The sequence below is a fragment of the Methylobacterium gregans genome, from assembly GCF_022179245.1.
GTDB classification, from domain to species: domain Bacteria; phylum Pseudomonadota; class Alphaproteobacteria; order Rhizobiales; family Beijerinckiaceae; genus Methylobacterium; species Methylobacterium gregans.
Genome location: NZ_BPQM01000059.1, coordinates 1 through 115,343, shown reverse-complemented (window position 1 = coordinate 115,343; position 115,343 = coordinate 1). Strand labels below are relative to the sequence as shown.

General features: G+C 68.9%; 88 protein-coding genes, 1 tRNA gene and 9 pseudogenes (1 of these 98 running past the window's edge). 27 read left to right on the top strand and 71 right to left on the bottom strand.

From position 1 onward, the window contains the following. Both MFF54_RS12910 and MFF54_RS12905 read right to left on the bottom strand, forming a co-directional pair. Positions 1–1,029: the 5' portion of a PleD family two-component system response regulator gene (locus tag MFF54_RS12910; protein WP_238303309.1), read on the bottom strand. The gene continues 345 nt to the left of window position 1, outside the view; 1,029 of the gene's 1,374 nt are visible here — the first part of the coding sequence; its start codon is at positions 1,027–1,029; its stop codon lies off the left edge, out of view. A gap of 54 nt (positions 1,030–1,083) precedes the next feature. Then, entirely contained in the window at positions 1,084–1,458 is a 375-nt protein-coding gene (locus MFF54_RS12905) for a response regulator (protein ID WP_066927051.1), read from the bottom strand. A gap of 82 nt (positions 1,459–1,540) precedes the next feature. On the opposite strand from MFF54_RS12905, the gene MFF54_RS12900 reads away from it, so the two are divergent. After that, positions 1,541–1,834: a DUF3572 family protein gene (locus MFF54_RS12900; RefSeq protein ID WP_238303307.1), complete on the top strand. Its 294-nt coding sequence runs from the start codon at positions 1,541–1,543 to the stop codon at positions 1,832–1,834. A 59-nt stretch (positions 1,835–1,893) separates the two neighbouring features. Here MFF54_RS12900 and MFF54_RS12895 read toward each other — a convergent pair whose 3' ends face one another. From MFF54_RS12895 to MFF54_RS12870, 6 genes are all read right to left on the bottom strand, one after another. Next, positions 1,894–2,799, bottom strand: coding sequence for a cell envelope integrity EipB family protein (locus MFF54_RS12895; protein WP_238303305.1), 906 nt, complete (start codon positions 2,797–2,799; stop codon positions 1,894–1,896). 102 nt (positions 2,800–2,901) lie between these two features. Further along, a complete protein-coding gene (locus MFF54_RS12890) occupies positions 2,902–3,396 on the bottom strand; it encodes a DUF3016 domain-containing protein (protein ID WP_238303304.1) in 495 nt (164 codons plus the stop codon). Continuing rightward, on the bottom strand, positions 3,393–3,608 hold the full coding sequence (locus tag MFF54_RS12885; protein WP_066921812.1) for a hypothetical protein: 216 nt from the start codon (positions 3,606–3,608) through the stop codon (positions 3,393–3,395). Before MFF54_RS12885 ends, MFF54_RS12890 begins: the two co-directional genes overlap by 4 nt. A gap of 111 nt (positions 3,609–3,719) precedes the next feature. Then, positions 3,720–4,241: a ComEA family DNA-binding protein gene (locus MFF54_RS12880; RefSeq protein ID WP_238303303.1), complete on the bottom strand. Its 522-nt coding sequence runs from the start codon at positions 4,239–4,241 to the stop codon at positions 3,720–3,722. A 175-nt stretch (positions 4,242–4,416) separates the two neighbouring features. Further along, positions 4,417–5,898, bottom strand: a complete 1,482-nt coding sequence (locus tag MFF54_RS12875; RefSeq protein ID WP_238303302.1) for a right-handed parallel beta-helix repeat-containing protein — start codon at positions 5,896–5,898, stop codon at positions 4,417–4,419. Next, positions 5,895–6,758, bottom strand: coding sequence for a LuxR C-terminal-related transcriptional regulator (locus MFF54_RS12870; protein WP_238303301.1), 864 nt, complete (start codon positions 6,756–6,758; stop codon positions 5,895–5,897). Before MFF54_RS12870 ends, MFF54_RS12875 begins: the two co-directional genes overlap by 4 nt. 410 nt (positions 6,759–7,168) lie before the next feature. Here MFF54_RS12870 and MFF54_RS12865 point away from each other — a divergent pair, with 410 nt between their 5' ends. The 4 genes from MFF54_RS12865 (at position 7,169) to MFF54_RS12850 (ending at position 11,484) form a co-directional block, all read left to right on the top strand. Next, positions 7,169–8,242, top strand: a complete 1,074-nt coding sequence (locus MFF54_RS12865; protein ID WP_238303300.1) for a hypothetical protein — start codon at positions 7,169–7,171, stop codon at positions 8,240–8,242. A gap of 68 nt (positions 8,243–8,310) precedes the next feature. Continuing rightward, positions 8,311–9,438, top strand: a complete 1,128-nt coding sequence (locus tag MFF54_RS12860; RefSeq protein WP_238303299.1) for an acyltransferase family protein — start codon at positions 8,311–8,313, stop codon at positions 9,436–9,438. Positions 9,439–9,511: 73 nt separating this feature from the next. Next, positions 9,512–11,005: a UbiA family prenyltransferase gene (locus MFF54_RS12855; RefSeq protein ID WP_238303298.1), complete on the top strand. Its 1,494-nt coding sequence runs from the start codon at positions 9,512–9,514 to the stop codon at positions 11,003–11,005. Further along, positions 11,002–11,484, top strand: a complete 483-nt coding sequence (locus tag MFF54_RS12850) for a GtrA family protein (RefSeq protein ID WP_238303296.1) — start codon at positions 11,002–11,004, stop codon at positions 11,482–11,484. Before MFF54_RS12855 ends, MFF54_RS12850 begins: the two co-directional genes overlap by 4 nt. A gap of 6 nt (positions 11,485–11,490) precedes the next feature. Here the strand turns inward: MFF54_RS12850 and MFF54_RS12845 are convergent, their stop codons facing one another. The 7 genes from MFF54_RS12845 to larC form a co-directional block, all read right to left on the bottom strand. Further along, positions 11,491–12,312 (bottom strand): GNAT family N-acetyltransferase, encoded by an 822-nt coding sequence (locus tag MFF54_RS12845; RefSeq protein ID WP_238303294.1) that lies wholly within the window; start codon positions 12,310–12,312, stop codon positions 11,491–11,493. 97 nt (positions 12,313–12,409) lie between these two features. Next, the gene (locus MFF54_RS12840) at positions 12,410–13,498 is read right to left on the bottom strand and encodes a CobW family GTP-binding protein (protein WP_238303292.1); all 1,089 of its coding nucleotides are present in this window, start codon (positions 13,496–13,498) and stop codon (positions 12,410–12,412) included. Positions 13,499–13,604: 106 nt separating this feature from the next. Next, positions 13,605–14,189 carry a HupE/UreJ family protein gene (locus MFF54_RS12835; protein WP_238303290.1) on the bottom strand — a complete coding sequence of 195 codons (585 nt, stop codon included), beginning with the start codon at positions 14,187–14,189 and terminating at the stop codon, positions 13,605–13,607. Positions 14,190–14,240: 51 nt separating this feature from the next. After that, complete coding sequence (locus MFF54_RS12830; protein ID WP_238303289.1) at positions 14,241–15,350, bottom strand: aldo/keto reductase; 1,110 nt, start codon at positions 15,348–15,350, stop codon at positions 14,241–14,243. A 49-nt stretch (positions 15,351–15,399) separates the two neighbouring features. Beyond that, complete coding sequence (gene larB, locus MFF54_RS12825; RefSeq protein WP_238303287.1) at positions 15,400–16,071, bottom strand: nickel pincer cofactor biosynthesis protein LarB; 672 nt, start codon at positions 16,069–16,071, stop codon at positions 15,400–15,402. Next, positions 16,068–16,895 (bottom strand): ATP-dependent sacrificial sulfur transferase LarE, encoded by an 828-nt coding sequence (gene larE / locus MFF54_RS12820; RefSeq protein ID WP_238303286.1) that lies wholly within the window; start codon positions 16,893–16,895, stop codon positions 16,068–16,070. Before larE ends, larB begins: the two co-directional genes overlap by 4 nt. After that, complete coding sequence (gene larC, locus MFF54_RS12815; RefSeq protein WP_238303285.1) at positions 16,892–18,160, bottom strand: nickel pincer cofactor biosynthesis protein LarC; 1,269 nt, start codon at positions 18,158–18,160, stop codon at positions 16,892–16,894. The genes larE and larC overlap by 4 nt, the downstream gene beginning before the upstream one ends. A gap of 250 nt (positions 18,161–18,410) precedes the next feature. On the opposite strand from larC, the gene MFF54_RS12810 reads away from it, so the two are divergent. Then, on the top strand, positions 18,411–20,000 hold the full coding sequence (locus MFF54_RS12810) for a gamma-glutamyltransferase family protein (RefSeq protein WP_238303284.1): 1,590 nt from the start codon (positions 18,411–18,413) through the stop codon (positions 19,998–20,000). Between the two features lie 109 nt (positions 20,001–20,109). Here the strand turns inward: MFF54_RS12810 and MFF54_RS12805 are convergent, their stop codons facing one another. Together MFF54_RS12805 and MFF54_RS12800 are read right to left on the bottom strand one after the other, a co-directional pair. Further along, entirely contained in the window at positions 20,110–21,513 is a 1,404-nt protein-coding gene (locus MFF54_RS12805) for a Wadjet anti-phage system protein JetA family protein (protein ID WP_238303283.1), read from the bottom strand. A gap of 30 nt (positions 21,514–21,543) precedes the next feature. Then, positions 21,544–21,963 (bottom strand): FKBP-type peptidyl-prolyl cis-trans isomerase, encoded by a 420-nt coding sequence (locus MFF54_RS12800; protein ID WP_238303282.1) that lies wholly within the window; start codon positions 21,961–21,963, stop codon positions 21,544–21,546. Positions 21,964–22,083: 120 nt separating this feature from the next. Here MFF54_RS12800 and MFF54_RS12795 point away from each other — a divergent pair, with 120 nt between their 5' ends. Continuing rightward, positions 22,084–22,422, top strand: coding sequence for a hypothetical protein (locus tag MFF54_RS12795; RefSeq protein WP_238303281.1), 339 nt, complete (start codon positions 22,084–22,086; stop codon positions 22,420–22,422). On the opposite strand, the gene MFF54_RS12790 is transcribed toward MFF54_RS12795, so the two are convergent. The 11 genes from MFF54_RS12790 to MFF54_RS12740 all read right to left on the bottom strand — a co-directional run bounded on the left by MFF54_RS12790 (position 22,419) and on the right by MFF54_RS12740 (position 34,572). Beyond that, positions 22,419–22,700, bottom strand: coding sequence for a hypothetical protein (locus MFF54_RS12790; protein ID WP_238303280.1), 282 nt, complete (start codon positions 22,698–22,700; stop codon positions 22,419–22,421). The genes MFF54_RS12795 and MFF54_RS12790 overlap by 4 nt on opposite strands. Further along, positions 22,700–22,906, bottom strand: a complete 207-nt coding sequence (locus MFF54_RS12785; protein WP_238303278.1) for a hypothetical protein — start codon at positions 22,904–22,906, stop codon at positions 22,700–22,702. The genes MFF54_RS12790 and MFF54_RS12785 overlap by 1 nt, the downstream gene beginning before the upstream one ends. Positions 22,907–23,017: 111 nt before the next feature. Then, entirely contained in the window at positions 23,018–24,562 is a 1,545-nt protein-coding gene (locus MFF54_RS12780; protein WP_238303277.1) for an FAD-dependent oxidoreductase, read from the bottom strand. A gap of 100 nt (positions 24,563–24,662) precedes the next feature. Then, positions 24,663–25,817, bottom strand: coding sequence for a lipid-A-disaccharide synthase (gene lpxB / locus MFF54_RS12775; protein ID WP_238303275.1), 1,155 nt, complete (start codon positions 25,815–25,817; stop codon positions 24,663–24,665). Continuing rightward, complete coding sequence (locus MFF54_RS12770) at positions 25,814–26,662, bottom strand: LpxI family protein (RefSeq protein WP_238303273.1); 849 nt, start codon at positions 26,660–26,662, stop codon at positions 25,814–25,816. Before MFF54_RS12770 ends, lpxB begins: the two co-directional genes overlap by 4 nt. Positions 26,663–26,667: 5 nt before the next feature. Further along, positions 26,668–27,486, bottom strand: coding sequence for an acyl-ACP--UDP-N-acetylglucosamine O-acyltransferase (gene lpxA / locus MFF54_RS12765; RefSeq protein WP_238303271.1), 819 nt, complete (start codon positions 27,484–27,486; stop codon positions 26,668–26,670). Further along, the gene (fabZ, locus tag MFF54_RS12760) at positions 27,483–27,947 is read right to left on the bottom strand and encodes a 3-hydroxyacyl-ACP dehydratase FabZ (protein WP_238303269.1); all 465 of its coding nucleotides are present in this window, start codon (positions 27,945–27,947) and stop codon (positions 27,483–27,485) included. Before fabZ ends, lpxA begins: the two co-directional genes overlap by 4 nt. 129 nt (positions 27,948–28,076) lie before the next feature. Then, positions 28,077–29,129: a UDP-3-O-(3-hydroxymyristoyl)glucosamine N-acyltransferase gene (gene lpxD, locus MFF54_RS12755; RefSeq protein ID WP_238303267.1), complete on the bottom strand. Its 1,053-nt coding sequence runs from the start codon at positions 29,127–29,129 to the stop codon at positions 28,077–28,079. A 172-nt stretch (positions 29,130–29,301) separates the two neighbouring features. Next, the gene (gene bamA, locus MFF54_RS12750) at positions 29,302–31,860 is read right to left on the bottom strand and encodes an outer membrane protein assembly factor BamA (RefSeq protein WP_238303266.1); all 2,559 of its coding nucleotides are present in this window, start codon (positions 31,858–31,860) and stop codon (positions 29,302–29,304) included. Between the two features lie 410 nt (positions 31,861–32,270). Then, positions 32,271–33,428, bottom strand: a complete 1,158-nt coding sequence (gene rseP / locus MFF54_RS12745) for an RIP metalloprotease RseP (RefSeq protein ID WP_238303265.1) — start codon at positions 33,426–33,428, stop codon at positions 32,271–32,273. 214 nt (positions 33,429–33,642) lie between these two features. Continuing rightward, positions 33,643–34,572, bottom strand: a complete 930-nt coding sequence (locus tag MFF54_RS12740; protein WP_238303264.1) for an AEC family transporter — start codon at positions 34,570–34,572, stop codon at positions 33,643–33,645. Positions 34,573–34,757: 185 nt separating this feature from the next. Between MFF54_RS12740 and MFF54_RS12735 the strand changes: the two genes are divergently transcribed. Continuing rightward, the gene (locus tag MFF54_RS12735; RefSeq protein WP_238303263.1) at positions 34,758–35,615 is read left to right on the top strand and encodes a 3'-5' exonuclease; all 858 of its coding nucleotides are present in this window, start codon (positions 34,758–34,760) and stop codon (positions 35,613–35,615) included. Between the two features lie 125 nt (positions 35,616–35,740). Here the strand turns inward: MFF54_RS12735 and MFF54_RS12730 are convergent, their stop codons facing one another. Next, complete coding sequence (locus MFF54_RS12730) at positions 35,741–37,942, bottom strand: 3-hydroxyacyl-CoA dehydrogenase NAD-binding domain-containing protein (RefSeq protein WP_238303262.1); 2,202 nt, start codon at positions 37,940–37,942, stop codon at positions 35,741–35,743. Positions 37,943–38,037: 95 nt separating this feature from the next. Here MFF54_RS12730 and MFF54_RS12725 point away from each other — a divergent pair, with 95 nt between their 5' ends. After that, on the top strand, positions 38,038–38,820 hold the full coding sequence (locus MFF54_RS12725; RefSeq protein WP_238303261.1) for an EAL domain-containing protein: 783 nt from the start codon (positions 38,038–38,040) through the stop codon (positions 38,818–38,820). 27 nt (positions 38,821–38,847) lie between these two features. Here the strand turns inward: MFF54_RS12725 and MFF54_RS12720 are convergent, their stop codons facing one another. The 3 genes from MFF54_RS12720 to MFF54_RS12710 all read right to left on the bottom strand — a co-directional run bounded on the left by MFF54_RS12720 (position 38,848) and on the right by MFF54_RS12710 (position 42,526). Beyond that, a complete protein-coding gene (locus MFF54_RS12720; protein WP_238303260.1) occupies positions 38,848–39,366 on the bottom strand; it encodes a DUF2059 domain-containing protein in 519 nt (172 codons plus the stop codon). A gap of 126 nt (positions 39,367–39,492) precedes the next feature. Beyond that, positions 39,493–40,701 carry an acetyl-CoA C-acetyltransferase gene (locus tag MFF54_RS12715; protein WP_238303257.1) on the bottom strand — a complete coding sequence of 403 codons (1,209 nt, stop codon included), beginning with the start codon at positions 40,699–40,701 and terminating at the stop codon, positions 39,493–39,495. A gap of 46 nt (positions 40,702–40,747) precedes the next feature. Continuing rightward, positions 40,748–42,526: an acyl-CoA dehydrogenase C-terminal domain-containing protein gene (locus tag MFF54_RS12710; protein WP_238303255.1), complete on the bottom strand. Its 1,779-nt coding sequence runs from the start codon at positions 42,524–42,526 to the stop codon at positions 40,748–40,750. Positions 42,527–43,354: 828 nt separating this feature from the next. Between MFF54_RS12710 and MFF54_RS12705 the strand changes: the two genes are divergently transcribed. From MFF54_RS12705 to MFF54_RS12685, 6 genes and pseudogenes are all read left to right on the top strand, one after another. Then, entirely contained in the window at positions 43,355–46,918 is a 3,564-nt protein-coding gene (locus tag MFF54_RS12705; protein WP_238303253.1) for a tetratricopeptide repeat protein, read from the top strand. A gap of 141 nt (positions 46,919–47,059) precedes the next feature. After that, positions 47,060–47,497: a DUF3429 domain-containing protein gene (locus MFF54_RS12700; protein WP_238303251.1), complete on the top strand. Its 438-nt coding sequence runs from the start codon at positions 47,060–47,062 to the stop codon at positions 47,495–47,497. A 113-nt stretch (positions 47,498–47,610) separates the two neighbouring features. Beyond that, complete coding sequence (gene htpG / locus MFF54_RS12695; RefSeq protein ID WP_238303249.1) at positions 47,611–49,437, top strand: molecular chaperone HtpG; 1,827 nt, start codon at positions 47,611–47,613, stop codon at positions 49,435–49,437. Positions 49,438–49,654: 217 nt separating this feature from the next. Then, positions 49,655–49,744: transfer RNA gene (locus MFF54_RS12690), tRNA-Ser, on the top strand. Positions 49,745–49,863: 119 nt separating this feature from the next. Next, positions 49,864–50,025, top strand: a pseudogene (locus tag MFF54_RS27790) (DUF6538 domain-containing protein); the annotation flags it as partial. A 6-nt stretch (positions 50,026–50,031) separates the two neighbouring features. Continuing rightward, the gene (locus MFF54_RS12685; RefSeq protein WP_238303247.1) at positions 50,032–50,241 is read left to right on the top strand and encodes a hypothetical protein; all 210 of its coding nucleotides are present in this window, start codon (positions 50,032–50,034) and stop codon (positions 50,239–50,241) included. 81 nt (positions 50,242–50,322) lie between these two features. Here the strand turns inward: MFF54_RS12685 and MFF54_RS12680 are convergent, their stop codons facing one another. From MFF54_RS12680 to MFF54_RS12625, 12 genes and pseudogenes are all read right to left on the bottom strand, one after another. Next, a complete protein-coding gene (locus MFF54_RS12680) occupies positions 50,323–52,059 on the bottom strand; it encodes a patatin-like phospholipase family protein (RefSeq protein WP_238303246.1) in 1,737 nt (578 codons plus the stop codon). Beyond that, on the bottom strand, positions 52,056–53,264 hold the full coding sequence (locus tag MFF54_RS12675) for a DUF3095 domain-containing protein (RefSeq protein WP_238303245.1): 1,209 nt from the start codon (positions 53,262–53,264) through the stop codon (positions 52,056–52,058). The genes MFF54_RS12680 and MFF54_RS12675 overlap by 4 nt, the downstream gene beginning before the upstream one ends. 38 nt (positions 53,265–53,302) lie before the next feature. Further along, on the bottom strand, positions 53,303–53,578 hold the full coding sequence (locus MFF54_RS12670) for a hypothetical protein (protein ID WP_238303244.1): 276 nt from the start codon (positions 53,576–53,578) through the stop codon (positions 53,303–53,305). 103 nt (positions 53,579–53,681) lie between these two features. After that, complete coding sequence (locus tag MFF54_RS12665; RefSeq protein ID WP_238303243.1) at positions 53,682–54,923, bottom strand: cytochrome P450; 1,242 nt, start codon at positions 54,921–54,923, stop codon at positions 53,682–53,684. Next, positions 54,916–56,232, bottom strand: a complete 1,317-nt coding sequence (locus MFF54_RS12660) for an NAD(P)/FAD-dependent oxidoreductase (protein ID WP_238303242.1) — start codon at positions 56,230–56,232, stop codon at positions 54,916–54,918. The genes MFF54_RS12665 and MFF54_RS12660 overlap by 8 nt, the downstream gene beginning before the upstream one ends. Next, positions 56,229–56,444 (bottom strand): ferredoxin, encoded by a 216-nt coding sequence (locus MFF54_RS12655; RefSeq protein ID WP_238303241.1) that lies wholly within the window; start codon positions 56,442–56,444, stop codon positions 56,229–56,231. Before MFF54_RS12655 ends, MFF54_RS12660 begins: the two co-directional genes overlap by 4 nt. Positions 56,445–56,678: 234 nt before the next feature. Further along, positions 56,679–57,938 carry a glycosyltransferase gene (locus MFF54_RS12650; protein WP_238303240.1) on the bottom strand — a complete coding sequence of 420 codons (1,260 nt, stop codon included), beginning with the start codon at positions 57,936–57,938 and terminating at the stop codon, positions 56,679–56,681. A gap of 650 nt (positions 57,939–58,588) precedes the next feature. Beyond that, on the bottom strand, positions 58,589–58,870 hold the full coding sequence (locus MFF54_RS12645; RefSeq protein ID WP_238303336.1) for a cysteine hydrolase family protein: 282 nt from the start codon (positions 58,868–58,870) through the stop codon (positions 58,589–58,591). Between the two features lie 111 nt (positions 58,871–58,981). Continuing rightward, a pseudogene (locus MFF54_RS12640) lies at positions 58,982–59,125 on the bottom strand (helix-turn-helix domain-containing protein); the annotation flags it as partial. Between the two features lie 15 nt (positions 59,126–59,140). Beyond that, positions 59,141–59,458 carry a helix-turn-helix domain-containing protein gene (locus MFF54_RS12635; RefSeq protein WP_238303239.1) on the bottom strand — a complete coding sequence of 106 codons (318 nt, stop codon included), beginning with the start codon at positions 59,456–59,458 and terminating at the stop codon, positions 59,141–59,143. Between the two features lie 81 nt (positions 59,459–59,539). Further along, positions 59,540–60,199 carry a response regulator gene (locus MFF54_RS12630; protein ID WP_238303237.1) on the bottom strand — a complete coding sequence of 220 codons (660 nt, stop codon included), beginning with the start codon at positions 60,197–60,199 and terminating at the stop codon, positions 59,540–59,542. Next, a complete protein-coding gene (locus MFF54_RS12625; RefSeq protein WP_238303235.1) occupies positions 60,196–61,674 on the bottom strand; it encodes a sensor histidine kinase in 1,479 nt (492 codons plus the stop codon). Before MFF54_RS12625 ends, MFF54_RS12630 begins: the two co-directional genes overlap by 4 nt. Before the next feature lie 195 nt (positions 61,675–61,869). Here MFF54_RS12625 and MFF54_RS12620 point away from each other — a divergent pair, with 195 nt between their 5' ends. Beyond that, positions 61,870–63,669 carry a methanol/ethanol family PQQ-dependent dehydrogenase gene (locus MFF54_RS12620; protein WP_370880148.1) on the top strand — a complete coding sequence of 600 codons (1,800 nt, stop codon included), beginning with the start codon at positions 61,870–61,872 and terminating at the stop codon, positions 63,667–63,669. 535 nt (positions 63,670–64,204) lie between these two features. Here the strand turns inward: MFF54_RS12620 and MFF54_RS12615 are convergent. Beyond that, positions 64,205–64,660 (bottom strand): annotated as a pseudogene (locus MFF54_RS12615) (Lrp/AsnC ligand binding domain-containing protein). Between the two features lie 130 nt (positions 64,661–64,790). On the opposite strand from MFF54_RS12615, the gene putA reads away from it, so the two are divergent. Further along, positions 64,791–68,489: a trifunctional transcriptional regulator/proline dehydrogenase/L-glutamate gamma-semialdehyde dehydrogenase gene (gene putA / locus MFF54_RS12610; protein ID WP_283206279.1), complete on the top strand. Its 3,699-nt coding sequence runs from the start codon at positions 64,791–64,793 to the stop codon at positions 68,487–68,489. A gap of 734 nt (positions 68,490–69,223) precedes the next feature. Here putA and ocd read toward each other — a convergent pair. After that, positions 69,224–70,276, bottom strand: a complete 1,053-nt coding sequence (gene ocd, locus MFF54_RS12605) for an ornithine cyclodeaminase (protein ID WP_238303232.1) — start codon at positions 70,274–70,276, stop codon at positions 69,224–69,226. Next, on the bottom strand, positions 70,231–70,701 hold the full coding sequence (locus MFF54_RS12600) for an arginase family protein (RefSeq protein WP_370880147.1): 471 nt from the start codon (positions 70,699–70,701) through the stop codon (positions 70,231–70,233). Before MFF54_RS12600 ends, ocd begins: the two co-directional genes overlap by 46 nt. A gap of 379 nt (positions 70,702–71,080) precedes the next feature. Between MFF54_RS12600 and MFF54_RS12595 the strand changes: the two are divergent. Then, positions 71,081–71,773 (top strand): annotated as a pseudogene (locus MFF54_RS12595) (transposase); the annotation flags it as partial. Positions 71,774–72,515: 742 nt separating this feature from the next. Continuing rightward, on the top strand, positions 72,516–74,375 hold the full coding sequence (locus tag MFF54_RS12590) for an ABC transporter ATP-binding protein (RefSeq protein WP_238303231.1): 1,860 nt from the start codon (positions 72,516–72,518) through the stop codon (positions 74,373–74,375). A 7-nt stretch (positions 74,376–74,382) separates the two neighbouring features. Here the strand turns inward: MFF54_RS12590 and MFF54_RS12585 are convergent, their stop codons facing one another. Both MFF54_RS12585 and MFF54_RS12580 read right to left on the bottom strand, forming a co-directional pair. Further along, complete coding sequence (locus MFF54_RS12585; RefSeq protein WP_238303230.1) at positions 74,383–76,434, bottom strand: YgiQ family radical SAM protein; 2,052 nt, start codon at positions 76,432–76,434, stop codon at positions 74,383–74,385. A gap of 535 nt (positions 76,435–76,969) precedes the next feature. Then, positions 76,970–77,644: pseudogene (locus MFF54_RS12580) on the bottom strand (transposase). 317 nt (positions 77,645–77,961) lie between these two features. Here MFF54_RS12580 and MFF54_RS12575 point away from each other — a divergent pair. Further along, on the top strand, positions 77,962–78,750 hold the full coding sequence (locus MFF54_RS12575) for a WecB/TagA/CpsF family glycosyltransferase (protein ID WP_238303229.1): 789 nt from the start codon (positions 77,962–77,964) through the stop codon (positions 78,748–78,750). On the opposite strand, the pseudogene MFF54_RS12570 reads toward MFF54_RS12575, so the two are convergent. The 11 genes and pseudogenes from MFF54_RS12570 to MFF54_RS12520 form a co-directional block, all read right to left on the bottom strand. Further along, positions 78,724–79,947: pseudogene (locus MFF54_RS12570) on the bottom strand (NAD-dependent epimerase/dehydratase family protein); the annotation flags it as partial. The gene MFF54_RS12575 and the pseudogene MFF54_RS12570 overlap by 27 nt on opposite strands. An 894-nt stretch (positions 79,948–80,841) precedes the next feature. Continuing rightward, positions 80,842–80,979: a DUF2474 family protein gene (locus MFF54_RS12565; RefSeq protein ID WP_238303228.1), complete on the bottom strand. Its 138-nt coding sequence runs from the start codon at positions 80,977–80,979 to the stop codon at positions 80,842–80,844. Continuing rightward, positions 80,979–81,986: a cytochrome d ubiquinol oxidase subunit II gene (cydB, locus tag MFF54_RS12560; RefSeq protein ID WP_238303227.1), complete on the bottom strand. Its 1,008-nt coding sequence runs from the start codon at positions 81,984–81,986 to the stop codon at positions 80,979–80,981. Before cydB ends, MFF54_RS12565 begins: the two co-directional genes overlap by 1 nt. A gap of 10 nt (positions 81,987–81,996) precedes the next feature. Beyond that, positions 81,997–83,415: pseudogene (locus MFF54_RS12555) on the bottom strand (cytochrome ubiquinol oxidase subunit I). A gap of 5 nt (positions 83,416–83,420) precedes the next feature. Further along, positions 83,421–83,663: pseudogene (locus tag MFF54_RS12550) on the bottom strand (aminotransferase class I/II-fold pyridoxal phosphate-dependent enzyme); the annotation flags it as partial. 157 nt (positions 83,664–83,820) lie between these two features. Continuing rightward, on the bottom strand, positions 83,821–84,153 hold the full coding sequence (locus tag MFF54_RS12545) for a cytochrome C oxidase subunit IV family protein (protein ID WP_238303225.1): 333 nt from the start codon (positions 84,151–84,153) through the stop codon (positions 83,821–83,823). A 9-nt stretch (positions 84,154–84,162) separates the two neighbouring features. Next, positions 84,163–84,900 carry a heme-copper oxidase subunit III family protein gene (locus tag MFF54_RS12540; protein WP_238303224.1) on the bottom strand — a complete coding sequence of 246 codons (738 nt, stop codon included), beginning with the start codon at positions 84,898–84,900 and terminating at the stop codon, positions 84,163–84,165. A 19-nt stretch (positions 84,901–84,919) separates the two neighbouring features. Next, positions 84,920–85,618 (bottom strand): cytochrome c oxidase subunit 3, encoded by a 699-nt coding sequence (locus MFF54_RS12535; RefSeq protein WP_238303223.1) that lies wholly within the window; start codon positions 85,616–85,618, stop codon positions 84,920–84,922. Next, positions 85,615–87,381 (bottom strand): cytochrome c oxidase subunit I, encoded by a 1,767-nt coding sequence (gene ctaD / locus MFF54_RS12530; RefSeq protein WP_238303330.1) that lies wholly within the window; start codon positions 87,379–87,381, stop codon positions 85,615–85,617. The genes MFF54_RS12535 and ctaD overlap by 4 nt, the downstream gene beginning before the upstream one ends. Before the next feature lie 5 nt (positions 87,382–87,386). Further along, positions 87,387–88,226: a cytochrome c oxidase subunit II gene (locus MFF54_RS12525; RefSeq protein ID WP_238303222.1), complete on the bottom strand. Its 840-nt coding sequence runs from the start codon at positions 88,224–88,226 to the stop codon at positions 87,387–87,389. Positions 88,227–88,285: 59 nt separating this feature from the next. After that, complete coding sequence (locus tag MFF54_RS12520) at positions 88,286–89,077, bottom strand: DUF2189 domain-containing protein (protein WP_238303221.1); 792 nt, start codon at positions 89,075–89,077, stop codon at positions 88,286–88,288. 275 nt (positions 89,078–89,352) lie between these two features. Here MFF54_RS12520 and MFF54_RS12515 point away from each other — a divergent pair, with 275 nt between their 5' ends. Further along, on the top strand, positions 89,353–89,829 hold the full coding sequence (locus MFF54_RS12515; protein ID WP_238303220.1) for a cache domain-containing protein: 477 nt from the start codon (positions 89,353–89,355) through the stop codon (positions 89,827–89,829). Between the two features lie 426 nt (positions 89,830–90,255). On the opposite strand, the gene MFF54_RS12510 is transcribed toward MFF54_RS12515, so the two are convergent. Both MFF54_RS12510 and MFF54_RS12505 read right to left on the bottom strand, forming a co-directional pair. Then, the gene (locus MFF54_RS12510; protein ID WP_238303329.1) at positions 90,256–93,165 is read right to left on the bottom strand and encodes an FAD-binding and (Fe-S)-binding domain-containing protein; all 2,910 of its coding nucleotides are present in this window, start codon (positions 93,163–93,165) and stop codon (positions 90,256–90,258) included. A gap of 380 nt (positions 93,166–93,545) precedes the next feature. After that, positions 93,546–94,352 carry a GntR family transcriptional regulator gene (locus MFF54_RS12505; RefSeq protein ID WP_370880145.1) on the bottom strand — a complete coding sequence of 269 codons (807 nt, stop codon included), beginning with the start codon at positions 94,350–94,352 and terminating at the stop codon, positions 93,546–93,548. 199 nt (positions 94,353–94,551) lie between these two features. Between MFF54_RS12505 and MFF54_RS12500 the strand changes: the two are divergent. From MFF54_RS12500 to MFF54_RS12475, 6 genes and pseudogenes are all read left to right on the top strand, one after another. Next, a pseudogene (locus tag MFF54_RS12500) lies at positions 94,552–94,665 on the top strand (ATP-binding protein); the annotation flags it as partial. A 1,142-nt stretch (positions 94,666–95,807) separates the two neighbouring features. Then, on the top strand, positions 95,808–96,635 hold the full coding sequence (locus tag MFF54_RS12495; RefSeq protein ID WP_238303219.1) for a DUF4344 domain-containing metallopeptidase: 828 nt from the start codon (positions 95,808–95,810) through the stop codon (positions 96,633–96,635). A 108-nt stretch (positions 96,636–96,743) separates the two neighbouring features. Then, on the top strand, positions 96,744–97,124 hold the full coding sequence (locus MFF54_RS12490) for a GCG_CRPN prefix-to-repeats domain-containing protein (protein WP_238303218.1): 381 nt from the start codon (positions 96,744–96,746) through the stop codon (positions 97,122–97,124). Between the two features lie 25 nt (positions 97,125–97,149). Further along, the gene (locus MFF54_RS12485; protein WP_238303216.1) at positions 97,150–97,722 is read left to right on the top strand and encodes a hypothetical protein; all 573 of its coding nucleotides are present in this window, start codon (positions 97,150–97,152) and stop codon (positions 97,720–97,722) included. Positions 97,723–97,861: 139 nt separating this feature from the next. Beyond that, entirely contained in the window at positions 97,862–98,980 is a 1,119-nt protein-coding gene (locus MFF54_RS12480) for an efflux RND transporter periplasmic adaptor subunit (RefSeq protein WP_238303215.1), read from the top strand. Between the two features lie 4 nt (positions 98,981–98,984). Beyond that, entirely contained in the window at positions 98,985–102,170 is a 3,186-nt protein-coding gene (locus MFF54_RS12475; protein ID WP_238303214.1) for an efflux RND transporter permease subunit, read from the top strand. Positions 102,171–102,313: 143 nt separating this feature from the next. Here the strand turns inward: MFF54_RS12475 and MFF54_RS12470 are convergent, their stop codons facing one another. The 9 genes from MFF54_RS12470 to MFF54_RS12430 all read right to left on the bottom strand — a co-directional run bounded on the left by MFF54_RS12470 (position 102,314) and on the right by MFF54_RS12430 (position 115,318). Further along, entirely contained in the window at positions 102,314–102,736 is a 423-nt protein-coding gene (locus tag MFF54_RS12470) for a phospholipase A2 family protein (RefSeq protein WP_238303213.1), read from the bottom strand. Between the two features lie 63 nt (positions 102,737–102,799). Further along, positions 102,800–103,165 carry a PRC-barrel domain-containing protein gene (locus tag MFF54_RS12465; RefSeq protein ID WP_238303212.1) on the bottom strand — a complete coding sequence of 122 codons (366 nt, stop codon included), beginning with the start codon at positions 103,163–103,165 and terminating at the stop codon, positions 102,800–102,802. A gap of 44 nt (positions 103,166–103,209) precedes the next feature. Then, on the bottom strand, positions 103,210–103,626 hold the full coding sequence (locus tag MFF54_RS12460; protein WP_238303211.1) for a hypothetical protein: 417 nt from the start codon (positions 103,624–103,626) through the stop codon (positions 103,210–103,212). Positions 103,627–104,225: 599 nt separating this feature from the next. Continuing rightward, positions 104,226–106,379, bottom strand: coding sequence for a hypothetical protein (locus MFF54_RS12455; protein WP_238303210.1), 2,154 nt, complete (start codon positions 106,377–106,379; stop codon positions 104,226–104,228). A gap of 140 nt (positions 106,380–106,519) precedes the next feature. Next, positions 106,520–108,166 (bottom strand): bifunctional aspartate transaminase/aspartate 4-decarboxylase, encoded by a 1,647-nt coding sequence (locus MFF54_RS12450; RefSeq protein ID WP_238303209.1) that lies wholly within the window; start codon positions 108,164–108,166, stop codon positions 106,520–106,522. Positions 108,167–108,190: 24 nt separating this feature from the next. Then, a complete protein-coding gene (gene aspT / locus MFF54_RS12445; RefSeq protein ID WP_238303208.1) occupies positions 108,191–109,870 on the bottom strand; it encodes an aspartate-alanine antiporter in 1,680 nt (559 codons plus the stop codon). Positions 109,871–110,213: 343 nt separating this feature from the next. Continuing rightward, positions 110,214–111,047 (bottom strand): DUF4344 domain-containing metallopeptidase, encoded by an 834-nt coding sequence (locus tag MFF54_RS12440; RefSeq protein ID WP_370880154.1) that lies wholly within the window; start codon positions 111,045–111,047, stop codon positions 110,214–110,216. A gap of 500 nt (positions 111,048–111,547) precedes the next feature. Next, positions 111,548–112,789: an AraC family transcriptional regulator gene (locus MFF54_RS12435; protein WP_238303205.1), complete on the bottom strand. Its 1,242-nt coding sequence runs from the start codon at positions 112,787–112,789 to the stop codon at positions 111,548–111,550. 582 nt (positions 112,790–113,371) lie between these two features. Further along, entirely contained in the window at positions 113,372–115,318 is a 1,947-nt protein-coding gene (locus MFF54_RS12430) for a TonB-dependent receptor (protein WP_238303203.1), read from the bottom strand. Between the last annotated feature and the right edge of the window lie 25 nt (positions 115,319–115,343).

Sequence of the window (115,343 nt, the reverse complement as noted above, 5' to 3'; positions counted from 1 at the left end):
GTGCCCGTAGGTGTCGTTGATCGTCTTGAACCGGTCGATGTCGAGGATCAGCGCGGCGACCGGGCGCTGGCGCAAACTCGCTTCGGCGAAGAGTGCGCCGAGATGGCTGTCGAGGTAGCGCCGATTGTGCAGCCCCGTCAGGCCGTCGGTCACCGCAAGTTGCAGCGAGGCCTGGACGGCGCCGCGCAGCACTTCGGAGAAGCGCTTGCGCCGGACCTGGGTGCGCACTCGCGCGGTCAGCTCGTTCCGGTCGATCGGCCGCAGCAGGTAGTCGTGCACGCCGAAATCGAGCCCGCGCACGATGCGCTCACGCTCGTGCGCCTCGCCCAGCATTATCAGCGGGACGTTACGGGTCCGTTCGAGCGAGCGGAGTTGGCTGCACAGGCGCAGGCCGTCCGACCCCTCGAGGTCGAGGCTGACCAGGATGCAGTCGAAGGTCCCCTCCGCGGCGCGCATCAGGGCGCGCTGAGCATCGGGCTCGATGCGCACCCGATGGTGCTGGCCGAGCGCCGCCGCCATCCGGTCGGCCGCGCCGGCCCGGTCCTCGACCAGGAGAATCTCCGCATCAAGTCCTGTCTCGGCGGCGGCGCGCGCCAGCGGATCGCCGAGGCCGGCCTCTCGGGAAGCGAGCGCGCGGCCGAGCAGTTCGTCGGTTACCGCCTTCAGGCGCACGAGGCTGCGCACCCGGGCGAACAGGGCGACGTCGTCCACGGGCTTGGTCAGGAAGTCGTCCGCCCCCGCCTCCAGGCCTCTCAGCCGATCGGCGGGCTGGTCGAGGGCGGTGACCATGATCACCGGCAGATGCGCGGTGACGGGGTTGCTCTTGAGGTATCGGCAGACCTCGAACCCGTCCATGCCGGGCATCATCACGTCGAGGAGCACGACGTCGCAGAGGCCCCGCTCGCAGATCGCGATGGCGTCCGGTCCGTTCATGGCCGATACGGTGTTGAAATACTCGAGCGCGAGCTTCGTTTCGAGAAGCTTCACGTTCGGAAACAGATCATCGACGATCAGGACTCGCGCCGACATCTTTCCTCGCGGGCGACCGGAGACGCCGCCCGCGCGGATGCACCGGGTCAGGCGTCAGGATTTCGCCTCAAGATAAGTCCGAACCGTTGCCAAAAACTTCGCGACCGAGATCGGCTTGGACAAATATGCCTCACAGCCGCCCTCGCGGATCCTCTCCTCGTCGCCCTTCATGGCGAAAGCCGTGATGGCGATCACAGGAATGTGCTTGAGATCGTCGTCCTCCTTCAGCCACTTGGTGACTTCGAGGCCGGATACCTCGGGCAGCTGGATGTCCATGAGGATGAGATCGGGGTGATGCGCGCGCGCCAGCTCGATCGCCTCGATGCCGTGCGCGGTCTTGAGCGTCGCGTAGCCCTGCGCCTCGAGGAGGTCGTTGAAGAGCTTCATATTGAGCTCGTTGTCCTCGACGATCAGCACCGTTTTCTTCATGAGGCGTTCATCCCGGTGCGCGCGACGCTTGTCGTTAACGGGCCGTCACCCTGTCGGAATCCATTCTAGGGTTTACATGTTGATGAAACGCAAATCCCTTCAAGAGGATGAAGCCACGGATTCGTTGGCGCTCGATGTTCTGCTGTGGATGGTCCAGGATCCCGATCGCCTGCTCCCCTTCCTGAACGCCACCGGCCTGACGCCCGACGCGTTGCGCCGGGCGCGCGAGGATCCGGCAATTCTCGACGCGGTTCTGGACCATGTGATGGCGGATGAGCCGGTTCTGATCGCCTGCGCACGTGCGCTGGAATGCCCTCCGGAGCGAATTGCCGCAGCCTGGAGGCGCCGCAGGCCGCCGGATTTCGAGGCGCCCTGACCACCGGGCGTCTCCTGAGCTCGGGGAGCGCCCCCGAGGAACAGGGGCGCCCTCCGGTATCAAGGGCGGCAGGGCTTGTCGGGCCCCTTGTCGAGGTCCAGCCGCGTCAGGTCGCCCACGATGGCAAAATCACCGTAATCGAGCTTGAGCGCACCGCTGACCCCGTTGTCGTAGAGGTCGAAGCTCAGCGTGTAGATCGGCGTGCGCTCGCCCTTCCCTTGCGTGAAATAGCTCAGCGTCACCGGCCAGCGCTGCACCGAGGCCAGCGCGCCCTCGCGCAGCGGCCTGTCGCGCTCGGAGCCCGCGGCCTGGGTCGGTCCGGTGCTCGGCCGGCCGATGACGGCCAGCGTGTCGTAGACCTTGCGGCCGTCATCCGAGCCGTCGAACACCTTGGCGGCGAGCGTGGTCTCGCCGGTTCGGGCCGCCTCGATCAGGCGGCGCATGTGCAGGCTCGGAAACAGGACCGGACCAGCCTCGCCGAACTGGTCGCGCTTGGGCTCCTTCAGCCGCACCTTGAAGGCGTCGCCCTCGCTGGTCGCGTTGCCGTCGACGGTCGGGCTCGACGTGCCGTTGGTCGCGCTCGCCGTCCGGAAGCGGAATTCGTGGCCGTCCCCGCCCTCGAAGGTTGTGTTGCGCAGGTCCGAGGTACGGCTCCCGGTCTCGGCGGACTCGAGCACGGTCACCTGCCGGGTCTGCATGGTGTAGCCCTGGCAGGCATCGCCCTTGAACTCGAGGGCGATGCGGCCGCGGGCGCTGTCGACTGCGCGCGTGCCGCCGCTCGAGCCGAGCGACAGGTCGTAGACGGCGCGGTGGTTGGCCAGCACCACCGGCGCCGCGGCCGGCCTCGCCGGAGCCTCCGTAGCCGGCGCGGGGGCCGGCGCGGCCCGGACGGCGCTCATCTCGGCGATCCCGATCTGGGCGATCCCGCCGACGAGAATGAGAGCGAGAGCGGGGCGCGATCGCATGCAGGATCCTCCGGTGACCATGCAGGGCAGATAGGTGGCGCGGCAAAGCCGGGCAATGCGCGGAGATTCCGGATCGGGTCCGAAGCTCGATCCTTCACACCCTCAGCCCTGCCCGGAGAAGCGCCGGGCGAACCAGTCCCGCACGAGGACCCGCTCGTAGTACAATCCCCCGGTGGCGAAGCGCGCGTTGGCCGTCAGCAGGAAGTTGATGTCCGTGAGCGTCTCCTCCCCCTGAGCCGCCGCCCGCCCGCCCCGGCGCAGCCTGTAGGCGAGGCGGATGCGCGGCGGTCCCGCGTCGGTCACCACGCGCACGCCTTGGGGCGCGCTGAAGCTCGGCCGCTCGAACCCGGCGAGGTCGATGTCGAGCACGGTGACCGCGAGGTCGTCGCCCGGAAGGAGGCGCCGGGCGCCGGCCTCTTCGAAGATCCGGGTCATCTCGGCAAGGGTCGTCCGCAGGGTCTGGCCCGAGCCGTAGCGGTTCTCTGCATCGGTGAACCGCTCGGGCGCGACGTAGCGCACCGTGACCTGCTGCGCGGCGGCCGGTCCCGCGGCGAGCGCGGCCGCCAGAAGAGCTGCCGCCGCGCCGCGCGGCCTCATTGCTGCGAGCGGGTGATCACCGCCAGCAATGCGCGCGCCACCGGCTCGGTGACGGTGCGGCGGTACTTCCGGTGAACGAGCTGCCCGTTGTGGTAGACGTCTTGCTCGACGTAGAGGCGCTCCCCGTCCCAGCGGACGATGTTGTCGCTCTCCGTCGTCTCCTCGACGCCGAGATCGGATCTCAGGATCGTGCTCCCGGTGTGCGTCAGCATCCGCAATAACCCTGACTGGTGGCCCCGACGGCCGAAGGAAGGGGAGCATAGGCGGGGCAGGCGGCGTACGCCAGACGGAGCGCGTGACCGAGCCGCCGCGGTGTCGCACGCTCACTGCACGGTTACCTGATCCTTGATCCGCTCGTAGGTGGTCCGGCTCAGCACCCGCTTGCTGAGCAGCTGGTCGACAGAGGTGTAGGGCCGCTTCTGGATGATCGCGCGCCCGATATTGCCGCCGCCCTTCAGGCCGTTCAGCTGGGCCACGGTGGCGGTGTTGAGGTCGACGAGCGTCACGGCCCGCGGCTCCGCGCGCTCCTCCGCCTGCTCGGTCGGATCAGGCGCGGGCGTCGGGAGCGGTGCCGGAACCGGCTCGGCGTTCGGGACGGGCGGCCGGGCCGGCTCCCCGGGAGCCGGCGCCGGCTGCGCCGCCCGCGCCGTGACCTCGGGCGGCACGGGCGCCGGGCGGGGCGGCTCCGGCTCGGATGCGCGCTCCTGCGGAGGCGCCGACACCGCCGGGACCTCGGCGCTGGAATCGCCCGGTCCCTGAAGCCACAGGAACTGCGTCAGCGCGGCCAGAAGGCCCGCGGCGACGAGCAGCACGGACACGCGCACGATAGCCGAGCCGCTGAGCATGGCGCTTTCCCCCTCGCTGCCATGGTTTCTCTCATCGTCCGGGAAGGAGAGGCAAGTTTCCGAAAGGTCGGAAACGGTTGGTGCGGGCGCAAATCCACTGTCGACGCCGTCACGATCTTGTGGATTGTTCGGGCCGGGGACGGTTGATCGGGGCCGCTGCCTGCCCGCACGCCGTCTATGGCTCGGCCTTCATCGTCCCGGCCTGCTCCTGGCCTGCGGCTCGGAAACGCGCGAAATCGATGATGTCGTGGCCCCAGATGAACCGAGGCGGCGTGGCGGCGGGATAGGCGTAGAGGTTCCGGTCGAAGCTGTTGCGCCCGGTCTGAATCACCCTGAAGTTCGGCGATTCGGGCTCGGCGTCCGAGACGCCGCCGGCGCTGCCGGCGCCCAGGAAAACGAAGCGGTTGTCGTGGACCCGGTTCTGCGCGGTCCTGTAGAGGCCGCCCTGCGCGCGCTCCCGAGCCTGATCGACGAGGACCACGGCGTGACCGTCCGGCCGCACGGTGATGTCGTTGTCGCTGACCTCGACCTCCTCGGAGGCTGCGATCTGGATGTCCGCGTCCCAGAACCACGTCGCGCGCGGGTCGCCGTTGCGGCGCAGGGTGTTGCGGCGGATCACGGCGGCGTAGGAGATCTCGTAGAAGATGCCGGGCCCGACATTGTCCTCGGCATGGTTATCCTCGATCAGCACGTCGCGGCAGTCGATATCGCACCACAGGCCGGGGCCGCCGTTGCGATCGACGCGGTTGCCCCGGAGGACGACGGAGCGACTGTCCGTGATCTTCAGGCCGCCAGCCTCCCAGGCCGAGTCGAAACCGGCGGTGTTGTTGGCGTAGATGCGGTTGTTCTCGAACAGGATGTCTGTGCCGCCCGCCGTCGCGCCGAGCTGGCCGTTGTGGTGGATCGCGCAGTCGCGCACCACGCTGTTCGAGACGATGCCGATGCCCGCACCGGAATTGTGGCGCAGCTCCGTCGCCTCGACGCGCCAGCCCGGCCCGGTCGCCTCGATGGCGCCTTCCTGGACGGGGGAATCGTACTTCTCGATGACGAGGCCGCGGATGCGCACGTTCGACACCTGTCCGCGGAAGGCGAAGCGGGCGCTGGCCCCCTCGATCGTCCGCCCCTTCGGGTCGTCGGCGATGGTGACGCGCCCCGCGGAGACCTCGACGAGGTAGCGCCCCGGGCCGAGCTCGGCCCGCGATGCGACCCGGCGCAGCGGCTCACCGTCGAGGAACAGCGCGAGGGGCTGCAGGCAGAGGGTGCCGGAGCGGCACTGCCCGGGGCCGGCAGCGGCGGGTCGCAGCCGGATGCCCGAGAGCTGCCAGTAGGCTCCGGCGCGCTCGAAGCCGGTGAGGATCCGGGCCCCGTTGAGAATCGTGCCGGGCTCGCCGAGGAAGCTCTGCCCGGCGAGCGGCGCCACCTCCTGCATCCGGTAGAGGCCGGCCGCGAGACAGATCGTGCCCCCCACACCGGCGCGCAGGGCCGCGCTCTGGATCGACCCGCCCGGCGCAACCCGCACGGCACCGGCCGGACAATCGGCCGGGCCGGACGGCTCCGCCCGAGCGCCGGCTGCCGGCGCGGGGCCCCAGAGCGAAGCGAGCACCACGGCGAGGAAGGCCGTGCGGTAGGCCGCGCGCGCGGCTGAGCCTCGCCTCACCGGAGGTGAACAGGCTCGGCGCGCCAAGCCGGGCGCGGCGTTGCCGGCAGCGCGCCCTCGTCCAAGTCCTCGCCGGCCGCCTCAACGGACGGATCGAAGCGCCCGTCTGCGGTTGCCGGCATCTCGGTTCCGACGAGGTGCTTCATGCCCCAGATCGCTGCCTGGGTCCGGTTCTTAACCTGGATCTTGCGAAGGATCGCCTTGACGTGACCCTTGACCCGCCCCTCGGCAATCGCGAGGCGGTCCGCGATCACGCGGTTCGACTCGCCCTTCACCAAGCAGGCGATGATCTTGATCTCCCGGGCGCTCGGCCGGAACGTGTCGCCGGGGTCCGGCCGCTCCGGTCCTTCAGGGAATGCGCCCTCGTCCTCGGATGAGGCCGGGGCCTGCTCGCGGGGAGCCGTCTCGCGAAGGGTCGGAATCGAGAGGTGGGGCACGACCCTCTGTCCCAGCAGCGCCAGTTCGAGGGTCTGGACCAGGGTCTCGGCCGCCACCGTGCGCAGCAGGATCGCGGCGACGCCGGACTCGAGCATCGGCAGAACCTGGGTCTCGCCGCAGCCCGTGCAGAGACAGACGATCGCGGCCTCCGGACAGCGCGCCCGCGCCTCCGTGATCCGCTCCAGATCCTGCTGCCGTTCCGGGTCGATCGACAGAAGGATGACGAGGGCCTCGCTCGCGAGTGCGGCCGGCTCGACGTCGTCCAGACGATCGGCGGCCGCCACGACGTCGAATGGCGATCCGGCAAAGATGTGGCGCAATCCCTCGCGGAAGAGTGCCGTGTCTCCGACGATCGCTACGCCGACCGCATCCACAAGTGGGATGGCTTCCTCAATCCGTTCACTCGTGACGAGACAGTTCATATCGCAACCCTCTCGATGGGGCTCGCCCCTGGCGACAAAGCGTATTGTCTAATACGCTTCATCAACGACTATGTATGAGGGCAGACGTCGCTGCAAACAACAAAAGATAAGACTCCTCCCCTTTGGTGACTGACAAAGCGTCTGGGCATTCACCGTTGCGAGACTGATGAGCGCCACATCTGCTCACAAAGGCACTCTTGATGCCAATGCGATTCTCTGGTTGCGCTGGTTTTCGGCAGGTTCGCGCGACCGTACTGCCCGAATGGGGTAGGCTTCGGCCGTTCTGAGCCGTTTGGCGCGGATGGTCAGGCGTCATCCATGCCGTTCGGAGTAGTCCCGCAGCGGGCCTGTCGAAATCCAGTCGGCCTGTAGAGTCGGATCGACTGAATGTAGTTCAGACGGGTCCCGACATGCTCGACGAACGCACGCGCAGAAGCTTTGCCCGCTCGAACCCGGGGACATCTGCCGTCGCAGCCGCGGCCGATACGCGCGACTGGGTCGCGGAGTTCCGGCGCGAGCAGGCCCACCTGATCAGAACCGCTCCGGGCGCCGGCGCATCCCGGCTTCTCTCCTACGGGGTCGGCGGCGCGCTCGCCGTGGCGCTCGCCGTCACGCTCACCACCGTCCTGCCTGTGCGTCCATCCGGATCCGCGGCGCCCGGCGATCGGCCGGTATCCGTCACGTCCCTGGCGCGTGCGCCGGCAACCGAGCTCGCCGAGGCGCGGGAGGAAGGGCTGACCTTCGACCTCGCCCGCGCGCGCCAGGAGGTCGAGGCGGCCCGGGCCGCGCATGCGCAGGATGTCGGAGCGCTCCGTGCGGCGCATGCGCGGGAGATCGAGGGGCTCCGCGCAGCGGCGGCCGAGGCGGAGGCGGCCGCCGGGGCGAAGGGCAACGTCCTGGCGCACGATCTCGAGACGGCGCGGGCCGGGCTCGCCGCGGCTCAGCGACAGGCGGCGGAGGCCGACGCGCAGGCCGCGGAGGGCCGCGGGCGGTCGGAGCAACTCGCCCGACAGCTCGCCGAGGCGGAAGCGTGGGCGCGCGAGTCGCGCGCGGACGTCGAGGCCGCGCTCGCCCAAGCGGCGCGAGAGCGGGACGAGGCACGCGCGCGCCTCGCCGAGACGGCTCAGACGACCCCGCCCCGTGAAACGGCCGCCCCGGGATCGGAGCCTGTGGCCGCGCCGCTGCTCGTCGACTGGGCCCTCTTCAGCCTGCGCCTCTCGCCGGCCGAGGAGGCTCCGACGAGCGCCCCGCCCATCCTGCAAGATCCGCGGCGGACGGGATCCGATCAGAAGGCATCCGACCAGAAGGCATCCGGCCGAAAGGCCGGCAATCGGGCGCGTGGGCACGCGCCCGTGCGGAACGACCCCGCCCCGCGTGCGGACCGACCCGGCCGGACCAAGGCCGGCGCGACGCGCGCACCGGCTCCACCCGGCGACCTGGAGTTGCGCCTTCCCGGCGGCGGGCTCATCGAACCCGACGCGTAAGCCCCACCAATTCCTGTTCCTGCTCCAGCATCGTCCCGGCGCCGGAGCGACCGCTCGTGGAGAAAACCGTGTCAGATCCGGGCCGGCGTCCCGACCTCGAATGGCTGAAGGCGCTGGCAGCGCTCGAGGTGGTGGTGTGCCACTCCGATCTCGCGGTGAAGCACTTCTCGGGAACGCTGATCGCCCAGTCGTGGTACCTGCCGCTGAGCGGGATCGGGGTCGAGGTGTTCTTCGTCGTCTCCGGCTATCTCATCTGCCTCCGGGCGCCCGCCTACGCGAGCGCACTGGCCTTCCTGCGCGCCCGCCTCCTCAGGCTCATGCCGCTCTACGCCCTGTTCACGGCGCTCGCGGTCGCGGCCCGCCTCATCAATCCGGCCTGGGCCTGGAATCGCTGGGACGTCTCGGCCGGTACCATCATCGGTTCCTTTCTGATCCTGCCCCAACCGCACTACCCCATCGTGGGCGTCGGCTGGTCGCTGGAGCACGAGGTCATCTTCTACGGGCTCGTGGCCCTGCTGATCCTGGCGACGCGGCTCGCGGGCGAAGCGCCCGTCTGGTTCGGTCTCGCGCTGTTCGGACTGGGCTGGTGCGGCGCGCTCGTCGGCATCGCCCCGAGCGATGCCGCCTGGTACCTGCACCCCGTCAGCGTGCTGATGACGGGTTTCGCGGCGGGCTGGCTCTACCGCTGCCACGAGGTGGACGGGCGGCTCGGCGTGGCCTGGCTTCTCATGGCCTGCCTCGCCGTGACCGTCACGCTGAGCCTCGGCACCGATCCGGCGAACACCGAGCGCAGCCTCCGGCTCACGGGCGCCTCCGCCCTCGTGATCCTGTTCGTCGCGCTCCGCGACACGATCCTGCGGCTGCCCTTCGCCGACCGGATCCTGTTGCCGCTGGGGCTGGCGACCTACAGCATCTACCTCTCGCACTGGTTCACGATGTCGGCGCTCGGCAAGGCCGTCGGCCGGCTCCCCCTCCCCGAATCCGCGCAGTTGCCGGTGCGGCTCGCGGTCATCGCGGTCGCGGTCGCGGTCGGCCTCCTCGTCTACCGGCTGCTCGAACGGCCCCTCGACCGCTGGCTGCGCGCCGGCGTGCCGATCGGGCAGGCCTTCCGCCAGCCTTTCCGGCGTCGGCGCACGATAGGGCCGGAGCTCCCGCCGAATGCGGGGATCGCTCATCCCATCGGCGCCCACGAGTAATCCGGAAGGTCGCGCCGTGCCGATGGGCCCCTCTGGCAAGGTTCTGCCGCACTCTCGGGAAGCGGAGGCAGAGATGGCCGAGACCACGTCCGGGAGCGATGCGGCTGCGAGCGCCGGGACCGGGCCGGGGCTGCGCCCCCTGGTGATCGATCTCGACGGCACGCTGCTGCGCACCAACATCCTGGTCGAGTGCGCGCTGGCCTATCTGCGGCGAGAGCCGCTGGCGCTCCTGCACATCCTGTTCTGGCTGTTCCAGGGCCGGGCGCGTCTGAAGCAGGAACTGGCCTGCCGGGCGCTGGTCGATCCGAAGCTGCTGCCCTTCGACCAGGCCCTGCACGCCTACATCGCCACCGAGCGGGCGCGGGGCCGCAAGGTCTACGTGGCGACCGCGGCGGATGCGGTCATCGCCCGCGCGGTCGCCGCCTGCCACGGCCCCTTCGAGGACGTGCTGGCGAGTGACGGCGTGATCAACCTCAAGGGCCAGCGCAAGGCCGAGGCGCTCGCCCGGCTGTTCCCGCAGGGCTTCGCCTACGCGGGCGACAGCCGGGCCGACATCCCGGTCTGGTCGCGGGCCGACGAGATCATCGCGGTCGGGCGCCCGCGCTTCACGGCGCACGCGGCCGGCAGCCTCGGCACGAGCGCCGGCAAGCCCGCCCTGGTCTTCCCCACCCCCGCGATGCTGCCGGCGCTGGTCGCCTGCGCGCGGCCCCACCAATGGGCCAAGAACCTGCTGGTTGTCGCGCCCGCGATCCTCGGCGGCGTCGTGCTCGACGCAGGACGGATGCTCGACGTCGCGTTGGCCTTCGCGGCGCTCTGCATCGTCGCCTCATCGACCTACATCCTGAACGACCTCTGGGACGTCGCCGACGACCGGCGGCACTGGTCGAAATGCAACCGCCCAATCGCGAGCGGGCGCCTGCCGATGGCCGCGGCCGCGGGCGCGGTGCCGGCGGGGCTCGCGGTCGGCTTCGCGCTCGGCGCCCTGGTCGGCCCGTCAACGGTCGCGGGGCTCGCGGCCTACACGGCGCTGACGGTCGCCTACTCGCTGGCGCTGAAGCGGGTGCCGATCCTCGACGTGGTGGTGCTGGCGGGCCTCTTCACAACCCGCCTCGTGCTCGGCACGCAGGCCGCGGCCGTGGCCCCCTCGCCCTGGCTCCTCGTCTTCTCGATGTTCCTGTTCGGCTCGCTCTGCTTCGCCAAGCGCTACGTCGAGGTCGAGCGCTGGAAGGAGCACGGCACCGGCACGACCACGAGCCGCGGCTACGAGACCCGCGACGCGCCGATCCTGCTCGTGCTGGGGGCCGGTACCGGCGTGGCGAGCATCGTCACGCTCGTCCTCTACGTGATCTTCGACGCCTTCCGGCATGACCTCTACACCAATGCGGGCTGGCTCTGGGCCTTCCCGCTGATCCTCTTCCTCTGGCTGGCGCGGATCTGGCTCGTGGCCGGCCGCGGCCGGCTCGACGACGACCCCGTCGCCTTCGCGCTCAACGACGGGCCGAGCCTGATGCTCGGGGCGGCGCTCGTCGGCGCCTTCGTGCTCGCCTGGTCCGGGGTTCTGGCATGACGGAGTCCGGCGCGAGGACTCCGCCCGCGCGCGGCGCGCGGGCCGGCCGGCTCGGAGACCTGCCGCGGCCGGTGCGCTTCCTGCTGGCGGGCGGGCTCGCCGCCCTGGTCAGCTGGCTGTCGCGCTTCGCCCTGTCCTGGCTGATGCCCTACGGCCTCGCCGTCCTCGGGGCCTCCTGCATCAGCATGGCCTTCGGCTTCGCCCTCTACCGGGCCTGGGTCTTCCGGGATTTCGGCCGCGGCGGCCTGCGGCAGGTGCCGGACTTCGTGCTCGTCAACGGCGTCACCACGATCCTCGTGGCGCTGGTCGCGCTCGCCGGCCGGGCGCTGCTCATCCGCCTCGGCGCCCCCTGCGGCCCGGCCGAGGCGGTCGCCCACGCCGCCGGCATCGCGGCGGGCGCGGTGGGCAACTATTTCGGTCACGCGGCGATCACCTTCCGCACCCGGCGGCCACGCCCCCCCGTCGCCGCCGAAGGGTAGCGCGGCTCAGGCCGGAAGCGCGCCCGCATCCCCGCCCGCGTGGCGCCACGCGATGGTGCCGGCCCCCTGGCCCAGGGAGATCGTGCCGGCCACCAGCCCGCCTGCCCGGCTCGCCAGCGCGACCGCGAGCTGCTGGCGGCGGGCGAACAGCCGGGTCACCACCCGCACCATGGCGGCCTCCTGCGGCGCGGCGATGATGGGATACCGTGCGGTGCGGGCGTCCAGCGCCAGGAAGGCCTCGACCGCGTCGCGGACGCGCTCCGGCTCCCGGACGGTCTCGACCGTCGCGCTCGGCGGGACGTAGCCCTCGGGCCGGACGCCGAGAACGCTCTCGGGCGGGACGGGTCGCCGCAGCATCGGCACGGTGAGCACCGGCACGGTGCCCGCCCGGGCCTCGGGATCGTAGGCGACGGGCCGCGGGAGCGCCCTGAGATGGGCCGCGATCGCGGCGTGGATCGCCGCCCCGCGTCCGGGATCGACCAGGGAGCGCGGGTTGAGCCCCGGCGGCCACCACGGCCGGGCGCGCGAGGCGCGGAACAGCGGCTCGGCGATCGCCAGCGGCACCACGCCCCGCAAGGTCAGGTCCGGCCCCTGCTCCCAGGCCAGCGCGAAGGCGATCTGGTCGCCGCCCGCGAGGTGCCGCGCGGCGGTGAGGAGGTAATCCGGATCGGTGCGCGGATCGAGCACGGCGTTGCGCACGAGGAGCGCCCGCCACGCTGCCACCGCTTCCGCATCGACCCCCGGTGCGCCCTTCAGGTCGATGCGCCACCCCGCGCCGGCGGCGGGGCCGACCGCGTAGCCGCCCTGGATCAGAGTGAACCGCTGCACCTGCGCCCTCGTCCGATTCCGACAGTTCCGTCCCGTATCGGGACGGTCGCGGCCCGCAGCCGCTTCAGGTCTCGGAGACCTTTCAAGGACGGTGCCGTCAGCCTCCCGGGATCGCGAGCGGGTTGTCGGTGAGCGCGGCGGCGTCGGGCGTATCGGGCCGCGGCCGCCCCAGGAAGGCGTCCCAGAGCCGAGCGACGAAGCCCGGATCGAGATCGCGCACGATGAGGACGAGGCGCGAGGTCCGGTCCGCATCCGGCCAGGCCGGCAGGGTGACGGGGGCGTGCACCACGTGCTGCACGCCGTGCACGACGACGGGCCGGTCCGGCGCGTCGGCCAGGGCGACCAGACCCTTGAGGCGCAGGAGGTTCGGGCCGTGGCCGGAGCGCAGCAGGTCGAGGAACATCTCGAAGGCCGCCCGCGGTACCGGCACGTCGCTCGTCAGGGAAAACGCGCGGATCGCGGCATCGTGGCGATTGGGATCGTGGGTGTGAGCGTGCTCGTGCGTCTCGACCGCGCCGAGCCACGCGCGCACGTCCGCAAGCTTGCCGTCGAGGCCGAACAGGCCGCCGAGCAGCGTCTCGGCCGGCACGTCCGGCGGCTCGACGGCGGCGGCCGGGTTGAGGGCGGCGAGCCGGGCCTGGAGCGGGGCGGAATCTTCTGCGAGATCCTGCTTCGTGAGCACGATCCGGTCGGCAACCGCGACCTGTCGCAGGGCCTCCGGGTGCTCGTCGAGGGTGGCGGCGCCGTTGACCGCGTCGACCACAGTAACAACCGCCTGCAGCCGGTACCGCAGGACGAGATAGGGGTGATAGATCAGCGCGTGCAGGATCGGCGCGGGATCGGCGAGGCCGGTGGTCTCGATCACGACGCGGCGGAAGGGCGCGATGCGGCCGTTGTCGCGCTTGCGCAGCAGGTCTTCCAGGGTGGCGATCAGGTCGCCGCGCACCGTGCAGCAGAGGCAGCCGGCGCCGAGCAGGACCATGTCCTCGTCCACACGCTCGATCAGCAGGTGATCGAGCCCGATCTCGCCGAACTCGTTGACGATCACCACCGTGTCGGCCAGCGCCGGGTCGGCAAGCAGGCGGTTGAGGAGGGTCGTCTTGCCGGCTCCGAGGAAGCCGGTGAGCACGGTGAGCGGGATCGGCTCCGGGCGTGCGGGGGTATCGGGCTGGGCGCTGGCGGACATGGGGCTGGCCTAGCGCGGGCGGCGAGCGGGCTCAACCGAGGGCGCGATCATCCTCCCCTGCAACGCCCTCCCTCCCCTTCGGCGGGGGAGGAAGGGTCGGCCCGGATCAGAAGGCGCCCACGAGCAGCGTGAGCCCCGAGAGCGCCACGGCGGCGCCCATGGCAGGCGCGGCGCGGCGGCGCTCGGCGCTGACGAGGAAGCCGAGACCGAGGCCCGCCGCGTGGAGGAGCGCGGTCGCGGCGAGGAAGCCCGCCCCGTAGGCGAGGCCGGAGGCGGTCTCGGGCATCTCGGCGCCGTGGGCGTAGCCGTGGAACACCGCGAACACGCCGACGAGGCCGATCAGCGCCGGCAGCGGCAGGCGCCCCGCAAACACGATGGCGAGGCCGAAGGCGACGAGGGAGAGCGCGATGCCCGCCTCCGCGAAGGGCAGCGCGATCCCGAACACGCCGAGCCCGGCGCCTGCCGCCATCATGGCCATGAAGGCGACCGGCAGGCCCCAGCGGGCCGCCCCGCCGCGGAGCGCCGCGAGCAGGCCCACCGCCACCATGGCGAGCACGTGGTCGAGGCCGCCGACCGGGTGCGCGAAGCCGTGCGCGAAGCCCACCGCCTCGCCGTGGCCCGGATGGGCGAGCGCGGCGCCGGGGGCGAGCAGGAGCAGGGCCGGCAGCAGCGGCAGGACGCGACGGGTCATCAGGGGCCTCGGGGTCGATGTTGCGGTGCGCATGGAGACCTATTCCAATCCCTATTCCATCGTTGGCGCAAGCTTCTGCACGCCCGGCACGTCCTCGCCGAGCCAGGCGGCGTTCTTGGCCGTGCCGTCGAAGGTCGCGCTCGTCTTGAACAGCTCGTACTTGCCCTCCAGTGCGTAAGCGCGGCTGCGGCCGAGGAGCTCGGCGACCTTGGCCTTGTCCATGGGACGGAAGGTCTTCACCGCCTCGAAGGCCTGATCGAGGTCGCGCTGATTCTGGATGCCGGTGATCACCACCGAGACCGGCAGGTTGAGCGAGAAGTGCAGGTATTCGAGCGGCTTGATCGGCGCGTCGCTCTTCAGGATCACGCCGTCGCCGAAGGTCTTCATCGCCAGCGGCGCGATGCCGTTCTGGACGAGATAGGGCAGGACGAGGTGGCCGAACGAGCGGAAATGCGCGTCCATCACGTTGAGCGGCATCTGCACGGCATCGAACTGGAAGCCGCGCTCGGCCGCCACCTCCAGCATCTGCAGGTGGATGCGCGGGTCCTTGTGCCCGGTGAAACCGATATAGCGCAGCTTGCCCTGCTTCTTCGCCTCGACGAAGGCCTCCATCGCCCCGCCCTCGGCGAAGACGCGGTCGGGATCGTCGTAGCGCAGGATCTCGTGGTGCTGGACGAGGTCGATCCGGTCGGTGCGCAGGCGCTTCAGCGAGGTGTCGATCTGGCGCATCGCCTCGTCCCTGGTCCGCCCGTCCATCTTGGACATGAGGAAGACCTTGTCGCGATATCCGCCCTGGGACAGGGCCTCACCCATGCGAAGTTCCGAGCGCCCTTCGTTGTAGTCCCAGCAATTGTCCATGAAGGTGATGCCGCGCTCGATCCCGGCATGGATCAGGCGCGTGGCCTCCGCGTCCGAGACCGCGTTCTTGCCGAGATGGAAGCCGCCCATCCCGATCGCCGAGATCTTCTCCGCATGGCGCCCGAACGGGCGGTAGAGCATCTCGCCCCGCATCTCGCCGGGATCGGCGACGAAGGGCAGGTCGGCGGGATCCTGCGGACGGGTCTGGGGCAGGCCAGGCGCGTTCACGGCCGCCCCCGCGCTGCCGGCGCCCGCGAGACCGGCGCCGAGGACGGCGCCCTGGAGAAAGCTTCGGCGTTCCATGCGGGTACTCCGGGCTGAGGCCCCTGGCGCGGGGCAGGATGAATCGGGTTCATGGCGACAACTCACGCAGCGCTCGGGCGGCGTGCAGCACACGCATCGCCGCGCAGGCCGCGCCGTAGCCGTTGTCGATGTTGCAGACGGTGATTCCGGGCGCGCAACTCGCCAGCACCGCGTCGAGCGCCGCGCGCCCGCCCTCGGCGACGCCGTAGCCGACCGAGGTCGGCACCGCGATCAGTGCGCCGGATACGAGACCGCCGACGACGCTGGGGAGCGCCGCGTCCATGCCGGCCGCGACGATCACGACGGGGTGCGCCCGGATCTCGTCGAGGCGCCGCTGCAACCGCCAGAGTCCGGCGACGCCCACATCGGCGATCAGCGTCGCGGCGATCCCCGCATAGGCCAGCGTCCGCTCGGCCTCGCGTGCCACCGGCACGTCCGAGGTGCCGGCCGCCACGATGGCGACGCGGGCTACGCCCGCGACCCGGTTCGGACCACCGAACACGGCGGTGCGCGAGACCGGGCAATAATCGAGCTCGTGAGCGAGCGCCGCGCGCTTGTCGGCGTCGAGCCGCGTGAGGAACAGGCGGGCGCCGCGCTCGGCGGCCGCCGCCAGGATGGCGTCGATCTGCTCCGCCGACTTGCCGGCGGCGTAGACCGTCTCTTCCATCCCGATCCGCTCCGTCCGGGCGAAATCGAGGACGAACTCTTCCGCGACGCTCATCGGGGGACTTCCGGTGTGCTGCCCGCGCGCAGGAAAGCGCTTCCGTTGCGGTAGGGCTCGAAGCGCACCGGACCGGCGAGCGCGGGCGCGGGCGCCCGCTCGCGGATCGCGCTGCCGAGATCCGCGCGCAGGTCCCTGTCGAGGAGCGCGAGGCAGCGCGGGTCGAGCTCCACCACCACCCCCTCCGCCCGGACCCGGCAGCGCACCCGCGCCTCCGCCCCCTCGGCGGCGAGCGCCCCGCCGACGATGCGCTCCACCGCGTGGATGAAGGCCAGGGTCTCCGGCTCGATGCGGATGCCGGTCTCGACACGGCTCGACAGGCAAGGCGAGGCGGGAAGCTCGGCGACGTCCCCGAGGCCCATCTCACGCGCGAGCGCCCGCACCGCCGCCTTGCCGAGGCCCGCTGCGACGAAGGGATGGCGCACGCCGTGCTCGCGGGCCGCGTCGAGGCCGGGGCGGTACTCGCCGAGATCGTCGAGATTGGCGCCCGAGACGATCTGTCGGTCGGTCGCCTGGGCGATCGCGCCGTAGAGGTTCGTCTTGCAGAAGAAGCAGCGATTGACCGGGTTCGACCGGTAGCGGGGATCGGCGAACTCGCCGGCCTCGATGACGCGCAGGCGCCAGCCCTGGCGGTCGGCCTCCGCGCGGACCCGCGCCGTCGCCTCGCCGGGCACCGCGGGCGAGGCCGCGTGCACCGCGAGCATCCCGTCGGGCCCGAGGCGCCTGTGGGCGAGGGTCGCGAGCGTCAGGCTGTCGACGCCGCCGCTCACCGCCACGGCGAGCGGGCCCATTCCGGCGAGCAGGCTCTCCAGCGACGCGCTCATGCCCGCTCCTCGTCCGCGCGCTCGGCGAGGGCCAGCTGCTCGGCTGCGCGGCGCAGGCTCTCGCGGGCGGCGTGGCCCTCATGGGCCAAGGCGTCGTCCGCTTCCGCCTTGGCGGTGGCACCGCCCGGGCGCGCGACCGTCTTCACCCGGAGATCGTGGCCGCCGACCGCGACCGTGCGGCTCGTCCGCTCCAGGGCGATTCCGGAGACGATCCGATGCCGCAGGCCGATCGTGGTGGTCTCGCGGAAGCAGGCCTCGGCGGCGGCCTCAAGAGCCTCCGCGCGGGCGAGCACGCGCACATGGGTCATCATCCGCCCCTTCTTGCCGAAGACCGGCATCTGCACGGCGTCGAACACGTCCGGGTGCGCCCGCAGCCGGTCGAGGCCCATGGCGAGATCCTCCGCCGACTGGTCGTCCACCTCGAATTCGATCACCGCGAGGTCGCGGTGGCGCCCGCCCGCCCGATCGCCGGTCTCCGCCTCCGTACGCGCCTCTGTGAAGACCAGGGCGCGCACGCAGTTGCTCAGGCCCGGCAAGGTCCGGGTGCCGAAGCCGATGCCGCTGCGGGCGAGCGTGCGGGGCGCGCTCGCCCGCGCGCCGGTCCCGCAGAGATGGCGCAGGATGGCGGCACCCGTCGGCGTCACCCGCTCGCCCGGCACCCCGTCGTCGATCGTGGCGAAACCTTCGAGCAACAGGGCGGTGGCGGGCGCCGGCACCGGCAGGAGACCGTGTTGCGTGCGGACCCGCCCCGCGCCGAGCGGCAGCGCCGACACGCTCCAGCCCATCGCGCCGGTCGCCGCCGCGAGATGGGCCGCCGCCACGATGTCGGCGATGGAGTCGAGCGCCCCGACCTCGTGGAAGGCGACCTCCGCGACCGGGATGCCGTGCACCCGCGCCTCGGCCTCGGCGAGGTGTCCGAAGATCGCGAGCGCGTGGTCGCGCACGGGCGGGTCGAGACCGGCCGCGAGCAGCCCGGCGCGGATCTCCGACCAGTGCCGGTGATCGTGCGCGCCGTGGTGATGGTGGTGCGTGTGGTGATGAACGTGGTGGTGATCGTGCGGGCCCCGGGCGCCGCGCTCCGCGACGACGAAGCGGCGCCCCTGCAGCACCCCGTCATTGTGGGCGACGAGCTCGCAGGCCGCGCCCGCCGCGGCGGCCCGTACGCTCGCCAGCACCCCGGCCTCGTGCTCCGGAAAGGCGTCGAGCAGGGCGGCGACGAACATGTCGCCGGCCATCCCGCCCATGGCGTCGAGGTGGATCTGCATCCGGGAGCGCGCGCCTGACTGTGCCGCAAGGGTCGGTGGAGCAGCCACATCGTTCGCTCGGGCCGCGCGACAACCGCGCGCGATGCGGGGCGGAAGGCCGCAGCCCCGGCGCCAGCCGCATGGGTTCCGGACACGATCAGGCTTGGCATGCCGAATGCCTTATGCATCCTGCCCCGGCCGCCAAAGCGATCCAGCAGGGGCGCCGGGACGGACGGGACCGTCCACCGCATCATCCGGGAGTCGTCGCGTCGTGAGAGATTTTAGCAGGCCGGGGCGCTCGCCCGTCTACGCCGCCAACGGGGCGGTCGCGACCTCGCACCCGCTCTCGACGCTGGCGGCGATCGAGGTGCTGCGCTCCGGCGGCAACGCCGTCGATGCCGGGATCGCGGCGGTGGCGGTTCAATGCGTGGTCGATCCGCTGATGACCGGCATCGGGGGCGACTGCTTCGCGCTCTACGCGCCGCGCGGCGCGGCCGTGCCCGAGGCCCTCAACGGCTCGGGCCGCAGCCCGGCCGCGGCGACCGATGCGTGGTACCTGGAGAACGGCGTCACCATCACGCCGACCTCGCCGCACGCGGTCACGGTGCCGGGTGCCGTCGCGGCCTGGGCGACGCTGCTCGAACGGCACGGCACGCGCACGCTCGGAGAGCTGCTGCAGCCGGCCATCCGCTACGCCGAGGAGGGGTTCCCGGTTCAGCCGCGGGTCGGCTGGGACTGGGCACGCAGCGTCGAGCGGGTCTCGCACGATCCCGGCGCCGCCGCGACCTACCTGTTCGACGGCAAGGCGCCGACGATCGGCGCGAGCGTGCGCCTGCCGCGTCTGGCCGCCACCCTGCGCCGCATCGCCGAGGACGGCCCGCGCGGCTTCTACCAGGGCCCGGTCGCCCGCGACATGGTGGGGCGCCTGCGCGCGCTCGGCGGCCTGCATACCGAGCAGGATTTCGCCGAGGCCGAGCCCGAATGGGTCACGCCGATCACCACGCGCTACCGCGGCTACGACGTCTACGAGTGCCCGCCCTCCGGCCAGGGGCTGGCGGTGCTGATGATGCTGAACGTGCTCTCGCCCTTCGACGTGGCCGCCCTCTCCGACCTCGACCGGGCGCACCTGCTCGCCGAGGTCTGCAAGCAGGGCTACCACCACCGCGACGCGCTCTTCGCCGATCCCGGCCTGCACCGCGTCCCGGTGGAGCACCTGCTCTCCGACGCGTGGCGGGCCTCGGCGCACGGCGCGATCGACATGACCCGCGCCCGCGCGCCCGAGGTCTACCCGGAGATCGCCAACGAGGTCGCGCACCGCGACACGGTCTATCTCAGCGTGGTCGACCGGGACGGCAATGCGCTCTCGCTGATCAACTCGATCTTCCAGGGCTTCGGCAGCGGCATCCTGGCGCCGGAGAGCGGCGTGCTCCTGCACAATCGCGGCTACAGTTTCCGGGTCGAGCCGGGCCACCCGAACACGATCGCACCGAAGAAGCGCCCGATGCACACGATCATCCCCGGCATGTTGATGCGCGAGGGGCGGACGGTGGCGCCCTTCGGGGTGATGGGCGGCCACTACCAGGCGATGGGGCACATCCAGCTTCTCTCCAACATCATCGATCTGGGCCTCGACGTGCAGGAAGCCCTCGATGCGCCGCGCAGCTTCGCCTACGACGGCTTCGTCGAGATGGAGAACGCGTTCCCGGACGATATCCTCGCCGGCATGCGCGACCGGGGCCACAGGGCTGTGCCGGCGCCGCTGCCGATCGGAGGCGGCCAGATCATCTGGATCGACCACGCCGCCGGCACGCTGGTGGCGGGCTCCGACCCGCGCAAGGACGGGAGCGCACTGGGGTATTGAGGCGGAGGCGGCTCCACGCAACTCTCCCTCCCCTCGCTGCGGGAGAGGAGGGACAGCGGCACGCCGGCCGTGCCAGGCGCGCGCATGGGATAGCCCTTGCGCGGCAGTCTCACCCGTTGCCGCTTCCCCCGGCAGAGGCGCCCGCCGCCCCGCCCACCCGCGTCAGCACGAAATCCGGGCAGTCGAGCCAGCCGTTCGAGAGCCGCTCGGTCAGGTGGGTGACGCCGTAGCGCTGTCCCAGCTCGCCCTCGAACAGCACGTCGATCTCGCGCAGGCGCTGGAACACCACGAAGGCGTCGATGTCCGCGACCGGGATCTCGGAGCCGCGCAGGGTGCCACCCGCCGCCAGCCGCGCCTCCACGAAGTCCGACATCGAGCGCGGGGTCACCGTGGTGCGGCGGCGGAACTCGGCCTTGGCTGTGACGAAGGCCTCGATGCGCGGGTCGATGAAGACCTCGGGCAGCGGGTCGTTGTCGATCGGCGGCCGGGTCCGGCGGGGCGTCGAGAGATGCGCCTCGCCGATCGGCGGGCGCAGCAGGGAGATCGCGGCGGGCAGGTCCGGCGCGGCCTCAGCGGCGCCGACGGCGCGGAGCGCCGCCGCGGTGCGTTCGACGCCGCCGGCATCCGGCCGGTCCATGTAGCGCACGGCCGCCGCGATGCGGCGCTCCATCCGGGCGACCACCTCGTCCACCGCATCGAGATGCCGGTCGATGCCCTCGAAGACGGCCAGGATCTCGGCGAGGTCGGCGCGCACCGCGCGCTCGCCCGCGTCGAGATCGGCGGCGCGGCCCTCGCGCACCAGCCCCTCGGCGAGCGCCCGGATCAGCAGGGCGTCGCGGAGCGCGCGCCCCGCCTCGCGCACGATCGCGGAGCGGAATCGGAACGGGTTGAAGCGGGTGTGCAGCGTCCGGTAGTCGCTGATCAGGTGCCGCTCGACGAAATCCTCGAAGTAGAGGCGGAAGGCGGCGCGCCGGTCCTCCTCGCGCAGGATCCGGTCCTCGATCTTGCGCATCGAGCCGGCGAGGCTGCGCAGGTGGGACAGGAAGGCCTCGGCCTCGCGGGCGGCATTGGCCAGGGCCTCGGAGCGCTCGCCGGGATTGGCGAGCGCGCTCTCGAGGCTGCCCAGCACCTCCAGCACCGCGCCGCCGTAGGAGCGGGTCTCGCCACGCTCGATCCGCGACAGCTCCTCAAGGAGGAGGCGCGCCTCCGGGTCGAACTCGACCACCGGCACGTAGCGCTCGCGCCGCTCGATCAACCAGCCGGATTCGAGGAAGCGCCGGTAGAGGGCCGAGCGGCGCTCGACCGCGTCGGGCGGGAAGCTCGCGTCGTCGGCGAGCTCCGGCGTCTCGCGGCCGGCGGCGAACTCGCCGATCTCCACGAGGAGGTCGGCCTTGCGCATCGGCTCCGAGCCGATGACGCGCCGGTGCAGGTGCAGCAGCAGGGCCGCGTTGAAGGCGCGGCTCGGCGAGGCGAGCGGCCGGAACAGGTCGTCGGGAAGCTGCGCGAACAGCATCGTGCTGTGACCCGTCCCGGCCTGGTCGGCTTACTTCGAGCCGATCAGCTCGACGTCGAAGATCAGCGTCGCGCCGGGCGGGATCACGCCGCCCGCGCCGCGGGAGCCGTAGCCGAGCTCCGGCGGGATCACGAGAGTGCGCCGGCCGCCGGCCTTCATGGTGGCGACGCCCTCGTCCCAGCCGCGGATGACCTGACCGGCACCGATCTGGAAGCTGAAGGGCTGGCCGCGGTCGCGAGACGAGTCGAACTTCTTGCCCTGCTTGCCGTTCTGGTCGAGCCAGCCGGTGTAGTGCACGGTGACCTGCTGGCCGGTCTTGGGCTCGGGGCCGGTGCCGACCACCTCGTCCTTGTACTTCAGGCCGGAGGGCAGCGTGGTGTAAGCGTCGGCGTTGGCGGCAGCGGTCATGGCGATCAGCGCGGCTCCTGCTAGCGGAAACAGACGAGACATGGGGCCTCCCCTCGGGCCGGCATCACGTGCCGCCCGTCGGCGCGCCTCTTAACAGCCTCAGGCCGCCCGAGGCCAGCCGCCGGGCCGGAGCCGTTCGAAGGCTCGGCGCGTTGGAAGGCTATGGAAAGCCGCACCCTGCATCCCGAGATCGTCCGTCCCGAAGACTGGGATGCCCGCGTCGATCGCCTCTCGGCGAAGATGCCCGATGCCCTGCGCCGGGCCTTCGACTGGCTGCGCGAGCCCTCACGGCTCTGGCTGCGGGTGAGCGCCGCGATCCTGTTCATCCTCGGCGGCATCTTCTCGATCCTGCCGGTGCTGGGCCTGTGGATGCTGCCGCTCGGCCTCGCCCTGCTCGCGCAGGACGTGCCGGGGCTGAAGGTGCCGCTGGAGAAGTCCGCCCGCTGGATCGAGGCGACCTGGGCGCGGCTCAAGGAACGCTGGCGGAACCGGAAGGCCTAGATCTCGGCCCTGGCGTCCTCCAAGAGTTGCGCCAACCCGGCATCGACCTCCCGGGCCAGCAGCGCGCGCTCGGCATCGGACAGATCGCCCGCCCAGCCCTTCGCCTCGAACCCCTCGGCGCAGCGCGCCCGCTCGGAGCCGATGAAGGCCTCCGTCTCCTCGGGGCGGGTGCGCATGGCGTGGACGAGACCGAACCACGCCGCGCGCTCGACCACGGCGAGGCGGGCGCGCAGGCGGATCATCACAGCCCGGTCGGCAGTCACGTCGGACTCGGACATCAGCGGCGCTGCTCGCAACGGGTCTTCACGTAGCTGTCCTGGGCGATCGCGATGCCGGAATTGGCGGCGATCACCGGGCCTTGCACGAGGCATTCCTGCAGGGTGTGGGCCGGCCCCGTCACCACGTCGATCGCGGTCTCGCGGGTACAGTCGGGGGCGGATACCGATTTCGCGCAGATCAGCGCGACGACGATGATCTGATTCATGACACCTCCCGCGGACGCCGCCTCTTCGGGCCTGCTCCGGGACGTTGTCGGCCGGCGCGCGGGTTCCGGTCGAGCGGACGTGGTGACGCGGGCCGCCCCCTGCACAACCCTTCAGATGAGCGCGCGCGGATCCGTCCCCGCCTCGATCTCGGCGGGGCTCGGTGCCCGGCCCTCGCCGAGCAGGTGCAGGAAGGCCGTGAATTCGGGGTTGCGGCCGATGCTGCAGGCCGCCGTCACCCGCTCGCCGCGGACGTAGTAGGCGATGAAATCGAGCTGGTCCGTGCTGCCGCGCAGGACGATGCGGTCAAAGCCCGGCGCGTAGCCGCCGTAATCGAGCCGCTTGTCGCCCTGGTTCGACCAGAAGAACGGCGCGCCGGCGAACGGGCCCGTCTGGTTCAGGATCTGTCGGGCGATGTGCGTGCCGTGCTGCTGGGCGAGGCGCCAGTGCTCGATGCGCGCGGTCTCGCCGCTCGCCCGCTCGGGGAAGGCCGCGATGTCGCCGGCGAGCCAGACGTTCGGGGCCAGACGTAGGTCCGGCCCGACCGCGACGCCCCCGTCCTCGCGCGCGGCGACGCCCGCGATCGCGCCGGTCTCCGGCGCCGCACCCGCGCCGATCAGCACGATGTCCGCGGGCAAGCGCTCGCCCACCTCGGTCTCGACCGCCTCGACGCGGCCGGCGCCCGCGATCCGCGCGATCGTGCCTTGCGCGAACTGCACGCCGTTGCCCGCGTGGTAGCGCTTCAGCGCGGTACCCACCGCCTCGCCGAAGCGCTTGGCGAAGGGCACCGCCTCGCGAGCCAGCACCGTGACGGAGAGGCCTCGCTTCGTCAGGAAGGCGGCGGCCTCCAGGCCGATGAAGCCCCCCCCGATCACCACGACGCGCTCGGCGCCCTCCGCCGCCGCGCTCAAGCCGACGGCATCGTCGAGGCTGCGCAGGGTGTGGACGCCGTCGAGATCGGCGCCGGGGAAGTCCGGCACCACGGCGCGGCTGCCGGTGGCGATCACCAGCGCGTCGGCATCGAGCGCGCGCCCGTCCTCCAGGGTGACGCGGCGCGCCTCCGGCTCGATCCGCGCGACCGTTCCATGAACGTGCTCGACGCGGTGAGCGACGTAGAAGTCGGGTTCGAGCAGCGTCTTCCCGGCCGGCGTGAGCTTGGCCAGGAACTGCTTCGAGAGCTTGGTCCGGTCGTAGGGCGGGTGCGCCTCGCGGCCGACCATCGTGATGGTGCCGGCAAAGCCGAGGCGGCGCAGGCTCGTCACGCAGGCGACCGCCGCGGCACCGGTGCCGACGACGAGGACGTGCGTCCCCTCCCCGCGCGGGGCCGGACTGAAGGGGGCCAGCGGCTCCAGCACCGCCACCGCCATCTCGCCCTCGATGCGGACGGGGTAGCGCGTCAGCGCTTCCAGCGCGGGCGGTTCCTCCAGCCCGCCGTCAGTGAGCGCGAAGGCGGCCTTGTGCCAGGGGCAGTAGAGTCGGCCGCCGCAGATCTCGCCCTTGGCGAGCGGCGCACCGAGATGCGGGCACTTGGCCTGGAAGGCTCGCACGCCGTCGGCGTCCCGGACGAACAGCACCTTGGCCTCGCCCGAGGCCGCCTCGACCATGCCGCCGAGGGGGATCTTCTCCAGCGGGTGACGGATCTCGGTCGCCTCGGCCATGCTCGTCCCCCGGTCGCCTGCCCTGTCGCGGGGCGGGCCCGCACACGGCGACACAAGTCGCGAGCGGCGCGAAGGCTCCGAGGTGCGGCGCCGTGGGTGATCAGCGGCCCGCGGCGCGCGCCGTCGCGAGCACGATCTCGGCGGCGCGATCGCTCGGCGCGGCCCCGTCCGGCAGGCGCATGGCATCGTCGAGGCGGGCAAGCGCCGCGCCCTGCGCGTCCCGGGCCGCGCCACCCGCGAGCAGGGGCGCCAGCGCCCCCGCGAGGTTCCCGGGCGTGCAATCGGCCTGAATGAATTCGGGCATCGCGTTGGCGCCGAGGATCAGGTTCGGCAGCACGATGGTGGGCACCTGGATCAGGCGCCGGCCGATGAACTCCTCGACACGCGAGACCCGGTAGGCCACCACCATCGGCACCCCCGCGAGCGCGAGTTCAAGGGTCACCGTGCCGGAGGCCGCGAGCGCCGCGCGGGCGCGCCGGAAGAGCGCGTGCTTGGCCTCCTCGCCGGAGACGATCCGCACCGGCACCGACCAAGCGGCGGCCAGCGCCTCGATCCGGGCGCGGTGGCGGGTCACTGCGGGCAGCACCGCTTCGAAGGCCGGCCCGTCCTTCAGCCGAGCAAGGGTCTCGCCGAAAACCGGCATCAGCCGATCGATCTCGGAGCGGCGCGAGCCCGGCAGGACCGCCAGCGTAAAGGGGGCGCTCTCCCGCGCCGCCGCCTCCTCGGATCCCGGCCGGAAGGCGTCGAGGCGCTCGATCAGCGGATGGCCGACATAGGTGCAGGCGGGGCCACCGAGGCGTCGATGGGCGCCCGGCTCGAAGGGCAGCAGCGCCAGCACGTGGTCGATATAGGCGCGCATGGATCTGGCCCGCCAGGGCCGCCACGCCCAGACGCTCGGCGAGACGTAGTCGACGATCGGCAGAGCCGGCAGGCGCTTGCGCACCCGCGAGGCGACCGCGTGGGTGAAGCCGGGACTGTCGATGATGACGAGCACGTCCGGCCGGGCCGCCACCACGTCGTCCACGGTCTGCCGAATGCGGCGCAGCAGCGTGCGGGCACGCGCCAGCACCGGCAGGTAGCCCATCACCGCCACGTCATCGAGGGGGAAGAGCGAGGCGAAGCCCTGTGCCGCCATCGCCTCGCCGCCGACGCCCCCGAGGGTGAGCGGCCCCGGCACCCGCGCCCGCAGCGCCGGGATCAGCTTGGCGCCGAGCTGATCGCCCGAATCCTCGCCGGCCACGAGCCAGATCTTCACGACAGAGCCTCCAGCCCGACGAGGAAGAGGCCGCGCCGGTCGGCTTCAGCGACGGTCGCGGCCCGGTCGATCAGCAGCGTGCGGCCCGCCTCAACCGCGATTCCGGCGCAGCCCGCCGCGGCGGCGTTCCTCACCGTGCGGGGCCCGATCGCCGGCAGGTCGATGCGCAAGTCCTGGCCGTGCTTGGAGACCTTCACCAACACGGTGCCGGGCGCGGCCCGGCCGCTGCCGAAGGGCTTGCGCCCGAGCGCGCGGGCGCGGGCGAGCATCCGGTCGGTGCCCTCGGGGCCTTCCACGGCCAGCACCCGCTCGGCGGCCGCCACCGCCGCCTGTCCGACATCGAAGGGCGAGAGGGCGGCGAGCAGCGCCCGGCCCGCCCGGATCGAGGGCTCGGCCTCTGCGTCCGGGGCATGGCGGCCCAGGACCCCGCTCGGACAGAGCAGATCGGGCGCGGCCTCGTGGACGCCGAGCACCCGGTGGCCGTTCTCTTCGAGAAGCGCGAGCACGCCCCTCAGCAGCCGGTCGTCGCCCCCGCCCGCGATGGCACGGAGAGCCGCGCGGTTGCGGAGCGCCGCGCCCGCGTTGAGGAGGGCGGCCGGGCTCGGGCGGGAGACGCCGCCGGCCGGGATGACAACGGCCGGGCCCCAGGCCTTCAGGATGGCGAGCGTCGCGCCGACATCGAGAAGGTCCACGGTGGCGTCGGCACGCGCACGCAAGGCGCGCTCGGTGAAACCGCGCACGGCCAGCACCTTGTAGGCGCGGCCGGCCCGCTCCAGCGAGCCGGCGACGAGATCGGGCAGGCGCCCCGCCCCGGCGACGAGGACCAGGGTGCCGCTCTCGGCCATGCGGTTCAGGCCGCGCTCGTCGGCGTCGGCGCCTCGCGGGGCGTGCAGATCGAGCGCTTGCCGCCGGCGCGGATGAAATCGAGGATCTCGCCGACGGCCGCGTGCGACTCGAACTCGGCCGCGACGTCCTCGACCCGCTCCATCAGCGTGCCCTCGGGCGCGAAGAGCAGGCGGTAGGCCCGGCGCAGCGTGTGGATGTCCTCGCGGGCGAAGCCCCGGCGCTGCAGGCCGATGATGTTGAGCCCCGACAGATAGGCCCGGTTGCCCAGCACCATCCCGTAGGGAATGCAGTCGTTCTCCAGCCCCGAGAGGCCGCCCACGAAGGCGTGCGCGCCGACCCGCGCGAACTGGATCACCGCCGCGCCGCCGCCCAGAATCGCGAAATCGCCGACCGAGCAATGGCCGGCCAGCATCACGTTGTTGGAGAAGACGACGCCCGAGCCGACCCGGCAATCGTGCCCGACATGGGAGTTTGCCAGGAAGGTGCAGCGGTCGCCGACCACCGTCTCCGAGCCGCCGCCCGCGGTGCCTGGGTTCATGGTCACGCCCTCGCGGATCGTGCACTCTTCGCCGATCGTCAGCGTGGTCTCCTCGCCGCGGTACTTCAGGTCCTGCGGTGGGTGGCCGATCGAGGCGAAGGGATAGATCCGCGTGCGCGCCCCGATGCGGGTGTTGCCGGCCAGCACGACGTGGCTGACGAGCTCGGCGCCCGCCCCCAGCACAACGCGTGGCCCGACATGGCAGAACGGTCCGATGCGGGCGCCCTCGCCGATCTCGGCGCCGTCCTCGACGACCGCGCTCGGATGAATCAGGGCGGCGCTCACGCGGTCACCAGCATGGCGCCGATCTCGGCCTCGGCCACCAGCGCACCGTCGACCCGGGCCTCGCCGCGGAACCACCACATGGTCTTGCGCTGGTTGAGCTTCTTCATGTGGAACCGCACTTGGTCGCCCGGCACCACGGGCTTGCGGAACTTGCACTTGTCGATGGTCATGAAGAAGACCTGCTTGGTCTGGACCGTGTCCGACATGATGTGCCGGCAGCAGATCGCGCCCGCGGTCTGGGCCATGCCCTCGATCAGCAGCACGCCGGGGAAGACCGGCATGTTCGGGAAGTGGCCGGTGAACTGGGGCTCGTTCACCGTGACGTTCTTGATGCCGATGCAGCTCTCGTCGCGGTCGATCTCGATGATCTTATCGATCATCAGGAACGGGTAGCGATGGGGCAGGAGCTCCAGCACCTTCTGGATGTCCGCCGCGCCGAGTTCCTGCACCGTCTCCGTCATCGCCTCTGAAGCCTTGTGTGCTGCCCGGATGCGGCCGGGTTCATGGGTCGATCGTGCGGGTGTTTCGTCCAGAACGCCGCGCGAAGGCAAGACATCCGGACGTGTTCAAGGACCGAGCGGTCCGGCTCTTCAGTCCTGCGGCTCGTCGCGGCCAGAGCGCTCGGCGAGCTTGGCGAGCGTCGTCAGCTCGCGGAACCATGCGCGCACGGGCTTGGCCGGGGTGCCGCCCCAGCGGCTGCCCGGGGGCACGTCGCGGTTGACGTTCGAGGAGCCGGCGATCTGCGAGCCGCGGCCGATGGTGAGATGGCCGACGACGCCGACTTGGCCGCCGAGGACGACGTAGTCCTCCAGCGTGGTCGAGCCCGAGATGCCGACGCCCGAGACGATCACGCAGTGCCGGCCGATCACCACGTTGTGGGCGATCTGCACGAGGTTATCGATCTTGGTCCCCTCCCCCACAACGGTGTCGCGGCTGGCACCGCGGTCGATCGTGGTGTTGGCGCCGATCTCGACATCGTCCTGCACGATGACGCGGCCGATCTGCGGGACCTTGAGGTGGCTCGCGCCCATGGCGAAGCCGAAACCGTCCTGACCGATGCGCGCGCCCGGATGTACGATGACGCGGTTGCCCATCAGCGTGTGGGTCAGGCTCGCGGAGGCGCCGATCGAGCAGTCGCGCCCGACCCGGCAACCGGGCCCGATCAGCGCGCCCGGTCCGATCACGGAGCCCGCGCCGATCTCGGCGCCCGGCCCGATCACCGCGCCCGGATCGACCGTCACCCCCTCCTCCAGCCGCGCGTCCGGGTGGACATGGGCGCCCGGCGCGACGCCGCGGGCGCCGAACTGCGAGCTGGGCCGGAGCGCCTCCGGGTGCAGGCGTCCGAGGAGCGCGGCGTAGACGCGATAGGGATCGCGCAGCACCAGCGCCACGGTTGCCGCGGGCACGCGGGCAGCAAAGCGCGGCGAGACGAGGCAGATGCCGGCGCGCGTCGCCGCGAGCGCGTCGCCGTAGCGGGCGTTGTCCATGTAGGCGAGGTCGTTCGGGCCGGCGCGGTCGAGGGGCGCAGCGCCCGTCACGGAGTGGTCGGGGTCGACGCCCGCCGGCAGCGCGACGCCCGCGGCATCCGCCACGGCGCCGAGGCTGAGGCGGGTCTGAGAGACGAAGAACTGAGGGTCGGACATGCTCTGAACCGTCGCGCGGGCCGGGTGCGGGCCGGCGGGAGCGCGGTCCCTCCCGGGCTCCGCCTAGGGCCTGCGCCGTACCGGGTCCTGAGGCGGGTGGAAAGGGGCGCCAATATGACGAAAGCGCCGCCCCGGGGGTCCGGGGCGGCGCTTTGCAATCCGTCCGTCAGGTTCAGAAGCGCGAGCCGCCCGAGAAGCGGAAGGCCTGGATCTGATCCTTGCCGATGCGACCCGCATAGGCCCCGTTCACGAAGACCTTCTCGCCCTCGTCCTTCGACAGCGCGTAGGCGTAGTCGAAGCGGATCGGGCCGAGAGGCGAGTTCCAGAGGATCGAGGCACCGATCGAGGAACGGATCACCGTCTTGTCGCGGACGTTCAGGCACTCCGGCTCGACGCCGATCGTGAAGGTGTTGAAGTTACAGCCCGAGGGACCGAAGCCGTTGATCAGGCGATCGCCGTTCACGTCGAAGTTGCGCCGGCCGTTGTAGCCGAACAGCGTGCCGGCGTCGGCGAAGACCGCGCCCTTCAGACCGAGATCCTTCGGGATGCCCCAGATCGGGAACTGGACCTCGACCGTGCCGCCCACATAGGTCGAGCCGCCGACTGCGTTGGAGCGGGCGTCCGTCGTGCCGATGTCGCGCGGGCCGATGCCATTCGGGGCGAAGCCGCGAACCAGCGACGGGCCGAGGAAGAACTGGTCGGTCAGGCGCAGCGGGTTGCCGTCGAGCGAGGAGATGTGGCCGCCCTGGATGCGGACGAAGCCGACGACGTCCTCCCAGAGCTCCTTGTAGTAGCGGGCGTCGCCGGTGACGCGGAAGAACTTCGAGTCGCCACCGAGACCCGCCACGTCGGGCTTCAGCTCGGCGTAGAAGCCGTTGCGCGGCGCACCGATCACGTCGAGCGTCGAGTAGGCGAGCGTCACGCCGGCCAGCGAGGTGAGCGTGTTGCCCTGCGAGCCCTTGAGCGCGATCGAGGCCTCGCCGTTGTAGGCGCAGTCCGGGTAGCGCGCGAAGCCGGTCACGTTCTGACCGTTGATGACGGTACCCGCCGGATACTGATTCGTTAGACCTGGGATCGGCACCGAACAGTCATTGTAGGGCCGACGCAGGGTGTTCGGCACCTTCAGCTCGGTGTTGTAGAGCGAGTAGCGCAGCGTGACGCCAAACTCCTCGGTGATCGGCAGGCCGAGGCGGAGCTGGCCGCCGTAGACCGTGGTCTCGTAGCGCGAGTACCGGGTCAGGTCGCTGTACTTGTAGAAGGCGTCGAAGCCAGCGGCGAGCCGGTAACCGAGGAAGTACGGCTCGGTGAACGAGAAATCGACGCCGCGGGCGTACTGGCCGCCGGTGCCGGCCACGCGCACGTACTGGCCGCGACCGAGGAAGTTCGACTCGGAGACCGAGACTTCGCCGATGATGCCGTCCTGGGTGGAGTAGCCGCCCGCGACGGAGAACGAGCCGGTGGGCTGATCCTCGACGTCGATGTTCACGATGACGCGGTCCGGCGAGGAGCCCGGCTCGTTCGAGAAGCGGACCTTCTTGAAGAAGCCGAGGCCGTTCAGCCGGCGCTCGGCCCGGTCGGTGAGAACACGGTTGTAGGCATCGCCCTCGCCGAAATCGAGCTCGCGGCGGATGACGTAGTCGCGGGTGCGGGTGTTGCCGCGGACGTTGATGCGCTCGACGTAGACGCGCGGGCCGTCCTCGACCACGAAGCCCAGCGAGACCTGATGCGTGGCGCGATCGCGCTGGCCGGTCGGGCGGACCTGGGCAAAGGGAAAGCCCTGGCGGTTCACGTCGGTGGTGACGCCCGAGAGCGTCTTCTCGACGTCCTCGGCGTTGTAGACGTCGCCGACCTGGGCGCGCAGCTCGTCCTGCAGGCGGCCGGTATCGACGCCCGGCAGACGCGAGTCGATCGCCACGGCGCCGACGCGGTACTGCTCGCCCTCGTTGACCGTGACGGTGATGACCCAGCCGCTCTTCTCCTCGCCCTCGACGTAGCGGGCGTCGGCGTTGACGATCTGGAAATCGGCGTAGCCGTTGCGCAGGTAGTAGCGCCGGACGAGGTCGAGGTCGTTGGCGATGCGATCCGGATCGTAGACGTCCGAGGTCTTGATGAAGCTGAGGAGGTTCATCTCGGACGAGGTCATCAGACCCTTGAGCGTCCGCTCGGAATAGTTGTTGTTGCCGACGAAGTTGATCGACACGATGCCGGTCTTGTCGCCCTCGTCGATCTGGTAGATCACGTCGACGGTGCCGTTGGGCAGGTCGACGGTACGGTAGGTGACCTTGGCGGTGCCGCGACCGGCGCGACGGTAGACTTCCTTGATGCGCTGCAGGTCGGCGTTGACCACCGCCGGGCTGAAGGCGCCGCGCGACTTGGCCTCGATCTGCCCCTCGAGAGTGGCCTTCTCGACCTTCTTGTTCCCCTCGAACACCACGCGGTTGATGATGTTGTTCTCGCGCACCGTCACGACCGTGCGGCCGCCGCTCTGGGCGACCTTCACGTCCTGGAACATGCCGCTGGCGAGCAGGTTGCGCCGGGCCTCCTCGGCGGAGCCGGAAGCGGTGCCGGTGACGTAGGAGCGGATGGTGTCGGCGTCGACCCGACGGTTGCCCTGGACGACGATCTGCTGCGCCTGGGCGGCGGTGCCCGCGAGCACGCCGGCCGTCGCGGCGACTAGGACGATGGTCCGCTTCACCGACTCGCGCCGGCGCTTCCCCGTCATCGACATCATGTAATCGCCCGTCCGCGTTGTTCTTTCGAGAGCGTGCTCTCGCCTGCCGACGGGCAGCCGTTGTCCGGCCATCCCGTCCACCTGGTCCAAGCGTAGCTCTTAACGGGATTCCCCTGCCAAGCAAACGTCGCCGGGGCCTCTCGCCTGGGGAATTTGCCCGGTCGTGGCCTTCGCGCCACTTAACGCCGCACGGGATCTGAGGAGGATCGACGAACAGGGTAAACGGCACGTAAATGCCGGCCACGAAAGAGATTTCCGGGCCGGCACACGATCACGTCAACGATTCGCAAAGGCTCTTGCCGGGCCCTCGACCGGGCTCCGCCGCCCCCGATGCCGGGGCTCCATCGCGGCGCAAACGCGGCGATGGTGCGGTGCCCGGATGGCAGAGCCGGCCGACCGGGCCCCGCGCGTCAGGTGTTGCGCCCCCAGGAGGCGCCGAGGTTCAGGATGTCGTTCCATGCCGCGAACAGCATCAGCATCAGCACCAGGGCGAGACCGATGCGGAAACCGATCTCCTGCGCCCGCTCGCTCAAGGGGCGCCCGCGCACCACCTCGAAGGCGTAGAACAGCAGGTGCCCGCCATCCAGCAGCGGCACGGGGAAGAGGTTCAGGAGGCCGATCGACACGGAAAGCAGGGCGACGAGCCCGACGAGGCCGCCGACGCCCCCGGTCTTGGCCACCTCGCCGGAGACGCGCGCGATGCCGATCGGGCCGGAGAGCTGGTCGGCCGATTCGCGGCCCGTGGCCAGCTTGCCGAGATACGAGAAGGTCCGCTCGACCACGAAGTAGGTCTCGTGCACGCCGAGGTTCAGCGAGGCCAGCGGGCCGTACTCGACGAGGCGCGCCTCCGAGCCGTTCGGCGAGCGGATGCCGAGGCGCCCGACCCGATGGCGGCCGAAGGGGGTGCGGTCCTCGTGCACGCGCGGCGTCGCCGTGATGGTGCGCTCCGCGCCGTCGCGCTCGATCGTGAACAGGAGGGTGTTGCCGGCGCTGCCCGTGACGGTGCGGTACATCGCGTTGAAGTCGCGCACCGGCTGGCCGTCGATGGCCTTGATCAGGTCGCCGGGCTCGAAGCCGGCCTCGGCGGCCGCGCTGTTCGGCTCGACCGCGGCGACGCGGGCCGGAAGTTCGTAGCGGCCGCCGAGCCAGATCGCGCCGGCAAACAGCAGGATGGCGAGCAGGAAGTTGGCGATCGGGCCCGCTGCCACGATCGCGGCGCGCTTGGCGACCGGCTGGGTCGGGAAGCTCGTCGCCCGCTCCTGCGGGCTCATCCGGGCGAGCGCCTCGGGGTCGGGCACGCTGGCGCCGTTCACGTCGCCGTGGAACTTCACGTAGCCGCCGAGCGGGATCGCACAGAGCTTCCAGCGGGTGCCACGCCGGTCGTTGAAGCCGAAGATCTCCGGCCCGAAGCCGATCGAGAAGGCGTGGACGCCCACGCCGCACCAGCGCCCGACCAGGAAATGGCCCATCTCGTGGACGAAGACCACGATGGTCAGCACGATCAGGAACGGGATCACCGCGCCGAAGAAGCCGGTGGCGGTGCCGCCCATCGCGTTCAGGAAGTCCATCTCGTCGATCCTCAAGACCTCGACCGGGCGCCGCGGCGGCCGGACGGCCGTACCGGCCGCGTGCGCTCTAGCAGATCGTGACGCTCGGGGGCCAACGCAAACCTGCGCGAGGGGAAGAGAGCGTCGCACGCCGGACAACGCTTGGCGAGCCCCCGCCCCGCGCGCCGCCCACGCTCTGCCCGCTATTCCCAGGCCCGGGGGCCAGGGCAGGCGCTCAGGCGTGGCCCAGCAGGGTGAGCCACGCGATGGTGGTGACCGGCGCGATCAGCGTCGAGACGAGCACCGAGGCGGCGATGAGCCCGGTCTCGGTCTTGTAGCGCATGGCCAGCAGGTAGGAGTTGATCCCAACCGGCATCGCGGCGAACAGGGTCGCCACGCCCGCATAGGCCGGCGGCATCGCGAAGACGTGGAAGGCTAGCACCCAGACGGCGAGCGGGTGCAGCACGCATTTCAGCAGGGCCACGACGAGCGCGCCCGGCAGGTCGAACATCACCCGGTAGCGGCGCAGGCCCGCCCCCAGCGCCACGAGCGCGCAGGTCGAGGCGGTGGCGGCGAAGGCGTCGAGGATCGCCTTCACGGGTCCGCCGGGCGTGACGTGGAGGACCTTCAGCGCCATGCCGATGAGGAGCGAGACGAAGATCGGGTTCTTCAGGAGCACGAGGGCGAGGCTGCGCAGGCGCACGAGCAGCGGCTTGTCGCCCTCCGCCTCGAGCAGGAAGGTCGCGAAGCCCATCATGATCGGCAGGTGGACGGCCAGCAGCAGGAAGAGCGGGAAGGCGCCCTCGTCGCCGTAGGCCTGCAGGATCATCGGCACGCCGACGAAGATCGTGTTGGACTGGCTCGCCGCGAAGCCGTGCAGGATCGCGCCCTGCCGGCCGATGCCCGTGCGCCGCAGGGCGATGAGCGAACCCACCAGCCACGAGAGACCGGCGCCGCCGAAATACGAGATCCAGTAGGACCACGCGATCTCGCCATCGAGCCCCGGCCGCGTCAGCGTGACGATGATGAGGGCCGGCACCGCGACGGCGAAGACGTACTCGGACAGGCCGTCGCTGACCCGCTCGGAGAGGAGCCCCGCGACGGCCGCGGCCCAGCCGATCAGGATGATCCCGAAGATCGGGACGATGATCGTGATGGCGTTCACGGGCGGGGACGGCTTCCGAGATCGGGGGGGATCGGTCGGGCGCATACCACGTTCCCGTCGCGCCGCACGGGGCGCCCGGCGCATGGCGCGTCTGCGGCCTGACAGAACCGGCGCCCTGACCCCATTTCGGCCCGGATCCTGCGGGAGAGGCCGGGATCCGGCCCCGACCCGGTTATGATTCACCGATGACCACGATCGCGATCGATTTCGAGACGGCCAACGAGCGGCGCGACAGCGCCTGCGCGGTCGGCCTCGCCTGGATCGCGGACGGCCGCGTGGTCCGGCGCGAATCCCGGCTGATCCGGCCGCCGGAGCTGCGCTTCGCGCCGGGCAACATCCGGGTCCACGGCATCCTGCCGGCGGACGTGCGGGACCAGCCCGGCTTCGCCGCGGTGATGGCCGAGTTCATGCCCGACCTCGCTTCCGGCACGATCCTCGCCCACAACGCGAGCTTCGACATCGGCGTGCTGCGCGCCTCGCTCCACGCCTGCGGGCAGCCGGCACCGCCTCTGGCCTATCTGTGCACGGTGCAGGTGGCACGGCGCGTCTTTCCGGATCCCGCCGGCTGCGGCCTCGGCAAGGTGGCCGGGCGCCTCGGCATCCGGTTCAGTCACCACGACGCAGGCGACGACGCCTATGCCTGCGCCGAGATCGCGCTCGCGGCGATGCGCGAGACGGAGACCGCGGATATCGGGGGCCTTGCCCAGGCCATCGGCCTGCCGCTCACCCGGGTCGACGGGGGCTCGCCCCCGCCGCCGCGGCCCGCCCGCGGGGCGATCGCCGAGCGGGCGCTGCGGAGCTTCCGTCCGGCAGTGCCCGTACCGTTGCGCTTCGCCGTGCGGGGCAGCACGGGCAACCGCTACGAGGTCACGCTGGACGAGCGCTCCGGCACCCCGAACCTGCGCTGCACCTGCATGGCGGGCCGCCACGGGATGCGCTGCCGCCACGTGAAGGCGTTGGCGGTCGGAGACGTGACGGATCTGTTGTCGGACAACGCGGCTGAGCTCGCGCGGGTGCTGGGGCTACTTGCAGAGGTGCAGTAGGGCGGCAGGCCCTCGTTCGGCCGGCGCAATGCGGTCTCCCACGCGCTCTCCCTGCCCCGCAGAGAGGGAGGGCGTCGCGGGAAGCGGATTCCCTCCCCGCTACGCCTCGGGCAACAGGAGCGCCCTCAGGCCGCCTGCTTTCCCGCCGCACCGTAGAAGGTGCCCCCATCCCGGGCCATCGCCAGGACGTTCTCCGGCACGCTGAAGCGGGGGCCGTGCCGGGACTCCAGGGACTGCGCCAGCGCCACGAAGGCCCCCGCGCCCATGAAGTCGATGTAGGAGAGCGCCCCTCCGGTGAACGGCGCGAAGCCGAAGCCGAGGATCGAGCCGACATCGGCCTCGCGGGGATCGACCACCACGCCCTCGCCGACCGTGCGGGCGGCCTCTAGCGCCTGGACCACGAGCAGGCGGTGCTTCAGCTCGGCGAAATCGACGGAATCCGGGTCGAGATGCGTCGGCTGGAGTTCCTTAAGGCCCGGCCAGAGGCGCTTCGGCGCGCCCTCCGGATAGTCGTAGAAGCCCTTGCGGTTCTTGCGCCCGAGCCGGCCCTGGTTCTCCACCAGCTCGACCAGGAGCTGCTTCTGGGCCGGATCGACCGCGTCCGGCCCGAGCTGCGCCTCGGTGGCCCGCGCGATCTTCAGGCCCAGATCGAGCGCGACCTCGTCGTTGAGCGAGAGCGGACCCACCGGCATCCCGGCCTGACGGCCCGCGCTCTCGATCATCGCGGGCGGCACGCCCTCCAAGAGCATCTTGTGGCCCTCCAGCAGGTAGGCCGTCACGCAGCGATTGGCGAAGAAGCCGCGGGAATCGTTGACCACGATCGGCGTCTTGCGCACCGCCCGGACGTAGTCGAGGGCGGTCGCCACGGCCCGGTCGCCGGTGGCGCGGCCCCGGATGATCTCGACCAGCATCATCTTCTCGACCGGCGAGAAGAAATGGATGCCGACGAATCGCTCGGGCCGGGCGCTCGCCTCGGCGAGGCCGGTGATCGGCAGGGTCGAGGTGTTGGAGGCGAAGACGGCGTCGGGGCCGATCGCCGCCTCGACCTGCCGGATTACATCGGCCTTCACCCGCGGGTCCTCGAAAACCGCCTCGATGACGAGGTCGCAATCCTTGAGGTCGGCGTAGTCGGCCGAGGTCCGGATGCGGGCGAGCAGCGCCTCGCGGTCGGCGGTCTTGGCCCGGCCCTTGTTGATCTGGTCGGTGACGAGCTTGTGGGCGTAGGCCTTGCCCTTCTCGGCCGCCTCGATCGACTGGTCGATCAGCACCACGTCGAGCCCGGCATTGGCCGTGACGTAGGCGACGCCCGCGCCCATGAAGCCGGCGCCCACCACGCCGACGCGCTTCAGGGCGGTGGGGGGCACGTCCTTCGGCCGGCGCGCGCCCTTGTTCAGCTCGCCCATCGAGATGAACAGGGTGCGGATCATCGCCTGCGCTTCCGTGGTCCGCAGAATCATCGCGAAATAGCGGCTCTCGACCCTGAGGCCGAGATCCATCGGCAGCTGCAGGCCCTCGTAGACCGAGGCCAGGATCGCCTTTGCGGCCGGGTAGTTGTCGTGCGTCTCGCGGCGGTAGATCGCGTTGGCCGGCGGCCAGATCATCATGCCGGCCGGCGAGTAGACCTTGCCGGACGGCGCCTTGAACTTCGGCACGTCCCAGGGCGCGACCGCCGAACCGCCGCCGAGAATCCAGGCCTTGGCCTGGGCGATGATCTCGTCCTTGGGCGCCACCGCGTGCACGAGGCCCATGCCCTTGGCCATCTGCGGCCGGATCTGCTCGCCCTTGAACAGCATCTGCAGGGCATCGCCCGTCTGCATCAGGCGCGCGACGCGCTGGGTGCCGCCGCCGCCCGGGAACAGGCCGACCTTGATTTCCGGCAGTCCGACGCGGGTCTTCGGATCGTCCGAGACGACCCGATGATGGCAGGCCAGCGCCAGCTCGAAGGCACCACCCAGGCAGATGCCGCTGATCGCCGCCGCGAAGGGCTTGCCGCAGGTCTCGAGCCGCCGGAACAGCAGCGAGAGGCGGCGCGACTCCTCGAAGAAGCGCACCATCGCCGCCTCCTCGCCGGCGGTCGCCCGCAGCTCCTCGTAGGCGCGGCCGAGGCCCTGCAGCATCGTCAGGTCGGCGCCGCCGGAGAAGTTGTCCTTGCCCGACGTGATCACGCAGCCCTTGATGCCAGCCTCGCCCGCCACCGCCTCCACGATCTGCGCGAGCTCGTCCATCACCGCCTCGGTGATGACGTTCATCGAGCGGCCCGGCATGTCCCAGGTCGCGAGCGCGACGCCGTCGGCATCGGTCTCGAAGCGGAAATTCTTCAGGTCCATCTCACGTCCTCGCGTCTGGGGAGGGGCGGGTCTTAAGGCTTCGGTGAGGTTGCGCGGCCATGGTCGCGGCGGGGGCGAATGAGAACAGCGGTGCCATGAAGACTGCCCACGCCTGCCGTGCCTGCCGGGACGGCGCGGAGCTCGACTTCGCCTTCACCATGGCGTTCCAGCCGATCCTCGACCTCGCGACCGGCACGGTCTGGGGCTACGAGGCGCTGGTGCGCGGGCCCGAGGGCCAGGGCGCCGGCACGATCCTCGACCGGGTGACGGACGACACCCGCTACCGCTTCGACCAGGCGGCGCGCGTGAAGGCGATCGAGCTCGCGGGCCGGCTGTTCCCGCCTGGCGGGACCGAGCGCCTGTCCATCAACTTCATGCCGAACGCGGTCTACGAGCCGAACGCCTGCATCCGCGCCTCGCTGGAGGCGGCGCGCCGCGTCGGCTTCGCGCACGAGCGCATCATGTTCGAGTTCACCGAGAACGAGCGCTTCCGCGACACCGCGCACGTGCAGAACATCGTCGCGGCCTATCGCCGCCATGGATTCCTGACGGCGCTCGACGATTTCGGCGCGGGCTTCGCGGGCCTCTCCCTGCTGGCGAATTTTCGGCCCGACCTGATCAAGATCGACATGGACCTCCTGCGCGGCATCGACGCGGATGCCGGCCGGCAGGCGATCGTCGCAGGCCTGATCGCGATCGCGCGGGCGCTCGGCGTCACGGTACTCGCCGAGGGCGTCGAGACCGCCGCGGAGTGCGACACGCTGCACCGGCTCGGCGTTCACCTGTTCCAGGGCTACCATTTCGCCAAGCCCCTCCTCGAAGGCCTGCCGGCGGTGGCGGGCTTCCCGGTCACCCGGGCTCCCGCGATGGTCGCGTGAGATCCGCACCCGCCGGCCTCCGACGGCCTACTTGGCGGGCGCGGGGGCAGGTGTCGGGGCCGGGCCCGGCACCGCGGCGGGCGGCGTGCCGGGCTGCGGGCCCTCGCCGCCGGCAGCGGCCACCGCCAGCATGTTCAGCAGCTTCGTCACCGAGCCCTGCGAGATCGCGGTCACGCTGGAGGACGGGTCGGCGTTCAGGCTCTGGAACTTCTGGTAGGTCTTGTCGTCGTAGATCTCGTTGAGGTGCTTGAGCTCGGCGAGGCTGAACTTGCCGGCGTATTCCTTGGACAGACCCTCGACCATCACCTCGCGCTGGCGGTCGAACTCGGCGTTGAGCTCCTTGCGCACGGCGTCGGCCTTCTGGTCGGGCATCGTCGCCACGGTCTTCTCGAGCGCCGCACCGAAGCCGGTCTGCAGGTTCTTGATCAGGGTCTTCGAGACCAGGGTCTTGGCCTCGGCGATCTTTTCGGCGGCCTCGTCGGCGCGGGCGGCGAGCGGCAGCGCGAGGGCGGTCGTCAGGCAGAGGGTGGCGATGAGGCGGTTCATCTGAAGCGTTTCTCCCATGAGGCTTCGGTTCCGCCTTGAACGGCGGTCGCGTCGGCCTCTAGCAGCGTTTGGCCCGATGTGGGAGCGGCCGGCGCGGCCGCTCCCAGGATCGTCAGACCCGGCGCGTCACACCCGCTCGATGATGGTCGCGGTGCCCATGCCGGCGCCGATGCAGAGGGTGACGAGCGCCCGCTCCTTGCCGGTGCGCTCAAGCTCGTCCAGCACCGTGCCGAGGATCATCGCGCCGGTGGCGCCGAGCGGGTGGCCGAGCGCGATGGCGCCGCCGTTGACGTTGACCTTGGCCGGATCGAGGTCGAAGGCCTGCTGGAAGCGCAGCACCACCGAGGCGAAGGCCTCGTTGATCTCGAACAGGTCGATGTCATCCAGGCTCATCCCGGCGCGGGCCAGCACCTTGCGGGTCACGTCCACGGGGCCGGTGAGCATCAGGGCGGGGTCGGAGCCGATATTGGCAAACGCTCGGATGCGGGCGCGGGGACGAAGGCCGGCCGCGTCCCCGGCCTCGCGCGAGCCGATCAGCACCGCCGCGGCGCCATCCACGATGCCCGAGGAATTGCCCGCGTGGTGGACGTGCTCGACCGCCTCGACATCGGGGTGCGCGTCGATGGCGACCGCGTCGAAGCCGCCCATCTGGCCCATCTGGACGAAGGAGGCCTTCAGCGAGGCCAGCGACTGCATGTCGGTGGAGGGCCGCATGTGCTCGTCGCGGTCGAGCAACGTGATGCCGTTGACGTCCTTCACCGGCACCACGGCGTCGCGGAACAGCCCCTCCTCCCAGGACTTCGCGGCCCGCCGCTGCGACTCGACCGCGTAGGCGTCGCAATCCGTGCGGGAGAAGCCGTACTTGGTGGCGATGAGGTCGGCCGAGACGCCCTGCGGCATGAAGTAGGACTTCACGGCAATCGCCGGATCGACCGGCCAGGCGCCGCCGGAGGCGCCGAGCCCGACGCGGCTCATCGACTCGACGCCGCCGCCGACCGTCATGTCGTGCTGGCCGGCCATCACCTGGGCGGCGGCGAAGTTCACGGCGTCGAGCCCCGAGGCGCAGAAGCGGTTGATCTGCACGCCCGGCACGTGGGTGCCGTAATCGGCCACCAGCGCGGCCGCGCGGGCGATGTCGCCGCCGGCCTCGCCGACGGGATCGACGCAGCCCAGAACGACGTCGTCGACGCGGCGCGTGTCGAGGGCGTTGCGGTCTTTCAGCGCGCGCAGAGCCGTCTCGGCGAGGCGGAGCGCCGTCACCTCGTGAAGCGCGCCGTCCGGCTTGCCGCGCCCACGGGGCGTGCGGACATGGTCGAAGATGTAGGCCTCGGGCATCTCAGCGCTTCCTCGTGTCTCGTTGCCGCGGCTCTCGCGAGGCGGCTCAGAACGCCTCGGCGGCGAGCGCCATGGTGGTGTCCGACCCGGCCTTGATGCGGGCGAGGCGGAGCGACGTCTCCGGCAGCATCCGCTCCATGTAGAAGCGGCCGGTCACGAGCTTGGCCTCCATGCGGGCATCCCCCGTCTTCGCGAGCGCCGCCTTGGCAATGCGGGCCCACATGTAGCCCATCGCCACGAGGCCGAGGAGGTGCATGTAGTCGGTCGCGCCCGCGCCCGCGTTGTCGGGCTTGGCCATCGCGTTCTGCATGAACCACATCGTGGCGCCCTGCAGGTCGTTGAGCGCCGTCTGCAGGGGCTGGACGAAGGGCTTCATCGCCTCCGTCTCGTTGTGGTCCTTGATGAAGGTCTGGACCTCGCCCAGGAAGGTCATCATCGCCCGGCCGCCGTCACGGGGCAGCTTGCGGCCGATCAGGTCCATGGCCTGGATGCCGTTGGCGCCCTCGTAGATCATGGCGATGCGGGCATCGCGCACGAACTGCGACATGCCCCATTCCTCGACGTAGCCGTGCCCGCCGAACATCTGCTGCGCTTCGACGGCGTTGGCGAAACCCCGGTCGGTCAGCACGCCCTTCACCACCGGGGTCATCAGGCCCATGTGGTCGTCGGCCGCCTGACGCTGCCGGGCGTCCTCCGAGCGGTGAACGATGTCGGATTGCAGCGCGGTCCAGAGCATCAGGGCCCGGGCGCCCTCGTTGAAGGCGCGGATGCCCATCAGGGTGCGGCGCACGTCGGGGTGGACGATGATCGGGTCGGCGGCCTTGTCCGGGGCCTTGGCGCCGGTGAGCGCGCGGCCCTGCAGCCGGTCCTTCGCGTACGCCACCGCGTTCTGGTAGGCGACCTCGGACTGGCCGAGCCCCTGGACGCCCACCGCGAGGCGCGCCTCGTTCATCATCACGAACATCGCGTTGAGGCCGCGATTGGCCTCGCCGACGAGCCAGCCCTTGGCCCCGTCGTAGTTCATCACGCAGGTGGCGTTCCCGTGGATGCCCATCTTGTGCTCGATCGAGCCGCAGGTGACGCCGTTGCGCTCTGCCAGGGAGCCGTCCTGGTTCACCAGGATCTTCGGCACCACGAAGAGCGAGATGCCCTTGGTGCCGGCGGGCGCGCCCTCGATCCGGGCGATAACGAGGTGGACGATGTTCTCGGAGAGGTCGTGCTCGCCCGCCGAGATGAAGATCTTGGTGCCGGTCAGGCTGTACGAGCCGTCGCCGTTCGGCACCGCCTTGGTCTTGAGGAGGCCGAGATCCGTGCCGCAATGGGGCTCGGTGAGGTTCATAGTGCCGGTCCAGGTGCCCGCGACCATGTTGGGGATGTAGGTCCGCTTCTGCTCCTCGGTGCCGTGCACGAGGAGCGCGGCGATCGCCCCCTGCGTCAGGCCCGGATACATGCCGAGCGCGAGGTTCGCCCCCGAGATGAATTCCTGCATCGCGGTGTTGAGGGTGTGGGGCAGGCCCTGGCCGCCGAACGCCTCGGGCACGGACAGGCCCATCCAGCCGCCCTGCGCGTAGGCGTCATAGGCCTGTTTGAAGCCCTTCGGGGTCGTCACCGAGCCGTCGGCCTGCCGCGTGCAGCCCTCGAGGTCGCCCGCGCGGTTGACCGGCGCGAACACCGTGTCGGTGAGCTTCGCGCCCTCCCCCAGCACCGCCTCGACCACGTCGGGCGAGGCCTCCGCGAAGCCCGCGAGATTCGCGTGATTGTGGAAGCCGAGCACGTCGTTGAGGAGGAACAGGGTGTCCTCGACCGGGGCGCGGTAGCTCGGCATGTGCTCTCCTCCAGAGGCGGTCGGCGCTGGCGGCTTGGGCGATCCGCGGGATCGCGCCGCTCGATAGTTCACATCTAAACTATCGCGCCGTCGGGCCGCAAGAGGCGGCGGCTGACAACCCGCAGGATCCTGTCGCCCGGCCGATGCCGTGCCGCGGCCCGGCGCCTGGGGACGAGCGCGCTCGTGCATCCCGGGCAGCTGCTCCCGCTTCGTCCCCCCTCCCCCGCGGCCAGGGCGATGCATATGACGAGGGCGCCCGGACACGGACAGGGCGCGGGCCCCCTCTCCCGTGCGGGAGAGGTCTGCTTTCCCAGAGAGCCGGGTGAGGGATGAGAACTGTCCGGATGGGGCTGTCCCCGACCGCGGCAGCGTCGTGCCTCTTCCGAAGAGTTCTCACGTCGAGTCTCATCCCTCTCCCCAACCTTCTTCCGCACGAGAGAGGGAGCGCGGGGCGGTTCAGGCGCGAGCCGAGGCCGGTTGGCTGCCCTCTGCGATCGCCCTCCCTCGCAAAGGGGAGAGGGAGCGCGCGGAGGAGATCGACGCAGGTCGTGCGGATCCGGCTGCCTGATGGAAGCGGACGCGTGCTCCCGGCCGCGTCCGAGATGCTCCGGTATCGTCTGAACCGGGTCGCTCTCCGCGCCTCGCAACTCGGCCGATGCGCAGATTGCCGCGCCCTCCCAATCCCTCCGTCCCGTGGACGACAGTCTTAACGGGGTGTTTACCAAGAAAGTTAATGGTCCGTGGTCGAAGAACCGCATGCCCCGCCGGTCCGCGCACGATGCGCTGCCCCGGCGACCAGCTGCCGCACGCCGTCCGAGGCAGGCCAGGATGACACGCACCGCGAAGCCGAACTTCGACAGCTTCGATCCCGACGTGCTAGAGGCCGCCCGCGACGTCGCGCGCCGGGCCGGCATCCCGCTCGAGGAGTGGATCGCCCGGAACGTGCCCCGGGGTGGCCAGCGCCGTCGCCGGCCGAGCGAGCCGGTCCGCGAGCAGCACCGCAAGGCGGATCGGGCGGCGGAGGAGGCCCCACGCTTTCAGGCAAACCGTCCGCAAGGCGCTCCGGACGCGCGCCGGCCGTCCGGACCCGAGCCCGCCGAGGACGGCGCGCTCGCCTCCATCATCGCCCGTCTCGAAGGACTGGACCGCAGCCTCGCGGAGGATCGGCGCAGCGTGGAAGAGGCGGCGAGCCGCCGGCTCGACGCGATCGAGCACCGCCTGACACGCGCGCTCGACGCTGGCGCGGCCCCGGTGGACAAGGTCGCCGAGCGCCTCGGCGACATCGAGCGCCGGATGTCCGAGCTCGGCGACAAGGTCGCCGCCGCCCGCCCCTATCCGCGCCGCGGCCGCGGGGCCGCCGACATGCGCGAGGCGGTGGACGAGATCCGCCAGCGCCAGCGCGAGCTGGGCGAGACCGCAGCGCCGGTCCGCCGCGCCGCGGGCGAGCCCAGCATCGTCGCGGGCATGCGCCGGGACCTCGCCCGGCGCCTGGACGCCGGCCTGCACGAGGATCTGATGATCGATACCGCGGAGGCGGTGTCCGAACTGCAGCGCGAGACCCTGCGGCTGCGCGAATCGATCGGCAGCCTCGCCACAAGCCGCGACGTCGGCGCGCTCGAACAGGCGATGATCTCGCTGGCGACCAACGTCGAGCGGGCCCAGCCCTCGGCCGATCTCGCCGCCATCACGGCCCCGATCGAGTCGATCCGCCAGCACGTCGAGCGTCTGGCCGGAGAGGTCGCGGACGACGTGCACGGCCGCATGGCCGACGAGGTGAGGCGCCTCGCCGCGCGCCTCGACAGCGTCGCCGCCGCTGGCCCCGGATCCGACGGGCGCGCGCTCGACACGCTGTTCCAGGAACTCGACGAGATCCGCCGCCTGCTCGGCACCCTGGCCGGCCCGGAGCGGATCCAGAGTCTCGCCCAGGGCATGCAGGCGATCAGCACCCAGATCGCCCAGCTCCAGGAAGCCGCCAAGGACGCTGCGAAGGAGGCCGCCAGGGAGGCCGCGAAGGCCGAGGGCAGCGCGACCCTGCGGCCGCTCCTCGAGGAGATCCGCAGCGGCCTCGCCGCCCCCGCGCCCGCCGCCTTCGTCGACCAGATGCGGGCGATGGCCACGAAGCTTGACGCCCTGCACGAGCGGGCCGGCGGACAGGACCCCGCCGAGTCGCGCAAGATCCTCGGCCGCATCGACGCGCTGGCCGACAAGGTCGAGCGGGCGAGCACCCAACCCGTCGACGACCTGATCGGCCGTCTCGAGGGGTTGAGCGAGCGGCTCGGCGAACAGCTCGGCGAGCGGTTCGGCGAGAACCCGAACGAGGGTCCGCGCGGGCGGGCGGTGGCGGGCGAGGATTTCGCGTCGATCCACGCCATGCTGAGCAACCTCGCCGAGAAGGTGGATCGCGTCGGCGACCGGGCGGGCGACCGCGCCGGCACGGACGGGCTCGACGCCCTGGAGAAGCAGGTCCTCATCCTCGCCAAGCGCCTCGAATCCGGCGGCGCCGACCCAGCGCTGGCGAGCCTGGAGCGCACAATGGGCGACCTGCTCGCCCAGATGGCGGCCCTGCGCGACCAAGCGCCCGATGCGGACGTGATCGAGCGCGCCGCCCGCGAGGCGGTCGCCGCGAGCCTCGCCGAGCGCGTCGCCCCGCAGGACCGCGGCGAGATCGGCCTGCTGCGGGCCGGCCTCGCCGACCTGCAAGCCCGGCAGACCGCCTCCGACCAGCGGCTCGGCGCGATGCTCGACGGTGTGCAGTCCGCCCTCGACCGCCTGATGAACCGCCTCGACCCCGCTGCCGACGGAGCCGCCCTGCAGGCCGGCCTGCGCCAGCCGAGCCTGGAGGAGCAGCTGATGGCCTCCACGGCGGCCGATCTCGCCCGGGGCGAGACCGAGCGCCGTCGCCGCCCGGAGATGAAGCGGGCCGCCGCGCAGTCGGCCGCCCAACACGGTGACGAGCTGCTCGAGCCCGGCGCGGGCCGGCCGCAGCGCGAGGCCCGGAGCCGCGCCCTTCCGGAGGGCCGCCTGCCCGAAACCCGCCTGGCGGAGGCCGACCTTCCGCATGCCCGCGGACTCGGCGACGAGCTGCCTTCGGGCGAGGACGGGACCGCCGACATCAAGACGAGCTTCATCGCCGCCGCCCGGCGCGCCGCGCAGGCTGCCCAGGCGGAGCTCGCGACCGAGGCGGCGAGCGAGCGGCGCGACCTACGCCTCGGCGGCCGGCCCGACAAGGCCCCGGCGCCGGCCGGGGGCCGGCTCGCGCGGCTGCGCGCCGAGATCGACCGCCGCCGCCGCCCGCTCCTGCTCGGCCTCGCGGCGATCGTGCTGGCGCTGGGCGCCCTGCAGGCGATCGGCACGCATGTGAGCGAGCCCGACCCCTCCACCCCGGTGTCGCGCGTGGCCGCCCCTGAGGCCGCCAAGCCGGAGGCTGCCAGATCCGAGGCCGCGAAATCAGAGGCTGCGGGCGCCGATGCCGGCAAGGCCGATGCCGGCAAGACCGGGACCGCCAAGGCCGACACCATGAAGGCCGACACCGTCAAGGCCGACAAGACCGCCGAGGCACCGAAGACCGCGCTCGCCGACCCGCTGACCACGCAGGCGATCCCCGCCGAGCCGGCCGCCCCGGCCCGCGCGCGCTCCGGCCCGCCGCGGATCTCCGGGGCCGCCGCCCTCTCGGGCGATCTCGCCGGACTGCCCTCCGGGCTCGCCAAGCTGCGGCAGGCGGTGCTCGACGGCGACGGTGCGGCGGCCTGGGAACTGGCCGCGCGCGCAGCGGACGGCCGCGGCGTGACCCGCGACCTCGCGCTCGCCGCCAAACTGTTCGAGAAACTCGCGGCCGCCGGCTACGCCCCGGCCCAGTACAAGCTCGGCGGCCATTTCGAGAAGGGTTCGGGCGTCGCTCGCGACCTCGCCCAGGCCAAGCTCTGGTACGGCCGCGCGGCCGAGCAGGGCCATGCCCGGTCCATGCACAACCTCGCGGTGATCTACGCCGAGAGCCCCGCCGCCAACGGCAAGCCGGATTACGCCTCGGCGGCCTCCTGGTTCAGGCAGGGCGCCGAGTACGGCCTGCGCGACAGCCAGTACAATCTCGGGGTGCTCTACGCCCGTGGACTCGGGCTCGGCCAGGATCTGGTGCAGTCCTACGTCTGGTTCTCGGCCGCCGCGGCGCAGGGGGACGACGATGCGGGCCGCAAGCGCGACGACGTCGCCAACAAGCTGAGCCCGGCGGATCTGGCGAGCGCCAAGACGCTGGCCGCCACCTTCAAGCCGCGCCGGCTCGACCCCGCCGTGAACGAGCCGCCGCAGGCCGCGGACGGCGGCGCGATGACGCTGCTCGGTGCGCCCGCGCCCGGCGCCAACGCTTTCACGCCCCCCGGCCGCAGCCGCGGGGTTTAGGTGCGGGGTTTGACGGGGCGGGTCGCCGCATGCTGGAACCGGGCTTGGCCGCGTCCGTATAACGCTCGGGCTCGCGGCTCGCGCCGCGCGGCCCTGCCGCGGGTCCCACCGGTCCGCGGATGGCGGCCGAGCGGAGGGTGAATGGCACGCCTGAATCCGGTCCCGATGGGGGCTGTCATCCTCGGCGTGGCCGGGCTGGTCCCGTTCCTCGGCTTCGCCGCCCTGTCGGTCGCCGGAAACGACGGCGGGCTCGGCACGCTGGGCCTGAGCCCGCGCACGATCCTCTCCGCCTACGGCGCGGTCATCGCTTCCTTCCTCGGCGGGATCCGCTGGGGCGCGGCCGCCGCGCGCAACGCCGGCAGCGGCGACTACCTGCTGGCGATCGTGCCCTCGCTGATCGCCTGGGCGGCGCTCGCCGCCCCCGCCCCCTGGGATCTGCGCATCCTCGGCGTCCTCGTGCTGGCCTGGGGCCTGGTCGATCAGGACCTGCCCCGCCGCGGCCTCGTCCCGCGCTGGCTCGGGCGGCTGCGCCTCGTCCTCTCCGGGGTCGCCGGCGCGGCCCTCCTCGTCGCGGCCTGAGCGCGGGATCGGACGGGTTAGCCTCGGGTATCCCATCGGTAAGCGCACATTGAATTCGCCGGCCCGCGACGGCATATCGCCCCCGCATTTTCCCTGTTCGAGGAGGCGCTGCGGTGAGTGAGACGGTGGAGCGACACGAATTCGGTGCCGAGGTCGGGCGCCTTCTCGACCTCGTGGTGCACGCCCTCTACTCCGACCGCGAGATCTTCCTGCGCGAACTCGTGGCCAACGCCGCCGACGCGATGGACCGGCGGCGCTTCGAGGCGCTGACCTCGGCCGCGAGCGCCCTGCCGCCCGACGCGAAGGTGCGCATCGCCCCCGACAAGGCGGCGCGCGCGCTCACCGTCTCGGATGCCGGCATCGGCATGACCCGCGAGGATCTGGCGCAGAATCTCGGCACCATCGCCCGCTCGGGCACGCGAGCCTTCTCGCAGTCGCTCGAGAGCGCCAAGGCCGAGGACCGGCCGAGCCTGATCGGCCAGTTCGGCGTCGGCTTCTACTCCGCCTTCATGGTGGCCGACCGGGTCACCGTCACCTCGCGCCGCGCGGGCACCGACGAGGCCTGGACCTGGGCCTCCGACGGCCAGGGCAGCTACACGCTGGAGCGCGCGGAGCGATCCGAGCCCGGCACCGACATCGTGCTCCATCTCAAGACGGATGCGGACGAGTATCTGGAGGCTCACCGGCTCGACCACCTCGTTCGCAAATGGGCCGATTTCATTACTGTGCCGATCGCGATCGTTCAGGACGGTCGCGAGGAGGCGGCCAACCAAGGCACCGCCCTCTGGCGCAAGTCGAAGAGCGAGGTCACGCCCGAGCAGTACGAGGAATTCTACCGCACGGTCGGCATGAACTTCGACAAGCCCTGGGCTACCCTGCACTGGCGTGCCGAGGGACAGCTCGAGTTCTCCGCCCTCCTCTTCGTGCCCGGCATGAAGCCGTTCCAGGCGCTCGAAAACGAGCGGCAGAGCAAGGTGCGGCTGCATGTGCGCCGGATGTTTATCACCGATGAGGCCGAGCTGCTGCCGCCGTGGCTGCGCTTCGTCCAGGGCGTGGTCGATACCGAGGATCTCCCCCTCAACGTCTCGCGCGAGATGCTGCAATCGACGCCGGCGCTTGCGCGGATCCGCCGGGCTGTCACCGGCCGCGTTCTCTCGGAGCTCACGGGCCGCGCCAAGAACGCGGAGGACTACCAGGCCTTCTGGGAGAATTTCGGCCCGATCCTCAAGGAGGGCATCTACGAGGACCACGAGCGCCGCACAGAGATCGCGCCGCTGCTGCGCTTCCGCTCCTCGTCCGTCGACGGCTGGACGAGCCTGCCCGACTACGTCGTACGCATGAAGGACGGTCAGGAGGCGATCTACTATCTCGTCGCAGACGACGCGGAGGCGCTGGGATCCTCGCCGCAGCTTGAGGGCTTCCGCGTCCGCGGCCTCGAGGTGCTGCTCCTGTCCGACCACGTCGACGCCTTCTGGCCCGAGGCGCTCGCGCGCTTCGCAGACAAGCCGCTGCGCTCGGTTACCCAGGGCGGGCTCGACCTCTCGAAGTTTCCCATCGCTGACGAGCCCTCCGAGCCGCCCGCCGGCATCGACGCACTCGTCACCGCCATCAAGGCGGCGCTCGGGCCCGACGTCGCGGACGTGCGCACGACGGACAGGCTCGTCGAGAGCGCGGTGGTTCTCTCGGCCGGCACGGGCCCGGATCTGCAGATGCAGCGCCTGCTGCGACGGGCCGGCCGCAATGGTGGTCAAGCCGTGTTGGAGATCAACCCGCGTCACCCCCTGATCCGCGCCCTGGCGGAAGGTCCGGCCGAAGCGGTGCCGGCGGCCGCAGGTACCCTTCTCGACCTTGCCCGCATACAGGATGGCGACATCCCCCGCGATCCGGTAGCCTTCGCCCGGACAATCACGGCGGCGCTCGCCGCTGAGCGAGGACCTTGATCCCCGCAGCCCGGCCCCACTCCCGAAGGGGTCGCCCTCTCGTGCAGGTGTGGCATCGCCAGGTTCCAGTGCTCAGAAACGCCGGAACGGCTTGCCACGCTGCTGATGCTTCGCTATAGCCCCGACATCGATCCGGTGCCCGGAGCCGAAGCTGCTCGAGCGATTAGCATGGCAGCAGATCGATGCGACGGCAACGCGTTAGCGCGTCGGCGTCGATGGAGAGGTGGCAGAGCGGTTGAATGCACCGCACTCGAAATGCGGCATGGGTGCAAGCCCATCGGGGGTTCGAATCCCCCCCTCTCCGCCAATTGACCTGAAAAGCCTGATTTTTCAGATAGACCGAAGGGAAACAGCAACTTCGCGGCCGCTTAGTAGTACACACGGGCGGTAAACACGTGGTTCTGGCGATGTTGCGTCCCTTGCCCCATCCAACGACCGGCGTCTTCTGGATTCCGCAGACGGGTCCCGAAGGACCTCCTGGCCCTCGTCGGCCGGCGCGAGGAGAAGGCCAGCCTCGGGACGAAGGACGTCGGCGAGGCCGAGCGCCGTCACGGCGCGCAGGTCGAGGCCCGCTGGGCCAACCTGCTGGCCGGCGTGCGGCGGCTCAACCTGCTTGAGATCAACGTCGTCGCAGGCGAGGTCTACGACGAGCTGATCGCCCGGTACTGGGCGGGCGGGTTCTCACCGTTCCAGAGCCTAACGACGGCCAGCATCATCGAGCGGTTCGCGGCGGATCGCACCCCGGTGTCTCCTTCGACGATGTGGTGGAACGCGGTCGAACGACCGGTATGGGCGCAAGAGTGAAGGTCGATGCCCCATCCTGCGGGCCGCCGTACATAGTCGGCGCTGTGCTCGCGATAGCCGCTCCGTAGGCTGCGGTATCGGTCATCCTTGCGTCATGCGCCAGCTGTCCAGGCGGCCAGCCCCGAGTGCCTCCTGAGCACAACGATAGCCGATCCCCGCGATCGTCTCGTAGGACGCCCAGGCTCGGAGATCGATCCCCGCGAGGCGCGGCTTGAGGACTGCGGCCGCCGAGGCAACGGCCATCATCGTCTGCGCATCACTGGACACGGTCGCCGCGCGCAGAAGGAGCGGAACGATCGCTGGCATGGCGTCCGGCATTCCGAGCCAACTCCGCACAACCCGTCCGCGCCAGGTCCGGGCCGGCATGGTCTGGAAAGCGAGATCGCTGCCGACGTCGATCGCGAGCACGGGACCGCGCTCCATCCGGGCGGCGATGTCCGCCGGCAGGTTGTTCATCATGCCGCCGTCTACGAGCACGCCGTCCTCGGTGCAAACCGGCGGCAGCAATCCGGGAATGGCGATGCTGGCACGTAGCGCCGTGGGTAGATCGCCGTTGTGATGGATCATTGCCGAGCCTGTGGTGAGGTTCGACGAGACGCAGAAGAAGGGCAGCCAAAGGTCCTCGAGCCGTGCGCCGCCGAAACGCTGGGCAAGCCCTGCATCGACCTTCGCGCCGCGGGTGAGCGCGTGATAGGGCAGCGTGTAATCGTTGAGCGGATTCTGCCCAACGAAGGACTCGATGGTCTGATGGTGGATGCGCTCCAGGCTCCAACCCATCGCGATGCTCGCCGCGATGATCGCGCCCATGCTGGTCCCGCCCACGAAATCGACGCCGCAGCCAGCCTCCTCCAACGCTCGCAGCACGCCGAGATGGGCGAGGCCGCGCGCTCCTCCGCCACCGAACGCGACGCCGCGCGCGCAGCCGCTCGCCAACCGTGCAAGCCTGCAGACGTCGGTCGGCTGCCCGCTGCGCACCTGGATGCGCAATGAGGCTGGAAGAGCCGCGACGGCCGGATGGAGCGGTCGCGGAAGCTCTGCGTCGGGCTGCTGATCGACCACGAGGTCCATGCGCACCCATTCCGAGCGTGTGCGGGCGACGCAGGCCTCGCAGTCGGGCCGGGGCGGTTTGCCAGGTGCGGCGAGCAGGAGGACGTGATCGGCCTGACGCAGGCAGAGCCGGCACCAAGGGCAGTCGATCTGTTGAGCGATGTAGATCGTACGGTCGTGCCCCGCCTCGAAGCTGTGGAACCACGATTCATCGACACCCTCCGGCCACTGTGCGAGGCAGCCCGTCCGGCCCGGCAAAATACCATCGAAGGCCAGGGCAAGCCGCGTTCCGAACTCGGTGACGGAAGGCCCTTCGGTGACCGCGAGTATCGCGAAGGTCCGCGGTGCCCGCTCGACCGGGCGTGCTTTCTGGACTGCGCGCAACCGATCGGCGAGCAGACGCGAGAAGTAGAGCAGCGTTCCCGGCTGCTCTGCGACGATATCCTCGAAGGCGTCCCGGGTCAGGCGCAGCAGCTGCGAGTCGCGCAGTGCTGTCGCCGTGGCCGAGCGTGGCGCATCCGAAAGCAGCGCCATCTCACCGACTGAGTCGGGTGGGACCAGACGCGCGACGCGCCGGACGACTCCGGTGCGTGCATCGCGGGTCGAGATGCCAACGCTGCCTGAGACAAGCGTGTAGAGCGCATCGCCCGCCTCGCCCTCCTCAAAGAGCGGCCAGCCCCCTGCGACGGCGATGCCGACCATCCGGTCGCGAACTGCGGCACGGGCGGCCGGGTCGAGGCCGGATAGGAAGGGGATCCGCGGCTCATTCATGCACCGTCGGCCTTGAGCTGACGCGCGGCGAGCGTATAGCCGCCAGCGGCTCCGTCAACGAAGTGGAAGTGGTCGGCCGCGACCGCCGACAGTGTGATGCAGGTGACGACCGCGGCGTTCTGGCGATGCACGCCGTAGCGCAGGACTCCGTCCGCACGCGCGGTCTGCAATCGGGCCTCGACCGCATCGGCGGTCGCCGCGTCGCAGGCCACGGTCATGCGCAGGCCGTCGTCGAACTTCCGGAAATCCGCGTTGGCGACGACTTCGCGGAGATAGCGGCCCGGAGAAAAGCGCCCGAGCGTCAGCCTGCTGCGGAAGATCGCGAATGAAACGCCTGCGCGGATCAGGACCTGCAACCGTCGCAAGACCCGAGATCCGAGGAGCGGACCACGCAGACGCGCCTCGATCTCCCAGCCTGATGGTGGCCAGTCCAGCGCTGGCCCTGCGGCCGGCAACGGGTGACCTAGGCGCGGCATCGCCTCGATCAGCCCAAGGATGTCGGCCAGCGCGGCGCGGACGGCCATCCGGTCGGCTCCGGTCAGCGGGACCGCGAGCACCGAGAGAACAAGGCCGGTCGCAGCCGGCACCGGCTCGAAGCGGCAGGACAGCCCCGTGAGGTCGGGCCGGGCGCCCGCCGGCGCCGCGGGAAGCCCGTAGGCACCCGCCTTCGTCCGCGCGTCCGCGAAGGCGAGGCCGCCACCCTCGAACATCGCGTAGGCCACCGACTCGGAGGCAGCGTAGCGCGCCACGCGCAGGTCGTGCCCGGCCGCCCGGACCGCGCGGACCGGGACGAGGGCCGCGCGCAGCGTAAGCCCGAGCTCGTCCCGGACGAAGGTGACGGTCGCCGCGAGCGCCGCCTCGACGGTGCTTCGGTCCGACGGCGGCAGGACGAGGCTCGCTCCGTCTCCCCCGAACACGAAGGCCAGGGCGCGGCCGTGCAGCGCGTTGCGGACGGCCGCGATCGCGGCGGCGCCCGCCATATTCACCTCGCGGTAGCGCCCGGCCGCGATCGCTCCGGTCGAGTCGATCACGTCGCAATGGCCGATCCACCAATCGTCCGGCACCGGCACGAAGACGGAGGGCTCTAAGACGTCCGCAAAGGACGTGAACGGCTTGAGGACCTCGTAGGCAAAGCCCGTTTCCGACGCGGAGCCGCTTCCGGTCGCGGAGGGCTCATCCGGCTGATGCAGCTGCGCGATCGCCATGTGGGACGCTCCGGCGGGAGCAGGGCCCGCCGACTCGGTCACGGGGGCGCCATCATATCCTTCGGCGCGACCTTTGGCATCTCCTTGATCTGATCGAGCGGCACCAGCGCCAGCACGGCTCCGCTCGGCGTCTTCACGAGGTTGAACATCGGCGCGCCACTCTTCCTGTCCTTGGCGACGGCGACCATCAGCTCCATCGGCTGAAAGGGTGTGACCGCGAAGTCGTGCCCCCAGGCGCTGACGAGGTTCGAGAGCGAGGCTTGCGCCGCACCGACGGCGGCGAGGATCAGTCCTGCGATAAAGACAGTCCGCATCGGTCCGGTTTCCTTCCGCTCGGCCCCGCATCCGCCTCGTACATCCGCCCTGCGGCCTGTTACAGTTGCCGACCAGCCCTGCGCCTGTATCCCGTGTGCGATGTCACAGGATGCCCGCTATGCGGATGCCGAGATTCTCGGGGCCGCGCAGCGAGGCACCGGGGCGGTAAGGCGGCGGATCGGCGAGCAGCTTCGGATCACGCAGCCGCCGGCAGAGCGCCACCAGCGCGATCTCGGCCTCGATGCGGGCGAGCGGTGCGCCGACGCAGTAGTGCAGGCCGCCGCCGAAGCCGAAATGCTGGATGTCGGCGCGGTCCGGATCGAACCGGTCCGGCTCGGAAAAGCGTTCGGGATCGCGGTTGCCGGCGGCGAAGAGCAGGATGACGGGCGCGCCCTTCGGGATCGTCGCGCCCGCCACCGCGATGTCGCCGAGCGTCTTGCGGCTCCGGAAATGCACCGGCGGCTCGTAGCGCAGCAGTTCCTCGATGACCCTCGGCGCTCGCTCGGGATCGGCCTTGAGCCGCGCAAGCTCGTCGGGGTGGCGCAGCAGGGTCAGCATGCCGTTGGTGATGAGGTTCACCGTGGTTTCGTGGCCGGCGACAAGGAGTAGAACCGCCGTGGCGATCAGGTCGACGTCGCCCATGGCCGGCCGGTCGCGGGTGCCGCGCCGGGCGAGTCCGCTCAGCATGTCGTCGGCAGGCTGCCGGCGCTTCTGCCGGATCAGCGCGCGCATGTAGTCCGCGATGGCGTCGAAGGTCTCCACCGTCGCCCGCCGCGCCTCCTCGTCCCGGCGGGCATCCGGCTCCAGGGCCGTGGCGAGGCGCGTCGCCCAGGCGTGGAATTGCGGCTCGTCCTGCTCCGGCACCCCCAGGAGATCGCAGATCACCGCGACCGGCAATGGATAGGACAGGTCGTCCACGAGGCAGACCGTGTCGCGGCCGCGGCAGGTCTCGATCAGTCCGTCGACCAGCGCGGCAACCCGCCCGTGCAGGTCGTTGACCCGCGCGATGGTGAATTCGCTCATCACGAAGCCGCGCAGCGTGTCGTGGTCCGGCGGGTCGCGGAAGATCAGCGGCCGGTGGGCGTTGGCGATGCGGTTCTTGATCGGGTTGAGGAGCCAGTCCTTGAGCGGGTTGCCCGTGGGCGGTCTGCGGGAGGGCGGCAGATCCTCGGAGCTCAGCCGCGGATCGAAGAGCAGGCTGCGGATCGCCGCGTGCGTGCTCACCACGTAGGCGCCGTCGCGCTGGCGCGCCACTGGCGTCCGGCGCAGCCGCGCGTAGATCGGATAGGGGTCTGCCCGATTCCTCGGATCGAGCACCTCGGCGAACAGAGTGTCCTCAGGCATGGGCAGCCTCCGGCATCCGCCCGCGATCGGTGGGGATCGGCCGAGGCGGCGGGAAGCCCGGCGCGCGCGTCTCGACGGCGGGCTGGTCGGTCGCGCCGCGGATGGGCGGGAAAGCTGCTCCGACCGCGATGCGCTCGGCATAGGCCGGCAGCCAGCGGGCCTCGTCGAAGGACAAAGCCGCGATGCTGCGGCCGTCGCGCCCGTAGACGGCGAGGAAGCGCCCGGCCGCGCGGCTGCCCTGCACGATCGCGACGCTGTCTGCGCCGTCGGCGAGACCGACCATCTTGATGTTGAGGCCGAACTGGCTCGACCAGAAGGCCGGCAGATGCGCGTAGGGCAGCGGATCGTCGGGGTTCAGCATATTGCGCGCCGCGTGGGCCGCCTGCTCCACGGCGTTGCCCCAGTGCTCGACCGCGACCAGGCGTCCGCCATAGAGCGGGTTCGGCCAGCGCGCGACGTCGCCCGCCGCGAAGATGTCCGGGTCGGGCTCGCCCGTGCGGGTGATCGCCCGGCAGGCGCCGTCGCAGGTAAGGCCGCCGATATCCGCCTTGAGCCCGCTCATCGCGAGCCAGTCGGTATCGCGGACGGCGCCGAGCGCCGCGATGACGAGACCGACCGCGATGGTGGCGCCGTCGGCAAGCCGGGCCCGGCACACCTGCCCGTCCTCGCCTTCGAGGGCGCGGACCTGCGTGCCGGGTCGCAGATCGACCCCGGCCGCGCGCATGCGGGCCGCCAGCGTGCCGCCGACAAAGGTGCCGAGCGCGCGGGCGAGTGGGGTCGCATTAGGATCGACGAGCGTCACCGGCAGACCGAGAGCGCGGCAGCAGGAGGCGGCCTCGCAGCCGATCAGGCCGCCGCCGACGATGAGGACGCGACCGGAGGCCCGGGCGAGCGCCGCGCGCAGGGCCGCGGCCTCGTCGCGGCCGCGGATGGTGAAGACGCCGCCAAGCCCCGCGCCCTCGCCCGGCCATTTCCGTGCCCGGGCGCCGGTGGCGACGAGGAGCTTGTCGTAGGCCACGCTGCTGCCGTCGGCGAGCCGGACGGTCTTCGCCCGCCGGTCGAGCCCCGTCGCGGCGCTGCCGAGGCGCCAGCACGCCCGCAGCGGCACGCGTTGCGGGAGTGCCGTCGCATCGGCGGCGAGTTCGCCCGCGAGCACGTGCTTGGAGAGCGGCGGCCGGTCGTAGGGACGATGGGGTTCGTCGCCGACGAGGGTGAGCGGCCCCTCGTAACCGCCCAGGCGCAGGGCCTCGGCGCCGCGCAGCCCTGCCAGCGAGGCGCCGACCACGACGATGCCGGCCTGCCCGCTCACGGCGCGTCCTCCTCGGCGAGCCCGGCGGGCTCGACGCTGATCGCGCGCACCGGGCAGGCCTGCTCCGCCCGCTCGATCCGCGCCCGCGCCGTCTCGGGGGGCGCGGGATCGTAGAACAGGATCTCGTGGCCTCGCAGCTCGAAATGAGCCGGCGCGGCGTAGCAGCACTGCGCGTAGCCCTGGCAGCGGTTCAGATCGACGACGACGCGCATGGGCTGGCTCTCCGATCGCTCTGCATCGAGCAAGGCCGCATTCCCGGCGCGCGGGCCGAGCCGTACGCCACTGGGCCGGCAGCGGGGCGCTGCGGCCGTCCAGTCCCGGGGCCGGAGCCGGCCTTTGTCCGACGTAGCGTGGTCGCCATCGCGCGGTCTCCGGAAGGGTTAGGTGCCCGCTATACTGAGGATTCGCCCTGCGGACGGGAACGCTTACACGGCAATCAGGGCCGGTCAGGCCGCGAGCGCATTCACTTGGGTCAAAATCGTCTGCGCAGCATTCCGTGCAGCGAAGGCGTCGGCCATGGCCTCGGCGCGCTGCGCAAACCCCGGATCGGAGAGGGCCCGATCAATCCCCTCCCGCAGGGCTGCGACCGAGGGCGCGTTGGTGGCGAGATTGATCCCGACGCCCGACCAGCCGATGCGCGCCGCGACCTCGGCCTTGTCCTCGGTCAACCCGGCCACGACGATCGGCACGCCGGCCGCGAGCGCTTGGCTGACGCTGCCGTAGCCGCCGTTGGTGACGAGGAGGTCGATCTCGGGAAGGATCGTCTCGAAAGGCAGGAAGGTCCCGACGCGTGCATTGGCCGGCAGCGGCGCCTTTAGCGACGAGAGCGGCCGACCACCTGTCGTGGCGACGAGGAGGAGGTCGTCCCGGTCGGCGAGCGCGGCAAGCGTCGGTTCGACCAGCTCTCCGAAATCGGCGTTGGCGAGGGTGCCCTGCGTGACGAGGACGACGCGCTTGGTGCGGTCGCGGGTCAGCCACCACTCGGGGAGCTGTACGGCCGTCTGTCCGCTCGGCAGCAGGCCGACAAAGCGCAGAGTCTTGGGCAGGCTGCCGAAATCGTACTCGAAATCCGGTACGCCGGGCTGCAGGAAGATTTCGGGCAGCACAACGATCGACTGCGTCAGCGAAGCCGGCAGCGGCGGCAGGCCGAGTTCGGCGAGCCGCCGGTCCGCATGTGCCCGCACCGGGTTCACGAACGCCGCGTCCATTCGGGCCTTGAGCAGGGCGTAGCGGGCGCGCTCGGCCGCATCGTGGGCCGGCGGCAGGCCCAAGCCGATGGGCGCCCCGTCCGGCCGGTCGAGGAACAGGAAGCTCACGTTCACGACGGCGATCGGCGGGCGCGGTCGCCTATCGAGCAGCAGCGGGAGAACGCCGAGGAACAGGCTGCCCGCTACGATGACGTCCGGCGCCTCTTGCGCGATCAGCGCGCGCAGCCGCGCGGCCTGTGCCGGCATCGGCGCGATGAAGCGCCGCTCGAACTCGTGCGTCCAACGCTCAGGGCCCGGCGGCAGGTCGGGCTCCAGATAGCTCGCCGAGCCAAAGTCGTCGCAAGGGGCGAAACGCAAGCCAGCACGCTCGACCTTTTCCGCGAAGAGCGGGTCGGTCGTGACGACAACGTCGTCGCCGCGCGACGCGAGCAGGCGGCCGATGGCCATGAGCGGATTGACGTGCCCCGTCAGAGGTGTGGCTGCGATGAGTATCTTCACGGCGGCCTCCTTCGATACGCCGGTCTCTTGCCTCCTTCATTCGCGGCGGTGGCCGCACCGTTTCCGGATCGTGACGCCCGGAGTGCGCATGCGCACGCTTCGGCTCCCTCAAGCCGACGGCGCAGTTGGTAGCCTATCTGAGCGGTTGTTGAGCGGGCCCGACATTGCGGATCGAAGTCAGGTAGGTTCGCGATTCGAGAGGCTTCGCCGTCCGCTGGTGACCCGCGCCCAGGAAATGGCCGATCACATCTCTCGCGGCGTCCGCCTGCTGCCCGCGACGCGAGGCTGTCCCACTTCCGGCCCTCAAACTCAGAGCGTGTCTAGCGACGATGAAGTCCGCTTCCGCATGTCGAGCGGATATTCCAATCGCCCTTCTTGATGGTCCGGAAGAGGTCGAAAGCGGTGAGGTCGGCATACAAAGGAAGCGGTCGTTTTCTGACCACGCGCGGTCAAGCATGTCCTGCACATCGGCCGCAAGCATCATGAGATCCTCACAGGCGATTTCCTCGCTCCAGTCACTTGCGATCTCGGCCCTACCGCTGGCCTACCAGTGTATCCTGCAGTTGCTCAGAGAGGACTTCGTAACCTTGTACACGCGGCAGCCGTAGATCTGGCCCGCGCAGCTGCCACGGTTGCTGCGATGATGCTTCTCAGGCCGAGGGAGTTTCTATGTGCGCGGGTCCTATCGGTCGCGCAGAGGGCCAGCAATCGTCGCAGCTTGGATCTCCCGCATCCGAGAACGGTCCCTGATCCGCGAGATGGAAGACCTGCACGATCGGCAGGCGGAGGGCCACGGCCCCGTCGATCAGCGGCTGCTGGCGCTCGACATAGGCGGCGAGCCCGTCGGTGCGGAAGAAGAGCCGGTGGCGGAAGGATTCCTGGACGTCTATGACGATGAGGGCGGTCTCGGCGGTCTCGGCGGTCTCGGACATGGCGGGCTCTCCTGAGCGGTGGAAGCCGGACGAGCCTACCGTGCGGGCGCGGGACCATAAGGCCGATCCCGGCCGAAAAGAGGACACCGCGCGCCAGCGGCGTCCGGCACCTTATGCGGCGCCTTCGGCAGCCCGGCGCCACCGGCTCGGCGTCGTACCCGTCCAATCCAGGAAGGCGCGACTGAAATGGGCTGCGTCCGCGTAGCCGAGTTCGACCGCGACCCGGCCGATCGCCAGCGGCCCGCCTGACAGGAGCGCCTTCGCCCGGCGCTACAGCACGCCGCGCTGAAGATCGACATAGCGCGTGCCGGCCCCCTCCAGGCGGCGCTGCAGCGTCCTGCGCGAGAGGCCGAGGCGGCCGGCGATCCCGTCGATGGTGGGGCGGGCCTCGTCCAGCCCGAGCTCGATCAGGTAGACGACGCAGGCGGCGAAGTCGTCGCGGATCGGCTCGTCCTCGCCCGCACGCACCGTGGTCGGATCGAAGCGCTTCGAGTTCGCGGCGTCGAGTCGGTGGGCCGGAAAGACGAGATCGGCCCGGGCTCCCAGGACGATCTCGCAGCCGAGCACGGCCTCGGCGATCGGCCCCATGGTGCAGGCTCGGGTCCTAAAGGACTGCCCGTCCGGCGATCCTCCGTGCCTGCCTCGGCGCGGCGTCGAGCCCCGCGGAGATCATGGCTCGTCATGAAAAGTCTGGGGTGTCAGAACACCGGCTCCGATTGCCAGCCAGACCAGATGGGCGTCGTTGCGGGCTCCAAGCTTCGCCTTGATCCCGTAATGGTAGTTCTGGACCGTCTTAGGGCTGAGGTGGAGGGCGGCCGCGATGGTCTCGGTCGCCATGCCGGAGGCCACGAGGCGCAGGATCTCGATCTCGCGCGGGGCGAGGTCGTCGAGCGGGGAGTGCCGGCCGGCGAGCCGGTCGGCCGCGATCTCCTGCGCGATGTCGATGCTGACCGCCTGTCGGCCGCGCGCGACGGCCGTCAGCGCCGCGATCAGCTCCGTGGGCGGACTGCTCTTGGTGACGTAGCCCGCGGCTCCCGCCTCGAAGGCCTTGAGAGCGAAGGCCGCGCCCTGATGCATGGTGAAGACGAGGATGCGCGCCTGCCCGTCGCGGAGACGGATGTTGCGGATCGCCTCAAGCCCGCTCGGCCCCCGAAGGGTGAGATCGAGAACGACGACGCTCGGGTTCGTCGTCCGGTAGAGCCGGTAGGCCTCCGCCGCCGTCTCGGCCTCGGCGACCACCCTGAAGCCGTCCTGCCGCTCGAGAAGGCGGCGGTAGCCCTCGCGCACGACCGGATGATCGTCGACGAGCAGGATGGTGATCTCACTCATGCCGCAGCGCGTTCGGCGGGCCGGGTCGCGTCCGACCGATCCGCGGCCCCGACCGCCGCGATCGGCACCGCGCACCGGGCGACAGGTCCCTGAGATGATTCAGGAGGACATGGGTCAGGGGGACATGGGTCAGGGGGACACGGGATCACGGCCTCGATGCGAAGGCCCTGCTCCGCACGACCGATCGTCAGACGGCCGCCGAGCGCCGCAACGCGCTCGCGCATGCCCAAGACCCCGTGGCCGCCCGTCCCGGCGATCGCCGCGGGATCGCCGCCGCCGTCGTCGCTGACCACGACGGAGATCCAATCCCGGCGGCGCACGAGATCGACTCTCACGCATGTCGGCCGGCCGTGCCGCACCGCGTTCGTGAGGCATTCCTGGACGATGCGGTAGAGGCTGAGGGCGACCGGCCCGGGCACTGTGGCGAGATCGCCCGCGACGCCCAGCGCGAAGGTCGGCGCTTCGCGCCGCCGCCAGGACGCGACGAGCCGGTGGAGGCTCGGGCCGAGGCCGAATTCCTCCAGGTCCGGCGGGCGGAGGCGGGCCAGCGCCTCACGCAACGTCGTCATCATCTGTCGGATGGTCCGCGAGATGACCTGTGCATCGGCGCGCAGGTCCGGCCGGTCCGCGGACCCGGCCTCGATCGCACCGGCGAGCGCGCCGGTCGCGGTCAGGCACTGCCCGAACTCGTCGTGCAGCTCGCGGGCGAGCGCGCGGCGCTCGTCTTCCTGCACTTGGAACAAGCGCTGCGTCAGGACCGTGCGCTCGACGGTGCTGCGCTCCAGGCGCTCTCCAAGCGCATCGACGGCGCGCGCGATCCGGTCGAACTCGCCGGAGCGGAAGCGCGGCAGGCGTGCCGCGCGGTCGCCGTCGCCCAGACGACGCAGGCCCCGTGTGATCAGGGCCGCCGGACGGAGCGAGACCCCGAGAACCAAGGTGGCGAGCAGCGCGATGCAGGCCGCCATCGCGAGTGCGGTCCCGATCAGGACCCGCACCTGACGCCAGATCTGACGGACCATCGCACCGGGATCGGGCGTGGTGACGACGGTGCCCGCCTCCCGCCTGTTGAGCGTGATCGCCCGGCGCACCGGCTCGCTCGGGCCGAGGAGGCGGCGATGCAGTGTCTCGAACCAGGCGGGGGCGGGGCCGCCCACCGTCTCCAGCCCGCTGCACTGCGTCTGCGTCGCCTCGCCCTCCCAGGTCAGGGCCACGCAATTGCCGGGGCTGATGAAGCGGAGGGTGTGCGAGCTGCGCCAGTCGGGGAACGCGTACTTGGCGTAGCGCCCGGCGCTGCCGCGCCACGTCAGCTCGCGCCATGCGAGCTCCCGCGCCTCTCGCGCGACCCGGTCGGCGGAGGCGACCGCCTCCTCGTGGATGCCGCGGTGGACCTCGATCACCATCCAGGCGGTCGCACCGGTCACGCACAGCGCCACGACGGCGAGGATGCGCAGGATCAGTCCGACCAGTAGCCTCATCCGCGCTCCTCCCGTAGCCGAGGAGGCCCCGGCCCGGCAGCCTTGGCAAGCGTCGGGGGTGCATCTCGGGCAAATTGCCCAGATGACCGCAGGGAATCTGCCCTACACCGGCTCTTATGATCTCCATAGCTTCCGATTGCGCCGGCACCCAATCCGAACCTGCACGAAGATCAGGTCGGCAAGCGGAGGACATCCATGCGACAGGCTCATCTTCTCGGTCTGATGCTCGCTCTCGGCACATCCGGGGCATACGCCAACGATGACGTCCTGAAGCGGACCCAGGATCCGACACAGCAGGTTCTGCAGACGGTCGACTACGCCAACACGCGGTATTCGAAGCTCGACCAGATCAACGCCTCGAACGTGAAGAACCTCCAGGTCGCCTGGACCTTCTCGACCGGCGTGCTGCGCGGCCACGAGGGCGCCCCCCTCGTCGTCGGCAACATGATGTACGTCCACACGCCCTTCCCGAACATCGTCTACGCGCTCGACCTCGACAACGAGGCGAAGATCGTCTGGAAGTACGAGCCCAAGCAGGATCCGTCTGTGATCCCGGTGATGTGCTGCGACACCGTCTATCGTGGCCTCGCCCACGCCGATGGTGCGATCATCCTGCACCAGGCCGACACCACCCTCGTGTCGCTCGACGCCAAGACCGGCAAGGTCAACTGGTCGGTGAAGAATGGCGACCCGAAGATCGGCGAGACCAACACCGCAACCGTGCTGCCGGTCAAGGACAAGATCATCGTCGGCATCTCGGGAGCCGAGTACGGCATCCGCGGGCACATGACCGCCTATGATGCCAGGACAGGAAAGCGGGTCTGGCGAGCCTACAGCGTCGGGCCGGACGACGAGATGCTCGTCGACCCGGAGAAGACCATCGCGCTCGGCAAGCCGATCGGCAAGGACTCCTCGCTGAAGACCTGGGAAGGCGATCAGTGGAAGACCGGCGGCGGGGCGACCTGGGGCTGGTACTCCTACGACCCGAAGCTCGACCTCTTCTACTACGGCACCGCCAATCCCTCGACTTGGAACCCGAAGCAGCGTCCGGGCGACAACAAGTGGACGATGGCGATCTTCGCCCGCAATCCCGATAAGGGGCAAGCGAAGTGGATCTACCAAATGACCCCGCACGACGAGTGGGATTACGACGGCATCAACGAGATGATCCTCACGGATCAGAAGGTTGACGGCAAGGATCGTCCGCTGCTCACCCACTTCGACCGCAACGGCTTCGCCTATACGCTCGACCGGGCGACCGGCGAAGTCCTCGTCGCCGAGAAATTCGATCCGGCGGTGAACTTTGCCACGAAGGTGGATCTCGACAAGTCGTCCCCGACCTACGGCCGTCCTCTGGTGCAGGCCAAGTACTCGACCGAGCAGAACGGCGAGGATGTCAACACCAAGGGCATCTGCCCGGCGGCTCTCGGTACCAAGGACCAGCAGCCGGCGGCCTACTCGCCCAAGACCAACCTGTTCTACGTGCCGACCAATTACGTCTGCATGGACTACGAGCCGTTCCGGGTGAGCTACACCCCGGGCCAGCCCTATGTCGGCGCGACCCTGTCGATGTACCCCGCCCCCGGCTCGCACGGCGGCATGGGTAACTTCATCGCCTGGGATAACATCCAGGGTAAGATCAAGTGGTCACTGCCCGAGCAGTTCTCGGTGTGGTCGGGCGCTCTTGCCACCGCCGGCGACGTGGTCTTCTACGGCACCCTCGAGGGCTACCTGAAGGCTGTCGACTCGAAGACGGGTAAGGAGCTCTACAAGTTCAAGACCCCGTCGGGCATCATCGGCAACGTGATGACCTACCAGCACAAGGGCAAGCAGTACGTGGGCGTCCTCTCGGGCGTCGGCGGCTGGGCCGGCATCGGCCTCGCGGCCGGCCTGACCGACCCGAATGCCGGTCTCGGCGCGGTCGGTGGCTATGCCGGCCTGTCCCAGTACACCAACCTCGGCGGTCAGCTGACCGTGTTCACGTTACCCAACTGAACACGCCTCCGTGGTCCGGCAGCCGCCCTTGCGGCTTTGCCGGCATGACCCGCCTTTGTGACAGAGGGTTTGTTTGCGACACGGACTGATCCGAACCTCTGCGCGACACCCACTCCTCCACCCTCTGGTCGCGCAGAGATGGACAAGGCGGGCCTCCGGGCCCGCCATTTCTTAATGCCGTCTGGGCCGCGCAACCCTGTGCCTCACATTGGAACAGCCAGCCACGGTTGGCCGTTTTTGATTTGGGAGAAGGCGGACCCAGACCGAGAGGCGCCGGGTGCCGCTTAGTACTTGAGACCGCCTTGAGCGGACGGGGCTGTATACTTGAGGCGCGCGGGACAGACATGAGAGCTTTCTGCGATCTGGCTCCGGAAGGTGTTCTTCGGGATGCGGACGAAGTTAGCCAACTGCGGTCTCGGGCGCGGCACTCTCGTTGATTTCTCCAACTGTGATCAGGCGTCAACAATAAAGGGCATCTCACACGAGGGGATGCACTCATCGCTCCTGTGCCGATGCCTCTTTTTTGGCGTTCCGGTCAGATCGACAGTGCCCCCTCGGCTTTCACCTCCTCCATCACCAGATCGGTGCGGGTCTCCAAGACCCCGGGCAAGGTCAGGGGATTGTCGCCGAGGAAGCGCCGTTAAGCCGGCATGCCTACGACGCGGGACTCGACCCGATAGTCGTAACCACCGGCCGCCATGTGGCATTCGAGGATGTCGGGCACCTTGCGCACAGCGTCGGCGAACGGGTCGAAGACGTCCGGCGTCGCCTTGTCGAGCGCGATCTCGATAAAGATCAGAAGGCCCCGTTCGAGCTTGTGCGGATCGACCTTGGCGCCGAACCCGGTAACGTAACCGTCGCGTGCCAAACGCTTGAAGCGCTTGCCTGTGGCGGTCGCCGACAAGCCGCATCGCTCAGCCAACTCGATGGTGGCGACGTGTTCCTCCGCTTGGAGGATGCGCAGGCTATTACGGTCGACACGGTCGAGCATAAGGCTCGTTCGGTTCAACCATCATGGATAGAGAGTTTCACGGCCGTATTGCCCTCTAACCGGCTTCAAGATCGCCCAGAAGGCTCATACCCTTGCATCAGGCGTCAGGCACGCTTTGCAGCAGGAGGGGTTGATGTCAGATGCCGCAACCCGAGCGGACGAAGCCGGCGTAACGTTCGGACGTTTTCTGGCGGACGTACGGCCGCAGGACCGGCTTCGAGCCGCCATCACTGCAGCCTATCGCCGGCCCGAGAGCGAATGCGTACGCGCGCTGCTACCCGAAGCCAGCGTCGCGTCCGAACAGGTCGCTGGCGTCGCCGCGACGGCGGAGCGGTTGGTCCGAGCGCTGCGCGTACGAACCCGCTCGGGGGGCGTCGAGGGGCTGATCCACGAATACTCGCTCTCGAGCCAGGAGGGCGTGGCGCTGATGTGCCTTGCCGAGGCACTGCTGCGCATCCCCGACGCCGCCACCCGCGACGCTCTGATCCGGGACAAGATCGCAGACGGCGATTGGAAGAGCCACGTGGGGCAGTCGCCGTCGATGTTCGTGAACGCCGCCACCTGGGGGCTCGTCGTCACTGGCAAGCTCACCACCACGACGAGCGAGACGAGTCTCTCGTCCTCCCTGACCCGGCTGATCGCCAAGGGCGGCGAGCCTCTGATCCGCAAGGGGACCGACCTCGGCATGCGCATGCTGGGCGAGCAGTTCGTCACGGGCCAGACCATCGCCGAGGCCCTGGCGAATTCCCGAAAGATGGAACGCCTTGGCTTCCGGTACTCCTATGACATGCTGGGCGAAGCGGCGACCACGGCCGAGGACGCCGCGCGCTACCTCAGGGATTACGAGGACGCGATCCACGCCATCGGCCGTCACGGGGCGGGCCGCGGGATCTACGAAGGCCCTGGCATCTCGATCAAGCTGTCGGCATTGCACCCGCGCTACGCCCGGTCCCAGCGTGGGCGGGTTATGGCGGAGCTCCTGCCCCGGGTGAAGGGCCTCGCCGCGCTCGCCAAGGGCTATGACATCGGTTTGAACATCGATGCCGAGGAGGCGGACCGGCTGGAACTCTCCCTCGATTTGCTGGAAGCTCTGGCTTGCGACTCGGATCTCGCGGGCTGGAACGGCATCGGCCTCGTCATCCAGGCTTACGGCAAGCGCTGCCCGTTCGTGATCGACTGGGTGGTAGATCTCGCACGAAGGGCCGAGCGGCGGATCATGGTCCGCCTCGTCAAGGGCGCCTACTGGGACAGCGAGATCAAGCGCGCCCAAGTCGACGGCTTGGAGGACTACTCAGTCTTCACGCGAAAGGTGCACACAGACGTGTCGTACCTCGCCTGCACGCGCAAGCTGCTCGCCGCGCCGGACGCTGTGTTCCCGCAATTCGCGACCCACAACGCGCAAACGCTCGCCACGATCGTCGCCATGGCCGGTCCAAATTTCTATCGGGGCCAGTACGAGTTCCAATGCCTGCACGGCATGGGCGAGCCGCTCTACGAGGAGGTCGTCGGGCCGGGCAAGCTCGATCGCCCCTGCCGGATTTACGCCCCCGTCGGTACGCACCAGACGCTGCTCGCCTACCTCGTGCGGAGGCTGCTGGAGAACGGCGCCAACTCCTCCTTCGTCAACCGGATCGCCGACGAGACGGTCTCGGTCGAGGATCTCGTCGCCGATCCCGTGGCGGTGGTTCAGACGACAAACCCCAAGGGCGCCCCCCATCCCCGTATCGCCCTGCCACGGGACATCTTGGGGCCTGAGCGGGCGAACTCGGCAGGCCTCGACCTCACGAACGAGGACAGCTTGGCGGTGCTGGCCGACGGTTTGCGCGCGAGCCTAGCCCGGCACTGGGCGGCTTTTCCATCCTCGACCGTCAAGGACGGCGGCACGACGACTGTTGTCAATCCTGCGGACCACCGCGACGTGGTCGGCCAGTGGCGGCAGGCGAGCGAGGCGGAGGTTGCGGCCGCACTCGACGCCGTAGCTAGAGCCGCCCCGTCTTGGGCGGCCACGGCCGCAGCGGATCGGGCAGCGACGCTGCGCGGGGCATCCGACGCGATGGAAGCGCGGATGCCTGAACTGATCGGCCTGATCGTGCGGGAGGCGGGCAAGTCCTTCTCGAACGCCGTGGCCGAGGTGCGCGAGGCGGTCGATTTCCTACGCTACTACGCCGCCGAGGCCGAGCGGACGCTCGGCGCCGACAGCTACCCCGCGCTCGGGCCCGTAGTCTGCATCTCACCGTGGAATTTCCCACTCGCCATCTTCACCGGGCAGGTCGCGGCGGCGCTCGTGGCCGGCAACGCAGTGCTGGCCAAGCCCGCCGAGGAAACGCCCCTCGTCGCCGCCGAGGCCGTTCGCCTCCTCCACGAGGCTGGCGTACCCGTCGATGCGCTTCGGCTCGTGCCGGGTACCGGCACAGTCGGTGCTGCCCTGATCGCCGATCCGCGGGTCATGGGCGTGATGTTCACGGGATCGACATCGGTGGCGCGCCTTATCCAGGGGCAGCTTGCCGACCGGCTCACGCCCACGGGGCAGCCGATCCCCCTCATCGCCGAAACTGGCGGTCAGAACGCCCTGATCGTCGACTCCTCGGCGCTCGCGGAGCAAGTGGTGGCCGACGTCGTCGCCTCCGCCTTCGACAGCGCCGGCCAGCGCTGCTCGGCGCTGCGCATCCTCTGCCTCCAAGAGGACGTGGCCGACCGAACGTTCGCGATGCTGCGTGGCGCGATGGACGAACTCTCGGTCGGCAATCCCGACGCGCTCTCGACCGATGTCGGCCCGGTCATCACCGCGAAGGCCCGCGACGGCATCGAGGCATACGTCGCGCAGATGGCCGTACGCGGGCATCGGGTGATACGCCTACCGTTGGGTGCGCAGACGACGAACGGCACCTTCGTCGCCCCGACGCTGATCGAGATCTCGCGCATCGCCGACGTCGAGCGCGAGGTCTTCGGACCCGTACTGCACGTGCTGCGCTACGACCGTGGAGATCTCGACCGCCTCGTCGCGGACATCAACGCGACCGGGTACGGCCTGACTTTCGGCCTCCACACCCGCATCGACGAGACCATCGCCCGCGTCGTTGATCGCATCGAGGCGGGGAACGTCTACGTGAATCGCAACATCATCGGAGCCGTGGTCGGGGTCCAGCCGTTCGGTGGATTGGGGCTCTCCGGTACCGGGCCCAAGGCTGGTGGCCCTCTCTATCTCAGCCGATTGATGGGCATCCCGCCCCGGACTGCCCTGCGGGGCCTCGAGGCGGCGCCGACGGGGCACACCGTGGCCCGCGTGTACGCGGACTGGCTGCGGGGACGGGGATCGATCGACGCCGCGGAGCGCATCCTCGGTTACGTGGCGGGCTCCGCTCTCGGCGTGCGGATGGAGCTGGCCGGGCCAGTGGCCGAGCGCAATGTCTATCTCCTTCGCCCGCGCGGGCGGATTGCCGCGCTTGCGACCACGGCGGAGGGCCTTCACCTCCAGGTCGGTGCGATTCTCGCGACAGGGAACGTCGCCGTAATCGAAACGGCCGGGGCGGGAGCTGCCGCGCTGCGGGACTTGCCGAGGGAGGTGGCTCCCCACGTCGTGATGGCACCTGACTGGCGGGCCTCGGACGCTTTAGACGGCCTGCTCTACGAGGGCGACGCTGAAGGTCTGCGCATCGTCAACCGCGAAGTGGCCTCGCGCGAGGGTGTCATCGTGCCGGTACAGGCGGCGACGGTTGCGGCGTTGAGGGCCGGGGAGGACTACGACCTCAACCGCCTGCTGGAGGAGTGCACAATTTCGACGAACACCGCGGCGGTGGGCGGCAACGCCAGCCTCATGTCGATAGGCTGATCTGCTTCAGCCTATAAACCGTGCTCGCCGAAGTGCGCCAACGGCATTCGATCGGCTGGCGCGATTCGTCGAACGGCTGCTTCTTACGCTCATGTATCCCGAAGAGAACATTGGCGGTTCCAACTGGCCCTACCGTTCCGGTCAGCATGATATATTTACACGCTAAACAACACATCTTCGGACGTTTGATTGGAATACAAGCTATGAATATTCGAAACGAGATTTTAAAAAAGATCTGTAGGAATCCGACTTTGGCGAATTCGTGAAGCGGACATCATGAAAGACTGAGAGGGGTCACGAGCGCCCCCTCACAGCGCCGCCGGAGGAGACCGGCGCCTAAGCGCCGGGCTTCACGCCGAGCCGCACAGAGATCCTCTTGAACAGGGCCTTGTCGGTGAGATTGTCGCTGATCCCGCCGTTGGGGAGTGTACCATCCCGACCGGCCTCTGCTCTAGGATCGCGTCGTTGTATCGGAATGGCGCCGCCTTGCTGTGTCGCTGCGAGTCAGGTCGGAACACCATCTGCGGAATCTGGCGGTTCTGAGCACATTCCATGGCCATCAGTTCGGTCCCCTTCCCTCTTTCCCGTGCGCCCGAACGGGCGTTAGCGCTCATGCGCCGGACGCCTTCGCATCGACACGTCGATGCGAAGGCGAGAGGGTATAAGACGTGGGCATCGGTCGATACGACGAGCGTCGCATTGTCTCCGACCAGGACGGTCGTCTGAGGGCCGCCTCACGCGGCCGGTCGCGGCGGCCTCGCCCGCTGCAGCATGCCGAACAGGTCGCGGGGATCATCCGGGTCGGCGAGGAGGTCGAGGTCCTCGTAATAGGGGTACTCGGCGAGCAGGTCGCGCACGGTGCGCAGGGCCGAGAAATCCTCGATCGCGAAGCCGACCGAGTCGAACACCGTGATCTGCCGCGGATCCGTGCGCCCGAGCGCGTCGCCGGCCAGGACCCGCCAAAGTTCGGTGACCGGATGGTCCGGGGCGAGTTGCTGGATCTCGCCCTCGATGCGGGTCTGCGGCTCGTACTCGACAAACAGGTCGGCGCGGCGCAGCACCTCCGGCGCCAACTCGGTCTTGCCTGGGCAATCACCCCCGACGGCGTTGACGTGCACCCCCTCCCCGACCAGGTTGTCGCCGAGGATGACGGCGTTGCGCTTGTCAGCCGTCACGGTGGTGACGATGTCGGCGCCACGCAGAGCCTCCGCGGTGTTGGTGCAGGCTGTGAGGTCGAAGCCGAGGCCGGCGAGGTTGCGCAGGCACTTCCTAGTCGCCGCCGGGTCGATGTCGTAGAGGCGCAGGGCGTCGACCCCGAGGAGCGCGCGGAAGGCTAGCGCCTGGAACTCGGCCTGGGCGCCGTTGCCGATCACTGCCATCGTGCGCGAATTCGGGCGCGCAAGATGGCGCGCGGCAAGCGCCGAAGTGGCGGCGGTGCGCAGGGCCGTGAGCAGGGTCATCTCGGTGATGAGCACCGGGTAGCCGTTGCCGACATCGGCCAGCACCCCGAAGGCGGTCACGGTCTGGCGCCCGCCGACGGTGTTGCTCGGGTGGCCGTTGACGTACTTGAAGCCGTAGGTCGTCCCGTCGCTCGTCGGCATCAGCTCGATGACGCCGTCCGGGCTGTGGGCGGCGATGCGGGGCGTTTTGTGGAAGGCGTGCCACTGCGCGAAATCCTCGGCGATCGCCGCGGCGAGGCGGGTGAGCAGCGCCTCGATCCCGACCGCGTGGACGAGGCGCATCATGTTCTCGACGCTGACAAACGGGACGATGTTGAAGGCGGGCATCTAGAAGCTCCGGGTTGGACGGTCGAGGATGTGCCGGCCGACCATGCTGATGCGGGCGGGACCGAGCGCAGCGGCGAGGGGCGGGAAGTAGCCCTCGAAACCCAGCCGCCCGGTGAGGTAGGCGAGCGGCTCGCCGTGCAGGTTGCCGCTCGTCGTGGTGTAAGGGTGTGGAAGTCGGCATGCGCGTCCAGCCAGAGTAGGAACAGCGGCCGTCCCTCGGCCAGCGAGCGCAGCGCCATTCCCGCCGCTGTGCCGGCCGAGAGACTGTGGTCGCCGCCGAGGAAGATCGGTCGCGCCTCGGCGCTGTGGCGGAATGCGGCCTCGGCGAGCGCGCGCGTCCAGCCGGCCGTCTCGGCGAGATGGTGCACCGCCGGGTTCGGATGCGGGTCTGGCGTCGAAGGGGCTCGGCACAACCATGCCGGCATCCTCGACCGCGACCCCAAGGTCGCGGACCGCGTCGCCAAGGCCCGCGGCCCGGTAGGCGCTTGGCCCCATGTCGCAGCCGGGCCGGTCGATGCCGGCCTGCACCGGCGCTCCGACCAGGATGCACGCGTCTGGGTTCCTCGATGCCACTGACTCGCTCCCGCCCGAACTGCCCGATATCCTTGACAGTATCGAGCCGGCCCGTCGTTCTCAACACCGTCGAACGACAAATATTTTTGCCTAAATGTGCAATCTTTCAGGTCTCATCGTGCAGGATGTTGGAAACATGATCGGCCATGGATGCGCTCGAGCTGACCCTGATCACCCTCCTGCGGCACGATTGCAGGCGCCCGGTCTAGGGGCTGGCAGTGCTCCTGAAGGTTCGCGCGCCACCGGGCGGGGGCGGCTCGACCCGTTCGAAAGGGGGCGATCCACGCCGCCGAGCAGGCGCGCGAGGACGTAAGGGGCGCTCGCGAGGCGTGGTTCGAGAACCAAGACGCCCTCGATCCCGACAAACTGGTCTTCCTCGACGAGACGGCAGCGGCCACCAACATGGCGCGCCGCTATGGTCGGGCCCCGCGGGGCGAGCGCTGCCGCCTCGCCGTCCCGCACGGGCACTTCGAGACAACCACCGTCACTGCTGCCATGCGCAGGGATGGCCTATGTGCCCCCACCCTGTTCAACGGAGCCACCAACGGCGCACGCTTCCGGGCCTACATCACCGACACGCTCGTCCCCGCGCTCAGGCCCGGCGACACCGTCATCCTCGACAACCTGCAGGCCCACAAGGTGCCGGTTGTGCGCGAGGCTATCGAGGCCGCCGGGGCGAGGCTGCTCGACCTCCCGCCATACAGTACGGACTGAAATCTTATTAAAGGAATAGCCCCAGCGGCCTGTCGATCGGGGACCCTTCAACAGATCTTCGCCAAGCTGAAGGGGCTCCTGCGAACCACGGCGGCCCACACTGTCCCCGACCTGTGGAACACCATCCGCCAGGCCGTCGCTCGCTTTACGGCAGACGAGTGCCGCAACTGCATCGCTGCCACCTGTTACGATGCCGCCTTGGCCGTCGCTCCGTCAGCGGACAAGGCTCTAGCGGCACTGCTCATTGAGCATCCTCGCGATGTCGAGCCCTCCAAACGACATACCGGGCTTGAACGGCGGCCCAGGAGAGATGCGGACACGACCGTTTTCGCTGAAAAGTTCGAGTGGCTGCTTCACCCCCCACGATCCGTCCAGGTTGCGCGTGAACCGTGAGCAGTCCAACTCCATCTGACCCGTCGGTTGTAACGCTCGAGCCGAACTCGCAACAAGCGCCAATGCGGACAGACTCAACAGCGCAGATCGTGGCAGCACGAATTATTCCTAAGCGCAACGCGTCCCGCCAGGTTAGGATGGTCATCTCCTAAAATCTAGCCGTGATATCCGACGGTCAGCCGCTCAGCTCGCGGCGTGGCCGATGCAGATCGCCTCTGTTGACGAGCTCACGCCTATTGGTGGCTCTGCTGATGATACCTGCGGGAGAATGTTGCATATGCGTTGCGTCGCCCTGCGTGGCCGCCTCGACGGATGCAATTCACGAGCTCGCACGCGCGGCGGACGCCTTCGGGCGCGGCGACAGCCGCGCTCAAACACTTACCGATGCCTCGTCGGCAGTCGGCTCCGTCGAGCGGAGGCCGGTCCGACCCCGCCATCAGACGGCGGGTGCCATCGTGTCGCGTGCCGTCAACGCCCCGGAACGAGTAGCAATCCGGTCCGGGGCGCGCTCGTTGTCCCTACATACAGCAGGGAACGCCCGACTGGCGCGAAGTGGGTTTTGCATCCATCGACCATCGAGCGGCTTCGCCGCGCAACCGCGGCGAGGATCGGTCCGCTCCGACACCTCCCCGCCCTGTTCAAACTCGCCTGGGCGACGAATCGCACCCTGACGCTCGCTAGCCTTGGACTGCGCATCGCCCGCGCAGCGCTGCCCGCGCTGATGCTCTACGTGGCCAAGCTCGTCGTCGACACGGTTGTAGCCGGGCAAGCCGATGCGGCCGCGCAGGCGAGCGCCTCGGCCTGGTTCGCCAGCCCAATCCTGCGGCAGGTCGCTCTGCTGATCGGTGTCGAGCTCGCGCTCGCGCTCGCCTCCGACCTGCTCGGGCGCGCGACGAGTCTCGTCGACGGGGTGCTGGCCGAGATGACCGGCAATGCCACGACGCTCCGGCTGATGGCACACGCCGCTACCCTCGATCTCGCCCAGTTTGAGGATCCCGCCGTGCAGGACGGACTGGAGCGCGCCCGGCGGCAGGTCGCCTGGCGCGCGAACCCGATGGGCCAGCTGCTCGGGCAGATCCAAGACGGCCTCACGGCCCTGTCCCTGGCGGTCGCCGTCGTCGCGTTCCTGCCTTGGCTCGTCGTGCTGCTCGTGCTCGCCCTGATCCCGGCCTTCCTGAACGAGCTCCATTTCAACCGCCAAGGCTATCGTCTTGCCTACCAGCGCTCGCCGGATCGGCGTGAGGGCGACTACATGCGCCAGCTCGGGGCTGGTGCCGAGAGCGCCAAGGAAGTCAAGCTCTTCGGCCTCAGCGGCTACCTCGCCGAGCGCTTCGGCACGCTCGCCGACCGGGCGCTGCGCGAGAACACCCGCCTCGCGCGGCGCCGGGCCGTGGCGGGTGGGCTCTTCGCCAGCCTCGGCACGCTTGCCTACTATCTCGCCTACCTCGTGATCGCGCTGCGGACGTCCACCAGCACGCTCACACTCGGCGACCTCACGTTCCTGACGGGCGCCTTCCTGCGTCTGCGCGGCCTCGTCGAGGGGCTGCTGCTCGGCCTCTCCCAGCTTTCGAGTCAGGCGCAGTACCTCGACGACCTGTTCGGGTTCCTCGCGCTCGCCCCCCGTCTGCGCGTTCCTGAACATCCCGCGCCGTTCCCGACACCGATCCGCGACGGCTTCGTGTTCGATGCGGTGGGCTACCGCTATCCGGGTGCGCAGCGGTGGGCGGTGCGCAACCTCTCACTCACGATACAGGCCGGCGAGGTCGTGGCGCTGGTGGGCGAGAACGGCAGCGGCAAGACCACGATCGTCAAGCTCATGGCGCGACTCTACGACCCGACAGAGGGGCGCATCCTGCTCGATGGGCGGGACCTGCGCGACTATGACCCCGAAGTACTTCGGACACGCATCGGCGTGATCTTCCAGGACTTCGTCCGCTTCGATCTCACGGCGGGCGAGAACATCGCGGTCGGGCGCATCGCGGCGCGGGAAGACGCGGCCCTGATCGAGAGTGCGGCGGCGCGCGCACTGGCCGACGCGGTGGTGGGGCGGCTGCCGGCGGGCTACGGCCAGCGGCTGGGACGGCGCTTCGAAGACGGGGTCGACCTGTCCGGGGGCGAGTGGCAGAAGCTCGCGATCGCACGCGCCTATATGCGAGAGGCCGAAGTGCTGGTCCTGGACGAGCCGACCGCAGCGCTCGACGCCCGCGCGGAGGCAGAGGTGTTTGCCCGCTTTCGCGCGCTCGCGCTCGGACGCACCGCACTGCTGATCTCGCACCGCTTCTCGAGCGTGCGCCAGGCCGACCGGATCGTCGTGCTCGGGGACGGCCGGGTGCGGGAGGCCGGCACACACGAGGAGTTGGTCGAGAGCGGCGGCCGCTACGCCGAACTGTTCGAGCTGCAGGCGGCGGCCTACCGATAAGGAGCCGTCACTTCCGCAGCGGCACGCCCTTCGTGGTGAAGTGCTGCCCGCTACTTGGGCGATAAGTGGGTCGCGGCTGGCCGCGCCCCTTGCCCGCGCCCGAGCCCGTTCCTGGCGGCTGCGAGAACGGCACGAGCTGGTCCGGCCGCGGCCCGATCAGGTCGGCGCGGCCCATCTCGCGCAGCGCCTCGCGCAACAGGGGCCAATTCTCGGGGTCATGGTAGCGCAGGAACGCCTTGTGGAGGCGCCGCTGCCGCATCCCTTTGATGGCCTCGACCGGCTCGCTGCCGCCGCGCCGCACACCTTTCAGCGTGTTGACCTCGGTGTGGTACATGGCCGTCGCGGTCGCCATCGGCGAGGGCAGGAACGTCTGCACCTGGTCGGCGCGGTAATCGTTCTTCTTGAGCCAGAGCGCGAGGTGCAGCATGTCCTCGTCGGTCGTGCCGGGATGGGCCGCGATGAAGTACGGGATCAGGTAGTACTTCTTGCCCGCCTGCTTAGCTGCTTCGTCGAACATCTCCTTGAAGCGGTCGTAGGTGCCGATCCCCGGCTTCATCATCAGATCGAGGGGCCCGCGCTCGGTGTGCTCGGGCGCAATCTTGAGACGTCCGCCGACGTGGTGGGTCACCAGCTCCTTCACGTATTCGGGGCTTCGGACCGCGAGGTCGTAGCGCACCCCGGAGGCGACCATCACCTTCTTGACGCCCTTCACCTCGCGGACCTTGCGGTACAGCCGGATCAGGTCGTCGTGCGAGGTGTTCAGGTTCGGGCAGATATCCGGGAAGACGCAGGAGGGCAGCCGACAGGCTGCCTCGATCTTCGGGTCCTTGCAGGCCATCCGGTACATGTTGGCGGTGGGCCCGCCGACATCCGAGATTACGCCCGTGAACCCCGGCGTCTTGTCGCGGATCCGCTCGATCTCGCGCAGGATCGAGCCCTCCGAGCGGTTCTGGATGACGCGGCCCTCGTGCTCGGTAATGGAGCAGAAGGTGCAGCCGCCAAAGCAGCCGCGCATGATCGTCACTGAGAACTTGATCATGTCCCAGGCGGGGATCTTCGCGTCGCCGTAGGACGGATGGGGTGCGCGGGCGTAGGGCAGGTCGTAGACCGCATCCATCTCGTCGCTGGAGAGCGGGATCGGCGGCGGGTTCAGCCATAGGTCGCGGTCGCCGTGGCGCTGCACCAGCGGGCGGGCGTTGCCCGGATTGGCCTCGCGATGCAGCACGCGCGAGGCGCGGGCATAAGCCTCCTTGTCGTCCTTGACCTCGTCGTAGGCGGGCAGCCGGATCACGGTCTCGCCGGGCCGGCGGGCGGCGGCCTCGTCCGTGGAGTCGAGGTCGTCGGCGGGCAGCTCGGTGTAATGCTCGGGCACGCGACGGAACAGCGCGACGCCGCGGACCGAGTCGAGTTGGTGCGGCGCCTCGCCGGCCGCGAGGCGGTTGGCCACCTCGACCACGGCGCGCTCGGCATTGCCATAAAGGAGCAGATCCGCCTTCGCGTCCGCCAGGATCGAGCGGCGCACCTTGTCCGACCAGTAATCGTAGTGCGCGATCCGGCGCAGCGAGGCTTCGATGCCGCCGAGCACGACCGGCACGTCCTTGTAGGCCTCGCGGCAGCGCTGCGTGTAGACGATGGTGCAGCGGTCCGGGCGCTTTCCGCCCTCTCCGCCGGCCGTGTAGGCGTCGTCGTGGCGCAGGCGGCGATCCGCCGTGTAGCGGTTGACCATCGAATCGAGGTTGCCGCCGGTAACGCCAAAGAACAGCGTCGGCTTGCCGAGAGCCTTGAACGGCTCCGCCGACTGCCAGTCGGGCTGCGCGATGATGCCGACCCGGAACCCCTGCCCCTCGAGCAGCCGGCCGATGATGGCCATGCCGAAGCTGGGATGATCGACGTAGGCATCGCCCGTCACCAGCACGATATCGCAAGCGTCCCAGCCGAGCGCGGCCATCTCGGCGCGGCTCATCGGCAGGAACGGCGCCGCCTTGTCGGCAGGCCGCGGTTTGCAGGCCAGGGGCTGCAGGGGAGCCGAGGATTGTTCGGCGGAAGCGCGGGTGTCCATGGTGCCACTGCATAAGCCACTCGGACCGCGAGCTCAACGAAGGTGGAAGAGCCCAGAATCCCAATCGTATCGAGGCGGATGCGACGCCCATCGTCCGCGCCATCGTGCGCATGCGGCAACGTGAACGCCCGCACTGAGCGCCTGCTGGGCTTTCCCTGCAATCGTCCTCAGCTGCCGTTTCATGCACCCGCCATTCGGGCGGCCGGTCCGCTCGGCCCGCCAGCATAGCCGATGACGGCACAGGATCGACCGGACCTCCCTACGGGAGTACTGGCCAGGCACGATTGGCAGGCCCGGTCCACACCAAGCATGTCGTCATGCTCGCTGAGACAAGGGAGCTGAAGCGTAGCCTTTCGGTGTTCCTCAGAGTGCTTCGAGCCGAGATGCCATCCGTCATGATGCTCGGCGACGTCATGACCCGAGCTAAAGGCCGCCGTCGTCAGCGTTGAGGTGCCACATCGAACGGCCATCTCCGAGCCGTCCGGGCCAAGTGCCGCTTCGATGGTGTCCGGAGATTAGAGGGTCGCCAGTTGGGCTAGAGGCTGTTACGAACTGCAGCGAAGTCGGCGGCCCTGCGAAGGAGTAGGACGCTGAAGGCAACGAGGTGCAATCCGGCCAGGGTCTCAGGCAAGCGTTCGTAGTCGCGGGCCAAGCGGCGGAAGCGGGCCATCCAGGCGAAGGCGCGCTCGACGACCTACCGGCGCGGCAACAGGACAAAGCCGCACTTGGCTTCGGACAGCTTCACCACCTCCAGGGTGATGCCGTGATCGGCCGCTGCCTTCGCCGCAGGCTCGCCCGTGTAGCCCTGATCGACATAGGCCAGGTCGACCCTGTCACCGGTGGCCTCCTGCACGGCCTCAGCGAGCACGGCCACGGCGGCGCGGTCCTCGGCATCGGCGGGTGTGACATGCAGCGCCAGAACTTGGCCGAGCGTATCGACCGCCGCGTGCAGCTTCGAGCCACGGGTGCGCTTGTGTCCGTCCCAGGCGGCGCGCGCCACTCTCGGGCGTCGAGCGGAGCGTCCGGCTGTCGACCACCACGGCGGAGGGTTCCTCGGATCGACCCGCACCACGTAGCGCAGCCCGTTGAACACCTCCCGCAGACTGTGCTCACGCTGGCCCGCGGTCTCGGGCAACAGCGTCAGGTAAGGGGCGACGAGCGCCCATTCTTCATCGCTGACATCGGGCGGGTAGGCGCGGCGGGACTGCATCCCTGAATACTTGGTGCGCTCACAGGTCCGTAACAGCCTCTAGGCATTGTAGCGGGGGATCTCCCTGCGGGAAGGCGAGCTCGGTGGCGTTCGCGCGAACGACGCGTTGGACATGCGCTCGTCGGTCACGTCCCCTCGGAGACCCCGGTCGTCGACCGGCACGTCGCGGCAGGCCGGGACTGTGTGGTCGCGGACATGGGATTAACTCCGTGTTCGTGAAGCGCCAGGCCGAAGGCGCAAGTTCCACCTACCTCTAAATTCTCCTACGGCCGAGATCAGCTCTGCGCTAGGCTTCCGAAAGGCTTGGAGAGGCCGTCATGTCCGAGATGCGCGCAAACATTCTGGGTGTCGGCGTCGATGCCGTAACGATGGATGACGTCATAGCGCATATCACGCGGTGGATTGCGGAGAACCAAAGTGGGTTTATCTGTGTAACAAGCGCGCACGGCATCATCGAATGTCAGGGCGATCCGCATCTACGGGCGATCCATGATCGGGCCGCTCTGGTCGTACCGGACGGAATGCCGATCGTGCTCATGGCGCGGTGGCTCGGACATCCACAAACCACCCAGGTGTATGGGCCAGCGTTGATGCAGCGCCTCAGCGAGCTCTCTGTCGAGCGTGGCTACCGGCAGTTCTACTATGGGGGCGCCCCGGGTGTGGCCGACGCCTTGCGCGAGCGGCTCATGCGGACGCTCCCGGGCCTGAAGGTTGTCGGCACCTTGACGCCACCGTTCCGTCCGATGACGCGGGACGAGGACGCGGCGGCGGTCAAGCTGATCAACGCGTGCCAGCCCGACATTCTCTGGGTTGGTCTCAGTACGCCCAAACAAGAATTCTGGATGGACGCCCACCTCGGACGGCTCGAGGTTCCGGTGATGATCGGCGTCGGCGCCGCCTTCGACTTTCTTTCAGGGACGAAGCCGCTCCCACCCGCCTGGATCAGGCGCACACCTCTGCAATGGCTCTGGCGTCTCGCTTCAGAGCCGCGCCGACTCTGGCGCCGCTATATCCGGATCGTGCCAAGCTTTCTCTGGAAGGCCGGCCTTCAACTCGTGTACGCCCGCTGGGGAGCGCGTTGGCCCGCGCGCAAGCCCCTCCGCTGAACCGGTGCGCCAGCAGGATTGACTGGGGATCGTGTTTCGGTTGCAGCGATGCGCATACTTGCGGGCGATCCCGGATACTTCGAAGGGTAGCGCGTCTGTAAGGCGCGTGGGCACGAGGCCCAGCCCGAGCAGGCTTGCGTTGCTCACGTCAAGCTCGTTCGACTCCGGCTCCAGGCGCGGGTTGGCGACGTGCTCGAACGGCGTGCCGCTGAGCCGCCCGATCATACGTGCAAGGTCGATGACCCGGTGGGTCTCTGTGACTTGGTTGAGAATACGCACGCGCTCGCCAGGCCGGGGTGCGTCGCCGATGGCAAGCGCGATGCACCGCACCGTGTCTCGGATGTGAATGAAGGCGCGGGTCTGGCACCCAGTGCCGTGCACCGTGAGCGGGTAGCCGAGCGCAGCCTGGACGAGGAAGCGATTGAGAACGGTGCCGTAATCGCCATCGTAGTCGAAGCGGTTGATCAGGCGCTTGTCGAGGGCGGTCTCCTCGGTCTGGGTGCCCCAGACGATGCCCTGGTGCAGGTCGGTGATGCTCAGGCGATCATTCTTGGCATAGTACTGAAGCACGAGTTGATCGAGCGCCTTGGTCAGGTGGTAGATGCTCTCCGGATCGGCTGGATACAGGATCTCCTTCTCGAAGGTGCCGCAAGGAGCCTCGGCCGTGACTTTGAGGTAGCCCTCAGGCCTGGGGAACCCGGTCGAACTATAACCATAGACTCCAACTGACCCGAGATGGACGAGATGCGCGTTCAGCCCTGTCTCGGCGAGCGCGCAGACGACGTCGTGTGTCGCACAGACGTTACCCTCGATGGTGAGGCGCTTCTCGCGAGCGGAGCGCATCGAGAACGGGGCCGAGCGCTGCTCGGCGAAGTGTACGATCGTATCCGGCCGTACATCAGCGATCAGATCGCGGAAAGCTGCGTAGTTCACGCCAACGCGCAACGCGACGTAGCGAATCCTCTCGCCGCTGACTGCTTCCCAGGCGGACAGCCTCTCCCCGATCGAACGGATCGGCGTCAGCGAGGATGTGCCGAGAGAACGGTCTGTCCTGCGACGTGAGAGATCGTCTACGATCGTCACGTCGCAGCCCAGGCGAGACAGGTACAAGCTGGTTGGCCAACCGCAGAACCCGTCGCCGCCCAGAACCAAAATCTTGCAGCGCCCGCCATTAGGGTGACGCAGGAAAGACGTCATTGTCGCTCCCCTCCTCTTATGATCGAATCGAAAGGGACACCAATGAGAAAGCATCACCGGCGCCAAAAGAGCACCCACCACGCGTATACGCCGAAATATTTTTGTCTTGCCGCACAGCGACTTTGCTCCGCATACTGATGTACTTATACTGCGACAAATTTACGCGGCTTTAATAATCAAACTTCGGATTAGTCCGTTTGGCACTTGTGCTGAACCTCGGCCATCCCGATTTGCACGCGTTCAGTTCGATCAATCAAAAATTTTCGATCGTTCGCGTCTGATGGTTCGGGCGACCTTCAAGATCAAGGTAAATACGCCGGAAATGCAGAAAATATAAATTATTAGAATCGTTGTGAATTTTTTTAAATCTGATGATACTATATCATCTATAGATGATGATCGTCCCAGCTCAACAGACCGATCGGAACAATTTGCTCCGTGCGTTGCCGTCAAATATCTCTCTGAAGCCTCCTGCATCCTCGGCAGCAGACTTCCATCGATCCCCTCTGGAACGGCTTCCGAGTTTCGCCAGAATCATTTCAAGTCTCGCGGGGACAGTACCATCTTCCCTGACGACGACGGCTGGAAAGTTGCAGCTGTTCGGCGATGACCATGTGGACGACGAGGACATGCGCGCAGACATTCGTTATGATCTGAGCGGATTGGGCATCGGCCTTCCCTGCGTTTCTTAGCATATGAGATTATGCGCGGTGTGCTCCGGGTGTTTTAGACAGCTCATCCTCCGGACCGGCATGATCCCGAATTAGCCAGCCAATATCGAGGATCGGCTCCCCGTTCCTGGGCATCACCGATGACGGGTCTACTGAGGCCACCCTGGCGCCGTCAGGGGACGCGCTCGGGTCCCGTCCCGTTGCGGCGGAGGTGTATCGACCGTCAGCCCGCTTTCAGCCATGCCCTCAGGATGCCCGCAATGATCGCGAGCGAGAGGATGCTGCCGGCCCACAGGGCAGCAAACCACACGAGGCGGCGCCACAGAGGTGCTGAGTGTCGGGGAGCGGAGATGGTACCCATCAGTGGTATCCTGTTGCACCGACCTTACCGCGAAAGACCCAGTACGAGTACGCCGTGTAGGCCAGGATGACCGGGATCAGGACGGACGCACCCACGAGTAGGAAGACCTGGCTCGAATGCGGTGCCGCCGCCTCCCAGATCGTGATCCGGCCCGGGACGACATCTGGAAAGATGCTGATCCCGAGCCCGACGAAGGAGAGCAGGAACAGCCCGAGCGCCAGCAGAAACGGCGCTCTGTCCGCCCCCCCGCGCAAGAGGCGAAAGAATAGAAACGATGCCACCGCGACGAGGAGCGGCACCTGGGCAGTGAGCAACACGCTCGGCATCGAGAACCAGCGCTCCCAATACTTGCCCTCCAGGAAGGGCGTCGCCGCGCTGACGGCGGCGATGACGGCGACGGTGGCCGCGCCGAGCCAGAGCGAGAAGGTGCGCGCCCGCTCCTGCAGGCTCCCCTCCGTCCGCATCACCAGCCACGTGGCGCCGAGCAGGGCGTAGCCGCAGACGATGCCGAGACCGACGAGCAGGCTGAAGGGCGTGAGCCAGTCCCACCAGCCGCCCGCGTAGGCGCGGCCCTCCACCTTGATGCCCTGCAGCAGGGCGCCGAGGGTGATCCCTTGAGCGAGCGCCGCGACGACCGAGCCCCCGTTGAAGGCGACGTCCCAGAGCGCCCGGTGGCCGGGATCGCGCCAGCGGAACTCGAAGGCGACACCGCGGAAGATCAGCCCGAGCAGCATCGCGATGATCGGCGCGTAGAGGGCCGGCATGATGACGGCGTAGGCCAGCGGGAAGACCGCGAACAGGCCGCCGCCGCCGAGCACCAGCCAGGTCTCGTTGCCGTCCCAGACCGGCGCAATCGAGTTCATCGCGGTGTCGCGCTCGTGCCCTGGCCGGAAGGCGGGGAACAGGATGCCGATCCCGAGGTCAAAGCCGTCCATCGCGATGTAGGCGAAGACCGCGAAGGCGATGATGAGCGCCCAGACCACCGTCAGGTCGATGTTGGCGAGCATGACAGGCTCCTTACTCGGCCGGGCGGAGAGTGCGGTCGGGATCGAGCGACGGCGCGGGCGTGATGCCGGCGGTGCGGATCGGCGCCCCGGGCTCGATCCCAGGCTCACCCCGGTGCGGCGACTTCGCCATCAGGTGCAGAATGTAGAGGATGCCCATCCCGAAGACAGCGAAGTAGACCAGCACGAAGGCGGTGAGCGACGCGGCGACGGCGGGTGCGTGGAGCGGCGAGGCCGATTCCGCCGTGCGCAGGAGGCCGTAGACGGTGAAGGGCTGGCGCCCGACCTCGGTGGTGATCCAGCCGGCCACCACGGCGACGAAGCCGGCAGGCCCCATGGCGAGGGCGAAGCGGTGCAGCGCCGCCCATTGGTAAAGCTTGCCCCTGAGGCGGGCGAGCAGGCTGAGGCAGCCCAGCAGGAGCATCAGCAGCCCCAAGCTGACCATCACACGGAAGGACCAGAACACGATGGGGACCGGCGGCCAGTTCTCCCGCGGCACGCTGTCGAGACCCTTCAGCGGTTCGTTCAAGCCGTGCTTGAGGATCAGCGAGGACAGCTTCGGCACCTCGATCGCGTAGCGCACCGTGCCGGCCTCCTGGTCGGGCAGGCCGAACAGGATGAGCGGAGCGCCGTCCGGGTGGCTCTGGAAGTGGCCTTCCATCGCCATGACCTTGGTCGGCTGGTGCTCCAGCGTGTTTAGGCCGTGGGCGTCGCCGGCCAGGATCTGAATGGGTGCCACGACGGCGAGCATCCACATCGCCATCGAGAACATCGTCCGCGCGCCCTCGTTCGTGCAGTCGCGCAGCAGGTGCCATGCGCCGACCGCGCCGACGACGAGCGCGGTGGTCAGGTAGGCCGCAAGAACCATGTGGACGAGGCGATAGGGGAAGGAGGGGTTGAAGACGATGGCCCACCAGTCGGCCGGGACGAACTGGCCGGCCGCATTGACCGTGTGTCCCTGGGGCGTTTGCATCCAAGAGTTCACGGACAGGATCCAGAACGCCGAGAGGAAGGTCCCGATGGCCACCATCAGGGTGGCGAGGAAGTGCAGGCGCGGCCCGACCTTGCTCATGCCGAAGAGCATGACGCCGAGAAAGCCGGCCTCCAGGAAGAAGGCCGTGAGCACTTCGTAGGCCATCAGCGGGCCTAGCACGGGGCCCGTCTTGTCGGCGTAGACCGACCAATTCGTGCCGAACTGATAAGACATGACCAGCCCGGACACGACGCCCATGGCGAAGCCGATGGCGAAGATCTTGATCCACTATCGGAACAGGTCGATGAACACCTGACGGCCGGTGGCCAGCCAGACCCCCTCCAGCACCGCCAGGTAACTGGCGAGGCCGATGGAGAAGGCCGGGAACACGATGTGGAACGCCACCGTGAACCCGAACTGCCACCTTGCAAGCAACAAGGCGTCAACGTTCGCCAGCATGCCGGTCACCTCTCCCGCACTCCGTAAAGCCCGGGAATGGGGCCGCGGTTCATCTCGCCACCGCACGGCGCAGTCGGGGCGCCGGTCGGCTGCACATAGATGCCCCGCCGCTTCGCCATCTTCTTGGAGGGCCGCCGGGCGGGGTGGGCGCCGCCGCCCATCACCGGCAGATTGTGGCTTTCGCTCGGCAGAACCGGCAGGCCGACCTTGCGCATCATCGCCCGCAGCGCATGATGCCGCCCGAGGAGCCGCCGTGATCGTTGCCATCAGCGGCACCATTGTGTCGGGAGAACCGGAAGTCCGCGCAGTGCCTCACACGGATAGGCCCCCGATCGCATTCGTTTCAGTCGCCGAGCGGCATTCAGGAAGTATCGGTGGGCCGGGAGCGGGCGCCCAGGATTCTGGTCAACGGCCGCTGACCTGCTGCGCGACGCGGGTCGCCAGCGTGTAATCCGCCTCGATGGCCATGATCGCGATGAAGATCAGCAGCGCCGCAGGAGGGATCAGGATCACGTAGATGAGGGCTACGCGCTCCCAGGCGAGATGCATGAAGACCGCGACGATCAATCCCGCTTTGACGATCATGAATAGAAGGATCAGGGACCAGCGCAAACCGCCCTGCAGGTGCAGGTAATCGATGAGGTAGGAACAGGCGCTGAGTACGAACAGCCATGCCCACACCACGAGGTAGAGCCGGATCGGGTGGGCCTGCTCGGTCGCCCGGGCCGTCGCCTGCATGGCACCCTCCTACCAGAGATAGAACAACGCGAATATGAAGACCCAGACGAGATCGACGAAGTGCCAGTACAGGCCCATGATCTCGACGTTCTCGTAGCTCCCCGGACGACTCGTGAAGGTGCCGCGCCGGCCGGTATCGAAGTCGCCGCGCCACACCTTGCAGACCATCACGAGGAGCGCGATCACCCCGATGGTGACATGGGTGCCGTGGAACCCCGTGACCATGAAGAAGGCCGAGCCGAACTGCTCCGCGCCCCAAGGGTTCGCCCAGGGTCGGACGCCCTCGTAGATCAGCTTCGTCCACTCGAAGGCCTGCATGCCCACGAAGGTGGCTCCGAGCAGCGCGGTCAGGCCCATCAGGAGCGCCGTGGTCCGGCGGCTGCGGCGGTAGCCGGACGCGACGGCCATCGCCATCGTGCCGCTGCTCGAGATCAGCACGAAGGTCATGATCGCGATGAGAAGGAGGGGCCAGGGCTTGCCGGCGATCTCAATGGCGAAGACTTGGCTCGGGTTCGGCCACGGCACGGGGGTCGACATGCGCACCGTCATGTAGCCGATCAGGAAACATCCGAACACGAAGGTGTCGCTGAGCAGGAAGATCCACATCATGGCCTTGCGCCAGGATGCATCGGCGAAGACCTGTCGATCGCCTGACCACTCGGCCGAGAGGCGGCGCAGGCGCGTTGACGGCAGGTCCGAGGGCGGTCCTTGAAGGGCGGCACCGTGGCCGGCTGCGGTTTGGGTCATGGGGCAGCCTCGCGAGGCATCAGCCGGGCCGGCACAGGGCGTCGATCAGTCCCGACCAGGGGGTTCGGAACAGGAGCCCGAACAACACCAGCCAGACCACCAGAAGGGCATCCCAGTACAAGGTGCAGAGCGCGATACCCGGCTCCGGCCCTTTGGTGCGCGGCAGACGAGCAGCTCGGACGGTCATCCACGCGAGGACGACGAGGCCGGCCAGGATGTGCAGACCGTGCAGAGTCGTGATCAGGCAGAAGAAGGCCGCCGCCCCGTCGGGTCCCTGCGCGAGGCCCGCTTGCCAGAGCGCGCGCCAAGCCAGCGCCTGGCCGCCGAGGAACCCGAGGCCGGCTGCCATGGCGAAGCCGAGGGCGGCGGTAACGTCCTCCTCCCGCCCGCGCAACGCCGCGGCGTGGGCCCGGTGCAGAGCGAGGCTCGCACCCCCGAGCAGGCTCGTGGTGAGCCAGAGCAGCCGCGGTTCCAGCGGAACGAGCGCCGTTCTGGGAACGCGCATGGCGTAGGCGGCCACCAGAAGTGAGAAGAGCAGTCCGGCGCTCGCGAGGAAGACGCCGAGGGCAAGCCTTGCCGGAGAAGGCGGGGCAGCGGCTGCTCCGAGCGGGTGCGGAGAGCCGACAGCGAGCCAGGGCCGGTCCGCGAGGTGCTGCCGCGCGAGCCAGCGCGCGGCGACGGCGCCGAGAACGGCTAGATAGGCGAGGACCAGGCTCACGGCCCCCCCCCCGCACGGACGGGGTCCGGCCGGTTCTGCGGCAGGAAGTCCTCCGGCGCGCCGGGCACGCTGTAGTCGTAGGGCCAGCGGTAGACGACCGGCAGGTTCGGCCCCCAGTTGCCGTGCGGCGGTGGGGTCTCGGGCGTCTGCCACTCCAGTGTCGTCGCCCGCCAGGGGTTGCCGCCCGCGGGCGCGCCATGTCTCAGGCTGTGCAGGAGGTTGAACAGGAACAGGATCTGCGCGGCCCCGACGACGAAGGCCACGAGGCTGATGAAGGCGTTGAGCGTCTCGGCGGATGGCGGCACGAAGCCGAGGCCGGTTGTCTCGTAGTAGCGTCGCGGCACCCCGAGCAGGCCGAGATAGTGCATGGGGAAGAAGATCGCGTAGGCACCCAGGAAGGTGATCCAGAAGTGGATCTGGCCGAGGCGCGCGTCGAGCATGCGGCCGGTGACCTTCGGGTACCAGTGATAGAGGCCGCCGAAGATCACCAGGATCGGGGCGACGCCCATCACCATGTGAAAATGGGCGACCACGAACATCGTGTCGGAGAGCGGCACATCGACGACGACGTTGCCGAGGAACAGGCCGGTGAGACCGCCGTTCAGGAACGTGACGATGAAGGCGATGGCGAACAGCATCGGCACGGTCAGGTGAATATCGCCGCGCCAGAGAGTCAGGACCCAGTTGTAGACCTTGATGGCCGTCGGAATCGCTATGATCAGCGTCGTCGTCGCGAAGAAGAAGCCGAAATACGGATTCATGCCGCTGACATACATGTGGTGCGCCCAGACGACGAAGCTCAGCACGCCGATGGCCACGATCGCCCAGACCATCATCCGGTAGCCGAAGATGTTCTTGCGGGCATGGGTGCTGATCAGATCGGAGACGATGCCGAAGGCGGGCAGCGCCACGATGTAGACCTCGGGATGACCGAAGAACCAGAACAGATGTTGAAACAATATCGGACTGCCGCCGCCGTAGCGCAGGCGCTGGCCCGCCTCGATGATGGCCGGCATGAAGAAGCTCGTGCCGAGCAGACGGTCGAACAGCATCATCACGGCACCGACGAGCAGCGCTGGAAAGGCGAGCAGCGCCAGGACGGTCGCCGTGAAGATCCCCCAGACCGTCAACGGCATGCGCATCAGCGTCATGCCGGGCGCGCGCGCCTGCAGCACCGTCACGACGTAGTTCACGCCGCCCATGGTGAAGCCCGCGATGAACAGGATGAGCGAGACGAGCATCAGGACGATGCCCCATGGCTGCCCGGGCGTGCCCGCGAGGATGGCTTGGGGCGGGTAGAGGGTCCAGCCCGCACCGGTCGGCCCTCCTGGCGCGAAGAAGCTGGCCACCAGAACTAGGACGGCCAGCAGGTAGATCCAGTAACTCAGCATGTTCAGGTACGGGAAGACCATGTCCCGCGCGCCGAGCATCAGGGGGATCAGGTAATTGCCGAACCCGCCGAGGAACACCGCGGTGAGCAGGTACACGACCATGATCATGCCGTGCATAGTGATCAGCTGGTAATACTCGGCCGGGCCGATGAAGGTGGCCAGCCCCGGGAAACCGAGCTGCAATCGTATCAGCCATGACAGGATCAAGGCGACGAAACCGATCGCCAGGGCGGTGCCGGCATACTGGATGGCGATGACCTTCGCGTCCTGGCTGAAGACGTAGCGGGTCCACCAGCTGTGCGGATGGTAGAGGTCGTCCGCTTCAGGGAGAAGGGTAGATCCGCCCTGCGGACCGGTGATCGCGTCCGACATGGTCGTCACCGCACGTCCGTCGCGGGCGGGTGGAGGCCGGCCTCGCGCGTCCCGGTGGATCGGGCGGCGCGTTGCGAGACGGTTTCCTGCCGGTCGATCCATTCGCGGAAGGCAGGCTCGTCCTCCACGACGACGCGACCGCGCATGGCGTAGTGGCTGGTGCCGCAGACCTCGTTGCAGATGGCGTCGAAGGCCCCCGTTCGGCTCGGCGTGAACCAGAAGTGGGTCACCATGCCGGGAATGATGTCCATCTTGGCGCGGAATTCCGGGACGTAGAAATTGTGGACCACGTCGTAGGAGCGCATCAGAACCCTCACGGGCCGGCCAAGGGCTAGGTGCAGATCGCCCCCGTCGATCACGATGTCGTCCTGGCCAGCCCTGTCCTGGGGATTGATGCCGAGCGGATTGTCGTCTCCGACATGGCGGATGTCGGCGGCGCCGAGACGGCCGTCGGCTCCGGGCAGGCGGAAGCTCCACCGCCATTGCTGGGCGAGGATCTCGACCTCGACGGCGTCCGCCGGCGTTCGCACGAACTGGCTCCAGACGACGAGGCCCGGAGCGAGCATGGCCGCGATGCCGAGCGCCGTCACCGCCGTGAGCCAGCCCTCCAGGCGGGGGCTCTCCGGCTCGTAGGCGGCCCGCCGCCCCGGCCGGTGGCGGAAGCGCCACAGGCAGTAGGCCATAAACAGCACGATCGCGACGAAGACGGCGCCGGTAATCCAGAACGTGATGATCAGCGTGGTGTCGATGTAGCTCCAGTTCGACGCGATCGGCGTCCACCACCACGGGCTCAACAGGTGGAACGCCACGGAGCCAACGGCAATCAGGATCAGGATCAGCGCCATCACTTCCTCCCGCGCCCCGCCAAGCCGCCGGGGCAGGCCGTTGCGGTTTCGGGAGGCCGTCAGGACACGACGGCTCGCCGGTAGAGATGCCATGTGGCGTGACCGAGGATTGGCAGGACCAGGGCGAGCCCCACGAACAGGGGCAGCATCCCCAGAACGAGGAGACCCGCGACGATGAGCCCCCAGACCACCATCGTGCCCGGGTTCTGCTGAACGAGCGCGACGGATGTCGCGATGGCCGTCCCGGCATCGGTGCCACGGTCGATGATCAGCGGGAAGGAGACGGCGCTGATGGCCAGCGCGATCAGTGAGAAGGCAGCACCGACGAGATTCCCGACCACGATGAGCGTCCAGCCTTTCGGCGTCGTCAGAACCTCCTTCAGGAAGCCAAATACAGAGTCCTGACGCGCCTCACCGTAGAGAGTCCAGTACAAGGCCATTGCGGCGATCAGCCAAGCGACGAAGAGCAGCGCGAGGGCCAGGGCGACCACGCCGATGGCCTGTGCGGGCCGACCGGTCAGAGGCGCGTAGGCGTTGATCCAACCGATGTCGTGGCCTTGTTCCCGTCGTCGGCTCATCTCGTAGAGCCCTACCGCCGCGAAGGGGCCGAGCAGGGCGAAGCCCGACGCCAGCGGAAACATCAGCGGCACGACGTCGTTCTCAAACGTCGCGGCCGCGATGAGCACGCCCGCGACCGGATAGATGGCGATGAGAAAGAGGGCGTGTGTCGGCATAGCGACGAAATCGTCCAGGCCCTTCCGCAGGGCGACCCGAAGATCGTCAAGGCCGATGCGACGCACGGGCGCGCGCACCAGATTCGGCCGCTGAGAGACGGTGTGGAAACCGGCCATCGCATAGCCCTCCGTTGGGAAGACACGCCCGCGACTGACTTCGGACATCCAACTGGACGCCTATCGCTAAGCTTTCATGCGCAATCAACGAGTCTTATAGCCGAATCAAGTCGGCCTGTCGCGTGGATTTTTGCCTTCCAGAACGCCGCTGTGCGCCCGTGACGGGCCCCTGCGCCAAGCTGCTCTGAAGACTTGTTTCGATCTATGCCGCGAGTATGCTTCTGAAGCGAGGGTTCTCGGTAGCAGGCACCATCCGACTCACAAGAGGCACAGCCATGCGCGGCGTCCTCCTGACCTGGCCCTTTCTGCTTCTGCTCCTCATGGCTCCCGCGCTCGCGCAGAAGGCCGTTCCCCGGGCGCACGAAGCCGCCGAGATCGAGAATCTCGTCGATGCGGCCGCCGAGTTCTTGGACCGTCGGGGCCCGGGGGCGTTCGAGGAATTCAGGAAGCCGAACAGTCCATGGCGGCACGACGACCTCTATCTGTTCGCCATGGACCTCTCAGGGAACGTTTTGTTCAACGCGGCGCATCCGCATCGTGAGGGACGGAACTGGATCGATGAGCGCGACGCAGACGGAAAACGCTTTCACAGAGATTTCGTGGACGTCGTGAAGAGATACGGGTCAGGCTGGGTCGACTACATGTTTCCCAAGCCCGGGGGTACGATACCGGTCGTGAAGTGGAGCTATCTTCGCGGCGTGACGATCAGCGGAACTACCGCTCTCGTCGGTGCGGGCGCCTACGTTGACTGAGAATCAATTCTGCCGCACGCTAGCCAATTCAAAGCGAGCTTGGTAGCCACAGGCTGGCTTACATCTGCTCTACTATCTGCATCGAGCAGATCTTAGGGGTGATTAAGATCGTAATGCTTAGTAATTCAGCAATATGCGCTGCGATCATCCGGCCGCAGGCAGCAGAACGACCTAAGCACTGCTCCAAAGATAAGAACTTAGTTCCCATACCCATAATCGGCATTGAAAATGCGCCGACTCCCTCTGAAGCAAACGCGGTAATATATTATATGCACCACAATATTATACACAGCATCGCACATACCCCCCTTAGACACAGCCTACAGCGGACAACCACAAGGTAAAGCACGGATGTTTAGTAAGAACCGGTAGGGGCTGGCAACTTGCTCGAATTGCTCTTATCTCGGTCAAAGCTGCGTCATTTGGCTAGCTCTGCAGCGCTTGGTCTAGCACACGGGCGACGTGCTCGGCCCGCCGGCCCAGACCGTCGTGGATCTGGTGGCGGCAGCTTGTGCCGTCGGCCACCACGAGATCGTCCGGGCCGGCCGCCCGGAGCGCGGGAAACAGGGACAGCTCGGCCATCGCGAAGGACACGTCGATCGTGTCGGCCCGGTAGCCGAAGGCTCCCGCCATGCCGCAGCAGCTCGATTCGACCACCCTTAGATCGAGGCCCGGGATCCGTCGCAGCACGGTCTCGACAGCGCCCATCGCACCGAACGATTTCTGGTGGCAATGCCCGTGCAAATGTGCCACCCGGCCGCCCTGGTTTGCAAGCTTCAGCGCGATCCGGCCCGCCGCGAGGTCGGTGGCGAGCAGTTCCTCGAAGAGCACCGCGCTCCCGGCGAGCGTGCGAGCCTCATCACCGGGCAGCAGCGCCAGAAACTCGTCGCGGAAGGTGAACAGACAGGACGGCTCCAGCCCCACGATGCGGGCACCGGCCCGGACGTAGGGCAGCAGGGCCGCGAGGGTGCGGCGCGCCTCAGCACGCGCCTGCTCGGTCTGGCCCGAGGCCAGATAGGTCCGGCCGCAGCAAAGCGGGCGCCGCCCACGGGGCGCGGCGACTCGGTGCAGGCGATAGCCCGCGGTCCGCAGAACCCGTTCGGCCGCCTCGAGGTTCTCCGGCTCGAAGGCGCGATTGAAGGTGTCGCCAAACAGGACGATGTCGCGAAACTCCCCCGCGACGTCCTGCGGATGGGCGAACTCACCTGTCTCCTGCCAGGGCCGGCCCCAGCGCGGCAGCGAGCGACGGGCGGAGAGGCCTGCGACACGCTCGGACAGACGGGCTAGTGCCGGTACCCGATCGCGCAGGTTGAGGAGCGGGGCGAGAGCAGCCGCGACGCCGGCATAGCGCGGCAGCTCGGCCACCAGCCGCTCGCGCAGCGGCAGGCCGTGGCGGGCGTGATAGTGGTGCAGGAACTCGATCTTCATCTTCGCCATGTCGACGCCGGTCGGGCATTCCCGGCGGCAGGCCTTGCAGGAAACGCAGAGGTCGAGCGTCCGCTTCATCTCCGGGCTGGTGAAGGCGCCCTCACCGAGCTGGCCCGAGATCGCGAGCCGCAGTGAGTTGGCACGGCCGCGCGTGAGATGCTGCTCCTCGCGCGTTGCCCGGTAGGATGGGCACATCGCCCCGCCGGCGAGCTTCCGGCAGGTGCCGTTATTGTTGCACATCTCGACCGCTGGCCCGAACCCGCCCCAATCCGACCAGTCGAGGGCGGTCTGCATCGGCTGCACGGCATAGGCAGGTTTGAAGCGGAAAAGCGAGCGGTCGTCGAATTTCGGTGCCCGGACGATCTTGCCGGGATTGAGATGGTTGCCGGGGTCGAACCCGTCCTTCACCATCTCGAAAGCCCGGGTTAGACGCGCGCCGAACAGCGGTTCGACGAACTCCGAGCGCGAGATCCCGTCGCCGTGTTCACCCGAGTAGGAGCCCTTGTAGTAACGCACCAGCTCGGCCGTCTCCTCGGCAATCGCACGCATCCGGGCGACGTCGCCGCTCTGCTTCATGTCGAGAATCGGGCGCACGTGTAGGCAGCCGACCGAGGCGTGTGCGTACCATGTGCCGCGGGTGCCATGCTTCGAGAACACCTCCGTGACGGCGTCGGTGTAGTCGGCCAGGCGCTCAAGCGGCACCGCGCAATCCTCGATGAAGGAGACGGGCTTGGCGTCACCCTTCATCGACATCATGATATTCAGGCAGGCCTCGCGGACCTCCCAGACGGTGCGCTGCCGGGCTGGCTCGACTACCTCGACTACCGCGTCGGGAAAGCCGTGGTCGCTCATGCAGGCGTCCAGGCGCTTCAGGTCCCGCCTCAGAGCCGCGAGGTCATCGCCCGCGAACTCCGTCAGCAACAGGCAGTTCGGCTGCCCGCGCGTGATGTCGGCGAGCGTGGTGCGGAACAGCGGGATGTCGGCACCGAGCACCAGCACATTGTTATCGACGAGTTCCACCGCCACCGGCGCGAGGTCGACGATGGCCCGTGTGGTCTCCATCGCAGCCCGGAAGGAGGGAAAGTGGCACACGCCCATCACCCGGTGGGCGGGCAGCCGCGAGAGCTTCAGCGTCACCGCAGTTGTGGCGGCAAGCGTCCCCTCGGAGCCGACCAGCAGGTGGGCGAGGTTCGGGCGGGCCTCGATCAAGCTGTCGAGGTTGTAGCCGCCGACCCGGCGCTGCACCTTCGGATAGATCCGCTCGATCTCGTCGCGATGGCTCTCCGCCAGCGCCAGCATCCGTCGGGCGAGGTCGGCGGCACGACCCGAGCCGGTGACACCATCGTCCTCGCTACCAGTCAGCGCAAAGGCAAAGGGTTCGCCGTCGTGGAAGAGCGCCTCGACGCTGAGCACGTTGTCACTCATCTTGCCGTAGCGCAGCGAGCGGGCACCGCATGAGTTGTTGCCGGCCATGCCGCCGATGGTGCAGCGGCTCGCCGTCGAGGGCTCCACGGGGAAGAACCATCCGTCGGCCTTCAGCCGCGTATTGAGCCGTTCCAGCACGAGCCCGGGCTCGACCGTGACAGTGCCGTTCTCCGGATCGTAGGCGCGAATGCCGTTGAAGTGGCGCGAGCAGTCGAGGACGAGGCCGGACCCGATCGGTTGCCCGTTCTGCGAGGTACCGCCCCCGCGCAGGATCACCGGCACGCCATGCTGGGCCGCTACGCGCAGGCAGGCCGCCACGTCGTCCGCGCTCCGGGGCAGGACCACGCCGGTCGGCATGATCTGATAGATCGAGGCATCCGTGCTGTAGCGCCCACGCGTGAACGGGTCAAAGCTGACCTCGCCTTGGATGGCGCTCCGCAGCTGAAGAGCGAGAGAATCATCGCGCGAATTGTCAGCTCTCACCGCGCTGCGCTGCGTCAAGGCGTTCACATCAGACTCCCTTTGGTCGGAGCGCTCGGTCGTTTTTCACCCATGCCGAGCTGCAGCTCTGCATGCAATAACACACAAAAGCCGAGCGCCTCCATAAACATCGCATGCACTTAAAATAGAGTGGTCCGTGTCTGGCCTGGAAGGCTTACATGCGTGCGCGAGCCTGTCGCAGCCAAAGGCGCACGAGAGCGAGCAGCTTCAATGCGCAATGTCGTACCTGAGTGGCCTCGAGTCAGCCTATGCGTCGCCTGGAAGCCGTCGTCCCCAACCGAACGCGCAGAGTCTGGATGATCCGATCCAGTTCGCAGAACCGGGGATAATGGATGATTTATAGATCCGGCGCCGCCGGTGCGTCAGTTGTCTGGTGGCGAAAGGCCATCGGATATTTCCACCTCCTGATGTTCTGCAGCCATAAGCTTGTTACGCAGGTGTATGAAGAGGATATCACTTAGCTCGGCACCCTGCCGCCTGCGGAGAGCATCAAGAATGGCTTCGTGTTCCCGCATCGCCTCTGTCCAACGATTACGGTCCTTGTCGATATTCGCAGTGTAGCGCGCGCGTCGAACGCGGTCTGCAAAAGTTTTGTAGGTTGAACTTAGTATTTTATTTCCGGCCGCCGCTACGATAGCCTCGTGAATGGCCTGATTACAAGAAAAATATCCATGGAGATTGCGACGTAGAAAATGAGCGTACATGGTGTGATGAAGGTGCTCGATGGCAGCAAACTCCTCCTCACCGATCCTTTCGCATGCAAGGCGTCCGGCAAGCGCCTCGAGCCCACCCATGACATCGAACAATTCGGTCAACTCGCTTTCGCCGATCAGGCGAACTCTAGCGCCTCTGTTGGGCAGAAGCTCGATCAAGCCCTCCGAAGCGAGAACCTTGAGAGCTTCCCGCAACGGCGTACGAGAAACACCGAAGCGTTCACAGAGCAGCCGCTCAGGAATCCGGGCACCAGCCGTCAATTCGCCTTCCACGATGTAGTCGCGCACTCGCGCCAGTAGCTCTCCATGTCGGGTCGGTGCGAGCGGTTCCGCATCGCTTCGTTCAACGACACCGTGAGCGAGAGGGAGAGCCTTGCTCTCCCCAGCGCCCGATCGCTCAGACGCAGCAGCGTGGATCGCGGCATGATCGTCAAATTCTACATCGGTCCGGCTCATCCCTTTGCGTACCAGCGCTTAGGCGAGCCGTCGATTCTTCAAATCGTCGACAAAATCATGGCTAAAAAATCCTAGTATGAATGCAGGAGAGACTCAGCGAAGCGCCCGTCGAGACGGAGCGCCCGAACCCTGGCAGGTAGAATGATGACGACGGGCACAGGGCGCCACTTTCTCAGCATTCCGGGGCCTAGCTCGGTCGCCGAGCGTGTTCGGGGACGCGAAGATGACGACGGCGCTGCTCGACCGGCTCACGCACCACTGCGACATCCTGGAGACGGACAACGTCAACTCGCGGCTGAAGACGCGCAGCTAAGTGCCGATTGCTTCGCGGGGCTGAGAGCCGGTCCGGCGTCAGACTGGAGATGAGGCCGATGGCGCTTCGCTGACCCGACCGGCTGCGCGCCATCGGCCTCTACGTTGGCGCTCATGCGCGGCAGCCGGTGGGTCCCTTTCGGACGCCGATCCTGGGTCCTTTTTGGACGCCGATTGACAGACAGGGTCGTGCGCTGGCCGACCATGAGCCCGAAAAGCGAACAGCGTGTCCGCTTCACGCAGAGCGCCGTCAGACAGCCGAGCGCGGCGAACGAGGTAGCATCCGCGGAGATGCCGCCTTGCGAGGAGAATCCGCTAAGGCGCAAGAGTTCGTCCGGCTCAACATCGAGTGCGAGCAGAACTTCGCAGATCGCCCGCACGGCGGAGCCGTGAACGAGATCCATTGAGTTCCTGCATTCTGTCCTGAGTGGGGAGGCGGAGGGTTCGCAAGCGACCGCTTGCCGATCTTCGACCGATTTCAGCATGACGTACAGATAACCTTCAACAGATCCAGAACTTTCAGCACATTGACCGACGCGAAAGCAGTATTTTTCGGTCGCTGACCTTGAGGATGGAGCCTCTCAGCTTGGGTGCTCTCTGTGCCGGACCGCAGACGCCGTTGATCGCGATCCGCCCGCGCGCGTGAAGCTCGCGCGCGGAAGCATGCGTTGTCTTTGTGCGTGCAAGGTCAAATCTGTAGAGAACAGGACATCGTGCACGAAATCTTCCAGTACGATCTAATTATATTATATGTTAATTTTTGATATGAACCGCATTATATCGAGCCGATGCGAACAAATCGCTGCGATGATTTTCGCTACTCGTAGCTTTATCCCTAAATTTTAAGATGTTCGGTTCGATGATATCATTTTTCCATTCATCAGCCGCCGGCCACGACCTTCGTGCTGCGGCGAATCTGCGACGATGCGCTGTCGGGTCCGCACAGATAGTCGGACCCACATCGGGGTTACGAAAGCACCCAGATGCAGGCTTCGATGCGTCGGATCGGTCCGGATGAGGGGCGATGCGGAGAACGAGCGCCGCGCCGCGGCTGCCGCCGTCTCATCGGAACAAGCGTGGGCTCGTGGCTGCTGTAGCTGTCACCGCCTCGGCTTGGCCAGAGCTGAGGGCCGGACGATGCTGATGCGCTGCTACATCGGTCCCGCTTTGCTTCTGCTGGGGCTCGCGTGTGCTCTGCCGGTCAGGGCGGAGGCAGGAGCAAGGCCGAGAGTTCGGATCGTCTACGAGAATCCGGCGCCGGGCGAGGCGAAGGAGATCTACCACGAGGTAAGGGAGCGCCGGGTGCTCGAAGGGCTTCAAAACCTGCTCTCGAATCTCCGGCTGCCCCGCACGCTGACGCTGCGGATGGGCGCATGCGGCGGCGAGCCGGATGCGTGGTACGCGGCGCGCGATCGGACCGTGACCGTTTGTTACGACTATGTCCGGGATGTGCGCGCTCGCGCGCCGGCCACCGTCACGCCCGGCGGCGTGACCCGGCAGGCCGCCATCTTCGGCGGGTTGGCGCAGGTCTTCCTCCACGAGGTCGGCCACGCGCTGTTCGACATCCTTGATATTCCGGTCCTCGGCCGCGAGGAGGATGCGGCCGACCAGTTCGCGGCCCTGGTCGTCCTCCGCCTTCCGCCCGAGGAGGCCCGCCGCGTGATCGACGGGGGGGCGTACCTGTTCAGGAGCTTTGCGGCCGAGGAAGCGATGGAAGAGACGGTTCTGGCCGATTCCCACGGACCCTTCGCCCAGCGCCTCTACAACCTTCTCTGTCTTGCCTACGGCTCCGACCGCCGCGCGTTCGCCTATCTGGTGGAGCGCTCCAGCCTGCCGCGCGCGCGCGCCGCCGAGTGCGCGGCGGAGTATGGCCAGTCCGCGGATGCGGTGGACCGGGTCCTGCACCGTCATCTGCAGGGCAGGCGCATCGGCCGCGGGCAAGTCCGCCGGGCTTTCCGGTGGATCTTCTGAGGGCGAGGGCATGCATCCCGGGTTCGCAGCGCACAGCGACGACCCAGGCCAAACTCGTCCCCGTACGGGGGCGTTCGACGGGGCAGGCGACACGAGGATGAGACGATTATGAAGCGCTTCAGACCGATCGTGATGGCGGGCACCATCCTGGGTGCCGTCCTGGGCTTCGGGCCGATCGAGAGGGGAATGACCGGCTCCGCGGTGGCGCTGGCCGCGCAATGCTGCGGCCCCGGCTTCCACCGCAATGCCTACGGGTACTGCCGACCGAATGCCTACGGGGCGCCGGGCACCTACCGGCCCTCCGGCGCCTACGGCTATCGAGGCGGCTACGCCTATCGCGGTGCCTATGGCCGGCGGGTCTATGCGGGCCGCGTCTACGGTGGCCGCGCCTATGGTGCCCGCGCCTATGGCGGGCACGTCTCGGGCGGTCGGGTTCGCGCCGGACGCGCTTATGGCGGCTATCGCGGCGGCTTCCGCGGAAGGCGATAGACCGGGTTCATCCGGGAGGCATGCCATGGACAGGACCGCGCCCGCCCGGGCGGACCGCCCCGGGGCCTCGCGCCTCGGGCGGCGCATGCTGGACGAGCTCAGGCGCACGGCGGCGATCTTCGCCTATCTCTGGACGGTCTTCGGCATCCTCGTCCTGCACGAGTGGATCGTGCTGTCCCGCCACGGGATCGACTACCGTTTCTACGGCCTCGCCTTCGTGAATGCGTGGATCCTGGCTAAGGTGGTGCTCGTCACGGAGCATCTCGACGTGCTACCGCGCTGGGCTGGCCGGCCGCCGATCTACCGGATCGTCACGCGCTCAGCCGGTCTCGCGCTGATCCTCGTCGCGGCCTACGCGATCGAGGAAACCGCGATCGGACTCGTCCGGGGACGCTCCCTGGCCGACAGCCTGCCGGCCATCGGTGGCGGCGGCATGCGCGGCTACGCGGCGATAGGCGTGATCATGGCGGTCGCCCTGGTCCCGTACTTCACCTTCCGGGAACTCGGCCGCATCCTCGGCCGCGAGCGGTTGCGGGCCCTGATCCTGTCCGAGCCGGCGCCCGCGTCGCCGTCAGGCCGCGGCGGTGAGCACCGCTGAGCCGAGGAGTGAGGCCGGGCGTGAGGCTGGGGCGCGGTGTCTGACCCCGCGCGGCACGATGTCCCCTTCGATCAAGCCGCCAGAGCGTGACCTGCAAGGATGGGACGCCTTCCTGTCCGTCGGATGGACGGAGACCGTCATGATCCGAGTCCCTGGACTGCTTCTCGGCCTGCTTCTCGCGGTCTCATCGCCTCGGGGCGCGGACGCGCAGACGGAGCCTGGGGGCGCCCTGCCGGTCGGAATCGTGACCGCGCGCCGGACGCAGATCGACAAGACCCTCGACTTTGTCGGCCGGGTCGAGGCCGTGAGCCGGGTCGAGGTGCGCGCCCGCGTCACCGGCTACCTCGACGCGGTCCAGTTCAAGGAGGGCGATCTCGTCAAGGAAGGGGCAGCGCTCTACCGGATCGAGCCCGACCTGTTCCAGGCGGCCGTCACGCAGGCGAAGGGCGCCCTGGAGCGCAGCCTGGCCGCCCAGGCGCTCGCGGCGATCCAGCTCCAGCGCGCGCAGGACCTGCTCGACCGCAACGCCGGCACCGTGGTCGCGCGCGACCAGGCGCGCGCCGCCTTCGACCAGGCCAAGGGCGCGGTGATGGGCGACGAGGCGAACCTGCGCACCGCCGAGATCAACCTCGGCTACACCCGGATCCTCTCGCCGATCGCCGGGCGGATCGGGCGCACGAGTGTGACGAAGGGCAACGTCGTCGGCCCCGACAGCGGCGTGCTCACGAGCATCGTCAGCCAGGATCCGACATACGTCGTCTTCCCTGTGAGCCAGCGCGAGTTCCTGCGCGTCCAGCAGGGCGGCGACCGGCCCGACCGCAGCCGGATCACCGTGCGCATCCGCTTCTCCGACGGCTCGGTCTACGGTGAGGTGGGCCGGATCAACTTCGTCAACATCAGCGTCGATCGCACTACGGACACGGTCCTGGTGCGGGCGAGCCTGCCCAACCCGGCGGGCGAGCTGCGCGACGGGCAGCTCGTGCAGGTCGCCCTCCAGACCGGCAGCCCGGAGGAGAAGGTCGTGGTGCCCCAGGCCGCCCTCGTCGCTGATCAGGGCGGCGTCTACGTCTTCATCGTCGAGGACGGGCGCGTGGCGACCCGGCGCGTTAAGCCGGCCGCTGGCGCGAGCGGGACCAACATCGTGATCGACGAGGGCCTCTCGGGCGGCGAGCTCGTCATCGTCGACGGGCTCCAGCGGGTGCGGCCGGGCATCGCCGTCCGGGCGAGCCCGGTCGTGCCCGCGGCGAGCAGGACCTGATCCGATGCTATCCGCCGTCTTCGTCGATCGCCCACGCCTCTCGGTGGTGATCGCGATCGTCACCGCGATCGCGGGAGCGCTCGCGCTCCTCACCATCCCGGTGGCGCAGTACCCCGACATTGTGCCGCCCCAGGTCTCCGTGACGACGACCTATCCGGGCGCGGCGGCGGGCGTGGTGGAAGCGACGGTGGCGCAGCCGATCGAGTCGCAGGTCGTCGGCGTCGACAAGATGATCTATATGAAGAGCGTTAGCGGCAATGACGGCAGCTACACGCTCACCGGCTCGTTCGAGCTCGGGACGGACCCCGACATCAACGCCGTCAACGTCAACAACCGGGTTCAGATCGCGCTGGCGAAGCTGCCCGAGGACGTGCGCAAGCAGGGCGTCACCGTCAAGAAGAAGTCCTCGGCGCTGCTGGGCGTTCTGGCGGTCTACTCGCCGAAGTCGACGCAGGATCCGCTGTTCATCTCGAACTACGTGACGATCAACCTGCTCGACCGCATCAAGAGCACGCCGGGCGTCGGCGACGCGACCCTGTGGGGACCGCAGGACTACGCCATGCGCGCCTGGGTGCGCACGGACCAGCTCACGGGCCTCAACCTGACCACGGGCGACGTGATCGACGCCATCAAGGCGCAGAACGTGCAAGCTCCGGTCGGCCGAATCGGCGCCCGCCCGATCTCGGACGACCAGCAGCTCCAGCTCAACATCCAGACGCAGGGGCGGCTGACCTCGGCCGAGCAGTTCCGCAACATCGTGCTGCGCACCAACCCCGACGGCTCGCTGCTGCGCCTCGGCGACGTCGCCCGGGTCGACCTCAGCGCCGCGAGCCTCGACCGCGAGACGCGGCTCAACGGCAGCCCGGCCACCGTGATCGCGATTTATCAGGCGCCCGGCGCCAACGCGATCGCCACGCTGACGGAGGTCCGGCGGCGCGTCGCCGACCTCGCCAAGGCCTTCCCCGAGGGCCTCGAATGGAAGGTCACGTACGACCCCACCGCCTTCATCACCGAGACGGTGCACGAGGTGCAGAAGACCCTCGTGGAGGCCTTCGTGCTCGTCGTCATCGTGGTGTTCCTGTTCCTCGGGAGCTTGCGTGCGACGCTGATCCCGACGCTCGCCGTGCCGGTGAGCCTGATCGGCACCTTCATCGCCCTGAAGGCGGTCGGCTACTCGGCGAACTCCGTCTCGCTGCTCGCGATGGTGCTGGCGATCGGCATCGTGGTCGACGACGCGATCGTCGTCGTCGAGAACGTCGAGCGCGTGATGGAGGAGCATCCGGAGCTGTCCCCGCGCGAGGCGACGAAGCGCGCCATGGCGGAGATCACCGCGCCGATCATCGCGATCACCCTGGTGCTTCTCTCGGTCTTCGTGCCGGTGGCCTTCGTGCCCGGCATCTCGGGCGAGCTGTTTCGGCAGTTCGCGGTGGCGGTCGCGGTCTCGATGTTCCTCTCGGCCATCAACGCGCTGACCCTCTCGCCCGCTCTCTGCGGCGTGCTCCTGCGGCCCCATCACGGACCGCGGCGCGGCCTCATGGGCTTCGTGATGCGGGCGATCGACGCCGTGCGCGACGGCTACGGCGCGGCGGTCGCCCGGATCGTCCGGCTCTCGGTGCTGGGCCTCGTCCTCGCGGGGGCGGCCGCCTACGGCACCGTCGAGCTCGCCAAGATCACACCGACCGGCTTCCTGCCGGAGGACGACCAGGGCGCCTTCTTCGTGGTGGTGCAGCTGCCCGAGGGCGCCTCGGTCGGGCGGACCGCGGAGGTCACCGCCAAGGCCGAGGCGATCCTGCGCGAGGAGCACGCGGTGGCCGACTACACCTCGGTGATCGGCCTCAACTTCATCGACAACTACTCGCAGAGCAACGCGGCCTTCATGGTCGTCACCTTGAAACCCTTCGAGGAGCGCAAGGGGGCGGGCGACGGCGCGGCGGCTCTGATCGCGCGCCTCGGCCAGCGCTTTCGCGAGATCCCGGGCGGCACCGTGGTGCCGCTCGCGCCGCCGCCCATCATCGGGCTGGGCACCGGCGGCGGCTTCGCCTACGTGCTGGAGGACCTGCGCGGCGGCGACCCGAAGGAACTCGCCCAGGTCCTGCGCGGCCTGATCGTGGCAGCCAACCAGGAGCCGCGGCTCGAGCGGGTGTTCAGCACCTTCTCGGCCACGAACCCGTCGGTCTTTCTCGATATCGACCGCAACAAGGTCCAGATCCTGGGCGTGTCGCTCGACGCGGTGTTCCAGGCGCTCCAGGCCTCGCTCGGCGGCTACTACGTCAACGACATCAACCTGTTCGGCCGCACCTGGCAGGTCCAGGTCCAGGCCGAGGCCGCCGACCGGGCGCGGATCGACGACATCTACCGCATCAACGTGCGCAACCGAGACGGCCAGATGGTGCCGCTGCGCAGCCTCGCGGAGGTGCGCATCGTGGTCGGCCCCCCGGCGCTGATCCGCTACAACAACCTGCGCGCGGTGACGCTGCAGGGCTCGCCCGCCCCGGGGGTCTCCTCGGGCCAGGCGCTGGCCGTGATGGAAGCGGTGGCGGCCCGGACGCTGCCCGCAGGCTTCGGCGGCGAGTGGACCGATACCGCGTTCCAGGAGAAGCGCGCGGAGGGCAAGACAGCGATCATCCTGGCCTTCGCGGTGCTGTTCGCATTCCTGTTCCTCGTCGGCCTCTACGAGAGCTGGACCATCCCCGTGCCGGTGCTGCTCTCGGTCACGGTCGGCATTCTCGGCGCCTACGCGGCCATGGCCTGGGGCCGGCTCACCCTCGACCTCTACGCCCAGATCGGCATGGTCGTGCTGATCGGTCTGGCCGCCAAGAACGGCATCCTCATCGTCGAGTTCGCCAAGGAGCAGCGCGAGCGGGGCGTGCCCCTGCGCGAGGCGGCCACGGAGGGAGCGAGGCTGCGTTTTCGGCCCGTGATGATGACCTCCTTCGCCTTCATCCTCGGTCTGTTGCCGCTCGTAGTCGCCACCGGCGCCTCGCAGCTCGCCCGGCGCGACGTCGGTACGCCGGTCTTCGGCGGCATGATCGCCGCCTCCTTGATCGGGATCTTCGTGATCCCGCCGCTCTACGTGGTGTTCCAGAGCCTGCGAGAGCGGGCCTGGCGCTTGCTCGGTGGCGGGGGCACCCCACAGCCGAAGAGCTCGGACGCGCCGGCAGGCCGACCGGGCCACTTGCCGGCCGAGTGACCGGCTCCGCGCGGTCCGAGTCCCCGCCGCCATGCTGGCGGCGACCGGCACGAAGGGGGCGCCTGGGTACACTGACGATACCACGGACGACAGCCCGCAGGATCGCCGCATCGTGCCAGAGCGGTCCCGCCCGAAGCGACCGGTCAGTAGGTTCGGCCGTAGGCCGTCACAGGGATCCAGGGCCGCGCAACAGGAACCGGGCGGTAGGCCACCGCCGTCGGCGCAGTCGGGTCGAACGGGATCATCCCAGCCCCGAAGGCGAGCAGGCCGGCCATGGAGCGCACGTCTTCGGACTGTCGCGGGTCGCGCGCGATGAGCGCCGCCTCCCGCTGGAGCCGCAGGTTGCAGGCCTGGGAGGGGAGCCCGTCATAGGGCGTGCAGGCATCGTGCCGGGCGCAGGCCGCGTCCAGCGCGTCGACCGGCGGCAGAGGGGCGTTGTTGCCCATGCCACAATAGTTGCCGTGGATCAGCCAGGCCGGTCCACGCGCGTAACGGGGGGACTGCGCCTCGGCCGACGAGGTCAGACCGACCACTAGGAGAAGCGGGAGTGCGAGCGTGCGTGTCATCGTCGTGCCCTCGATCTGAAGACCCGTCTGCCCCCCTCGCCCCACGCTCCTGCAATGGTGACTTCAGCGCGACCGCAGAGCGCGTATGGTTTGGGTCGTCCCCGCGACCATCAGGCTGGCGCCCTCCTGGCGGAGGGTCGGGACGGGTATCGCGATCTCGCCACCGCCGAGCCAGCGCCGCCGCGCGACGATGGCCACGAGGGTGTTGCCAGCCTCCGAGACCCGCACCTCCCGTACCCGCCCGACGAGGCTGCCGTCGTCGGTGTAGAGCCAGCGCCCGCGCAGCGTCGGCATGAGCGAGGCGGCGCTCATCTGCATCATCGAGTCGACGGGATCGCCGAGCGTCGAGCGGACGGGCTGCGCCGCCGCGCAGGCCGTCATCAGCGTCAGAAGAAGTGCGCGCCACGCCGCGCGCCTGAGCCGGGTCATGGCATGCTCCGACCGTTGCCGGATGCGCCACGGACGGTTGCCGCTCAATAGGCGCGGCAGACGCCCGCATAGCTGTCGAAGTAGGCGTCGGGACCGCACCCGCCGCGAGTCGCTCCGTAGTAACCCGCCGCCGCCGCGGCAGCACCGACGCCTGCGGCCGCAACCCCGACACCGTAGGGTCGGTACCCGTAGCCGTAGCGGCCGTAGCCGCCGCGGTAGCCGCCCGCCACCACGCCGCGATACCCACCGGCCCGAACTCCGCGATATCCGCCCGCCCGGACGCCGTGGAACCCACCACCCCGGAACCCACCACCCCGGAAGCCGGCGCCCTGGAAGCCGGCGCCCTGGAAGCCGCCGCCTCGAAAACCGCCACCGCCGCCGCGAAAGCCGCGCGCGTCGGCGGCGACGCCGGTCACAATCAGAGCGGCGAAGGCCGCAGAAGCAATCAACAGCGCTCTCATGAGACGATCCCTTCGCAGAGGACGGAGTTGCACGTCATCCCGAAGAGGCCCGGTCGATCAGATCTCGACATCGAGCGTCTCCGTCGTCAATCCGCCGGTCGGAGAACTTCAGGACCGGGACCGTAGGACTTACGTCGATCGATCGCTTGATCGGCGGGGACACCGCCATGTCGTCTGGCGGCTGCGAGTCGTCTGTCCCTCTGTTCCGCGCCGACACCCCCTTCACGAGCAGCATTGGTAGCCGACGCCGGTTGGATTCCACGGTCGGATGAGCTGCCTTGATGCGGCACGACGCCATCGGGGTCCTCAGCCGGTTGCCGGAGATGATGAAGGCGGGGGCGAATATGTCGGTCGGCTTCGTGAACGTGGTCGCCTTGCCAACGGACGCGTAGACGTCCCCGCAATCGCGCCCCTCGAGAACACAGGCGCCCTGGAAACCCGCGGGAGTAGTGTGCGCCGCCGGCGCCCCCACGCCGACCATGCAGGCTGCGAGACCGAGGCCTCCCAGGCGAAGAGCGGATCCCATCGTGGTGTCCTCCTCAAGGTCGGGCAATGGGCCGTGCATCGGGCAAAGCCCGGACGGCTGCCGTCCCGAGAACTCAGTCCGGGGGCTGGAAGTGAGGCGAGGCCGGGGGCTCGTAGAGGCGGCCGTCGGGCGCGACGGCTCCGGCGAAGGCCGTGTCGGCCGGCGTGGTCCGGCAGTTGAGATGTCCATCGTCGGCCTCCTCGATTCGGCAGGCGGAGGTCCGTGCCAGCGCACCGGGCACCAAGGTGAAGTCGCCCCGCTCGGGCGCGCGGAAGCCGGGATCGCCCTGCCGGCCCTGGAGCTCGAACGTCGGCGGGCCGCCGAAACCTTGCGGGAAGCCGTTGCTGCTGATGTCGTGGTCGAACGTGCTGGCAAGATCCAGGAGATCTCGTCCGCGCTCGTCCACGGGCAGCCATCGGAAGCAATCGAAGAACGGGAGGCTTCCCCGCGCCCCGGGAAAGCGACCGAGGCCGTCCGCCTGGACGAACTCCCGCCCACACGCGGCCGCGTCGAACGTCTTGGGGCGCGCCTCGCAGAGTTCGGGCGCGTAGCCCGGCGTGCCCGGCTCGCAGAACAGGATGGCGTTGTTCCAATGCCGGAGGTTCGCGGCCGCGCCGATGCCGGTGACCGGCGCGCGCAGGTACCAGCTGTTGTTGAAGAGGTAGATCGGTCCGCGCCTCGGGTAGCGGTAGGTGTCCGGGGCCGCGCCACGCGGCGGCAGCGCCAGCTTGACGACGCGTCCTGCGACGCTCGCGGCGCAGGACTGCTCCTCGACATCCATCCGGTCGACCCGGCCGGAGGCATCGATTGCCTCGACGCCGACCGGGAGCCAGCGCGCCTTGAGATAGTCGAACCGGCGGTCGAGAACCGGATCGAAGCCTGCCGCATCGGGCGGAGCCGAGACGGGCCGGCGGCGGCAGGCAGGGCCCACGGATGCCGAGCCCGACCAAGCGAGCGCCGGCATGTCGTCGAACCATCCGCGGTTGCCGTAGACGTAGACCGGGCCGCCGCCCATGTCGTCGAACGAGAACCAGGCGTGGGCGTTGTGGATCCGGTTGCGGGCCACATGCGCGTCGGTGGACCAGGTCTCCAGCTCGACCGGGTTATCGCGGACGTACGAGAACAGGTTCTCGGAGATCCAGAGGCCGCCGTTGTACGGGCAGGTCGCCGGGGAGAGGCTCGACGCCGGGAGATCCTCGCAGCCGCTCGCCTTGAGGCGGATCCCGTTATAGGCGGACAGGACCGTATTGCGCCGGAAGACGACCGGGCCCTCGAGATCGGCGCCCCCGAGAAGCGCGCCGTTGAAGTGCTCGTAGACACCGTGATGGCTGACGGCCCAGGGAACGCTCCGCCACATCAGGCCCGGGCAGCCCAACGCCGTCATGCGGCCGTCGCGGCACCGGAACGGACCCTCGCGGCTCAGGCTCGCCTCATCGTAGCCGCTCACGTCCTGGACCCACGTCACATCCTCGACGGTGATGTGGTCGGCGGGCTGGCCGGGGCGCCCGCGTGCGGCCAGACCGTAGCTGCTGCCGATGACCAGCACGCGGCGCAGGGTGACGCGTCGACTGCCGAGGGCGCGCACGGCCACCAGCCAGCAATCCTGGAAAGTCAGATCCTCAACGACGACGCCGTCAACCCGATCGAGGTCGAGGCAGGCCGCGTCGGCCAATCGCCCGGTCCTGCCGATCGGGATGGCGGGCCGGGCTCCAGCCGCGCGCTCGCTCGGCAAGGTCCGGGCGGCGGCTGAGCCGAACAGGGCCGCAAGCAGATCCGGCGTCTCGGGGGCCGCGAGGGCGGCGTAGAGATCGCCGCAGGCGCGCTCGGTGCCGTCTTCCGGCATCGGGCAGTCGCGGATCTGCTCGACGCTTCGGCCGATCAGCCGGGTTCGTGCGCCGAGTCCTCGGATCACGATCGAGTCTGGCGCGAGGCTCGTCTTCCGGGAGAGGACAACGTGCGCGCGGTACACCGTCGTCGCGGCCGGATCCGGCGTGTCGAGAAGTAGTTGCACCACGTCGCCCGGCAGGACCGTCCGCATCGTGTCCGTAGAGAAGGACTCGGTGCGATCGGCGGCCAGGCGACCGTCGGCGCCGTAGCCCGGCCCGGCGCCGGTCGGTGTTACGAAGATGGTCCGCGCCGCGGCCCCGAAGGGGTCCAGAGTGAGACAGACCAGAAACGGCACCAGCCGGCAGAAGGCTCCCACCACGCGCGGACGGCGTGCGGCCACCCAGGCGAAAGTCCACCAGGACCGCCAAGAAGATCCGGGGCTCATCTGCATCCTCGCATCGATCACGCGGATGACGTGCTCTCCGCCCGAAGCCCCCCGGATTCTGGCCGCCGCCCGGCCGGTGAGAGGCCGCGCAAGGCCTACTCGGCCGGCGCTTCCGCGATCTCTTCCTGCTTCTGCGTCGTCCGTCTGCTCGCCTCGTACGCGTCCCGATAGCCACGCGCGACGGCCCGCACGCCGCGACCGATATCGTCGTAGACATCGTCCGGTAGGTTGGCGAGAGAGACCCGCAGCGACCAGTTCGGCGCCTCGAAGCCGCCGCCGTTGAGGAGAACGATCCCGTGGACCTCGGCCAATCGGAAAGCGAGGTCGAGCGGATGGACGTTCTTCTTCAGATACTCGACCGCCTCGTTGCCGATGTTCTTCCGCGCCCAGAACTCGAAGTCGATGAGGCCGTAATAGGCGTCAAAGTTCGGGTTCGGCGTGAGGTGGAGACCGAGACCCTCGATCATCGACCAGACCCGCCGGTGGACGATCTCCATGCAGGCCGCCTGATAGGCCTTCCGCTCGTCCATCAGCTCCGACAAGGAGAACAGGCTCATCATCACCTGCTGGGGCAGCGAGAGGCCGGCCGTGTGGTTGAGCGCCACATCGCGGCTGTCGGCAACGACGCGGTCGATGAACTTGAGCTCGCGCGGCTGAAGCGTGAGGGGTCCGTAGCGCCGGTCGAGCGCCGCCGTTTCGGTGGGTGGCAAGGCGGCGATCGCCTTGTCAAAGATGTTGTCCTCGTGGATCGCGATCACGCCGAGGCGCCATCCGGTGCAGCCGAAATACTTTGAATAGGAGTACACCCCGATGGTGTTCTGCGGCAGCTCGCCCATCAGGGAATGGAAGCCCTCGACGAAGGTGCCGTAGACGTCGTCGGTGAGGATCATCAGATCGGGGCGCTTGGTTCGCACGAGGTCGGTGATCTTCGCGACCGTCTCCCTGCTCAGCGCCATGCCGGTGGGATTGCCGGGATTGACCAGGAAAAAGGCCTTGATCTTCGGATCGAGAAGCTTGTCGATCTCCTCGTCCGTGAACTGGAACCTGTTCTCCTGCGGGGCCCTGATGTGGACGACATTCAGGGCGTAGTCCTCGAGGTGCGTCATCTCCAGATAGGGGGTGAAGATCGGCGTGCCAAGCGCGATCGTGTCACCGGGCATCAGGAGCCGGTTCGCCTTGAGCGACTTGAACAGGTAGCACATCGCGGCGGTGCCGCCCTCGACCGCGTAGAGGTCGAACCGGCCCGCCAGCTTCCGCCCGCCGCACATCGCCCACATCAGGTATTCGTGCGTGATCCGTTCATTGTGGACCAGCATGCGGTCGGGCACCGGATAGTTGTCGCCGATGATCGAGTCGACGAGCTCATGGACGAAGGCGTCGGACTCGAAGCCGAAGCTCTCCACCGCGAAGGGCACCATGGCCGACAGGAAGGGCGCACCAGGGCTGTCAGGACGCTCGGCGAGCCATGCTTCGAGGCGGGCGGCGATACCGACGGCCTGCGGCATCCCGCCGAGGCCGGCCGGGTGGCTCATCACGCGCCGGCTCTCGGTGAGAGCGAATTGCCCGAGGAGGAAGAAGGCCTCGCGCGGCGCGGTGGCGACCCAGTTCGGGTTGCCGCGTCCGGCATTAAGGAAGGCCGACTGCGTACGCCGCGACGTCGCCTTCGCAAGCTTGATGAGCTCGTCCTTGATCTCGAACGGGCTCAGAGCCTCGAACTCCGTGAGCTTCAGCGTTTCCGTCATGGCGACGCTCCTAGGGCGATGGAGTTAAGTCGAAAGTAGGACGATGAACATGCCATAGATGGTCAACACAGTATTTCCGACGGCGTAGGGCATTCCGTAGCCGAGCGCCGGGGTCTTGCTCTTGGCCGCTTCCTGGATCATCCCGAGGGCCGCCGTGGTGGTACGCGCACCCGCACAAGCACCGAACAGGATCGCCGGGTGAAATTTGAAGACGTAACGGCCGATATAGACCGCGAGGATCAGCGGCACGGCCGTCGCCAGGGCGCCCCAGAGGAATAGCGTCAGGCCGACCTCCCGGAGCCCCGCCACGAAGCCGGGGCCGGCCGTGATGCCGACCACCGCGATGAAGACGTTGAGGCCGAGCGTGTTCATCAGCCACAAGGCCGGCCCCGGGATGCGGCCGAAGACCGGACGGATCGTCCGGAGCCAGCCGAGGACGAGGCCCGCCAGCAGCGCCCCGCCCGTGGTCGACAGGCTGATCGGAATACCCCCGACCTTGTAGCTCAGTGCGCCCACGAGGCCGCCGAGTACGATGCCGGCACTCAGAAAGGCGACGTCGGTCGTCTCGACCGCCCGGTCCGCATAGCCGAGGTGCTGGATCGCGAGCTCGACGTGGCGGCGGCTGCCGACCAGGGTCAGGATATCGCCGCGCAGGACCTGGGTGCCGGGCAGGACCGGGATCTCGACCATGTTTCGCATGATCTTGCGCAGGTACACGCCGCGCGACCACTCGCTGTCCGAGAGTTCCTGAAGCGTCTTGCCACTGATCTTTCTGTTGGTGACGAAGACGTCGACGAACTCGGCCGGCAGATCGAGCAGTTCGCGGTCCTGCACTTCCTCAAGAATCGGGTTGATCGTCTCGACGAGGAGTTCGCGGCGGCCCGAGATCGCCACGATGTCTCCGGCCTCCAGCACGGTATCGGCGTCCGCCTCGATGATCGTCTGACCGCGGCGCAGGCGTTCGACGAACACCCGCAGCCCGGGCCAGATCTCTCTGACGGGCAAGCCGACCACCGTGCGGTCGTTCGAGACACGGTAGGCACGCAACTCGATGGCCCGATAGGCGGAGGTCAGTCCGACTTCCGGGCCGGTTCCGCCCCCGAGCTCCGCCTCGTAGTCCTTGCAGGCCTTGGCGAGGTCCACGCCGATCAGCCTCGGGCCAAGCTGAGCCAGGACAATCGCCGAGCCGATGGTGCCGAAGATGTATGTGACCGCGTACCCGATCGGGATCTGGTCATTGTAGGTCTTGACCTGCTCGGGCGAGAGGCCGAGGCGCGCGATCTGGTCGGAGGCAACGCCGATCGAAGCGGAGATCGTCTGTGATCCCGCGTAGAGGCCGGCCGTGTATCCGAGGTCGAGCCCGGCCAGGCGGGCGCAGATCAGGGGGGCAATCAGGCACAGGGCCAGAACGACGAGGGAGAAGCCGATCTGTTTAGGTCCCTCCTTGCTGAGGCCGCTCATGAATTGCGGGCCGACGCCGTAGCCGATGGCGAAGATGAACAGGATGAAGAACGCGGCCTTGACGTTCGGCGAGATCGTGATGCCGAGCTGCCCGATGACGACGGCCGCCAACAGGGTGGCGGTGACGTTCCCAAGGCTGAAACCGGCGATCTTTCGAGGGCCGATCGAGAAGCCGATGGCGAGGGACAGAAAGATCGCCAGTTCCGGATAGCCACGCAACGTTCCAACGACCCAGTCGATCATAGGCCCCCCAAAGGCGAGATATGATTTTACTCCGGATACACTGCTTAAAGTAATGATTTAGACTTTCAGATGATTATTATTTTGTAAGAATAATAACATGAATAATATTGATTTACAAAAACATTTGCGAGAACGCTAGAAAAATGACGCAATGACATTTGCCGCTCGATGATGAAATGACATCAACTAACCTGATGATCTAGGCATAGCGTCCGGCGGCTGCTTGATCGGATGGGACAGTGCGAGGCCGTTCGGCGCAGGCAGATCTGTGGTTCCGGTCGCGTTGTCGCATGACCGCCCGATGCAAGCCGGTCGGATGGGTCGCGCGATTCCGTCTTGGAGGTCAATGGCGCGGCGGGGATGCCAGCGGCGCCCTCGCGAGCGCACGCCGCAACGCCTGCCCCTGCCGCGGCGGCTTCCGCAGGTGCGGTCCGAGGAGAGCCAGGAAGGCATGTGCGATCTGGCCGTACTCCTCTTCGCACGCAGTCGAGCGCTCGGTCGGCAGGAATCCCTTCTCGACGATGGCGCCGTAGTGGCGTCGATCAGAGCCGTAGGCCAAGCAGGCAAGATTGTAGAAGCGCTGCCAGGACAGGCCATGCGCGTCCGCGAAGGCGCTCCGGTCGAGCGGCTCCCGCTTGCCCAAGGCTGCGAAGAAGTAGCCGCTGCCGTTCACCACCGCACGGGCGTCCCCGGGGCTGAGATGGAGCAGGACCAGCGCCGCTACTTGATCGGCCGCATCCTCCTCCCGGCCGAGAATCGGCACCTTCAGCATGTGAAACAGAGCATGGCTGCTCTCGTGGAATAGTATCTGAAGTACGGGCCCGCGGATCGCATCTTCGCGCGACACACCAGCGGATGACATTTTCGACGGGGCGATCTTGCTGATGCTATCGATCAACTCGTAGCATGTTGTGATCGTGCGGGTGCGCGGGTCGTACCAGGCGTTGGGTTCTCCGGAGCACGCGGTGAGCCGATAGGTCAGTCGCCGAGGCAGCTTGAACAGGTCGAAGGCTGCCGCGACGCGCTCCAGCACGCGCCGCTGGCGCATGGTGTCGTAAATCTCGCGATGGGCTTGGTCTCTCGGAACATCGTACGCGACCCGCGTGGCTCGTTGATCCGGGTGCCGGAAGCCGCGGCTCTCGGTACCGCTAGGCATTGTGGCTCCGAGGATGATCAAGCAGCAAAGGGCGAAGCGTACGCGGTCGCGGACTTGGCCGACCCTGGTCGTCGCACGACGGGACGTCGGTGTGATCGACACGACGGAGCAGAGCATGACCGCATCCCTCTTCTGTTGATCGGTGGGAGGATCTCGGCGCGTCGGATCGATGGGCGGGGCTGGAACCCGCAAGGCGCCGCCGGAAGGCATTGGACCCGCGTCGGATCCTCCGGCGCGTGACCTCGTTGCGCACATCCGCGACGTGAGCCTTGAGGCGGCCGATGCCGAGCCTGCTCGGCCCGATGATGCTGGGCCGATTGGTTCGTCGCGTGCACGGGCCCTGCGAAGCAGCGGGGTCTGCCTCGGCGGCCAGTTCGCGTTGCGTAGCGCGCAGGGTTGCCCCAGTCTGGACGGGTGGTGATCAAGATCTCGAAGATGGCTGTCTCTGTCATGGTCGGACGAGGAGGCAGCCGATCGAAGGCGAGATCATGCGCACGCGATCAAAAGCGATCGTCGTGCACTCACAATGCGCAAGTGAGGCTTGGTGGCTGCGGCACCGGGCTGAGGTCCGGACCGGGGTAGCGGTCCGCAGGACGGTGGTGCGTGCAGCCTGAGCGCCCGCCTTGCCGGGGAGCGTCGTCCACACGCGGACCGGCACGCGCGGTCACGGAGTCTTCGGCTTCGCCGAAGTGACGCGTCGAGCGGTTCTCCTCAGCACGCGGCTCAGGGCGGCTCAGCCGTCTCCAGGCGGTGGGCGTCATGCCCGACCAGCGCCGGAAGGCGTGCGTGAAGGCGGAGGGCTCGGAGAAGTCCAGAACGGCCGAGATCTGCGCCATGCTCATTCTGGTGTCGGCCAGCAGTTGCCGCGCGACCCGGAACTGCGCCTCGCCGGCTAGTTGCCGAAAGCTCGTACCCTCGGCCTTGAGGCGCCGGCTCAGAGTGCGACGATGCACCATTCTGAAGCGTGCCACGCGTGCCGCTCCGCAGCGCTGCCGGGTGACCGCGGTCCGAAGGTAGCGGCGAATCTCGTCCGTGAGCGTGTTGCGCTCCACCGCCTCAAGCCGACGGACGCGTTCCTCCGCCCGTCTGCGAAGACTCTGGTCGGCACCCCTGATCCGCCTCTGCAGATGGGAGGCCGGAAACACGAGGGCGGCCATCTCTTGATCGAACCGGACGGGCGCGCGGAAGAATGCCCAGTATGTCTCGGCATGGTGCGGGGTCGAGCGCGGCAGCAGCACCTCCGTCGGTGCCCATTCGGGCCCGCACAGCGCGCGCAGGATATTGATCGCCTTTGCCAGCGCCCGCTCCGAGTGCAGCGCAGCCCCCTCGGCCTCGGGCTCGTACAGGGCGTAGCTCAGCACGGCGACGTCGTCGTGCACGCCCAGGCTGATCACCGCACCCTGGTCCCACACGCTCAGATGCGCCTCAAGAGCGCGCAACGCATCCCCGACGGTCTCCGAGTTGCGCAGCAGGACGCCCAGCAGGCCCATAGCCGATAAAGCGGTCCGCTGGCCGACCAGAAGCCCGAGATGAGGGCAGCGGGTCCGAGCGGCCGCGAGCGCCAGGAGGCGGCCGAGTGCGGTAAATGAGACGCACCTGCGCGCGCCGTCGAAGAGTCCAGGATCGAGGCCGGCCTCGGCAACGAGCGCACACGGATCCGCGCCGAGCTCGACGATGACCGGGCAGATCTCCTGGGCCACTTTGAGATGAACGAAGCCAAGCCTTGGCGCTTGGCAAGCATCGTCGAGACTTGCCTCTTCCACGGGCGAGGCTGTCCGTTCTGGCAGGCGTGGTGGAGATGACGAGCGCACAGGAACGTCTCCCTGCTCTCGAATCGATCATCCCCCCTAATCTAGGTAAGGCTCACCGGACGGCCCTGTCTTGATCGAATGAGACACCGCCCGTTCCGGATCGATGGACGTGTCCTGCGCCTCGGATGGGGCTTCGGCTCGACAGGGCAAGACTGGCACAGCGGCGAATCGGGCGGCGTGCAGCGCGATCGAGCCAACCCGGGTTGGACGTGACCGCCTCGGATACCGTCTCGGACCCGGACGTATCCGAGGTGTCGGGCAACGCTCCGCCGGCGCCGCCGCGCCACGGATTGCGAGAGATCCGACGGCGGCGGCCGCGACACGGAAGGCGCCAGGAGGCGGCGCGCGCCGTTGGCAGCCATGGGTTGGTGTCGCCTCCGGGAAACGCGGACCTGGCCGATATGGCGCCACGGACTGCGCCCCTCAGCGCCATCGATGGCTTCTACGATCCCGCGCCGCTCGGATGCCGCTGCGGGTCCTCTGGGACACGCATCACGGCGGCGGCTTCGGGCAAGTCTCCGATCGATCGGCCGCCTAGAAGTCGAGCTGAGCCGACAGGATGAACGTTCGCGGCGCTCCAACCGCGAGGTAACCGCGCGCCGCCGAGGCCCAGTACGAATCGTCCAGGAGATTCTGGACGGTGGCTCGGACCACCACCGGCTTGCCGTTCGTGCCCTCGAAGACGTAGCGCAGGCCGGCATCGAAGCGCGTCCAGTCCGGGACCGACTGCGTGTTGGCCTGGTTGTAGAACATGCGGCTCGTGTAGATCGCCCGGCCGGTCAGCGTCAGGCCCGCCGCCAGCCAGGGCGGCAGGTCGTACTCGGCGTAGAGGTTGAAGGCGGTGTCGGGTACGCCGGGTGCGGTGTTGCCGTCGAACTGGCGGTTGGCCGTGTTGACCAGCGTCGCGTCGATGAAGGTCACGCCACCGAGCAGCCGTACGCCCGCGACCGGCTCGCCGAACACGTTGAGTTCGAGGCCGCGGTTGCGCTGAAGGCCGCTCAGGGTGAAGCGGTTCGTAGCCGTATCGGTGAAGGCGTTCGGTTGCTCGATCTCGAACAGCGACGCGGTGAGTGCTACGTTGCCGAAATCGTACTTGGCGCCGACCTCCTTCTGCCGGCTCACCACGGGCGCGAACACTTCGCTGGCATTGACCACCGTCGCGGGGGCGCTCGGGCCCGCGTCGAGCGATTCGATGTAGTTGCCGTAGAAAGCGAGGTTCTCGGTCGGCCGGACGACCAGGGCATAGGCGGGGCTGAACCGGCTTTCCCTGTAGCTCGTGGCGAGATTGCCCTGGCTTGGGCCCGGACGTGTGGCGTAGCTCTGCAGGTCGATCTCCTGAAAGCGTCCGCCGATCGTCAGCATGAAGCGGTCGTCGCCGAGCGACAGGGTGTCGGCGACCGCGACGCTGCGCGCGTAGAGTTCCGTGAAGAGAGGCTGCTGATTCGAGCGCGGGAAATTGATCGTGGGTACCGAGCCAAAGGGCAGATAGACCGGATCATAGATATTGGTCGTATAGCTCGGCAGGCTGAAGGGGACGAAACCGCGCGAGTAGTTCTTATTTACGGCCTCGGCCGCCGCGACGTTGAACTGGTGGCCGACGAACCCCGTGTGGAAGCGCGAGCGTAGTCCGACCTCGCCGCTGAAACCCTCCAGTTCGAGAGGCTGGATGGCCAGCGTGTTGGAGGCCTGGCCGGTCACGCTCGTGACCCGATAGTTCGAGGTCAGGAAGTCCTCGTTGTAGCGGCTGAGGCCGCCCGCCGCGTAGATCGTCGTCTCGGGCAGCACGTCGTACTCGATCCGTCCCGCTGCCATGTTGTAGCGGCTGTCGTTGTACTCGAACGGGTTCGATGTGTTGCGGCGGTTGTTCGGAGCCCGCGGGACGGGGATGTTGGGCGCGACCGCGTTGAACAGCGAGGTCGGCGCGGTGACGTTCTGTGTGGAGTGGTTCAGGTCGACCGAGGCGCGGAACCGCTCGCCGCGATAATCCAGGCCGAGGGCGGCGACGCCCACCTCGATCGCGTTCTTGTCAAGCGGCGTGGCGCCGTTGCGATAGGCGCCGTTGAAGCGCACGCCCCACTCGTTGAACGCACCGAAGCGGCGACCGATATCGGCGTGCGTCCAGATCTGCGCGTCGCTGATGTAGGTCGTCGTGAGCCGGGTGAGCGGCTCGTCGAAGGCCCGCTTCGGGATCAAGTTGATGGTGCCGCCGACGCGACCGGTGCCGCCGCTGAGCAGCGCGGTCGGCCCGAGCAGGACCTCCACGCGCTCCAGCCCCTCCGTGAAGGTTCGGCGCGGGTTGGCGAGGTAGAACAGGCCGTCGAACGCGGTGTCGAGGTTGGTGACCGAGAAGCCGCGAATGAAGTAGGAATCGCGCTCGCTGAACGGCGGGGCGTCGTTACGCACGGACGGGTTGTTCAGCACGACATCCGAGAGCGAGCGCGCCTGCTGGTCGTTGATCAGCTTCTCGGTATAGCCCTTCAACGTGACGGGCTATACCGAGAAGCTG

What these genes read in the sequence shown, in the direction of transcription:
- MFF54_RS12905 (WP_066927051.1), bottom strand. Translation starts at nt 1,458, where the DNA reads ATGAAGAAAACGGTGCTGATCGTCGAGGACAACGAGCTCAATATGAAG.
- MFF54_RS12900 (WP_238303307.1), top strand. Translation starts at nt 1,541, where the DNA reads ATGAAACGCAAATCCCTTCAAGAGGATGAAGCCACGGATTCGTTGGCG.
- MFF54_RS12895 (WP_238303305.1), bottom strand. Translation starts at nt 2,799, where the DNA reads ATGCGATCGCGCCCCGCTCTCGCTCTCATTCTCGTCGGCGGGATCGCC.
- MFF54_RS12890 (WP_238303304.1), bottom strand. Translation starts at nt 3,396, where the DNA reads ATGAGGCCGCGCGGCGCGGCGGCAGCTCTTCTGGCGGCCGCGCTCGCC.
- MFF54_RS12885 (WP_066921812.1), bottom strand. Translation starts at nt 3,608, where the DNA reads ATGCTGACGCACACCGGGAGCACGATCCTGAGATCCGATCTCGGCGTC.
- MFF54_RS12880 (WP_238303303.1), bottom strand. Translation starts at nt 4,241, where the DNA reads ATGCTCAGCGGCTCGGCTATCGTGCGCGTGTCCGTGCTGCTCGTCGCC.
- MFF54_RS12870 (WP_238303301.1), bottom strand. Translation starts at nt 6,758, where the DNA reads ATGAACTGTCTCGTCACGAGTGAACGGATTGAGGAAGCCATCCCACTT.
- MFF54_RS12865 (WP_238303300.1), top strand. Translation starts at nt 7,169, where the DNA reads ATGCTCGACGAACGCACGCGCAGAAGCTTTGCCCGCTCGAACCCGGGG.
- MFF54_RS12855 (WP_238303298.1), top strand. Translation starts at nt 9,512, where the DNA reads ATGGCCGAGACCACGTCCGGGAGCGATGCGGCTGCGAGCGCCGGGACC.
- MFF54_RS12850 (WP_238303296.1), top strand. Translation starts at nt 11,002, where the DNA reads ATGACGGAGTCCGGCGCGAGGACTCCGCCCGCGCGCGGCGCGCGGGCC.
- MFF54_RS12840 (WP_238303292.1), bottom strand. Translation starts at nt 13,498, where the DNA reads ATGTCCGCCAGCGCCCAGCCCGATACCCCCGCACGCCCGGAGCCGATC.
- MFF54_RS12835 (WP_238303290.1), bottom strand. Translation starts at nt 14,189, where the DNA reads ATGACCCGTCGCGTCCTGCCGCTGCTGCCGGCCCTGCTCCTGCTCGCC.
- MFF54_RS12830 (WP_238303289.1), bottom strand. Translation starts at nt 15,350, where the DNA reads ATGGAACGCCGAAGCTTTCTCCAGGGCGCCGTCCTCGGCGCCGGTCTC.
- larB (WP_238303287.1), bottom strand. Translation starts at nt 16,071, where the DNA reads ATGAGCGTCGCGGAAGAGTTCGTCCTCGATTTCGCCCGGACGGAGCGG.
- larE (WP_238303286.1), bottom strand. Translation starts at nt 16,895, where the DNA reads ATGAGCGCGTCGCTGGAGAGCCTGCTCGCCGGAATGGGCCCGCTCGCC.
- larC (WP_238303285.1), bottom strand. Translation starts at nt 18,160, where the DNA reads ATGCAGATCCACCTCGACGCCATGGGCGGGATGGCCGGCGACATGTTC.
- MFF54_RS12805 (WP_238303283.1), bottom strand. Translation starts at nt 21,513, where the DNA reads ATGCTGTTCGCGCAGCTTCCCGACGACCTGTTCCGGCCGCTCGCCTCG.
- MFF54_RS12800 (WP_238303282.1), bottom strand. Translation starts at nt 21,963, where the DNA reads ATGTCTCGTCTGTTTCCGCTAGCAGGAGCCGCGCTGATCGCCATGACC.
- MFF54_RS12795 (WP_238303281.1), top strand. Translation starts at nt 22,084, where the DNA reads ATGGAAAGCCGCACCCTGCATCCCGAGATCGTCCGTCCCGAAGACTGG.
- MFF54_RS12790 (WP_238303280.1), bottom strand. Translation starts at nt 22,700, where the DNA reads ATGTCCGAGTCCGACGTGACTGCCGACCGGGCTGTGATGATCCGCCTG.
- MFF54_RS12785 (WP_238303278.1), bottom strand. Translation starts at nt 22,906, where the DNA reads ATGAATCAGATCATCGTCGTCGCGCTGATCTGCGCGAAATCGGTATCC.
- MFF54_RS12780 (WP_238303277.1), bottom strand. Translation starts at nt 24,562, where the DNA reads ATGGCCGAGGCGACCGAGATCCGTCACCCGCTGGAGAAGATCCCCCTC.
- MFF54_RS12770 (WP_238303273.1), bottom strand. Translation starts at nt 26,662, where the DNA reads ATGGCCGAGAGCGGCACCCTGGTCCTCGTCGCCGGGGCGGGGCGCCTG.
- fabZ (WP_238303269.1), bottom strand. Translation starts at nt 27,947, where the DNA reads ATGACGGAGACGGTGCAGGAACTCGGCGCGGCGGACATCCAGAAGGTG.
- lpxD (WP_238303267.1), bottom strand. Translation starts at nt 29,129, where the DNA reads ATGTCCGACCCTCAGTTCTTCGTCTCTCAGACCCGCCTCAGCCTCGGC.
- bamA (WP_238303266.1), bottom strand. Translation starts at nt 31,860, where the DNA reads ATGATGTCGATGACGGGGAAGCGCCGGCGCGAGTCGGTGAAGCGGACC.
- rseP (WP_238303265.1), bottom strand. Translation starts at nt 33,428, where the DNA reads ATGGACTTCCTGAACGCGATGGGCGGCACCGCCACCGGCTTCTTCGGC.
- MFF54_RS12735 (WP_238303263.1), top strand. Translation starts at nt 34,758, where the DNA reads ATGACCACGATCGCGATCGATTTCGAGACGGCCAACGAGCGGCGCGAC.
- MFF54_RS12730 (WP_238303262.1), bottom strand. Translation starts at nt 37,942, where the DNA reads ATGGACCTGAAGAATTTCCGCTTCGAGACCGATGCCGACGGCGTCGCG.
- MFF54_RS12725 (WP_238303261.1), top strand. Translation starts at nt 38,038, where the DNA reads ATGAAGACTGCCCACGCCTGCCGTGCCTGCCGGGACGGCGCGGAGCTC.
- MFF54_RS12720 (WP_238303260.1), bottom strand. Translation starts at nt 39,366, where the DNA reads ATGAACCGCCTCATCGCCACCCTCTGCCTGACGACCGCCCTCGCGCTG.
- MFF54_RS12715 (WP_238303257.1), bottom strand. Translation starts at nt 40,701, where the DNA reads ATGCCCGAGGCCTACATCTTCGACCATGTCCGCACGCCCCGTGGGCGC.
- MFF54_RS12710 (WP_238303255.1), bottom strand. Translation starts at nt 42,526, where the DNA reads ATGCCGAGCTACCGCGCCCCGGTCGAGGACACCCTGTTCCTCCTCAAC.
- MFF54_RS12705 (WP_238303253.1), top strand. Translation starts at nt 43,355, where the DNA reads ATGACACGCACCGCGAAGCCGAACTTCGACAGCTTCGATCCCGACGTG.
- MFF54_RS12700 (WP_238303251.1), top strand. Translation starts at nt 47,060, where the DNA reads ATGGCACGCCTGAATCCGGTCCCGATGGGGGCTGTCATCCTCGGCGTG.
- MFF54_RS12680 (WP_238303246.1), bottom strand. Translation starts at nt 52,059, where the DNA reads ATGAATGAGCCGCGGATCCCCTTCCTATCCGGCCTCGACCCGGCCGCC.
- MFF54_RS12675 (WP_238303245.1), bottom strand. Translation starts at nt 53,264, where the DNA reads ATGGCGATCGCGCAGCTGCATCAGCCGGATGAGCCCTCCGCGACCGGA.
- MFF54_RS12670 (WP_238303244.1), bottom strand. Translation starts at nt 53,578, where the DNA reads ATGCGGACTGTCTTTATCGCAGGACTGATCCTCGCCGCCGTCGGTGCG.
- MFF54_RS12665 (WP_238303243.1), bottom strand. Translation starts at nt 54,923, where the DNA reads ATGCCTGAGGACACTCTGTTCGCCGAGGTGCTCGATCCGAGGAATCGG.
- MFF54_RS12655 (WP_238303241.1), bottom strand. Translation starts at nt 56,444, where the DNA reads ATGCGCGTCGTCGTCGATCTGAACCGCTGCCAGGGCTACGCGCAGTGC.
- MFF54_RS12645 (WP_238303336.1), bottom strand. Translation starts at nt 58,870, where the DNA reads ATGTCCGAGACCGCCGAGACCGCCGAGACCGCCCTCATCGTCATAGAC.
- MFF54_RS12635 (WP_238303239.1), bottom strand. Translation starts at nt 59,458, where the DNA reads ATGGGGCCGATCGCCGAGGCCGTGCTCGGCTGCGAGATCGTCCTGGGA.
- MFF54_RS12630 (WP_238303237.1), bottom strand. Translation starts at nt 60,199, where the DNA reads ATGAGTGAGATCACCATCCTGCTCGTCGACGATCATCCGGTCGTGCGC.
- MFF54_RS12625 (WP_238303235.1), bottom strand. Translation starts at nt 61,674, where the DNA reads ATGAGGCTACTGGTCGGACTGATCCTGCGCATCCTCGCCGTCGTGGCG.
- MFF54_RS12620 (WP_370880148.1), top strand. Translation starts at nt 61,870, where the DNA reads ATGCGACAGGCTCATCTTCTCGGTCTGATGCTCGCTCTCGGCACATCC.
- ocd (WP_238303232.1), bottom strand. Translation starts at nt 70,276, where the DNA reads ATGCCCGCCTTCAACATCGTCCCGTTTGTCAGCGTCGAGAACATGATG.
- MFF54_RS12600 (WP_370880147.1), bottom strand. Translation starts at nt 70,701, where the DNA reads ATGCCGGCATGGTTGTGCCGAGCCCCTTCGACGCCAGACCCGCATCCG.
- MFF54_RS12585 (WP_238303230.1), bottom strand. Translation starts at nt 76,434, where the DNA reads ATGGACACCCGCGCTTCCGCCGAACAATCCTCGGCTCCCCTGCAGCCC.
- MFF54_RS12575 (WP_238303229.1), top strand. Translation starts at nt 77,962, where the DNA reads ATGTCCGAGATGCGCGCAAACATTCTGGGTGTCGGCGTCGATGCCGTA.
- MFF54_RS12565 (WP_238303228.1), bottom strand. Translation starts at nt 80,979, where the DNA reads ATGGGTACCATCTCCGCTCCCCGACACTCAGCACCTCTGTGGCGCCGC.
- cydB (WP_238303227.1), bottom strand. Translation starts at nt 81,986, where the DNA reads ATGCTCGCCAACATCGACCTGACGGTGGTCTGGGCGCTCATCATCGCC.
- MFF54_RS12545 (WP_238303225.1), bottom strand. Translation starts at nt 84,153, where the DNA reads ATGCAGGCGACGGCCCGGGCGACCGAGCAGGCCCACCCGATCCGGCTC.
- MFF54_RS12540 (WP_238303224.1), bottom strand. Translation starts at nt 84,900, where the DNA reads ATGACCCAAACCGCAGCCGGCCACGGTGCCGCCCTTCAAGGACCGCCC.
- ctaD (WP_238303330.1), bottom strand. Translation starts at nt 87,381, where the DNA reads ATGTCGGACGCGATCACCGGTCCGCAGGGCGGATCTACCCTTCTCCCT.
- MFF54_RS12525 (WP_238303222.1), bottom strand. Translation starts at nt 88,226, where the DNA reads ATGGCGCTGATCCTGATCCTGATTGCCGTTGGCTCCGTGGCGTTCCAC.
- MFF54_RS12520 (WP_238303221.1), bottom strand. Translation starts at nt 89,077, where the DNA reads ATGGCCGGTTTCCACACCGTCTCTCAGCGGCCGAATCTGGTGCGCGCG.
- MFF54_RS12515 (WP_238303220.1), top strand. Translation starts at nt 89,353, where the DNA reads ATGCGCGGCGTCCTCCTGACCTGGCCCTTTCTGCTTCTGCTCCTCATG.
- MFF54_RS12505 (WP_370880145.1), bottom strand. Translation starts at nt 94,352, where the DNA reads ATGAGCCGGACCGATGTAGAATTTGACGATCATGCCGCGATCCACGCT.
- MFF54_RS12495 (WP_238303219.1), top strand. Translation starts at nt 95,808, where the DNA reads ATGCGCTGCTACATCGGTCCCGCTTTGCTTCTGCTGGGGCTCGCGTGT.
- MFF54_RS12490 (WP_238303218.1), top strand. Translation starts at nt 96,744, where the DNA reads ATGAAGCGCTTCAGACCGATCGTGATGGCGGGCACCATCCTGGGTGCC.
- MFF54_RS12485 (WP_238303216.1), top strand. Translation starts at nt 97,150, where the DNA reads ATGGACAGGACCGCGCCCGCCCGGGCGGACCGCCCCGGGGCCTCGCGC.
- MFF54_RS12480 (WP_238303215.1), top strand. Translation starts at nt 97,862, where the DNA reads ATGATCCGAGTCCCTGGACTGCTTCTCGGCCTGCTTCTCGCGGTCTCA.
- MFF54_RS12475 (WP_238303214.1), top strand. Translation starts at nt 98,985, where the DNA reads ATGCTATCCGCCGTCTTCGTCGATCGCCCACGCCTCTCGGTGGTGATC.
- MFF54_RS12470 (WP_238303213.1), bottom strand. Translation starts at nt 102,736, where the DNA reads ATGACACGCACGCTCGCACTCCCGCTTCTCCTAGTGGTCGGTCTGACC.
- MFF54_RS12465 (WP_238303212.1), bottom strand. Translation starts at nt 103,165, where the DNA reads ATGACCCGGCTCAGGCGCGCGGCGTGGCGCGCACTTCTTCTGACGCTG.
- MFF54_RS12460 (WP_238303211.1), bottom strand. Translation starts at nt 103,626, where the DNA reads ATGAGAGCGCTGTTGATTGCTTCTGCGGCCTTCGCCGCTCTGATTGTG.
- MFF54_RS12450 (WP_238303209.1), bottom strand. Translation starts at nt 108,166, where the DNA reads ATGACGGAAACGCTGAAGCTCACGGAGTTCGAGGCTCTGAGCCCGTTC.
- aspT (WP_238303208.1), bottom strand. Translation starts at nt 109,870, where the DNA reads ATGATCGACTGGGTCGTTGGAACGTTGCGTGGCTATCCGGAACTGGCG.